Origin of the sequence: Pseudomonas sp. SDI (assembly GCF_003105155.1) — a bacterium.
GTDB lineage: Bacteria > Pseudomonadota > Gammaproteobacteria > Pseudomonadales > Pseudomonadaceae > Aquipseudomonas.
Genome location: NZ_QETK01000002.1, coordinates 114,287 through 211,613, shown reverse-complemented (window position 1 = coordinate 211,613; position 97,327 = coordinate 114,287). Strand labels below are relative to the sequence as shown.

The 97,327-nt window shown below is 63.5% G+C and carries 78 protein-coding genes and 4 pseudogenes (1 of these 82 only partly in view); 54 read left to right on the top strand and 28 right to left on the bottom strand.

Annotation, left to right across the window (positions count from 1 at the left end):
* Positions 1-65: 65 nt before the first annotated feature.
* Complete coding sequence (locus DCO48_RS02400; RefSeq protein WP_116549012.1) at positions 66-611, bottom strand: RNA polymerase factor sigma-70; 546 nt, start codon at positions 609-611, stop codon at positions 66-68.
* A 328-nt stretch (positions 612-939) separates the two neighbouring features.
* Here DCO48_RS02400 and DCO48_RS02395 point away from each other — a divergent pair, with 328 nt between their 5' ends.
* Positions 940-13,902, top strand: a complete 12,963-nt coding sequence (locus DCO48_RS02395; protein WP_116549011.1) for a non-ribosomal peptide synthetase — start codon at positions 940-942, stop codon at positions 13,900-13,902.
* A gap of 79 nt (positions 13,903-13,981) precedes the next feature.
* Here DCO48_RS02395 and dsbG read toward each other — a convergent pair whose 3' ends face one another.
* From dsbG to dsbD, 3 genes are read right to left on the bottom strand one after another with little or no spacing between them, the layout of a single operon-like run.
* On the bottom strand, positions 13,982-14,737 hold the full coding sequence (dsbG, locus tag DCO48_RS02390; protein ID WP_116549010.1) for a thiol:disulfide interchange protein DsbG: 756 nt from the start codon (positions 14,735-14,737) through the stop codon (positions 13,982-13,984).
* Positions 14,734-15,579, bottom strand: coding sequence for a TlpA disulfide reductase family protein (locus DCO48_RS02385; RefSeq protein WP_116549009.1), 846 nt, complete (start codon positions 15,577-15,579; stop codon positions 14,734-14,736). The genes dsbG and DCO48_RS02385 overlap by 4 nt, the downstream gene beginning before the upstream one ends.
* A complete protein-coding gene (gene dsbD / locus DCO48_RS02380) occupies positions 15,579-17,303 on the bottom strand; it encodes a protein-disulfide reductase DsbD (RefSeq protein ID WP_116549008.1) in 1,725 nt (574 codons plus the stop codon). The genes DCO48_RS02385 and dsbD overlap by 1 nt, the downstream gene beginning before the upstream one ends.
* Positions 17,304-17,478: 175 nt before the next feature.
* Between dsbD and DCO48_RS02375 the strand changes: the two genes are divergently transcribed.
* The 4 genes from DCO48_RS02375 (at position 17,479) to DCO48_RS02360 (ending at position 22,907) form a co-directional block, all read left to right on the top strand.
* Entirely contained in the window at positions 17,479-18,159 is a 681-nt protein-coding gene (locus DCO48_RS02375) for a response regulator (protein WP_116549007.1), read from the top strand.
* Positions 18,159-19,481: an ATP-binding protein gene (locus tag DCO48_RS02370; RefSeq protein ID WP_116549024.1), complete on the top strand. Its 1,323-nt coding sequence runs from the start codon at positions 18,159-18,161 to the stop codon at positions 19,479-19,481. Before DCO48_RS02375 ends, DCO48_RS02370 begins: the two co-directional genes overlap by 1 nt.
* 233 nt (positions 19,482-19,714) lie before the next feature.
* Positions 19,715-21,127 (top strand): aspartate aminotransferase family protein, encoded by a 1,413-nt coding sequence (locus tag DCO48_RS02365; protein WP_116549006.1) that lies wholly within the window; start codon positions 19,715-19,717, stop codon positions 21,125-21,127.
* A gap of 157 nt (positions 21,128-21,284) precedes the next feature.
* On the top strand, positions 21,285-22,907 hold the full coding sequence (locus DCO48_RS02360) for a PvdJ/PvdD/PvdP-like protein (protein ID WP_116549005.1): 1,623 nt from the start codon (positions 21,285-21,287) through the stop codon (positions 22,905-22,907).
* A gap of 76 nt (positions 22,908-22,983) precedes the next feature.
* Here DCO48_RS02360 and DCO48_RS02355 read toward each other — a convergent pair whose 3' ends face one another.
* From DCO48_RS02355 to DCO48_RS02345, 3 genes are read right to left on the bottom strand one after another with little or no spacing between them, the layout of a single operon-like run.
* Positions 22,984-24,378 carry an efflux transporter outer membrane subunit gene (locus DCO48_RS02355; RefSeq protein ID WP_116549004.1) on the bottom strand — a complete coding sequence of 465 codons (1,395 nt, stop codon included), beginning with the start codon at positions 24,376-24,378 and terminating at the stop codon, positions 22,984-22,986.
* Between the two features lie 3 nt (positions 24,379-24,381).
* On the bottom strand, positions 24,382-26,349 hold the full coding sequence (locus DCO48_RS02350; RefSeq protein WP_116549003.1) for a MacB family efflux pump subunit: 1,968 nt from the start codon (positions 26,347-26,349) through the stop codon (positions 24,382-24,384).
* Positions 26,350-27,531 carry an efflux RND transporter periplasmic adaptor subunit gene (locus DCO48_RS02345; RefSeq protein WP_116549002.1) on the bottom strand — a complete coding sequence of 394 codons (1,182 nt, stop codon included), beginning with the start codon at positions 27,529-27,531 and terminating at the stop codon, positions 26,350-26,352. It lies immediately after the preceding gene.
* A gap of 282 nt (positions 27,532-27,813) precedes the next feature.
* Here DCO48_RS02345 and DCO48_RS02340 point away from each other — a divergent pair, with 282 nt between their 5' ends.
* The 5 genes and pseudogenes from DCO48_RS02340 (at position 27,814) to DCO48_RS02320 (ending at position 30,990) form a co-directional block, all read left to right on the top strand.
* On the top strand, positions 27,814-28,287 hold the full coding sequence (locus DCO48_RS02340; RefSeq protein ID WP_116549023.1) for a sigma-70 family RNA polymerase sigma factor: 474 nt from the start codon (positions 27,814-27,816) through the stop codon (positions 28,285-28,287).
* A 189-nt stretch (positions 28,288-28,476) separates the two neighbouring features.
* On the top strand, positions 28,477-28,962 hold the full coding sequence (locus tag DCO48_RS02335) for a response regulator (RefSeq protein ID WP_116549001.1): 486 nt from the start codon (positions 28,477-28,479) through the stop codon (positions 28,960-28,962).
* A gap of 85 nt (positions 28,963-29,047) precedes the next feature.
* Positions 29,048-30,364 carry an MFS transporter gene (locus DCO48_RS02330; protein WP_116549000.1) on the top strand — a complete coding sequence of 439 codons (1,317 nt, stop codon included), beginning with the start codon at positions 29,048-29,050 and terminating at the stop codon, positions 30,362-30,364.
* A gap of 102 nt (positions 30,365-30,466) precedes the next feature.
* Positions 30,467-30,586: pseudogene (locus tag DCO48_RS22870) on the top strand (type II toxin-antitoxin system MqsR family toxin); the annotation flags it as partial.
* Between the two features lie 2 nt (positions 30,587-30,588).
* Complete coding sequence (locus tag DCO48_RS02320) at positions 30,589-30,990, top strand: type II TA system antitoxin MqsA family protein (protein ID WP_116548999.1); 402 nt, start codon at positions 30,589-30,591, stop codon at positions 30,988-30,990.
* A 63-nt stretch (positions 30,991-31,053) separates the two neighbouring features.
* Here DCO48_RS02320 and DCO48_RS02315 read toward each other — a convergent pair whose 3' ends face one another.
* A complete protein-coding gene (locus tag DCO48_RS02315) occupies positions 31,054-32,718 on the bottom strand; it encodes an electron transfer flavoprotein-ubiquinone oxidoreductase (protein ID WP_116548998.1) in 1,665 nt (554 codons plus the stop codon).
* A gap of 543 nt (positions 32,719-33,261) precedes the next feature.
* Between DCO48_RS02315 and DCO48_RS02310 the strand changes: the two genes are divergently transcribed.
* The 9 genes from DCO48_RS02310 (at position 33,262) to DCO48_RS02270 (ending at position 40,275) form a co-directional block, all read left to right on the top strand.
* Positions 33,262-34,011, top strand: a complete 750-nt coding sequence (locus tag DCO48_RS02310; protein WP_116548997.1) for an electron transfer flavoprotein subunit beta/FixA family protein — start codon at positions 33,262-33,264, stop codon at positions 34,009-34,011.
* A complete protein-coding gene (locus DCO48_RS02305) occupies positions 34,012-34,941 on the top strand; it encodes an electron transfer flavoprotein subunit alpha/FixB family protein (protein ID WP_116548996.1) in 930 nt (309 codons plus the stop codon).
* 81 nt (positions 34,942-35,022) lie between these two features.
* On the top strand, positions 35,023-35,847 hold the full coding sequence (locus tag DCO48_RS02300) for an ABC transporter substrate-binding protein (protein ID WP_116548995.1): 825 nt from the start codon (positions 35,023-35,025) through the stop codon (positions 35,845-35,847).
* 9 nt (positions 35,848-35,856) lie between these two features.
* Positions 35,857-36,210 carry a DUF4398 domain-containing protein gene (locus tag DCO48_RS02295; RefSeq protein ID WP_116548994.1) on the top strand — a complete coding sequence of 118 codons (354 nt, stop codon included), beginning with the start codon at positions 35,857-35,859 and terminating at the stop codon, positions 36,208-36,210.
* A gap of 29 nt (positions 36,211-36,239) precedes the next feature.
* Positions 36,240-37,016, top strand: a complete 777-nt coding sequence (locus DCO48_RS02290; protein WP_116549021.1) for an OmpA family protein — start codon at positions 36,240-36,242, stop codon at positions 37,014-37,016.
* A 216-nt stretch (positions 37,017-37,232) separates the two neighbouring features.
* Entirely contained in the window at positions 37,233-38,678 is a 1,446-nt protein-coding gene (locus DCO48_RS02285) for a PLP-dependent aminotransferase family protein (protein ID WP_116548993.1), read from the top strand.
* 69 nt (positions 38,679-38,747) lie between these two features.
* Entirely contained in the window at positions 38,748-39,251 is a 504-nt protein-coding gene (locus tag DCO48_RS02280) for a translation initiation factor 2 (protein WP_177410588.1), read from the top strand.
* Between the two features lie 128 nt (positions 39,252-39,379).
* The gene (locus DCO48_RS02275; protein WP_116549019.1) at positions 39,380-39,634 is read left to right on the top strand and encodes a YkgJ family cysteine cluster protein; all 255 of its coding nucleotides are present in this window, start codon (positions 39,380-39,382) and stop codon (positions 39,632-39,634) included.
* A gap of 35 nt (positions 39,635-39,669) precedes the next feature.
* Entirely contained in the window at positions 39,670-40,275 is a 606-nt protein-coding gene (locus DCO48_RS02270) for an START domain-containing protein (protein ID WP_116548992.1), read from the top strand.
* Positions 40,276-40,466: 191 nt separating this feature from the next.
* On the opposite strand, the gene gltA is transcribed toward DCO48_RS02270, so the two are convergent.
* On the bottom strand, positions 40,467-41,756 hold the full coding sequence (gltA, locus tag DCO48_RS02265; protein ID WP_116548991.1) for a citrate synthase: 1,290 nt from the start codon (positions 41,754-41,756) through the stop codon (positions 40,467-40,469).
* A 351-nt stretch (positions 41,757-42,107) separates the two neighbouring features.
* Here gltA and sdhC point away from each other — a divergent pair, with 351 nt between their 5' ends.
* From sdhC to DCO48_RS02210, 11 genes are all read left to right on the top strand, one after another.
* Positions 42,108-42,494: a succinate dehydrogenase, cytochrome b556 subunit gene (gene sdhC, locus DCO48_RS02260; RefSeq protein WP_177410587.1), complete on the top strand. Its 387-nt coding sequence runs from the start codon at positions 42,108-42,110 to the stop codon at positions 42,492-42,494.
* Positions 42,488-42,856 (top strand): succinate dehydrogenase, hydrophobic membrane anchor protein, encoded by a 369-nt coding sequence (sdhD, locus tag DCO48_RS02255; RefSeq protein ID WP_009396297.1) that lies wholly within the window; start codon positions 42,488-42,490, stop codon positions 42,854-42,856. The genes sdhC and sdhD overlap by 7 nt, the downstream gene beginning before the upstream one ends.
* 3 nt (positions 42,857-42,859) lie before the next feature.
* Positions 42,860-44,632, top strand: a complete 1,773-nt coding sequence (gene sdhA / locus DCO48_RS02250; protein WP_116548990.1) for a succinate dehydrogenase flavoprotein subunit — start codon at positions 42,860-42,862, stop codon at positions 44,630-44,632.
* Between the two features lie 11 nt (positions 44,633-44,643).
* On the top strand, positions 44,644-45,348 hold the full coding sequence (locus DCO48_RS02245; RefSeq protein ID WP_116548989.1) for a succinate dehydrogenase iron-sulfur subunit: 705 nt from the start codon (positions 44,644-44,646) through the stop codon (positions 45,346-45,348).
* 246 nt (positions 45,349-45,594) lie between these two features.
* The gene (locus DCO48_RS02240) at positions 45,595-48,426 is read left to right on the top strand and encodes a 2-oxoglutarate dehydrogenase E1 component (protein WP_116548988.1); all 2,832 of its coding nucleotides are present in this window, start codon (positions 45,595-45,597) and stop codon (positions 48,424-48,426) included.
* 42 nt (positions 48,427-48,468) lie between these two features.
* The gene (odhB, locus tag DCO48_RS02235; RefSeq protein ID WP_116548987.1) at positions 48,469-49,686 is read left to right on the top strand and encodes a 2-oxoglutarate dehydrogenase complex dihydrolipoyllysine-residue succinyltransferase; all 1,218 of its coding nucleotides are present in this window, start codon (positions 48,469-48,471) and stop codon (positions 49,684-49,686) included.
* A gap of 92 nt (positions 49,687-49,778) precedes the next feature.
* Positions 49,779-51,215: a dihydrolipoyl dehydrogenase gene (lpdA, locus tag DCO48_RS02230; RefSeq protein WP_116548986.1), complete on the top strand. Its 1,437-nt coding sequence runs from the start codon at positions 49,779-49,781 to the stop codon at positions 51,213-51,215.
* A 178-nt stretch (positions 51,216-51,393) separates the two neighbouring features.
* Complete coding sequence (gene sucC / locus DCO48_RS02225) at positions 51,394-52,560, top strand: ADP-forming succinate--CoA ligase subunit beta (RefSeq protein WP_038613110.1); 1,167 nt, start codon at positions 51,394-51,396, stop codon at positions 52,558-52,560.
* Positions 52,560-53,444, top strand: a complete 885-nt coding sequence (gene sucD, locus DCO48_RS02220; RefSeq protein WP_028945351.1) for a succinate--CoA ligase subunit alpha — start codon at positions 52,560-52,562, stop codon at positions 53,442-53,444. Before sucC ends, sucD begins: the two co-directional genes overlap by 1 nt.
* Before the next feature lie 385 nt (positions 53,445-53,829).
* Complete coding sequence (gene brnQ / locus DCO48_RS02215; RefSeq protein WP_116548985.1) at positions 53,830-55,146, top strand: branched-chain amino acid transport system II carrier protein; 1,317 nt, start codon at positions 53,830-53,832, stop codon at positions 55,144-55,146.
* 191 nt (positions 55,147-55,337) lie between these two features.
* Positions 55,338-56,078, top strand: a complete 741-nt coding sequence (locus tag DCO48_RS02210) for a DUF599 domain-containing protein (protein WP_116548984.1) — start codon at positions 55,338-55,340, stop codon at positions 56,076-56,078.
* A 104-nt stretch (positions 56,079-56,182) separates the two neighbouring features.
* On the opposite strand, the gene DCO48_RS02205 is transcribed toward DCO48_RS02210, so the two are convergent.
* On the bottom strand, positions 56,183-56,470 hold the full coding sequence (locus DCO48_RS02205) for a hypothetical protein (protein ID WP_116548983.1): 288 nt from the start codon (positions 56,468-56,470) through the stop codon (positions 56,183-56,185).
* Between the two features lie 157 nt (positions 56,471-56,627).
* Here DCO48_RS02205 and DCO48_RS02200 point away from each other — a divergent pair, with 157 nt between their 5' ends.
* The 4 genes from DCO48_RS02200 (at position 56,628) to DCO48_RS02185 (ending at position 60,345) form a co-directional block, all read left to right on the top strand.
* On the top strand, positions 56,628-57,104 hold the full coding sequence (locus DCO48_RS02200) for a PaaI family thioesterase (RefSeq protein WP_116548982.1): 477 nt from the start codon (positions 56,628-56,630) through the stop codon (positions 57,102-57,104).
* Entirely contained in the window at positions 57,101-57,556 is a 456-nt protein-coding gene (locus DCO48_RS02195; protein WP_116548981.1) for a PaaI family thioesterase, read from the top strand. Before DCO48_RS02200 ends, DCO48_RS02195 begins: the two co-directional genes overlap by 4 nt.
* Positions 57,557-57,657: 101 nt before the next feature.
* Entirely contained in the window at positions 57,658-59,562 is a 1,905-nt protein-coding gene (gene htpG / locus DCO48_RS02190) for a molecular chaperone HtpG (protein WP_116548980.1), read from the top strand.
* A gap of 57 nt (positions 59,563-59,619) precedes the next feature.
* Positions 59,620-60,345 carry a dienelactone hydrolase family protein gene (locus DCO48_RS02185; protein WP_116548979.1) on the top strand — a complete coding sequence of 242 codons (726 nt, stop codon included), beginning with the start codon at positions 59,620-59,622 and terminating at the stop codon, positions 60,343-60,345.
* Positions 60,346-60,388: 43 nt separating this feature from the next.
* Here DCO48_RS02185 and DCO48_RS02180 read toward each other — a convergent pair whose 3' ends face one another.
* Complete coding sequence (locus DCO48_RS02180) at positions 60,389-61,252, bottom strand: pirin family protein (protein WP_116548978.1); 864 nt, start codon at positions 61,250-61,252, stop codon at positions 60,389-60,391.
* Positions 61,253-61,396: 144 nt separating this feature from the next.
* Between DCO48_RS02180 and DCO48_RS02175 the strand changes: the two are divergent.
* The 3 genes and pseudogenes from DCO48_RS02175 to DCO48_RS02165 all read left to right on the top strand — a co-directional run.
* A pseudogene (locus DCO48_RS02175) lies at positions 61,397-61,782 on the top strand (hypothetical protein); the annotation flags it as partial.
* Between the two features lie 69 nt (positions 61,783-61,851).
* Positions 61,852-62,316, top strand: a complete 465-nt coding sequence (locus tag DCO48_RS02170) for a DUF3859 domain-containing protein (protein ID WP_116548977.1) — start codon at positions 61,852-61,854, stop codon at positions 62,314-62,316.
* 139 nt (positions 62,317-62,455) lie between these two features.
* Entirely contained in the window at positions 62,456-64,081 is a 1,626-nt protein-coding gene (locus tag DCO48_RS02165; RefSeq protein WP_116548976.1) for a methyl-accepting chemotaxis protein, read from the top strand.
* A 90-nt stretch (positions 64,082-64,171) separates the two neighbouring features.
* Here the strand turns inward: DCO48_RS02165 and fabB are convergent, their stop codons facing one another.
* The 5 genes from fabB to DCO48_RS02140 form a co-directional block, all read right to left on the bottom strand.
* Positions 64,172-65,392: a beta-ketoacyl-ACP synthase I gene (fabB, locus tag DCO48_RS02160; RefSeq protein WP_116548975.1), complete on the bottom strand. Its 1,221-nt coding sequence runs from the start codon at positions 65,390-65,392 to the stop codon at positions 64,172-64,174.
* A gap of 11 nt (positions 65,393-65,403) precedes the next feature.
* Positions 65,404-65,919: a 3-hydroxyacyl-[acyl-carrier-protein] dehydratase FabA gene (gene fabA, locus DCO48_RS02155; protein ID WP_116548974.1), complete on the bottom strand. Its 516-nt coding sequence runs from the start codon at positions 65,917-65,919 to the stop codon at positions 65,404-65,406.
* 209 nt (positions 65,920-66,128) lie between these two features.
* Positions 66,129-68,054, bottom strand: coding sequence for an ATP-binding protein (locus DCO48_RS02150; RefSeq protein ID WP_116548973.1), 1,926 nt, complete (start codon positions 68,052-68,054; stop codon positions 66,129-66,131).
* On the bottom strand, positions 68,051-68,944 hold the full coding sequence (locus tag DCO48_RS02145) for an ABC transporter substrate-binding protein (protein ID WP_116548972.1): 894 nt from the start codon (positions 68,942-68,944) through the stop codon (positions 68,051-68,053). The genes DCO48_RS02150 and DCO48_RS02145 overlap by 4 nt, the downstream gene beginning before the upstream one ends.
* A complete protein-coding gene (locus DCO48_RS02140) occupies positions 68,944-71,064 on the bottom strand; it encodes a TonB-dependent siderophore receptor (RefSeq protein ID WP_116548971.1) in 2,121 nt (706 codons plus the stop codon). The genes DCO48_RS02145 and DCO48_RS02140 overlap by 1 nt, the downstream gene beginning before the upstream one ends.
* A 172-nt stretch (positions 71,065-71,236) precedes the next feature.
* On the opposite strand from DCO48_RS02140, the gene DCO48_RS02135 reads away from it, so the two are divergent.
* From DCO48_RS02135 to DCO48_RS02100, 8 genes are all read left to right on the top strand, one after another.
* Entirely contained in the window at positions 71,237-72,262 is a 1,026-nt protein-coding gene (locus tag DCO48_RS02135) for an NAD(P)H-dependent glycerol-3-phosphate dehydrogenase (protein WP_116548970.1), read from the top strand.
* Between the two features lie 15 nt (positions 72,263-72,277).
* A complete protein-coding gene (locus DCO48_RS02130; RefSeq protein WP_116548969.1) occupies positions 72,278-72,625 on the top strand; it encodes a DUF4389 domain-containing protein in 348 nt (115 codons plus the stop codon).
* Complete coding sequence (sixA, locus tag DCO48_RS02125; protein ID WP_116548968.1) at positions 72,622-73,077, top strand: phosphohistidine phosphatase SixA; 456 nt, start codon at positions 72,622-72,624, stop codon at positions 73,075-73,077. The genes DCO48_RS02130 and sixA overlap by 4 nt, the downstream gene beginning before the upstream one ends.
* Before the next feature lie 117 nt (positions 73,078-73,194).
* Positions 73,195-73,542 carry a hypothetical protein gene (locus DCO48_RS02120; RefSeq protein WP_133247579.1) on the top strand — a complete coding sequence of 116 codons (348 nt, stop codon included), beginning with the start codon at positions 73,195-73,197 and terminating at the stop codon, positions 73,540-73,542.
* A gap of 92 nt (positions 73,543-73,634) precedes the next feature.
* Entirely contained in the window at positions 73,635-74,429 is a 795-nt protein-coding gene (locus tag DCO48_RS02115; RefSeq protein ID WP_116548966.1) for an alpha/beta fold hydrolase, read from the top strand.
* Entirely contained in the window at positions 74,426-75,283 is an 858-nt protein-coding gene (locus DCO48_RS02110; protein WP_116548965.1) for an alpha/beta fold hydrolase, read from the top strand. The genes DCO48_RS02115 and DCO48_RS02110 overlap by 4 nt, the downstream gene beginning before the upstream one ends.
* Before the next feature lie 115 nt (positions 75,284-75,398).
* The gene (locus DCO48_RS02105; protein ID WP_116548964.1) at positions 75,399-76,196 is read left to right on the top strand and encodes a DUF4892 domain-containing protein; all 798 of its coding nucleotides are present in this window, start codon (positions 75,399-75,401) and stop codon (positions 76,194-76,196) included.
* Between the two features lie 11 nt (positions 76,197-76,207).
* Positions 76,208-77,257 (top strand): AI-2E family transporter, encoded by a 1,050-nt coding sequence (locus DCO48_RS02100; protein WP_116548963.1) that lies wholly within the window; start codon positions 76,208-76,210, stop codon positions 77,255-77,257.
* A gap of 63 nt (positions 77,258-77,320) precedes the next feature.
* Here DCO48_RS02100 and DCO48_RS02095 read toward each other — a convergent pair whose 3' ends face one another.
* The 4 genes from DCO48_RS02095 to DCO48_RS02075 form a co-directional block, all read right to left on the bottom strand.
* Positions 77,321-78,010, bottom strand: a complete 690-nt coding sequence (locus DCO48_RS02095; protein WP_116548962.1) for a GntR family transcriptional regulator — start codon at positions 78,008-78,010, stop codon at positions 77,321-77,323.
* Between the two features lie 18 nt (positions 78,011-78,028).
* Positions 78,029-78,733 carry a FadR/GntR family transcriptional regulator gene (locus DCO48_RS02090; RefSeq protein ID WP_116548961.1) on the bottom strand — a complete coding sequence of 235 codons (705 nt, stop codon included), beginning with the start codon at positions 78,731-78,733 and terminating at the stop codon, positions 78,029-78,031.
* 36 nt (positions 78,734-78,769) lie between these two features.
* Positions 78,770-80,080 (bottom strand): C4-dicarboxylate transporter DctA, encoded by a 1,311-nt coding sequence (locus DCO48_RS02085; protein ID WP_116548960.1) that lies wholly within the window; start codon positions 80,078-80,080, stop codon positions 78,770-78,772.
* A gap of 213 nt (positions 80,081-80,293) precedes the next feature.
* Positions 80,294-80,608 carry a helix-turn-helix domain-containing protein gene (locus tag DCO48_RS02075; protein WP_116548959.1) on the bottom strand — a complete coding sequence of 105 codons (315 nt, stop codon included), beginning with the start codon at positions 80,606-80,608 and terminating at the stop codon, positions 80,294-80,296.
* 126 nt (positions 80,609-80,734) lie between these two features.
* Between DCO48_RS02075 and DCO48_RS23125 the strand changes: the two are divergent.
* The 3 genes and pseudogenes from DCO48_RS23125 to DCO48_RS02065 form a co-directional block, all read left to right on the top strand.
* Positions 80,735-81,076, top strand: a pseudogene (locus DCO48_RS23125) (PAS domain-containing protein); the annotation flags it as partial.
* Between the two features lie 342 nt (positions 81,077-81,418).
* Positions 81,419-82,360, top strand: a pseudogene (locus DCO48_RS23120) (methyl-accepting chemotaxis protein); the annotation flags it as partial.
* A gap of 21 nt (positions 82,361-82,381) precedes the next feature.
* A complete protein-coding gene (locus DCO48_RS02065) occupies positions 82,382-84,073 on the top strand; it encodes a bifunctional diguanylate cyclase/phosphodiesterase (protein ID WP_116548957.1) in 1,692 nt (563 codons plus the stop codon).
* Between the two features lie 77 nt (positions 84,074-84,150).
* On the opposite strand, the gene DCO48_RS02060 is transcribed toward DCO48_RS02065, so the two are convergent.
* The 8 genes from DCO48_RS02060 to DCO48_RS02025 form a co-directional block, all read right to left on the bottom strand.
* Complete coding sequence (locus tag DCO48_RS02060) at positions 84,151-84,645, bottom strand: Lrp/AsnC family transcriptional regulator (protein WP_116548956.1); 495 nt, start codon at positions 84,643-84,645, stop codon at positions 84,151-84,153.
* Between the two features lie 12 nt (positions 84,646-84,657).
* Positions 84,658-85,494, bottom strand: a complete 837-nt coding sequence (locus tag DCO48_RS02055) for an ABC transporter ATP-binding protein (protein WP_256583944.1) — start codon at positions 85,492-85,494, stop codon at positions 84,658-84,660.
* Between the two features lie 3 nt (positions 85,495-85,497).
* Positions 85,498-86,211: an ABC transporter permease gene (locus DCO48_RS02050; RefSeq protein WP_116548955.1), complete on the bottom strand. Its 714-nt coding sequence runs from the start codon at positions 86,209-86,211 to the stop codon at positions 85,498-85,500.
* On the bottom strand, positions 86,208-86,933 hold the full coding sequence (locus tag DCO48_RS02045; protein WP_116548954.1) for an ABC transporter permease: 726 nt from the start codon (positions 86,931-86,933) through the stop codon (positions 86,208-86,210). Before DCO48_RS02045 ends, DCO48_RS02050 begins: the two co-directional genes overlap by 4 nt.
* Before the next feature lie 79 nt (positions 86,934-87,012).
* Positions 87,013-87,792: an ABC transporter substrate-binding protein gene (locus DCO48_RS02040; protein WP_116548953.1), complete on the bottom strand. Its 780-nt coding sequence runs from the start codon at positions 87,790-87,792 to the stop codon at positions 87,013-87,015.
* 261 nt (positions 87,793-88,053) lie between these two features.
* Positions 88,054-89,100 (bottom strand): ornithine cyclodeaminase, encoded by a 1,047-nt coding sequence (locus tag DCO48_RS02035; RefSeq protein WP_116548952.1) that lies wholly within the window; start codon positions 89,098-89,100, stop codon positions 88,054-88,056.
* A 24-nt stretch (positions 89,101-89,124) separates the two neighbouring features.
* Positions 89,125-90,042 carry a citrulline utilization hydrolase CtlX gene (ctlX, locus tag DCO48_RS02030; protein WP_116549016.1) on the bottom strand — a complete coding sequence of 306 codons (918 nt, stop codon included), beginning with the start codon at positions 90,040-90,042 and terminating at the stop codon, positions 89,125-89,127.
* 134 nt (positions 90,043-90,176) lie between these two features.
* The gene (locus DCO48_RS02025; protein ID WP_116548951.1) at positions 90,177-91,928 is read right to left on the bottom strand and encodes a sigma-54-dependent Fis family transcriptional regulator; all 1,752 of its coding nucleotides are present in this window, start codon (positions 91,926-91,928) and stop codon (positions 90,177-90,179) included.
* A gap of 273 nt (positions 91,929-92,201) precedes the next feature.
* Here DCO48_RS02025 and DCO48_RS02020 point away from each other — a divergent pair, with 273 nt between their 5' ends.
* The 6 genes in view from DCO48_RS02020 to DCO48_RS01995 are tightly spaced (at most 45 nt apart) and all read left to right on the top strand, a layout consistent with a single transcriptional unit that may run on beyond the window.
* Positions 92,202-93,296: an ABC transporter ATP-binding protein gene (locus DCO48_RS02020; RefSeq protein ID WP_116548950.1), complete on the top strand. Its 1,095-nt coding sequence runs from the start codon at positions 92,202-92,204 to the stop codon at positions 93,294-93,296.
* Positions 93,296-94,393, top strand: coding sequence for an ABC transporter ATP-binding protein (locus tag DCO48_RS02015; protein ID WP_116548949.1), 1,098 nt, complete (start codon positions 93,296-93,298; stop codon positions 94,391-94,393). Before DCO48_RS02020 ends, DCO48_RS02015 begins: the two co-directional genes overlap by 1 nt.
* On the top strand, positions 94,390-95,253 hold the full coding sequence (locus DCO48_RS02010) for a carbohydrate ABC transporter permease (protein WP_116548948.1): 864 nt from the start codon (positions 94,390-94,392) through the stop codon (positions 95,251-95,253). The genes DCO48_RS02015 and DCO48_RS02010 overlap by 4 nt, the downstream gene beginning before the upstream one ends.
* A 10-nt stretch (positions 95,254-95,263) precedes the next feature.
* The gene (locus DCO48_RS02005) at positions 95,264-96,064 is read left to right on the top strand and encodes a carbohydrate ABC transporter permease (protein WP_116548947.1); all 801 of its coding nucleotides are present in this window, start codon (positions 95,264-95,266) and stop codon (positions 96,062-96,064) included.
* A gap of 10 nt (positions 96,065-96,074) precedes the next feature.
* Entirely contained in the window at positions 96,075-96,347 is a 273-nt protein-coding gene (locus tag DCO48_RS02000; protein WP_116548946.1) for a DUF2160 domain-containing protein, read from the top strand.
* A gap of 45 nt (positions 96,348-96,392) precedes the next feature.
* On the top strand, positions 96,393-97,327 hold the 5' portion of the coding sequence (locus DCO48_RS01995) for an ABC transporter substrate-binding protein (RefSeq protein WP_116548945.1). Its footprint extends 808 nt past the window's final position; only the first 935 of its 1,743 coding nucleotides appear in the window; it begins with the start codon at positions 96,393-96,395; its stop codon lies beyond the right edge, outside the window.

Sequence of the window (97,327 nt, the reverse complement as noted above, 5' to 3'; positions counted from 1 at the left end):
CCCGCTCCCACAGGACCTAGGTCATCCCTGTGGGAGCGGGCTTGTCCCGCGATGCTTTTGACCTTTCAGCCGACGCGTGCCTCGCTGCGGGCATTCGACACCTTGCGGCAGTGCACCAGCGCATCGCGAATCATGAAGTTGACCAGGGTTGGTGACACGCCGAGTTCCTTGGCGATGTCCTTTTGCGGCACACCGTGCAAACGGTACATCTCGAACGCGTAACGGGTGCGTAGCGGCAACTCGCTCAGCGCGTCGGCAATATGCTCCAGCGTGGCGAAGTTGATGTGCGTGTTCTCGGGGGAGGCGCCGTGAACCACCACATGCAGCCCTTCCTCCTCGGTGCCGGAATACTTCAGCTCCATCGCCTGCTTGCGATAGTGGTCGATGGCCAGGTTGCGCACGATCTGGAACAGGTAGCTCAGTTGCGCCTTGAACGACGAAGTGATCTGCGGGGCCGAACCGAGCCGGAAGAATGCGTCCTGCACCACGTCCTCGGCGCGCGACCGACACCCGGTGATACGGGCGGCAATTTTCACGAGGATGCTGCGATTGTCGACGAACGCTTGGAGTAACGGTGAATCGCACTTACTTGTGGATAGTTGTTCCGCCATGGAAATCACCTTGTCTCGAAGAGGGAAGCGAAGCACTCCGCTTGAGGGGGGAGGCTTCCTGCGACGGACGACAAGCTATTCTTAATGATAATTATTGTCAAATGAGAAAAGAAGCGAACTCACGCGTTTTTCGGTTCTAAGCAACGCGCTGTGATCGGCTTCAAAAAACACCGGCCCAGGCGCTGTCGCAGCCGCTAATTATTTGCCCCGGTCATCCGTTCCCCTGTGTACATCCTCGATCCCGGTGCGCCGAGAGACGGTGCCTGCTGCCCGTCGTCCGCCGCCCCACGAGCCCCGATTTCACGTATAGACACTGGCAGGAACTCCCATGAAGGACGCCTTCGAACTCCCGGTTACGCTGGTCCAGGCACTGACTCAACGTGCGGCGCAGACCCCCGAGCGGGTAGCCCTGCGCTTTCTCGCCGAAGCGCCTGGCGACGAAGCCGTCCTCAGCTATCACGATCTCGATCGGCGTGCGCGCAGCATTGCCGCAGCCCTGCAGGCCAGCACCCAGGTCGGCGACCGGGCGATCCTGCTGTTCCCCAGTGGTCCGGATTACGTGGCGGCGTTCTTCGGTTGCCTGTACGCCGGGGTGATTGCCGTGCCGGCGTACCCGCCAGAGTCTTCGCGTACCCATCATCAGGAGCGCTTGCTGTCGATCATCGACGACGCCGAACCGCGTCTGCTGCTGACCCACAGCGCGCTGTGCGCAAGCCTGCGCAGCCTCGATGCGCTGGCCGCAGACAATGCCCCGCAATTGCTGGCGGTGGACAGCCTGGCGTCGACGCTGGCCGCCAGCTGGGTTGAGCCGCCGCTGCAGGCCGACGACATTGCCTTCCTGCAATACACCTCCGGCTCCACCGCACTGCCCAAAGGCGTGCAGGTCAGCCACGGCAACCTGGTGGCCAACGAAGTGCTGATTCGCCATGGTTTTGGCATCGACCTGAACCCCGACGACGTCATCGTCAGCTGGCTGCCGCTGTACCACGACATGGGCCTGATCGGCGGCCTGCTGCAACCGATCTTCAGCGGTGTGCCGTGCGTGCTGATGGCCCCGAGTTACTTCCTGGCCCGGCCGCAGCGCTGGCTGCAGGCGATCAGCGACCATGGCGGCACCATCAGCGGTGGCCCGGACTTCGCCTACCGGTTGTGCAGCGAGCGCGTCAGCGCCGCGGCACTGGCCAAGCTCGACCTGAGCAAGTGGCGTGTGGCCTTCTCCGGCTCCGAGCCGATCCGCCAGGACAGCCTCGACCTGTTTGCCGCGCGCTTCGCCGCCTGCGGCTTTGAATCCGGCAGCTTCTTCGCCAGCTACGGCCTGGCCGAAGCCACCCTGTTCGTCAGCGGTGGCGTGCGCGGCCAGGGTATTCCGCCGTTGTCGCTGGACGCCGCCGCGCTGGCACAGAACCGCGCCGAGCCGGGCGAGGGCAGCGTGCAGATGAGCTGCGGGCGCAGCCAGCCGCTGCATGCGGTGCAGGTGGTCGATGCGCAATCTCTTGAAGTGCTGCCGGACAACCGTATCGGTGAAATCTGGGCGGCCGGCCCGAGCATCGCCCACGGCTACTGGCGCAACCCCGAAGCCAGCGCGCGGACCTTCGTCGAGCAGGGCGGTCGCACCTGGTTGCGCACCGGCGACCTGGGCTTCCTGCGCGCGGGCGAGCTGTTCGTCACTGGTCGCCTGAAAGACATGCTGATCGTGCGTGGGCACAACCTTTACCCGCAGGACCTGGAACAGACCCTCGAACGTGAAGTCGACGTGTTGCGCAAAGGTCGGGTCGCGGTGTTCGCCGTCGACAACCAGGGCGAGGAAGGCATCGGCGTTGCCGTGGAAATCAGCCGCAACGTACAGAAGATCATCCCGCCAACGTCGTTGATCAAGACCCTGCGCCAGGTGATCGCCGATGCCTGCCAGCAGGCGCCGGCGGTGGTCTTGCTGCTCAACCCGGGCGCCTTGCCGAAGACCTCCAGCGGCAAGCTGCAACGCTCGGCCTGCCGCCTGCGAATGGACGATGGCAGCCTGGATTGCTATGCGCGGTTCCCGGATGCCCAGCAGGGCAGCGACACGGCTCGGGCCGCTCCGGAAAACGACCTGCAAGCGCTGATCGCCGGCCTTTGGTGCGAGCAGCTGAACGTTGCTGCCATCGCTGCCGACGATCACTTCTTCCTGCTTGGCGGCAACTCCATCGCTGCCACGCAGGTGGTTGCTCGCCTGCGTGACGTGCTCGGACTGGAGCTGGGCGTACGCGCGCTGTTCGATGCGCCGACCCTGGCCGGTTTTGCCGCAGAGGTCGCCCGCGTGCAGGCCGACGGCGGGGTGGTGCAGGGGGCGATCAGTGCCTTGTCGCGCACGCAGGCGTTGCCGCAATCGCTGGCGCAGAATCGCCTCTGGCTGACCTGGCAACTGGAGCCGCACAGCGCTGCCTACAACATCCCCGGCGCCCTGCGCCTGCGCGGCGAGCTGGATGCGGCGGCGCTGCGTAGCAGCTTCCAGACGTTGCTGGCGCGGCATGAATCGTTGCGCACATTGTTCGCCGAGGTCGATGGCCAGGCCGTGCAGCGCATTCAGCCCACCCTCGACTGGGACGTGCAGCATCTCGACCTCAATGGCGCTAGCGCCGCGCAAGTGCAGCAACGTCGCGAACTCGAAGCGCGGCAGCCGTTCGACCTAGAGAAGGGGCCGCTGCTGCGTGTGACCCTGGTGCAGCTGGGCAGCGAAGAGCACCAGCTCTGGGTGACGCTGCACCACATCATCGCCGACGGCTGGTCGATGAATATCCTCATCGACGAATTTTCCCGCCTGTACGCTGCGGCCGCTCAGGGGCAGCGTGCGGAACTGGCGGCCTTGCCCCTGCACTACGCCGACTACGGCAGTTGGCAGCGCCAGTGGCTGGCGCAGGGCGAGGCGCAGCGTCAGCTCGACTACTGGCAGCAGCAACTCGGCGGCGACCTGCCGGTGCTCGACCTGGCCAGCGATTTCCCGCGTTCGGCACGCACCCGCAAGAGCGCCACGCGCCTGAGCTTCACGCTCGACGCGGGGTTGGGTAACGCCCTGCGGCAAACCGCGCACGCCCATGACGCGACCCTGTTCATGTTGCTGCTGGCGGGCTTCCAGGCCCTGCTGCACCGCTACAGCGGCCAGGGCGAGATCCGTGTCGGCGTGCCGAATGCCAACCGTCCGCGCCTGGAAACCCAGGGCCTGGTCGGCTTCTTCATTAACACCCAGGTGCTGCGTGCACAGCTGCATAGCCGCCAGCCGTTCGCCGAGCTGCTGCGCCAGGTACGGCAGACCACCCTTGACGCCCAGGCCCACCAGGACCTGCCGTTCGAGCAGTTGCTCGAAGCGTTTCCGGCGGCTCGCGAGCAAGGTCTGTTCCAGGTCATGTTCAACCACCAGCAGCGTGACCTGAGCGCCTTGCGTCGGTTGCCGGGGCTGCTCGCCGACGAGCTGCCGTGGCACAGTCGCGAAGCCAAGTTCGACCTGCAATTGCACAGCGAAGAAGACCACCAGGGGCGGATTTCCCTGTCGTTCGACTACGCCGACGAATTGTTCCAGGCAGCCACCATCGAGCGCCTCGCCGGGCAACTGGTCGAACTGCTGCAACAGGTCAGTGCCACGCCACAGCTGGCGCTGGGCGACGTGCAACTGCTCGACGCGCAATCGCGCAGCCTGCTGCACAACTGGAGCGTGGCGCCGAATGCCGCCGCCAGCCAGTGGGTAGTGGAGCAACTCAACCGCCAGGCCAGCCTGCACCCGCAGCGCAGTGCACTGATCTGGGAGGGCGGCAGCCTCGATTACGCCCACCTGCATGCCCAGGCCAACCGTCTGGCGCATTACCTGCGCGACAAGGGCGTTGGCCCGGACGTATGCGTGGCGATTGCTGCCGAGCGTTCGCCGCAGTTGCTGATCGGTTTGCTGGCGATTCTCAAGGCTGGCGGTGCCTACGTGCCGCTGGATGTCGACTACCCGGCCGAGCGCCTGGCCTACATGCTCGCCGACTGCGGCGCGAGCCTGCTGCTCAGCCACACCGATGTGCTGGAGCGGCTGCCGCAGGTCGATGGCGTCAGTACCATCGCCATGGACCAACTCAAGCTCGACAGCTGGCCGTGCCAGGCGCCGGGCCTGCACCTGCAGGGCGACAACCTTGCCTATGTGATCTACACCTCCGGTTCCACCGGCCAGCCCAAGGGCGTCGGCAATACCCACGCGGCGCTGGCCGAGCGCCTGCAATGGATGCAGGACAGCTATGCGCTGGACGCGCAGGACGTGCTGCTGCAAAAGGCCCCGATCAGCTTCGACGTGTCGGTGTGGGAATGCTTCTGGCCGTTGAGCCAGGGCTGCCCGCTGGTGCTCGCCGGGCCCGGCGAACACCGAGACCCGCAGCGCATCGCCGAACTGGTGCAAACCCATGGCGTGACCACGCTGCACTTCGTTCCGGCGCTGTTGCAGGTGTTCGTTCAGGAGCCGCAGGCCGCCCGGTGCAGCAGCCTGCGCCGGGTGTTCTGCGGTGGCGAAGCGTTGCCGGCGGCGCTGCGTGAGCGGTTGTTGCAGGTATTGCCGCAGGTCGCCTTGCACAACCGCTATGGCCCGACCGAGACCGCGATCAACGTCACTCACTGGCACTGCCGCAGCGAAGACGGCCTGCGTTCGCCGATTGGCCGGCCGCTGGCCAATGTGCGCTGCCTGGTGCTTGACGGCGAACTCGAACAAACCCCGATAGGTGTACCCGGCGAACTGTGCCTGGGCGGGGCGGGGCTGGCGCGTGGCTACCTCGGGCGACCGGGGCTGACCGCTGAGCGCTTCATCCCCACAGCCAACGGCGAGCGGCTCTACCGCAGTGGTGACCGCGCGCGCTGGCTGGGCGATCTGCAGGCGCTGGAATACCTCGGCCGCCTCGATCATCAGGTCAAGCTGCGCGGCTTCCGCGTCGAGCCCGAAGAAGTGCAGGCCAGCCTGCTGGCCCAGGCCGGTGTCGAGCAGGCGCTGGTGCTGGTGCGCGACAGCGTCGCCGGCCCGCAACTGGTCGGCTACTACACGGGCGCGGTGGAACAGAACGAGGCGCTGCTGAGCCGCCTTGGCGCGCAACTGCCGGCGTACATGGTGCCGGCACAGCTGGTGCACCTGGCCCAGATGCCGCTCGGCCCGAGCGGCAAGGTCGACCGCAAGGCACTGCCCGAGCCGGTCTGGCAAACCCGCGTGCACGTCGAACCGAGCACGCCGTTGCAACAGCAGATCGCCGCGATCTGGCGCGACGTGCTCGGCCTGCCACGGGTCGGTCTGCAGGACGATTTCTTCGCCCTTGGCGGCCACTCGCTGCTGGCCACCCAGATCATTTCCCGCACCCGCCAGGCCTGCGACGTCGAGCTGCCGCTGCGGGTGCTGTTCGACGCCAGCGAGCTGGGCGCGTTCGCCGCGCAGATCGAACGTATCCAGCTGGCCGGCCAGCACAACCGGCAAGGCCCGATCGCGCGCGTCGACCGCAGCCAGCCGGTGCCGCTGTCTTACTCGCAGCAACGCATGTGGTTCCTCTGGCAGATGGAGCCGGACAGCCCGGCGTACAACGTCGGCGGCATGGTACGGCTGCGCGGGATGCTCGATGTCAGCCGTTTCGAGCAGGCCCTGCAAGCGCTGATCGTGCGTCACGAAACCCTGCGCACCACCTTCCCCAGCCGCGCTGGCGTGCCGTACCAGCAAGTCGCCAGCGACAGCACTCTGGCGATGAACTGGCTGGACTTCTCCGGCGACGCAGCCGAGTTGCGTCAGCAACGCCTGCAGGCCCTGGCCGACCAACAGGCGCACCAGCCGTTCGACCTGGAGTGCGGCCCACTGTTGCGCGCCTGCCTGGTCAAGGCCGGCGAGCGCGAACACTACTTCGTGCTGACCCTGCACCACATCGTCACCGAAGGCTGGGCGATGGACATCTTTGCCCGGGAACTCGGCGAGCTGTACGAAGCCTTCCTCGACGAGCGCGAATCGCCGCTGGAACCGCTGCCGGTGCACTACCTGGATTACTCGGTGTGGCAGCGCCAGTGGCTGGAAGCCGGCGAGCGCCAGCGTCAGCTCGACTACTGGACCGCCAAGCTCGGCGACCAGCACCCGCTGCTGGAGCTGCCGAGCGACCGCCCACGCCCGGCGGTGCAGAGCCACCGTGGCGAGCTGTACCGCTTCGACCTGAGCGACGAACTGGCCACGCGGGTGCAGGCGTTCAACGCTGCCCATGGCCTGACCTTGTTCATGACCATGACCGCCACCCTGGCGGTCTTGCTCTACCGCTACAGCGGCCAGCACGACCTGCGCATCGGCGCGCCGGTGGCCAACCGCATTCGCCCGGAAAGCGAAGGGCTGATCGGCGCCTTCCTCAACACCCAGGTGCTGCGCTGCCAGCTTGACGGGCAGATGCGCGTCAGCGAACTGATCGAACAGGTCCGGCAGACCGTGATCGACGGTCAGTCGCATCAGGACCTGCCGTTCGACCATCTGGTCGAAGCCCTGCAACCGCCGCGCAGCGCCGCCTACAACCCGCTGTTCCAGGTAATGTGCAACGTGCAGCGCTGGGCGTTCCAGCAACGCCGCGAGCTGGCCGGGATGCAGGTGGATTACCTGGTCAACGACGCCCGCGCGACCAAGTTCGACCTCAACCTGGAAGTCACCGACCTCGACCGCCGCCTGAGCTGCTGCCTGACCTACAGCTGCGACCTGTTCGACGAGCCGCGCATTGCCCGCATGGCCGCGCACTGGCAGCGCCTGCTGGCGGCGCTGGTCGCCGACCCGCAGCAACGCCTGTGCGAGCTGCCGTTGCTGGCAGCGGACGAGCAGCGTGCGCTGTTCGACAACCTGCGCGGCCAGCAGGACGCGCCGGGGCTGGAGCGTTGCATCCATGAACTGTTCGCCGAACAGGCCCGGCGCAGCCCCGCGGCCCGCGCGCTGACCTTTGCCGGCGCGCACCTGAGCTACGCCGAACTGGATGCTCAGGCCAACCGCCTGGCGCAGGTGCTGTGCGAGCGCGGCGTCGGCCCGCAAGTGCGTGTCGGCCTGGCGCTGGAGCGCTCGCCGATGCTGGTGGTCGGCTTGCTGGCGATTCTCAAGGCCGGCGGCGCCTACGTGCCGCTGGACCCGGAATACCCGCTGGAACGCCTGCAATACATGATCGAGGACAGCGGCATCGGCCTGTTGCTTGGCCAGCGCGCGCTGTTCGAGGCGCTGGCCGAGTTGCCGGACGGGGTGGCCCGCTGGTGCCTGGAAGACGACCAGGCGGCACTCGCCGGCTATAGCGCCGAGGCCCCGCTCTCACGCAGCCTGCCGGCGCATCAGGCGTACCTGATCTACACCTCCGGTTCCACCGGCAAGCCGAAAGGTGTGGTGGTCAGCCATGCTGAAATCGCCATGCACTGCCAGGCAGTGATCGAAGCCTTCGGCATGCGCAGCGACGACTGTGAGCTGCATTTCTATTCGATCAACTTCGACGCCGCCAGCGAGCGCCTGCTGGTGCCATTGCTGTGCGGCGCGCGGGTAGTCCTGCGGGCCCAGGGCCAGTGGGGCGCGGAAGAAATCTGCGCGCTGATTCGCCAGCAGAACGTCAGCGTGCTCGGCTTCACCCCAAGCTACGGCAGCCAGCTGGCGCAGTGGCTGGCCAGCCGCGAGGAAACCCTGCCGGTGCGCCTGTGCATCACCGGTGGCGAAGCGCTGACCGGCGAGCACCTGCAACGCATCCGCGGCGCCTTTACCCCGGCGCAGTTCTTCAACGCCTACGGCCCCACCGAGACCGTGGTCATGCCGCTGGCCTGCCTGGCCCCCGAGACGCTGGAAGCGGGCGCAGCCAGCGTGCCGATCGGCCAGGTAATCGGCGCGCGGCTGGCCTATGTGCTCGACGCCGACCTGGCGCTGCTGCCGCAAGGCGCGGTCGGCGAACTGTTCGTCGGTGGCGCCGGGCTGGCCCAGGGTTATCACGAACGGCCGGGGCTCAGCGCCGAACGCTTCGTCGCCGACCCGTTCAGCGAGACCGGCGGGCGCCTGTACCGCACCGGCGATCTGGTCCGTCAGCGCCAGGACGGGCTGATCGAGTACGTCGGGCGGATCGACCATCAGGTAAAGGTCCGCGGCTTCCGTATCGAACTGGGCGAAATCGAAAGTCGCCTGCTGGAGCACCCGGCCGTTCGCGAAGCGGTGGTGCTGGCGCTGGACATGGCTGGCGGCAAGCAACTGGCGGCGTACCTGGTCTGCGCTCAGGCGGCGGCCACGCCGGAAGAACAGGCCGCGCTACGCGACAGCCTCAAGGCGCAGCTGCGCATCAACCTGCCGGACTACATGGTCCCGGTGCACCTGGTGCTGCTGGCGCAGATGCCGTTGATGGGCAACGGCAAACTCGATCGCCGCGCCTTGCCGCTGCCGGACCTGGAACACGGCCGCCAGCACTATGAGGCGCCGCGCAGCGAACTGGAGCAGCAACTGGCCGGGATCTGGCGCGACGTGCTCAACGTCGAGCGGGTCGGCCTGCAGGACAACTTCTTCGAACTGGGCGGCGACTCGATCCTGTCGATCCAGGTGGTGAGCCGGGCGCGGCAGGTCGGCTTGCACTTCACTGCCCGTGACCTGTTCCAGCAGCAGACCGTGCAAACCCTGGCCACGGTGGTCAGCCGCAGTGAGCGGAGCACGGTGGAGCAGGGCCCGTTGAGCGGTGCGGCGGCGCTGACGCCGATCCAGCACTGGTTCTTCGACAGCGACATCCCGCACCGCCAGCACTGGAACCAGGCGGTGCTCCTGCAACCGCTGGAACAACTTGTCGGCACGACGCTGGAGCAGGCCTTGCAGGCGCTGGTGCAGCACCACGACAGCCTGCGCCTGCGCTTTACCGAGGCCGGCAGCCAGTGGCATGCCGAGTACGCCCAGGCCGACCAGCGCGAGCTGCTCTGGCAGGTCACGGTCGGCGATCTCGACGATTGCCAGGCGCTGTACTGCGATGTGCAGCGCAGCCTCGACCTGGGCAACGGCCCGTTGCTGCGTGCCTTGCTGGTCGACGATGCCCAGGGCCAGCAGCGCCTGTTGCTGACGGTGCATCACCTGGTGATCGACGGTGTGTCGTGGCGCGTGCTGCTGGAAGACTTGCAGGCGCTGTACCGCGGCCAGGCGCTGGCGGCCAAGACCAGTGCGATGGGCGACTGGGCGGCGCGCTTGCTGGCCTATGCCGGCAGCGATTCGCTGCGCGACGAACAAGCGTGGTGGCAGGCCCAGTTGAGTGCCACCAGTCGCGAGCTGCCGTGCGACCACCCGCGAGGGGCCAATCTGCACCGCCAGGCGCAGACCCTCAGCGTGCAGTTGAGCCAGGAGCAGACCCGGCAGCTGCTGCAGGACGCCCCGGCGGCCTACCGCACCCAGGTCAACGACCTGCTGCTGACCGCGCTGGCCCGCGTGCTGTGCCGCTGGAGCGGTGACAGCTCGGTGTTGGTGCAGTTGGAAGGCCATGGCCGCGAAACCTTGTTCGATGAAATCGACCTGACCCGCAGCCTCGGCTGGTTCACCAGTGCCTATCCGCTGCGTTTGAGCCCGGTGAATGTCGAGGAAGCCGCCGGCCAGGCTGCGTCGATCAAGACCATCAAGGAACAATTGCGCGCGGTGCCGCACAAGGGCCTTGGTTACGGCGTGCTGCGCTACCTGGCCGGTACACCGACCCGCGAGGCCATGGCCGCGCTGCCGCAAGCGCGGATCACCTTCAACTACCTCGGGCAGTTCGACCAGCAGTTCAGCAGCGATGCACTGTTCCAGCCGCTGGATGCCCCGGCCGGGGTCGCGCATGATCTGGATGCGCCGCTGCCGAACTGGCTGAGCGTCGACGGCCAGGTGTATGGCGGGCACCTGCAACTGCGCTGGACCTTCAGTACCGAACGCTATGCCGTGCAGACCATCGACGAGCTGTCGCGGGCCTATATCGGCGAGCTGGCCAGCCTGATCGAGCACTGCCGGCAGCCCGGCAACGGCAGCTTCACGCCAGCGGACTTCCCATTGGCGCAGCTGAGCCAGGAGCAGGTTGACGCCTTGCCGGTGCCGGCCGCGCAGATCGAGGATGTCTACCCGCTGACACCGATGCAGGAAGGTCTGCTGCTGCACACCCTGCTGGAGCCGGGCACCGGCATCTATTACATGCAGGACCGCTACCGGATCAACAGCGAGATCGACCCGCAGCGCTTCGCCCAGGCCTGGCAGGCAGTGGTTGCCCGGCATGAGGCGCTGCGTGCGTCGTTCTGCTGGAACGCCGGCGAAGCCATGTTGCAGATCATCCACAAACCGGGCAGCACCCCGGTCGACGTCCTCGACTGGAGCGCTGACCCGCAGGATCAGCACGAAGCGCGGCTACAGGCGCTGCACAAGGCTGAGCGCGAAGCCGGCTTCGATTTGTTGCAGCAGGCACCGTTTCACCTGCGCCTGATCCGCGTGGGGCAGGCGCAGTACTGGTTCATGATGAGCAACCACCACATCCTGATCGATGCCTGGTGCCGCTCGCTGCTGATGAACGATTTCTTCGAGATCTACATGGCCTTGGGCGAAGGCCGCGAGGCACAGTTGGCGCCGCCGCCGCGCTACCGCGACTACATTGGCTGGCTGCAGCAGCAGAACCTCGACGAGGCGCGCCAGTGGTGGCGCAGCAACCTCGAAGGCTTCGAGCGCACCACGGCGATCCCGAGCGACCGGCCGTTGCTGCGCGAGCATGCCGGCGATCACGGCGGCATGCGGGTGGGCGACTGCTACACCCGCCTCGACCGCCAGGACGGTGCGCGCCTGCGGGAACTGGCTCAGGCCCATCAGTTGACCGTCAACACCTTCGCCCAGGCGGCCTGGGCACTGCTGCTCAGCCGCTACAGCGGCGAGCGCGATGTGGTCTTTGGCGTCACCGTCGCCGGGCGGCCGGTGAGCCTGCCGCAGATGCAGCGCACGGTTGGCCTGTTCATTAACAGCATTGCTCTGCGCGTCACCCTGCCGGCGCCGGGCGCGCGTTGCTCGGTGCGCCAGTGGCTGCACGCTCTGCTGGAGCGCAACATGGATGTGCGCGAGTACGAATACCTGCCGCTGGTGAGCATCCAGGCATGCAGCGAGCTGCCCAAGGGCCAACCGTTGTTCGACAGCCTGTTCGTGTTCGAGAACGCGCCGGTGGAAGTGGCAGTGCTCGATGCCGCGCACAGCCTGAAGGCCACCTCGGACTCCGGGCGCACCCACACCAACTTCCCGCTGACGGCGGTGTGCTACCCGGGCGACGATCTGGGCCTGCACCTGTCGTTCGACCAGCGCTATTTCGACACGCCGACCGTCGAGCGGCTGCTGGCCGAGTTCAAGCGCCTGCTGCTGGCGCTGGCGGACAACTTCCATGGCGAGGTCGCCGACCTGCCGCTACTGGGCGAGCAGGAGCGCCGCTTCCTGCTCGACGAATGCAACCGCAGCGAGCGCAGCTACTGTCTGCAGCAAAGCTATGCCGAACTGTTCGAGGCACGTGTTGCCGCGCACCCGGCACGCACTGTGGCGCGCTGCCTGGAACAACAGTGGAGCTATGCCGAACTGAACCGCCACGCCAACCGTCTGGGCCATGCGCTGCTGGCCGCCGGGGTGGCCGTCGATCAGCCGGTGGCCGTGCTGGCCGAGCGCGACCTGCCGCTGCTTGGCATGATCGTCGGTTGCTTCAAGGCCGGCGCCGGCTACCTGCCACTGGATCCGGGCCTGCCGGCCTCGCGTCTGCAACGCATCGTCGAGCTGAGCCGCACGCCGTTGCTGGTGTGCAGCCAGGCGTGTGCGGCGCAGGCGGCGAGCCTGCTCGATGCCGTCGAGGCGGCGCGCCGACCGGCCCTGCTGATCTGGGAAACGGTGCAGGCAGGCGGCTTTGCCGAGGGCAATCCGGGGATCTACAGCGCCCCGGACAACCTGGCCTACGTGATCTACACCTCCGGTTCCACCGGCTTGCCGAAGGGGGTAATGGTCGAGCAACGCGGCATGCTCAACAACCAGTTGAGCAAGGTCCCGTACCTGGCGCTGGACGAGCACGACGTGATCGCCCAGACCGCTTCGCAGAGTTTCGACATTTCCGTCTGGCAGTTCCTGGCCGCGCCGTTGTTCGGCGCGCAGGTGGCAATTGTGCCGAACGCCATCGCCCACGATCCGCAAGGTTTGCTGGAGCATGTGCAGGCCAGCGGGATCACTGTGCTGGAAAGTGTCCCGTCGTTGATTCAAGGCATGCTGGCCAACGAGCGGCAGCACCTGAGCGGGCTGCGCTGGATGCTGCCGACCGGCGAGGCGATGCCGCCGGAGCTGGCCTGGCAGTGGCTGGAGCGCTACCCGCAGGTCGGTCTGGTGAACGCTTACGGCCCGGCCGAGTGTTCCGACGACGTGGCGTTCTTCCGTGTCGATGCGGCGTCGACCCGTGGCAGTTACCTGCCCATCGGCACGCCGACCGACAACAACCGCCTGTACCTGTTCGGCGACGACCAGGGACTTGTACCGCTGGGCGCGGTGGGCGAGCTGTGCGTGGCCGGTACTGGGGTGGGGCGCGGCTATGTCGGCGATCCGCTGCGTACTGCGCAGGTGTTTATCCCGCATCCGTTCGGCGCACCGGGCGAACGCTTGTACCGCACGGGCGATCTGGCGCGGCGGCGGCCGGATGGTGTGCTGGAGTACGTCGGGCGCATCGACCATCAGGTGAAGATCCGCGGTTACCGCATCGAACTGGGCGAGATCGAGGCGCGGCTGCACGAGCAGGTCGAGGTCAGGGATGCGGCGGTGGGCGTGCAGGAAGGCGTCAACGGCAAGCATCTGGTCGGCTACCTGGTGGCCGCCGATGGGCGTGCGGACACGGCGGCGCTGCTGGAACGGGTCAAGCAACGGTTGCGTGCGGAGTTGCCGGAATACATGGTGCCGTTGCACTGGGCCTGGCTGGCGGAACTGCCGCATAACGCCAACGGCAAGCTGGATCGCAAGGCCTTGCCGGCGATCGTGATCGGTCAGCAGCACCGTCAGGCGTACCTGGCGCCGCGTAGCGAGCTTGAGGCAACCCTGGCGGCGATCTGGGCCGATGTGCTCAAGGCGCAGCGGGTGGGGGTGCGCGACAACTTCTTCGAGCTGGGCGGTCATTCGTTGCTGGCCACGCAGATCGCGTCGCGGGTGCAGAAGGCGTTGCAGTTGAATATGCCGCTGCGGGCGATGTTCGAGTGCAGCACGGTGGAGGCGTTGGCGCAGTATGTGGAGGGGCTCAAGGCCAATGAATTGAGCGAGGACAAGGTTGATCGGCTCAGTGACTTGATGGCGGAGCTGGAGGCGCTCTGACGGGTCTCATCGCGGGACGAGCCCGCTCCCACAAAGATCACCTCGGATCCAGTGGGAGCGGTCTTGTCCCGCGATGCTTTTAGCGCTTACCGAAAATCTCCCCAAGCATCTCCGGCCGCGGCGCCCCTTGCAGGGTCTGCAACTGCTTCTGCTCATCCAGGTAGAAAAGTGCCGGCGTCGCCGACAAGCCCAGTTCCTCCATCAACGCCTGGTTCCCTTCCAGCTTGGCCTGTACCTCGGGTGGGATCTTCTCCAGCGGCTTCAGGGTACTCGCCTTGCCGGCTTTCTCATGCTGCGCCAGGGCCTGTTGCGGGTTCTTGCTGGCCAGCAATGCCGCCGACTTCGCCGGGCTGTCCTCGCGGATGATCCCGACCATGATGTGCCGCAACTGCACCTTGCCCGACTCCACCCACGGCCGCGCTTGCTGCCAGACCATGTTGCAATACGGGCAGTTCGGGTCGCTGAACATGTACACCACGCGCGGCGCATCGGCCTTGCCGTCGGCGATCCAGGCGGTGTTCTCGATCTTCGACCAGAGCGCCTTGCCCATCGGCGCATACACCAGTTTTTCCAGCGGCGCGGCACTCAGGTCGGTGCCCTGTTCGTCGAACAGACTGCCGACCAGCACGTGCTTGCCGTCCGGGGTCAGGTACAGGGCCATGCCACGGTTCTGGTACTGCGCCGCATACCCGCGCAAGCCGTTCGGCGCGTCGAAACTGCCAAGGATCTTCGCCCCCTTGGCCTCGATCTGTTGCACGGCCTTGGGCAACTCTTCAGCCATTGCCCAGGGGCTGGCGAACAGCCCCAGCGCCACGCTCAGGGACACTACTTTCATTGCGGATTCCTTTCAGGTTCGGCAGCGCCGGGTGCAGCGCTGCGGTCAATGGCGCCGAGGGCATGGCGCAGGCTGGCACGGGACAATTCGCCCAGGTGACTGCCAACCAGCCGGCCTTCGGCGTCGTAGAACAGGGTCGTCGGTAATGCCATCGAACCGACCTGCTGGGCCAGTTGCCCACCGGCATCGAACAGCACATGCGACAGATTCAGCCCGGTGGTGGCGAGGAAGGTGGTGACGATCTGCGGTGTCTCGCCCTGGTTGACGAAGACGAAGTGCATGTCCGGGTATTCATGCTGCGCCTGCTGCAACACCGGCATTTCGCGCCGGCACGGCGGGCACCAGGTGGCCCACAGGTTGATCACCAGCGGCTTGCCGCGGTAGCGCTCCAGTGCCACCGCCTGGCCCTGGGCGTCGAGCAGGCTCAGCTTCGGCAAACGGGTGTTCTGCTCATAGAGATTGCTCGCCCAACTGGCCAGCAACCAGAACAGCGCGCCGCTGAACAGCCCCCAGCCCAGCGGTCGGCGCAGCGCCGGGCGCCGCCAGCCGAACCACAGCGCGCCGAGCACCACCGCCAGCAGGCCGGCCCAACCGAGGAAGCCGCCGTCGCGGATGTCGACGATCTGCAGCGGGTCTTCGCGGTACATCGGCCAGTAGCTCAGGACAAAGCCCAGCCGCGCCGCCAGCAGGCCGAGCAGGAACAGGCTGAACAGGCTCGATTCGGGGTTGTCGCCGCCACGCTTGGCCACCCGCCAGCCGACCAGCGTCGCCAGGCCCAGGGCACACAGCAGCAACAGGTGGTCGAGGGCCATGGTCAGGGGGCCGAGGTTTACGGTCAGCATCAGCCTTGGCTCCTGGTGGCGGCCCACTGTTGCAGGAAGGTGGCGGCATCGACTTCGCCGGTAATCCGTTTGGCCCGGCGCTCAGTGCCCTCCGGGCCGATCCAGAGCATGCTGGGCGGGCCGGGCACCTGATAGCGTTGCAGCAGGTCCTTGCTGGCCGGGGTGTCGGCGGTCACGTCCAGGCGGATCAGGCGCACGCCTTGCAGCGCGGCGAGCACATCGGTACGGGCGAACACTTGTTTTTCCATGACCTTGCACGACACACACCAGTCGGCATAGTAGTCGAGAAATACCCATTGGCCCTGGGCCTTGGCCTCATCGAGCTGAGCGTGTAGCGCCGCCGGGGTGTTGACGGTGGTGAATGCATCGGCACTTGCCTGGCTCGCCGCGTTGCCCTGGCGCGAGCCGGCGAACGGCTGCAACGGCTGCCAGGGATCGTCGCCACCGGCGGCCGCACCGACAATGTTCAAGGCACCCCACAGGCCGATCAGCACCAGGGCCGGTTGCAGCGCGCGGAGCGCCTTGAGCGCCGGCCAGGCGCTCCAGGCCAAGGCCAGCAGCCAGGCGCCGGCCAGGCCCAGCCACAGGCTTGGGGCCAGCACGGCGCGCAGGGTGTACAGGGCCATGGCGAGGAAGACGAAGCCGAACAGGCCCTTGACCAGGTTCATCCAGGCGCCGGGGCGCGGCAGGAAGCGGTTGCCTAGCGTCACCAGCAACAGCAGCGGCAGGCCCATGCCCAGGCCGAGGGCGAACAGCACCAGCGCGCCGTGCACGGCGTTGCCACTTTGCGCGATGTAGAGCAGGGCGCTGGCCAGCGGGGCGGTCATGCACGGGCCCATCAGCAGCCCGGACAAGGCGCCGAGCAGCGCCGCACCATACAGGCTGCCGCCACGGGTATTGCGCCCGGCCCGTTCCAGGCCATCGCGCAGGAAACCCGGCAGTTGCAGTTCGAAGGCGCCGAACATCGGCAGCGCCAGCAGCACGAACAGGCCGGCGAGGGTGCCAAGCAGCCAGGGTTGTTGCAACCAGGCCTGCAGGCTGGCGCCGAGCAGGGCGGCCACCACCCCGAGGGCGGCATACACCAGCGCCATGCTCAGTACATAGCTGGCGGCCAGCGCCCAGCCACGGCGGGCGCTGGCGCCATTGCCCATGACCAGCCCGGCGAGAATCGGCAGCATCGGCAGCGAGCACGGGGTGAAGGCTAGCAATAGGCCGAGGCCAAAGAACGCCAGCAGGCCCCAGGCCAGGCCGTGCTCGCCGAGGGTGCCGGCCAGCGCCTGGTCGCTGGCCTGTGCCGGGGCGGCGCGCGCCGCGCCACCCAGGTCGACCAACGAGGTTTGCGGTGGGTAACACAGGCCGGCATCGGCGCAGCCTTGCCAGCCGAGCCGCAACTGACCGCTGGCCGAAGCGGGCAGGCGCAGTTCCAGCTCGCCGCGATAGACCTGGGTATCGCCGAAATACGGGTCGCTGTGGTTCAGTCCCGGCGGCAGCGCCGGCACCGCACTCGGCTCGATGCCGTCGAACTTCAGGCGTTTCTGGTACAGGTAATAGCCGTCGGTAATGTTCCAGTGCAGGCGCATGTCGCCGTTGGCCAGACGCTCGGTGCTGAACACGAAGGCCTTGTCCACCGCGAGGAATTCGCCCTGGGCAAACGGATGGGAAAACGGCTGGGCCTGGCTCAGTGAGCTGAACAGCGCCAGCAGGGCTAGCAGGAAAACACGCATGGGAAGGCCTTGGCAGTGCAATTAATGGCACAGCCTGCCCGGTGTCGATTAAGTCAGGGTTAACGTACGGCGATGGTCGGCCGGCAGGCGACGCTGGCCGGGATGCGCGGCATAATCCTGAGTTAATCTGCCGCTGCTGTACTGGCGGCCTTCGAACCGAGACCGAGCCCGATTCATGCACGTACTGCTTTGTGAGGATGATGAGCTGATCGCCAGCGGCATCGTTGCCGGCCTGAGCGCCCAGGGCCTGACCGTCGACCGCGTGGCCAGCGCCAGCGCCGCGCGGGCGATGCTGCAGGCGGCGCATTTCGATGTGATGGTGCTCGACCTCGGCCTGCCCGACGAAGACGGCCTGAAACTGCTGCAGCGCTTGCGCCAGCAGGGGCAGAGCCTGCCGGTGCTGATCCTGACGGCCCGCGATGCGGTCACCGACCGGGTCGATGGCCTGCAAGCCGGCGCCGACGACTATTTGCTCAAGCCGTTCGACCTGCGTGAGCTTGCCGCGCGCCTGCATACCCTGCTGCGGCGGGCCGCCGGGCGCTGCGTCAATGTGATCGAGCACGGCCCGTTGAGCTTCGACCCGAGCAACTGCGCAGTCAGCCTGGGGGGCCAGCCCGTGGACCTGTCGCGGCGCGAGCAGGCCCTGCTCCAGGCGCTGCTGCAGAATCGTGGCCGGGTGCTCTCCAGCGAGCAGCTCAAGGACAGCGTCTATGGTTTTGGCGACGAAGTCGAAAGCAACGCACTGAACGTGCACATCCACCACCTGCGGCGCAAACTCGGCAACGGCATCGTCGAAACCGTACGCGGCCTCGGTTACCGCCTGGGCCCGGCGCAATTGCCGGAGCAAGCCTCGTGATCAGCCTGCGCCTGCGCCTGACCCTGATCCTCGGCACCGCCTTCGTGGTGATCTGGGCCCTGGCGGCCGCCTGGATGCTGCGCGACCTGCGTCAGCAAATGATGTTCTCCCTCGACCAGCGCCTGGTGGCCTCGGCGCGGATGGTCGCCGGGCTGATCGATCAGTTGCCGCAACCGCTGACCAGCAAGGGCGAGGGCACCCGGCTCAGTGCCGACCAGCTCAGCGTGCCGGATGGCATGGCCTGCCAGGTCAGCTCGTTGCGCGGCGAGATCCTCGCGCGCAGCCACAACCACGCCGAGCAGACCCTCGACGACCAGCGCAGCGGCTTTCACGACCAGCTGATCGATGGTGCGTTGTGGCGCAGCTTCACCTACGCCAGGGGCGATGTGCGCATCACCACGGCCGACCGCCATCAGGAGCGCGAAGCGCTGAACCGCTCGATCCTGCTGGCCGCCTCGGCGCCGGTGCTGGTGGCCTTGCTCGGCAGCTTGGGGCTGCTCTGGCTTGGCGTCGGCAAGGGCCTGGCGCCGCTCAACCGGATGCGCGATGCCTTGCGCCGGCGCAGCCCGGATTCGCTCGAACCGTTGCAGGTGCGCGCCTTGCCGAGCGAGCTGCAACCGTTGCTGGAAACCCAGAACCAGCTGTTTCAGCGCATCGGCCAGACCATCGAGCGCGAGCGGCGCATGACCGGCGACGCGGCCCACGAACTGCGCAGCCCGCTGACCGCGATCAAGACCCACCTGCAGGTGGCGCGGATGACCGATGGCAGCGTGCGCGAGCAGGCCCTGGAACATGCCGAGCAGGGCGCCGACCGCCTGCACCGGACCCTGGAGCAGTTGCTGTTGCTGGCGCGGGTCGAGGGCAGCCTGTCGTTCGACGACGGTGTGGCCTGCAGCGCCGAGCAGGTCGCTCGCCAGGCCATTCAGGACGCCGGCCTGGGCGACAACCGGCGGATCACCTTGCGTGCGCCGAGCCAGGCGGCGCAGGTGATCCTCGACATGCCCAACGCGCTGGCCGTGGCGGCCCTGCGCAACCTGCTGGACAACGCCTTGCGCCACAGCGCCGCCGAGATGCCGGTGGAACTGCTGTTGCAGCTGGAAGCCGAGCGCGTGGTGTATTGCGTGCGCGACTACGGGCCAGGGATTGCCGAGCACGACCTGCAACACCTCACCCAGCGCTTCTGGCGCGACGCGCAAAGCAGCGGCTGCGGCTTGGGCCTGGCCATCGTCCAGGCGATTGTCCAGCGCTGTGGCTGTGCCTTGCACTTCGATAGCCAGGCGGATGGGTTGCGGGTCAGCCTGCACATGCCGATCCGCGGGTAAATCCTGTTACAGCGCCGCGGGCTTCTTCCGGCGGCTGGGTTACCGGGCCAGCGGCACGCCGCTGCGGTTTTGCGGGCTGCGCCTGCAAGCGATGCAGAAAACCTTCTGATGGCCGGCGCAGAACGCTAAATCCGCAGCCTGCTGGTGCGTTTTCCAAGCGAGAACATTTCCCGACACAGTTCTGGCAACAGGCGCGTGGAGGGCACATCCGCTTGCTTGCGAGGTTACTTCAGATGTCAGTCGCTACCCGCCTTGCCGAGCCGCTGCCGGCGGCCGTTGCCGCCGAGCCCGGCGAAACGCTGTACCAGTTCGCCGAATCGCCGCTGCTGGCCCGACAGAAACAGCAGGAATCCAACGCTCGCAGCTACCCGCGGCGTATCCCGCTGGCGCTCAAGCGTGCCCGTGGCATCTACGTCGAAGACGTCGAAGGTCGCCAGTTCATCGACTGCCTGGCCGGCGCCGGCACCCTGGCGCTGGGCCACAACCACCCGGTGGTGGTCGAGGCGATCCAGCAGGTGCTGGCCGACGAGCTGCCGCTGCACACCCTGGACCTGACCACCCCGGTCAAGGACCAGTTCGTCCAGGACCTGTTCGGCCTGCTGCCGGCCGAGTTCAGCGCGCAGGCGAAGATCCAGTTCTGCGGCCCGACCGGCACCGACGCGGTCGAAGCGGCGCTGAAGCTGGTGCGTACCGCCACCGGGCGCAGCACCGTGCTGTCGTTCCAGGGCGGCTACCACGGCATGAGTCAGGGCGCGCTGAGCCTGATGGGCAGCCTGGGGCCGAAAAAGCCGCTGGCTGGCCTGCTCAGCAATGGCGTGCAGTTTTTGCCGTACCCGTACGACTACCGTTGCCCGTTCGGCCTGGGCGGTGAGCAGGGCGTGCAGGTCAACCTGCATTACCTGGAAAACCTGCTCAGTGACCCGGAGGCCGGGGTGCAGTTGCCGGCGGCGGTGATCGTCGAAGTGGTGCAGGGCGAGGGCGGTGTGATTCCGGCCGATCTCGACTGGCTGCGCGGCCTGCGGCGGATCACCGAGAAGGCCGGGGTGGCGCTGATCGTCGACGAGATCCAGAGCGGCTTTGGCCGCACCGGCAAGATGTTCGCTTTTGAGCACGCCGGTATCGTCCCCGACGTGGTGGTGCTGTCCAAGGCGATTGGCGGCAGCCTGCCGCTGGCGGTGCTGGTGTACCGCGAAGCGCTCGACGTATGGCAACCCGGCGCGCATGCCGGGACCTTCCGCGGCAACCAGATGGCCATGGCCGCCGGTTCCGCAGTGATGCGCTACCTGAAGCACCACGACCTGGCTGGGCACGCCGAGGCCATGGGCCTGCGCCTGCGCGAACAGCTGTCGCTGCTGCAGCGCGATTTCCCGCAGCTGGGCGATATCCGCGGGCGCGGCCTGATGCTCGGGGTCGAACTGGTCGACCCGCAAGGCCCACTCGACGCGCAGGGTCACCCACCGACCTTCGGCAAGCTGGCTTCGCTGCTGCAGAACGAGTGCCTCAAGCGCGGGCTGATCCTCGAACTGGGGGGGCGTAACGGCAGTGTGGTGCGCTTCCTGCCGCCGCTGATCATCACCGCCGAGCAGATCGACGAGGTGATGCGGCGCTTCGGCCGCGCGCTCGGCGCGGCTCTGCAACGCCTGTAAGGCGTTCTTTACAGGCGGGCATCCAGGCCATGCCCGCCTGCTTCTGCCTGCCGCTGGAAACCTGCCGCGCCCTGCGGCATTCCGCCCCTAAATTTCCCCCGCCAGCCAACGTCCTAGCTTGGACAAAGGCTGTTTCATGGCTGACACGGGTAGGGCAATGACGATATCGCGACGTGGGTTCATAGCAGGTCTGGCGTTGACCGGTGCGGCAGTACCGGCGGTGTATTACGGTCACCGGCAGCTGACCCACGACCCCGAGGACGACATCGTCACGCCCGGCGAGGCCAGCGTCGAACTGGCCGACATTGCCGCTCAGCAACTGGCCAATCAACTACGCGGGATCTGGGATGTACGCTTCGAGGGCGCCGATGGCGGGGTGCTCGGTTTGCCGCGCGACGGCGTGACGCTGTACCTCGACATTGCCGCCAAGGGCCGCGGCCTGCGCGGCGTGCTCGATACCCGGCAGGCGCTGGAGGCCGAGGGGCCGGCGGCCTATCGGGTGCTTGGCGATCTGGTCGGCGCCTCCAGCGCAGAGGTGCGCTGGCGCCTGCTGAGCAACCCGGCCGGGCCAGGCTATGCATGCACGGCGACCCTCGACGAAGTCTGGGGCACCTTCGGCAATGCCGGCAGTGGCACCCTGAGCGGACGCGTGCAACGGCTCGACCGTTCGCTGGTACTGCCACTGGCCGACAGTCGTTTCGTTGCAGTGAAACGCAGCTTCCCCGAAGCCCGCGAGCGGATTGCCTATACCCCGGAACTCCGAGCCTGGCTGATTGGCGCCGAGCACCGGCTGTTCCATCAGCTGTGGCACGCCACACGGGACAAATGGCACCGCCTGTCCAAGGAGAAGCACGGCGCCCTGCGCGGGCTGGGCTGGCAGCCCGGACCGCGGGATCGGGAGCGCGACGCCCGTGGGCCACGCAAGCATCGCAACGGCTCGGGGGTGGATTTCCTGTTCATGCACCGGCACATGCTCGGCACGGCGCGTTCGTTCCAGGACTTGCCGTCGTGGCAGCACTTCCCGTTGCCGCAGCCGAACGTGGAGTTCGACCGGCATGGCTTTGCCCGCTATTTCGATAACCATGACGGCTACAGCGTGCCGCCGACCTGGCTGGCGCCGAGCGACGCCGACTACACCCAGTGGGTGGCGGCGATCAAGGCGCCGGAAACCTTCTGCGGCAACTTCCAGGTGTGGGAGTCGCAGTATCAGGACCCGTTGTACCTGTCGAAGCTGACCCTCGGTGCGTTCGGTTCGGAGCTGGAGATGAACCTGCACGATTGGTTGCACATGTGCTGGGCGTCGGTGCCGCGCGACCCGTCGAACGGCGTGCCGGTGCCGATGGCGCGGGATCCGGCGGACTTTGCCGCACGCTGGTACGGGGCGGAGAACGACTTTCTCGGCGATCCCTTCTCGTCGCATGTGAGCCCGGTGTTCTGGGGGTTCCATGGCTGGATCGACGATCGCATCGAGGATTGGTACCGCGCGCATGAGCGGCACAATCCGGGGCAGGTGCGCCGGCTTGAGGTGAATGGCGTGCAATGGTTTGCCCCGGGGCGCTGGGTCGAGGTCGAAGACCCGTGGCTGGGGCCGACGACCCATGGCTGCAGCACGCTGCCGGGGATGTTTCCGGGCAAGTCGGTGGAGATGGATGTGGAGACCATGAAGCTGGCGTTGCGCATTGTGTTCGGCGAGGACCACAGCATGGCTCCGTTGTTCAAGCGGGTGCCGCAGCGGCCGTGGTATGCGCGGCATCTGTCGATGCGCGGGATTACGTCCTAGGTCGCTACAAGCATCGCCGGACGAGCCCGCTCCTACACGCAACCCGTGGGCTCGTCCCGCGATGAGGCCAGCCGTTTCAACGCACTGTCCAGCCCCCACCTAACGCCTTGTACAGCGCCACGCTGCCCTGCAGCCGGGCCAGGCGCAATTGCACCTGCTGGTCCTGCGCCTGATACAGAGTGCGCTGCGTCTCCAGTACGGTGAGCAGCGTTTCCGCCCCCGCCTGGTAGCGGCTTTCGGCGATTTCGAAGGCGATCCGCGCCTGGCGCAGTCCCTCGTCCTGCCAGGCGCGCTGCCGCTCGACCCCGTCGATGCCGTTGAGCGCCTGCTCGACATCGGCAAACCCAGACACGATCACCCGGTGATAGGCCTGCAGCAATTCCTCCTGCATCGCCTGCGCCCGATCGCGCTCGGCGGCCAGCCGGCCATTGTTGAAGACCGGCGCCACCAGCCCTGCGGTCAGGCTGTAGTAGGGGCTGCGCACGATATCGGCAAAGTGCTGCGCCCCCGAGCCGAGGTTCGCCCCCAGCGTCAGGCTCGGCAGCATGGCTGCCCGTGCGACCCGCACGTTGGCCTGCGCGGCGGCCAGCCTGGCCTCGGCATTGGCGATATCCGGCCGGCGCGTCAGCAGGTCGCTGGGCACCCCGGCACCGATGGCCGGGCTGGCGAGCTGGTGGAAATCCGTGCCGCCCAGTTGCAGTTGCTGCACCGGATCGCCCAGCAGCGTCGCCAGGGTGATGCGGCTGTCCTGTAATTGTTGCTCCAGCAACGGCAGCTGGCGCTGTTGATTGGCCACCAGGCTGCGCTGCTGGGCTAGTTCCAGGGTCGTGGCAGAACCGGCGTCGTGGCGGGTCTCGACCACTTCCAGTACGTTACGCGCGTTGGCCAGGTTGAGCCGGGCGATACGCACCTGTTCGCTCAGTGCCAGGCTTTGCAGGTAGCTGTTGGCAACCCCGCTGAGCACAGTCAGCTCGACGGTGTCGCGCTCGTAACGGCTGGCCTCCAGCGCGGCCAGGGCACTGTCGCGCGCTGCCGCCTTGCCGCCCCAGAAGTCGATCTCATAGGTCGCGCTCAGGGTGCTGTCGAACGCGGTGTAGGTACGCTGCTTGTCGCTGGCGTCGATGCCGCCGAAACCGTCGCCGCGCATCAGTCGCTGACGGCTAGCGTTAAGCCCGAATTTCACTTCCGGCAACAACGGCGCGCCGGCAATGACAGCACTGGCCTGGGCCTGACGGACCCGCGCGATGGCGGCCGCCAGGTCGAAACTGTTGGCGCGCGCGCGCGCGATCAGGCGGTCCAGCTCAGGGCTGGCAAACGCCCGCCACCAGCCGCCATCGAGGCGCGCAAGGTCGCGGTGCGCACCTTGCCAACTGGCCGGTGCCGGCAGTGCCGGGGTGGTCGGCGGCGTGCTGCTGCAGGCGCCAAGGAACAGGCAGAGGGTGACAAGGTTGAGACGGCTGGGCAGGGTCATCGATTATTCGCTGGTAAGGGCTTTGACCGGGTCGAGGCGGGCGGCTTTGCGCGCCGGCATGAACCCGAAAACCACGCCGGTGATAACGGCGCAGGCGAAGGCGCCAAGCACGGCACCCAGGGAGAACGCCACGGCGATCTCGGCAAGCAGCAGCACGCCGCCGATCAGCAGCGCCAGAGCAATCCCGGTGAGCCCGCCGACCATCGACAGCAGCACCGCTTCGGTGAGGAACTGCCGCAGGATGTCGCGCTGGCGGGCGCCGGTGGCCATGCGGATGCCGATCTCGCGGGTACGTTCGCGCACGGTCATCAGCATGATGTTCATCACGCCGATGCCGCCAACCAGCAAGGAGATCGCGGCAATCGAGCCGAGCATCAGCGACAGGGTGTTCTGCGTGCGGGCCTCGGCCTGGATCAGCGCGGCGTCGTTGGTCAGTTCGTAGTCCTGCTTGCCGTGGTGCAGCTTGCGCATCAGGTGGTCGATGGCCTGCTCGGTTTCCTTGACCCGCCGCGAATCGACGGCGGCGATGGTCACGTATTCCGGGTCGCGGCTGCCGAACAGGCGGATCGCGGCGGCGGAGTAGGGCACCACGATGCGCTCGTCGCTGTCTTCGCTACCAGAGCTGGCGCCCTTGCCGGCGAGTACGCCGAGCACCTGGAACGGCACGTTCTCGATCAGGATGTACTGGCCCAAGGGGTTGGCCTGCGGGCCGAACAGCTTGCTGCGGACCTTTTGCCCGATCACCGCCACCGCAGCGGCGCTGTGCGCGTCGGCGTCGCTGAAGAAACTGCCCTCGACCACCGGCCAGTTGAAGATCTCCGGGAAGTAGGTGTTGTTGCCGCCAACGTAGAACTGGCCGTTGTTGTTGCCCTGGCGGACCATCATCTTGTTGCCGATCACCGGCATGATCTTCTGCACCTGGGGCAGGCCCGACAGTGCGGCGACATCGTCGAGGCTGATGACCCCGGCGGGGTCGCGCAGGGTCGCCGACTTGCCGCTCAGGTAGAGGATGTTCGAGCCGAAGGCGGCCATCTGCGCCATCACCTGGCGCTTGCTGCCTTCGCCGACGGCCAGCATCACCACCACCGAGGCCACGCCGATGACGATGCCGAGGAGGGTCAGGGCGGTGCGGAAGCGGTTGATCCACATCACCCGCCAGGCCGCTTGCAGGGCTTCGAGCAGTTCGCCTTTCCAGGCGCCGCTCTGGGTGGCGCCACGGTCCAGGCGCTGGCGCAGGTCCTCGGCTTGCAGGCCAGGCGCGGCCGTGGCGACGGGCGCCTGTTCGGTGGCCGAGTCGCTGAGCAGCAGGCCGTCGCGGATCTCGATCATGCGCTGGGCCCGTGCGGCCACTTCACGGTCGTGGGTAATCAGGATGATCACGTGGCCCTGGCTGGCCAGTTCGTCGAGCAGGGTCATCACCTCGGCGCCGCTCTGGCTGTCGAGGGCGCCGGTCGGCTCGTCGGCGAGGATGATATGCCCGCCGTTCATCAGCGCGCGGGCAATCGACACCCGCTGCTGCTGGCCGCCGGACAGCTGATGTGGACGGTTGACGGTGCGGCTGGCCAGGCCCAGGCGGTCGAGCAGGGCGGCGGCGCGGGCATGCCGCTCGGCCGCCGGGGTGCCGGCATAGATAGCCGGCATCTCGACGTTCTCCTGGGCCGAGCCCGAGGCGATCAGGTGGTAGCCCTGGAAGACGAACCCGAACGCCTCGCGGCGCAGCCAGGCCAGCTCGTCGCTGTCGAGGCTGGCGACGTCCTTGCCGGCGAACAGGTATTCACCGGAGGTCGGCCGGTCGAGGCAGCCGAGGATGTTCATCAGGGTCGACTTGCCGGAGCCCGAGGCGCCGACGATGGCCACGAACTCACCCGGGTGGATGGCCAGGCTGATGCCACGCACCACCTCGACCTTGGGCGTATCGAGGCCGCCATAGGATTTGCGGATGTCGCGCAGTTCGATCAGCGGCGTGGACATTCAACCCCCGCTGGCGACAGGTGCGCCGATCAACAGCTGCTCGCCTTCGGCCAGGCCGTCGAGGATCTGGATCCGCAGGCGGTCGCTGAGGCCGGTGCGCACCTGGCGCTGCTCGATCTGGCCATTGGCGGCGATCACCTGAGCGATGCGTTGGTCGGCACCGCCGCGGCTCTCTTCGAGAGCGGCCAGGGGGGCGGTCAGCACGTCGCTGGCCTGGCCGGCAACGAAGAACACTTGGGCGGTCATCTCCGCCATCAGCGCGTTGTCGGCGTTTTCCACGTCGAGCAGCACGGTGTACAGCACCACTTTGCCGCTGGCCGCACCGCTGCTGCTGGTGCCGCTGTTGCCGGTGCCGCTCTGGCTGGCCTGGTCGAGGGGCTTGGGCGGGATCGGCAGGATCTGCCGCACCGTGCTGCTCCAGCGCCGCTTGCCGCCGCTGAGGGTGGTGAAGTAGGCGCTCATGCCGGGTTTGACGTGGCCGATGTCGGCTTCCGACACCTGCGCCCAGACGGTCATCGGCGAGAGCTTGGCGATGCGCAGAATCAGCGGTGTCTGCTGCTGGGCATTGAGGGTCTGGCCTTCGCGGGCGTCCACCGCGACCACGGTGCCAGTCATCGGTGCGTAGATGCGCGTGTAGCCCAGTTCAGCTTCGTCGCTGCGCAGGCTGGCCTGGGCCTGAAGGATCTGCGCCCGGTACATGGCAATGCGCGCTTTGGTTACCTTCAGTTGCGCCTGGGCGCTCTGCACATCTTCCTCGCGGGTAGCGCCGCCACTGGCCAGGTGCTGCTGACGCTTGAGCTGTTGCTCGGCCAGCTGGTATTGCGCCTGCTGTTCGGCGAGCTGGGCCTTGAGGTTCTCGATGGAATAGCGGCCGGCATCGAGCTTGGCCTGCTGGGTGGACGGGTCGATTTCCACCAGCAATTGGCCTTCCTCGACGCGGTCGCCGGCTTCGACATGCAGTTTGCGGATCTGCCCGGACGCCTGGGCACCGACATCCACGTAACGGCGCGGCTGCAGGGTGCCCAGGGCGGTGACGCTGCTTTCGATGGTGCCGCGGGTGACGGCCACGGTGTTCAGCGGATCAGCCCTGCCAGGCAGGGTTTTCCAGGCAACCAGGGCACCCAGGCTGATCAGGCCGAGGCCACAGAGCAGCAGGCGGCGTTTGACAGTTTGACGGCTCATGCGGGGTTCCGGCCAGAAGGGTTCGGCCCGTGACAGGGTCCTGGCGAGCAGGCTCGACCGGCACGGGAAACTCCCAGGTAAACGAGAAAACCACGCGGGAATTTACCCGCGCAGGTGACAGCACTGCCGGCGCCGGGTGAGCAGCCTATGGCGTGACCGGTGATGCAATGGGCAAATCTTGCTGAGAATTATTCCAATTTATGGTATCTCATATGGCCACTATCCATGTCATCCGTTTCAGGCCAGGGGATTTACCTGCAGATGTCGCAGCCAGGCGCCGTACTGGAAAACTACTATCGCGAATTGGTGAGTTTCCTCTATACCCGCCTGGGTAATCGCCAGGTGGCCGAGGATGTCGCTCATGACGCTTACGTGCGCGTACTGGAGCGCTGCGGGGAAACCGAGATCGAGCATCCGCGGGCGTTTCTCTACCGCACGGCGCTGAACCTGGTGATCGATGGCCATCGGCGTGGCCAGTTGCGTCAAGTGGAGCCGCTGGAGGTGCTGGACACCGACGAGCGCTTCTTCTCGCCGGCACCGCAGCAGAGCATGGACCTCAACCAGCGCCTGGAACTGATGCAGCGGGCCCTGGCCGAGTTGAGCCCGAGCTGCCGCGACAGCTTCCTGCTGCGCAAACTCGACGGCCTCTCGCACCCGGAAATTGCCGAACGCTTGAATATTTCGCGCAGCCTGGTGGAGAAGCACATTGTCAACGCGATGAAACACTGCCGTCAGCGTATGCGCCAGTGGGAATAAGCGCCGCGCAGGGTTAGCCCGAAACAACCAATAACAATTGCACGGGCGTGACTTGATTTCCTCCTGGTTCACGACAACTATCAGTAAAGACCCTTCATTCGGCGAAGTGCCCGCCACAGCCTGCATTAAAGACTGGCGCAGTATTGGTCAAGGAACGTTACCCACGCTCAACTACCTTGGTCATTGACGATGCCGAACAAGTCGCTGCGTATCCTGATTGCCGATGAACACCCCATGCAACTGATGCAGATGGAGAAAATGCTCAATGGCATGGGCTATTACCGGGTGGCCCCGGTGCAGTCCTTCGAAGACTTGCAGCACCTGGTACACAACGCCTTGCTGCCCTTCGACCTGCTGATCGGCAATATCGACCTGGCCAGCCATGCCGGGGTCGATCTGGAGCGCTTTTGTCGGGTCAACAGTCAGGTTCGGCATGCCTTGTTGTATGAGTCGCAACACCTCAAAGTCCCCAGTGTGCCCGCCGCACAACGCCAGGCCGTGAGTATCAGCTTGCCGAGAGTGCCGGACGACGAGGCACTGCATGCCTTCATGGCGATCATCGATGCGCCGCGCCTGGTGGGCCAGATGCCGAGCCCGGCCGGCCCATCCAGCGTGCCCGGGCATCCGCGGCACTGGTTGAACCAGGGGCACACGGTGTTCTCCCGGCAATCCTGAGCGGCACGGCCCTTTTTGGTATCCTCTTGCGCTTGTTCAGGCGCGCCCGGATGCGCGCAGTCTGTTTACCGACGCGGATGCCTTTATGACTGCCACCGACCCTGCGCGCCCCTTGCGCCTCTCGCGCAGCGACCACAAGACCCTCGGCCTGGCGGCCCTGGGCGGCGCGCTGGAGATCTACGATTTCATCATCTTCGTGTTCTTCGCGCTGACCCTGAGCCAGCTGTTCTTCCCGCCGGAAATGCCTGAGTGGCTGCGCCTGCTGCAAAGTTTCGGGATCTTCGTTACCGGCTACCTGGCGCGGCCGCTGGGTGGCATCCTGATGGCGCACTTTGCCGATCACCTGGGGCGCAAGAAGGTCTTCAGCCTGAGCATCCTGATGATGGCGCTGCCGTGCCTGCTGATCGGGGTGATGCCGACCTACGCCGACATCGGCTACGCCGCGCCGCTGATCCTGCTGGCCCTGCGCATTCTGCAAGGCGCTGCGGTGGGCGGCGAAGTACCCAGTGCCTGGACCTTCGTCGCCGAGCATGCGCCGCTGAATCGCCGCGGCTATGCCCTGGGCTTCCTGCAGGCCGGGCTGACCTTCGGCTACCTGCTCGGGGCGTTGACTGCCACGGCGTTGGCGCAGGTCTTCAGCGCGCAGGAAATTCTCGATTACGCGTGGCGCTATCCGTTTCTGCTTGGCGGCGTGTTCGGTGTCATTGGGGTATGGCTGCGTCGCTGGTTGAGCGAGACGCCGGTGTTCCTTGCCCTGCGCGAGCGCCGCGAACAGCCGGTGGCATTCCCGCTGCGCGCGGTCTTGCGCGAGCATCGACGGGCGCTGTTGCCGGCAGCTGTGCTGACCTGCGTGCTGACCTCGGCGGTGGTGGTGCTGGTGGTGATCACGCCGACGGTGATGCAGCAGCGCTTTGGCATGAGCGCCGGGCACACCTTCGCCTTGAGTAGCCTGGGTATCGTCTTCCTGAATATTGGCTGCGTGCTGGCCGGCTTGCTGGTGGACCGCATTGGCGCCTGGCGCGCCTTGATGGTTTACAGCCTGTTGCTGCCGCTGGGTATCGCCGGGCTGTATGGCAACCTGATCGGCGACTGGGGCTGGACCGGGCCGGCCTATGCGCTGGCCGGGCTGGCCTGCGGGGTGGTGGGGGTGGTGCCGTCGGTGATGGTCGGGCTGTTCCCGGCACAGATCCGCGTGTCGGGCATCTCCTTTACCTACAACGTTGCCTATGCACTGTGGGCGAGCACCACACCGTTGCTGCTGATCGCGCTGATGCCGTGGAGCCCGTGGGTGTGCGTGGGCTTCTGCTTGCTGATGGGCGCTGTTGGCGCCTGCAGTGCAGTGTATTTCGGTATGCGAGAACAGCTGCACGGCGCAGACGATCTGGCGCTGATCGAAGGCTGACGCCAGCGCTTCAAATGCTTTGTGACAAAGGCGCAGGTTACTTGCTGGTGGGGCTGCGGCAGACTTTGGGGGTATTACCCTATTAACCAAGTTGCCAAATTTAGCCACGCCGATCATCGAGTCTGGCAAGACGTCTACCGAGTGAGCTCCGGTGCGGGCGCGGTCTACCTGAAACCGACCGTGGTCGACGACGTACTGCTCGTCTCGTTCAAGGAGTTGTAGGCATGAAATGTCCTGTGTGTGGAGGCGCCGAGCTGGACGCCGGCACCTTCGACTTGCCGTACGTGTACAAGGGCGAAACATTGGTCATCCCGGCCGTTACTGGCGAGCTCTGCCGCGGCTGCGACGAGCGTGTGCTCGATACTGCCGAGTCGGCGCGGGTGAGTGCGGCGATGCTGGTGTTCAGTCATCAGGTCAACGGCAGCTTGGTCGATCCGGCATTCATCAGCCGCGTGCGCAAGAAGCTGGCGCTGGACCCGCGCGAAGCGGCGGAGATTTTCGGTGGCGGGGTGAATGCCTTCTCGCGTTACGAAACCGGCAAAACCAAGCCGCCGTTGGCCCTGGTCAAACTGCTCAAGCTGTTGGATCGGCATCCCGAGCTACTCCACGAAGTCCGTACTGCCTGAATCGGCAGGCATGAAAAAGCCCCCTCCACCGTGCGGTGAGAGGGGGCTTTTTACTGGCGCGGCTTACATGTTCGGGTAAGTCGGGCCGCCGGCACCTTCCGGGGTTACCCAGGTGATGTTCTGCGAAGGATCCTTGATGTCACAGGTCTTGCAGTGCACGCAGTTCTGGGCGTTGATCTGGAAGCGCTTGGCGCCGTCTTCCTGTGTCACCACCTCGTATACGCCGGCCGGGCAGTAGCGCTGCGCCGGTTCGTCGTACAGCGGCAGGTTGGTGCCGATCGGAATGCCGGCATCGGCCAGTTTCAGGTGGCACGGCTGCTCTTCTTCATGGTTGGTGCTGGAGAGGAACACCGAGCTCAGTTTGTCGAAGCTCAGCTTGCCGTCCGGTTTCGGGTAGTCGATCTTTTTCGACTCGGCGGCCAACTTCAGGCAGGCGTAGTCCGGCTTCTTGTCGTGCAGGGTGAACGGCAGTTTGCCACCGAACCAGTTCTGATCGACATAGTTGAACGCAGCACCGAGCATCGGGCCGAACTTGTGCATGGCCGGGCCGAAGTTACGGCTGGCGAACAGCTCTTCATACAGCCAGCTGGCTTTGAACGCATCGACGTAGCTGTTGAGCTGATCGCCACCTTCGCCGCCGGCGAGCAGGGCGTCGGCTACAGCCTCCGCTGCGAGCATGCCGGACTTCATGGCGGTGTGGCTGCCTTTGATCTTGGCCACGTTCATGGTACCCAGGTCGCAACCGATCAGCGCGCCACCGGCGAAGACCATTTTCGGCAGCGAGTTCAGGCCGCCCTTGGCCAGTGCGCGAGCGCCGTAGCTGATGCGCTTGCCGCCATCGAGGTACTGGCTGATGACCGGGTGGTGCTTGAGGCGCTGGAACTCGTCGAACGGCGACAGGAACGGGTTGCTGTACGACAGGTCGACGATCAGACCAACCACGACCTGGTTGTTTTCCAGGTGGTAGAGGAACGAACCACCGGTGTTTTCCTTGGCCATGACGTCCAGCGGCCAGCCAGCGGTGTGCACCACCAGGCCTTGCTGATGTTTGGCCGGGTCGATTTCCCAGATTTCCTTCAGGCCGATGCCGTAGTGCTGCACGTCGGATGCGTTGTCCAGGTCGAAGCGCTTGATCAGCTGCTTGCCGATGTGACCACGGCAGCCTTCGGCGAACAGGGTGTACTTGCCGCGCAGCTCCATGCCCGGGGTGTACAGACCGTCTTTCGGGTTGCCTTCACGGTCGACGCCGAGGTCGCCGGTGATGATCCCGCGGACGACGCCGTTTTCGTCGAACAGGGCTTCCTGGGCGGCGAAACCTGGGTAGATTTCCACGCCGAGGTTCTCGGCCTGCTGGGCCAGCCAGCGGCACAGGTTGCCGAGGGAGATGATGTAGTTGCCCTGGTTGTGCATGGTCTTGGGCACGAACAGGTCAGGCACCTTGATCGAGCGCTGGCCATCCTTGAGCACGTAGATATCGTCGCGTTTGACTGCGGTGTTCAGTGGCGCGCCGAGCTCTTTCCAGTCGGGGAACAGTTCGTTGAGCGCGCGAGGCTCGAAGACCGCGCCGGAGAGAATGTGTGCGCCGACCTCGGAGCCTTTCTCAACCACGCAGACGCTGATTTCGTTACCGGCTTCGGCGGCCTTCTGCTTCAAGCGGCAGGCGGCGGACAGGCCCGCCGGACCTGCGCCGACGATGACCACGTCGAATTCCATGTATTCGCGTTCCACAGGTTCTCTCCTACTCAAGGCTCATCGGTTTTTCTTTATTGGCGGGTGTCAGGCGGTCATTTTCGAGCTGCCCGGGCCTGTAGCTCGGACGATGACGGACTACACCGCTTTCTCTTGGCCGCGCATTATATCTACACCACTTGCGAGGTCCAATACAAACGTTTGTTTGAATTTGCCGCAGGCCAGTAAAATCAAAGATGCGCGGCTTGAAGCTGACCGGTTTGGCGTATTGACCGGATTGGGCGTTACGGTCAAGATACGAGCGGTTTTACGCTCGCCGTAGGCTGATCGTAGGATGCAGGTGCACCCCTAAAAACCTGGCAGAAAGCATGGCAGTTACGCCAGAACCCGCTTTGTAGTGGAGTTTACACACCACGACAAAAAATGACTCACGGGTTTTGCGATGAAGGGTCGGATAGAGACTGCTGAGTCAGGATAAATTCCGCTGCCTGCAATCGTTTTTAGAGGTGCCCTTGTACCCACGCGCAATCGCCGGGTTTGCCCCAGGCGACATTCTTTTCACCGGAGAGTAACGAGGAATCCATGAAGGTTCTTGTAGCTGTCAAACGAGTGGTCGACTATAACGTCAAGGTTCGCGTCAAGGCGGACAACTCCGGCGTCGACCTTGCTAACGTCAAGATGTCCATGAACCCCTTCTGCGAAATCGCCGTAGAAGAAGCCGTACGCCTGAAAGAAAAAGGCGTAGCGACCGAGATCGTCGTCGTTACCATCGGCCCGGCCACTGCCCAGGAGCAACTGCGTACTGCGCTGGCGCTGGGTGCTGACCGTGCGGTACTGGTCGAGTCTGCCGACGAACTGAATTCCCTGGCGGTTGCCAAGCTGCTCAAGGCGGTTGTCGACAAGGAGCAGCCACAGCTGGTGATCCTCGGCAAACAAGCCATCGACAGCGATAACAACCAGACTGGTCAGATGCTGGCCGCGCTGACCGGCTTCGCCCAGGGCACCTTCGCCTCCAAGGTTGAAGTGGCAGGCGACAAGGTCAACGTTACCCGTGAAATCGATGGCGGCCTGCAGACCGTGGCGCTGAACCTGCCAGCCATCGTCACCACCGACCTGCGTCTGAACGAGCCGCGCTACGCTTCGCTGCCGAACATCATGAAGGCCAAGAAGAAGCCGCTGGAAACCGTTACCCCGGACGCCCTGGGCGTTTCCACCGGCTCTACCAACAAGACCCTGAAAGTCGAAGCACCGGCTGCTCGCAGCGCCGGTATCAAGGTTAAGTCGGTGGCTGAACTGGTCGAGAAACTGAAGAACGAGGCGAAGGTAATCTAAATGACTATCCTGGTTATCGCTGAACACGAAAACGGTGCCGTTGCACCGGCTACCCTGAACACCGTTGCGGCCGCTGCCAAGATCGGTGGCGACATCCACGTACTGGTCGCAGGCCAGGGCGTGGGTGGTGTTGCTGAAGCCGCCGCGAAGATCGCTGGCGTTGCCAAGGTGCTGGTTGCCGACAACGCGGCCTACGCTCACCAACTGCCAGAAAACGTTGCACCGCTGGTCGCCGAACTGGGCAAGGGCTATAGCCACGTGCTGGCACCTGCTACCTCCAACGGCAAGAACATCCTGCCGCGCGTTGCTGCGCTGCTCGACGTCGACCAGATCTCCGAGATCATCTCGGTTGAATCGGCTGACACCTTCAAGCGTCCGATCTACGCCGGTAACGCCATTGCCACCGTGCAATCGAGCGCTGCCGTCAAAGTCATCACCGTGCGTTCCACCGGCTTCGACGCCGTTGCCGCCGAAGGTGGTTCGGCTGCAGTTGAAGCAGTGGCTGCCGCACACGACGCGGGCAAATCGGCTTTTGTTGGCGAAGAGCTGGCCAAGTCCGACCGCCCAGAGCTGACCGCTGCCAAGATCGTCGTTTCTGGCGGCCGCGGCATGCAGAACGGCGACAACTTCAAACACCTGTACGCCCTGGCCGACAAGCTGGGTGCTGCTGTCGGTGCTTCGCGCGCCGCAGTCGACGCAGGTTTTGTGCCGAACGACATGCAGGTCGGTCAGACCGGCAAGATCGTTGCACCTCAGCTGTACATCGCTGTCGGTATCTCCGGCGCGATCCAGCACCTGGCCGGCATGAAAGATTCCAAAGTGATCGTTGCGATCAACAAGGACGAAGAAGCGCCGATCTTCCAGGTGGCCGACTACGGTCTGGTTGCAGACCTGTTCGAAGCCGTACCTGAGCTGGAGAAGCTGGTTTAATCCAGCGGCTTCACTTATAAAGAGCCCGGTCTGTTGACCGGGCTTTTTTATTTCGGCCGAAAAAGGCTAGGGAGGCGTTGCATGGGTTGGCTGGGGCGGATTACCGCGATAGGGCTGTTGAGCCTTGCAAGTTTGCCGCCGCAGGCGCTGGCGCTGGGCAAGTGCGAGCGGCTGGTGGCCACTGGCAGTCCCGACGCCCCGCCATATGCCTGGCGCGATCCGCAGGACCCCAAGCACCTGATCGGTGCCAGTGTCGATCTGCTGCAACAGGTGGCTGGCGAGCTCGGCCTGAAGGTCGAGGTGTTGTATGCCGGCAAGCGTGCCGAAGCCCAGGAAGAGGTGCGCAGTGGGCGCATGGACGTGCTGGTGGATGCGCCGCTGGCCGTCACCGATCTCACCGCGCTGGACTACATCCACCCGGCACTGTTGCAGAACGAATACGTGGTCTGGACCCGCCGCGACTCGGCGCTGGTCTATGAGGCGCTGACCGACCTGCACCAGCATCAGGGTGCAGTGTCCGAAAAGGCCCGGTTGACGCCCGAATTTGCTGCCTTTGCCAAGGGTCAGCTGAAGCTCGGTACCGCGCAGAACCTGACCCAGGCCTTCCAGAAACTGCTGCTGGGCCAGGTCGACTATGTGCTGGCCGGGCGCTACGCCGGTATGGCCATGGCGCAGAGCCTGGGCATGGCCAATGACATCATTGCCCGCGGGGTAGCGCTCGATCGTCCTGGTCTGTACCTGGCGCTGTCGCACAATTCCGCCTGCAATGACGCGTGGTTGCGCGGACAGCTGGCAAAAAAACTGACAGAATTGCCTCCCTCTGGCGTGTCCCAGGCAGTACTGCAACGCAATGTTGAGCGTTGGAAAGCGCAATTGCAGCAACCGCTCGACGCCCTCAAACCGTAGGAAGATTGTGTGAGAACTCAACCGCTATTCGTTGCCTTGGCGCTATTGGCCCTGGCCGGTTGCGCTACCGACCCGGCGCCGCATGAACAGATGCGCCTGTCCGAACAAGCGCTGGAGCAGGCCAAGGCCGTAGGCGCGACCGAAGAGCTCGCCGAGCTCAAGCTGGCCGAAGAGAAACTGGCACGGGCTCAGGCCAACATGCTCAGCGAGTCGTATCGCGATGCGCGCATGCGTGCCGAACAGGCCGAGCTGGATGCGCGCCTGGCCGAGGCCCGCGTGCTGACCCAGAAGAGCCAGGAGCAACTCGACCTGCTGCAATCGCGGGTCAATCGTCTTCGCAAGCAGTTGGGGGAACAGCGGTGAGTTCGAACAAACCATTGGCCGCGCTACTGATGCTCGGCGCTCTCGGCTTGCAGGGCTGTGCCAGCGAGCGTAGCGAAAGCGCACTCGATCAGGCCAGTGCGACCTTCCAGTCGGTAAAGGATGATTCCAACGTATTGCGCAGTGCGCCACGGGACGTGATCCGTGCCGGCGAATCGCTGGGACGTGCCGAGCGTCTGGCTACTTATATGGGAACGGGTGCCGATGTGCGGCATTATGCCTACCTCAGCCAGCGCTATAGCGAGATCGCCCGCGAGCACACCAACCTGGTGCTCAATCAGGAGCGTCAGGCCAAACTTGAGCTGGAGCGCCAGCGCCTGCAACTGGCCCTGCGCGAAGCCAAGCTGACCAGCGTTCAACAGCAGGGCAAGTGGCTCGAAGAGCAGATCGTCAGCCTGGCGACCATGCAGAGCGACCGCGGCCTGGTGATGACCCTGGGCGACGTGCTGTTCGACACCGGTCAGGCCGAGCTGAAGAACTCGGCCAGCCGCACCGTGCTCAAGCTGGTGCAGTTCCTCCAGCTCAACCCCAAGCGGGTCGTGCGCATCGAGGGTTACACCGACAGCACGGGTGCTGCCGAGGAAAACCTGAAACTGTCGAAAGACCGCGCGCAATCGGTCGCCGACATGCTGGTCGACCTGGGTGTCGACGAGAAGCGCATTCAGGTGGAAGGCTACGGTGACCAATACCCGGTCGAGGCCAACGCCTCGGAGCGGGGCAGGGCGCAGAACCGGCGCGTCGAGATCGTCTTCTCCGACGCGAAAGGTCGGCTCGGCGCCGCGCGTTAACGGCGGTTGCAGTCAGCAGAACCCGGTAGACCGACGTCGCCGGGTTTTTTTATGTCTGAACGCCTGCTTATGCCCAAACGTTCAAAAAAGCGCCTATCACGCAACTGTAATGTCGACTATTCTGCGATCTGTCCCAGTACACTTGGGAACTGTTCCGGTATTCTCCAACGGTCTGTACAAGAATAACTAGATTGCCTGCGTGTCGAGAGTTAGATCATGACCAACCTGTTGCTCTATCAGCGCATCGCCCAGCAACTGGCCGAGGACATCCGTCGTGGTGTCTACCAGCCCGGCGAACGTGTTCCGTCGGTGCGCAAGATGAGCGCCCAGCTCAATGTCAGTCATGCCACGGTATTGCAGGCGTACGCCAATCTCGAAGATCAGGGGCTGATCCGCGCTCGGCCGCAGTCCGGCTACTATGTGCACCAAACCCCGGCGCTGACCGCGCCGACACCGGATATCGCCCGGGTCGAGCGGCCGGGGCTGGTCACGCGCAGCAGCATCATTCAGCAGGTGTTGATCGAAGCGCGCCGCGATGGAGTGTTCCCGTTCGGTGCGGCGACCCCGCATGTCGACTACCTGCCGGTGCGGGCGCTGCATCAGCAGTTGTCCAAGGTCACCCGCTTCCAGAGCCCACGGGCCTTCAGCTATATGTTCAGCCCGGGTTTTGAGCCGCTGCGCCGGCAGATTGCCATTCGTATGCGCGACGCCGGGGTGGTGGTCGATCCGTCCGAGGTGGTCGTGACCCATGGCTGTGTCGACGCCTTGCAGATGTCGCTGCGGGTACTCACCCGGCCGGGCGACCTGATCGCAGCAGAGTCGCCGACGTACTATGGTTTGTTGCAACTGGCCGACCTGCTCGGCTTGAAAGTCATCGAGATTCCCAGCGATCCGACCACCGGCATCAGTGTCGAGGCCCTGCAACTGGCAGCCAACCAGTGGTCGATCAAGGCCCTGGTGTTGACGGCGCGGTTGAGCAATCCACTGGGCGGCACCATTCCCGAAGATCGGCAGAAGCAGTTGCTGCGTCTGGCTTCGGACTTTGATATCCAGATCGTCGAAGACGATGTGTACGGCGAGCTCATGTTCGAGCAGGGCCGTACCAAGTCGTTGAAGGCGTACGACCGGCTTGATCGGGTGATCTACTGCTCGAGTTTCTCCAAGACCCTGTCACCTGGTGTGCGCATCGGCTGGATCATTGCCGGCAAGTACCAGGCCGACATCCAGCGTCTGCAGACCTTCACCACGCACTCGGCCTGCAGCGTGACCCAGATGGGGGTGGCGGCCTACCTGGAAAACGGCGGCTACGACCGCCATCTCAGGTACATCCGCCAGGAGTACCGGCGAACCCTCAACGCCTATCAGCTGGCGGTGCAACAGCACTTCCCAGAGGGTACCCAGATGACCCGGCCTACCGGCGGGTTCATTCTCTGGATCAGCCTGCCGGGGCGGGTCAATACCCAGGAGCTGCATGTACGCGCCTTGCAGCAGGGCATCAGTATTGCGCCGGGGCTTATCTTCAGTAATACCGAGCAGTTCAACCATTGCATCCGGCTGAACTGCGCCATCCCATGGAATCGCGAAGCTGAGCGCGCGGTGCTGACGCTGGGAATGCTGGCCAATCAGTTGTGTCAGGAGACGGCGGCGGGTGTATTCCTTTAACGAGCAGGCTTGCCAGTTGTGCGGCGAACGGGGAGCATACGCATTTTCCCCCGGTGTCCGTTTCTGCCTATGAAAGTGTTGCGTTGTACTGGCGTGCTGTTGCTGTGCCTGGCGGCTGGGTCCGTGTTGGCGCCGTTGGCGCCGGCGGCCGAGTCGCCGACGTCTGCGAGCAAGACCCAGCCTGCGCCGGCTGCTGTGAAAAAGCCGGTTCGCGCGGCAGCCAAGCCTGCTGCCAAACCGGCGCCGCGGAACAAGGCTGCTGCTAGCAGCAAGGGGCCGAGCAAGTCACAAAAGCGCAAAACGGCGGACGTGATTGCCGCGCCTATGCCCAAGGTCAAGCTCGACCTGAGCTTGCCGCCCGACATGGTCAAGGAGCTGCAGCCGTCCAGCCAGATCGAAGCGCAGGTGCGCAAGCCATTGCTGCCGGCCCTGTTCGGTGAGAAGCCGGCGACACAAAGCCCGTTCCAGCTCAACGGCCGCCTGCTCAGCAATGAAATGCAGCTGCAGCTGCGCAACGAGGCGCGCCAGCAGGATATCGAAGGCGCGGCCATCGAGTTCGAGTTCAAACAGTAGCCCTGTTCTGCGACCGGGCAGTCATTTGTACCGGTGGGAACTTTCCTCCTGCCGGCAATTTCAAACGACTGTTTTAGCGGTTACTATCCTTGTTCATGCATCACTTGTTATCTGAGGTTTCCGACGTCATGAACTGCCGTGAAGGCTGTGGCGCCTGCTGCATTGCTCCCTCCATCAGCTCACCAATACCGGGTATGCCCAATGGCAAGCCGGCCGGGGAGCGCTGCCTGCACCTTTCCGTGGTCAATCTTTGCGGTTTGTTTGGCAGGCCCGAGCGGCCGGCCGTTTGCGGTGGCTTCAAGGCGGATGTGGAGGTGTGCGGTACGGATCGCGACGAGGCGATCAGGATCATCGGTTGGCTGGAGCAAGTGACTGCGGCTTGATTGGATAGATCTTCGACAACAAGGAAAAAAACACGATGGGATCGTTTAAGCATGTTGCACTGATGGTGGGTTTTTCGGTGGCACTGGTCTCGGTGGCACAGGCTGAAGAATGGGTCGAGAAGAAGAACCAGGACGGTATCAAGGTGTCGTTGGCCGAGCAGTCGGGCTCCGATTACAAGGCCTATCGCGGGGTGACGTTCATCAAGGCGCCGTTGGCCAAGGTGCGTGCCTTGCAGGAAGACGTGGTCGGTGCCTGTGCCTGGATTCACGAGTGCAAAGCGCAAAAACTGCTGAAGACCGAAGGCAACCAAAGCTGGACTTACACCCAGTTCAATACGCCGTGGCCGGTGAAACCGCGAGATTCGATCATTCATGTCACCACCTCGCAAGGCGCTGACGGCAGCCTTACCCGCGAGCTGAAGGGGGAGCCAACGTACCTCCCTGAAGAAAATGGCTTTGTGCGGGTTGCCAGTGTCAACGGCTTCTGGAAGCTGGTGCCCAAGGATGGCGGCACCGAGGTGACGTATCAGGTGCACACCGAGCCAGGCGGCAGCGTGCCGTCCATGATTGCAAACAAATTTGTGGTCGATGCACCGTTCAACACACTGAAAGCGCTGCGTGAGAAGGCTGAGAAGCCATAACAGTTGGCTTTTGCTCCAGTAGATTCTCTGCTGTACCCCTGTAGGGCGTGGTCTTGCTGGTGATAGGGTGATGGCGCCATTGCCGGCGAGGCCGGCGCCCACAGGGTTGGCGTAAAAGCTGGTTTGACACGCCAACAAAAAAGGCTGCCCGAAGGCAGCCTTTTTTCGTTTTCAGCGGAGCGGGGCAGTGCTTACTTGCGGTCTTCCAGTTTGACGATGTCGCGCGACTCGTAACCGGTGTACAGCTGGCGTGGACGGCCAATCTTGTACGGGCTGGAGAGCATTTCTTTCCAGTGCGAGATCCAGCCGACAGTCCGCGCCAGGGCGAAGATCACGGTGAACATGCTGGTTGGAATGCCGATCGCCTTGAGGATGATCCCCGAGTAGAAGTCGACGTTCGGGTACAGCGAGCGCTCGATGAAGTACGGATCGGTCAGGGCGATCTCTTCCAGGCGCATGGCCAGTTCCAGCTGCGGGTCGTTGGTGATGCCCAGCTCGCGCAGGACTTCGTCGCAGGTCTGCTTCATCACGGTGGCGCGCGGGTCGCGGTTTTTGTAAACGCGGTGACCGAAGCCCATCAGCTTGAACGGGTCGTTCTTGTCCTTGGCCTTGGCGATGAACGTGTCGATGTTCGAAACATCGCCGATTTCATCGAGCATGGTCAGCACGGCTTCGTTGGCGCCGCCGTGAGCCGGGCCCCAGAGTGCAGCGATGCCGGCAGCGATACAGGCGAACGGGTTGGCACCCGAAGAGCCTGCCAGGCGCACGGTGGACGTCGAGGCGTTCTGTTCGTGGTCGGCGTGGAGGATGAAGATCCGGTCCATGGCCTTGGCCAATACCGGGCTGATCGGTTTGATCTCGCACGGGGTGTTGAACATCATGTGCAGGAAGTTCTCCGCGTACGACAGGTCGTTGCGCGGATACATCATCGGCTGGCCCATGGAGTACTTGTACACCATCGCTGCCAGGGTCGGCATCTTGGCGACCAGGCGCACCGCGGAGATTTCGCGGTGTTGCGGGTTATTGATGTCCAGCGAGTCATGGTAGAACGCCGACAGGGCGCCCACCACGCCGCACATCACGGCCATCGGGTGAGCGTCGCGGCGGAAGCCGTTGAAGAACGACTTCAACTGCTCGTGCACCATGGTGTGGTTCTTCACGGTGCTGACGAACTGGGCCTTCTGCTCGGCATTCGGCAGTTCGCCGTTGAGCAGCAGGTAGCAGGTCTCGAGGTAGTCGGATTGCTCGGCGAGTTGCTCGATAGGGTAGCCGCGATGCAGCAGGATGCCCTTGTCGCCGTCAATGTAGGTGATCTTCGACTCGCACGATGCGGTCGCCATGAAACCGGGGTCGAAAGTGAAGTGACCCGTGGCCCCCAACCCTCTAACGTCGATAACATCGGGACCAACGGTGCCGGTTAAAATGGGCAGCTCGACGGGGGCTGCGCCCTCGATGACCAACTGCGCTTTTTTGTCAGCCATGTGGCCTCCTATTAATGCTTGAAATCATCAGACAGACCCCCCACGCAGGGCCCGCACCACTATAGTGAGATAAATTCGAATGTCAATTTGCCTAAAGCACGGTTGTAAAGGGCTTGAAGGCTGGTTTTTCCTCGAAATTGTCGCCCGTTTACGCCTTTTATCCGGTAAAGGCAATGCGCTATTTGGGCTAGGCCTTCACGTTGTCATTAGTAGCCTAACTGTCTATACTCGGCACCCGACCGCCAGGGGCTTTAAGGCCCGTTTTGCTGGGGGTCGCCGCTCCCTGGGTGGTGGGTACCTGACCAGTACACTTACCAACAACTTTGCCCTGCTTGCTAGGGGCTCTTCAGTGTGAAAAAAGCCGTGAAAAGCCAACGACCTGTAAACCTAGACCTAAGGACCATCAAACTCCCGATCACCGCTTACACGTCCATTCTCCACCGCATCTCCGGCGTTATTCTGTTTCTGGGCCTGGCCATCATGCTTTATGCATTGGGCAAATCCCTGGGTTCGGAAGAAGGCTTTGGAGAGGTGAAGGCGTGTCTGACCAGTCCGCTGGCCAAGCTTGTGATTTGGGGCCTGCTGTCCGCCTTGCTGTATCACCTGGTGGCCGGTGTGCGCCATCTGATCATGGACATGGGCATCGGTGAGACGCTGGAAGGCGGCAAACTGGGCTCGAAAATTGTCATCGTCATCTCCGTGGTGGTGATCGTTCTGGCAGGAGTTTGGATATGGTAACCAATGTCACGAACCTCTCGCGTTCGGGCCTCTATGACTGGATGGCGCAGCGCGTTTCTGCGGTCGTTCTCGCGGCTTACTTCATTTTCCTGATCGGCTACCTGGTGGCGCACCCTGGCATCGAGTATGCCCAGTGGCACGCCCTGTTCTCCAATAACGCGATGCGTATCTTCAGTCTGCTGGCACTCGTTGCCCTGGGCGCTCACGCCTGGGTCGGCATGTGGACCATCGCCACCGACTACCTGACGCCAATGGCGTTCGGCAAGTCGGCGACTGCAATTCGCTTCCTGTTCCAGGCGGTATGTGGTGTCGCGATGTTCGCGTACTTCGTCTGGGGTGTGCAGATTCTCTGGGGTATCTGATTCATGGCTATCATTCCAACGATTTCTTTCGACGCCATCATTGTTGGCGGCGGCGGTGCCGGCATGCGCGCTGCGCTGCAACTGGCCCAGGGCGGTCACAAGACTGCGGTGATCACCAAAGTCTTCCCGACTCGCTCGCACACTGTATCGGCCCAGGGTGGCATCACCTGCGCCATCGCTTCGGCCGACCCGAACGATGACTGGCGCTGGCACATGTACGATACCGTCAAGGGTTCCGACTACATCGGTGACCAGGACGCTATCGAATACATGTGTCAGGAAGGCCCGGCGGCGGTCTTCGAGCTGGACCACATGGGTCTGCCGTTCTCGCGTACCGAGACTGGCCGTATCTATCAGCGTCCGTTCGGTGGTCAGTCCAAGGACTTCGGTAAAGGCGGTCAGGCTGCCCGTACCTGCGCAGCGTCCGACCGTACCGGTCACGCGCTGCTGCACACCCTGTACCAGGGCAACCTGAAAGCAGGCACCACCTTCCTGAACGAGTACTACGCTGTTGACCTGGTGAAGAACCAGGACGGCGCGTTTGTCGGCGTGATCGCAATCTGCATCGAAACCGGCGAAACCCAGTACATCCGTTCCAAGGCTACCGTTCTGGCCACTGGCGGTGCAGGTCGTATCTACGCCTCCACCACCAACGCCCTGATCAACACCGGTGACGGCGTCGGTATGGCCCTGCGTGCAGGCGTACCGGTACAGGACATCGAAATGTGGCAGTTCCATCCGACCGGTATTGCCGGCGCTGGTGTACTGGTCACCGAAGGTTGCCGCGGTGAAGGCGGCTACCTGATCAACAAGCACGGCGAGCGTTTCATGGAACGTTACGCGCCTAACGCCAAAGACCTTGCCGGTCGTGACGTTGTGGCCCGTTCCATGGTTAAAGAGATCATCGCCGGCAACGGCTGTGGCCCGAATGGCGACCACGTGATGCTCAAGCTCGACCACCTCGGCGAGGAAGTGCTGCACAGCCGCCTGCCAGGTATCTGTGAGCTGTCCAAGACCTTCGCCCACGTCGACCCAGTGGTCGCGCCGGTGCCGGTCGTTCCAACCTGCCACTACATGATGGGCGGCGTTGCCACCAACATTCATGGCCAGGCCATCACCCAGGACGCCGAAGGCGTCGACCACGTCATCCCGGGTCTGTTCGCGGTAGGTGAAGTGGCGTGCGTATCGGTTCACGGTGCCAACCGTCTGGGCGGCAACTCGCTGCTCGACCTGGTGGTGTTCGGCCGTGCTGCCGGCCTGCACCTGGAAAAAGCGCTGACCGACGGTATCGAATACCGCGACGCCAGCGACACCGATATCGAAGTTGCCCTGAACCGCCTGAACAAGCTCAACGAGCGTACCGAAGGCGAAGACGTGGCCACTCTGCGTCGCGAGCTGCAAAGCTGCATGCAGAACTACTTCGGTGTATTCCGTACCGGCGAATACATGCAGAAAGGTATCGCGCAACTGGCTGAACTGCGCGAGCGGATTGCCAACGTCAAGATCAACGACAAGTCCCAGGCCTTCAACACCGCGCGTATCGAAGCGCTGGAGCTGCAGAACCTGCTGGAAGTTGCTGAAGCGACCGCAATCGCTGCCGAAGTTCGTAAAGAGTCCCGCGGTGCTCACGCCCGTGAAGACTTCGAAGACCGCGACGACGAAAACTGGCTGTGCCACACCCTGTACTTCCCAGGTGAGAAGCGGGTTGCCAAGCGCGCAGTCAACTTCGCGCCGAAGACCGTACCAGCGTTCGAACCAAAAGTCCGGACTTACTAAGGGTGGCCGCTATGTTGCAAGTCGAAGTTTATCGTTACAACCCGGATACCGACTCGGCGCCTAAAACCCAGGTGTTCCAGGTCGATACCGGTGGCAAAGACCTGATGGTCCTGGATGTTCTGGCACTGATCAAGGAGCAGGACGAAGGTTTCTCCTATCGTCGCTCCTGCCGTGAAGGCGTTTGCGGTTCCGACGGCATGAATATCAACGGCAAGAACGGTCTGGCGTGCATCACGCCGCTGTCCTCCGTCGTAAAAGGTAACAAACTGGTTGTGCGTCCGCTGCCGGGCCTGCCAGTTATCCGTGACCTGGTTGTCGATATGAGCATCTTCTACAAGCAGTACGAGAAGGTGAAACCATTCCTGCAGAACGACACGCCGGCTCCGGCCATCGAGCGTCTGCAGTCGCCGGAAGAGCGTGAGAAGCTGGACGGTCTGTACGAGTGCATCCTGTGCGCTTGCTGCTCGACGTCCTGCCCTTCGTTCTGGTGGAACCCGGACAAGTTCCTGGGCCCAGCTGCACTGCTGCAAGCGTACCGCTTCCTGGCAGACAGCCGCGACACCAAAACTCAGGAGCGCCTGGCGTCCCTGGATGACCCGTTCAGCGTATTCCGCTGCCGCGGGATCATGAACTGCGTAAACGTTTGCCCGAAAGGTCTGAACCCGACCAAGGCAATCGGTCACGTACGTAACATGCTGCTGCAAAGCGGCACCTGATTCAAACGTGTTGTAACTGCAGTACACCAAGGTGCGGGCCCTTGCCCGCACCGAGGTGAAACCCGAGCGAGGGCCAAAAGCCCGAGCTTTTACCTATGAAGATATGAGACCAGCAGGGGCATCCGGGCTGGTACCCGGTACATCAGCGGGAAACTAGGTGGCTTTGGTTCAGTCGCTGCATACGGACTCAACCCAGGCTTGCTGTGGTTCTTGCCGATCGAGGCCCCGAACCGAGGGTGACCAAGCATGCAAGAAAGCGTGATGCAGCGCATGTGGAACAGCGCCCACCTTTCAGGTGGTAACGCTGCCTATGTGGAAGAGCTCTACGAGCTCTACCTGCACGACCCTAACGCTGTGCCAGAAGAGTGGCGCACTTACTTCCAGAAGTTGCCCGCCGAAGGCAGCACTGCTACCGATGTATCGCACTCTACAATCCGCGACCATTTCGTACTGCTGGCGAAGAACCAGCGCCGCGCCCAACCGGTTTCCGCCGGGAGCGTGAGCAGTGAACACGAGAAGAAGCAGGTTGAAGTGCTGCGACTGATCCAGGCCTACCGTATGCGCGGCCACCAAGCCGCGAAGCTCGACCCCTTGGGGTTGTGGCAGCGCCCTGCGCCAGTAGACCTGTCGATCAATCATTACGGCTTGACCAATGCCGATCTTGATACGACCTTCCGTGCCGGCGACCTGTTCATCGGCAAAGAGGAAGCGAGCCTACGCGAAATCTTCGACGCTTTGCAGCAGACATATTGCCGCACCATTGGCGCCGAGTTCACCCACATCGTCGACTCCGAGCAGCGCAGCTGGTTCCAGCAGCGTCTGGAGAGCGTTCGTGGGCGCCCAGCTTTCTCTGCGGATATCCAGAGCCACCTGCTTGAGCGCGTAACCGCTGCAGAAGGCCTGGAAAAGTACCTGGGGACCAAATACCCGGGCACCAAGCGTTTCGGCCTGGAAGGCGGCGAGAGCCTGATTCCGATGCTGGACGAGCTGATTCAGCGTTCCGGTTCCTACGGTACCAAGGAAGTTGTCATCGGCATGGCCCACCGTGGCCGTCTGAACGTTCTGGTCAACACCTTCGGCAAGAACCCGCGCGACCTGTTCGACGAGTTCGAAGGCAAGAAGAAGGTCGAGCTGGGCTCCGGTGACGTTAAATATCACCAGGGCTTCTCGTCCAACGTGATGACTGCCGGTGGCGAAGTTCACCTGGCCATGGCGTTCAACCCTTCGCACCTGGAAATTGTCTCGCCAGTGGTAGAAGGTTCGGTGCGTGCCCGTCAGGATCGTCGCAACGATAGCGTTGGCGACAAGGTGCTGCCGATCTCCATCCACGGTGACGCTGCCTTCGCAGGTCAGGGTGTGGTCATGGAAACCTTCCAGATGTCGCAGACCCGCGGTTTCAAAACCGGCGGTACTGTGCACATCGTGATCAACAACCAGGTTGGTTTCACCATCAGCAACCCGCTGGACTCGCGTTCCACCGAGTACTGCACCGATGTCGCCAAGATGATCCAGGCGCCGATCCTGCACGTTAACGGTGACGATCCGGAAGCCGTGTTGTTCGTGACCCAGCTGGCCGTCGACTACCGCATGCAGTTCAAGCGTGACGTGGTTATCGACCTGGTCTGCTACCGTCGTCGCGGCCACAACGAGGCTGATGAGCCGAACGGCACCCAGCCGCTGATGTACCAGCAGATCAGCAAGCAGCGCACCACCCGCGAGCTGTACGCCGAAGCCCTGACCCAGGCGGGTCGTCTTGACGCCGAACGCGTCCAGGCCAAGGTCGACGAGTACCGCAACGCGCTGGACAACGGCCTGCATGTTGTCAAGAGCCTGGTCAAAGAGCCGAACAAAGAGCTGTTCGTCGACTGGCGTCCATACCTGGGTCACGCCTGGACCGCGCGTCACGACACTCGTTTCGATCTGAAGACCCTGCAGGAACTGTCGGCCAAGCTGCTGGAACTGCCGGAAGGCTTCGTCGTGCAGCGTCAGGTCTCGAAGATCTACGAAGACCGCCAGAAGATGCAGGCCGGTGGCTTGCCGATCAACTGGGGCTATGCCGAAACCATGGCCTACGCGACCCTGGCGTTCGAAGGTCACCCGATCCGCATGACCGGCCAGGACATCGGTCGTGGCACCTTCTCGCACCGCCATGCGGTACTGCACAACCAGAAGGACGCCAGCACTTACATTCCGTTGCAGAACCTCTTCAAGGGCCAGCCACGTTTCGACCTGTACGATTCGTTCCTGTCCGAAGAAGCGGTACTGGCGTTCGAATACGGTTACTCGACCACCCAGCCAAATGCGCTGGTGATCTGGGAAGCCCAGTTCGGCGACTTCGCCAACGGTGCACAAGTGGTTGTCGACCAGTTCATCACCAGCGGTGAGCACAAGTGGGGCCGTCTGTGCGGTCTGACCATGCTGCTGCCACACGGTTATGAAGGGCAGGGGCCTGAGCACTCTTCGGCACGTCTGGAGCGTTACCTGCAGCTGTGCGCCGAGCACAACGTCCAGGTTTGCGTACCGACCACGCCGGCTCAGATCTACCACCTGCTGCGTCGTCAGGTCATCCGTCCGCTGCGTAAGCCGCTGATCGTACTGACGCCTAAGTCGCTGCTGCGCCACAAGCTGGCCATCTCGACCCTGGAAGATCTGGCCGAAGGCTCGTTCCAGACGGTGATCCCGGAAATCGACAGCCTCGATCCGGCCAAGGTCACTCGCCTGGTACTGTGCAGCGGCAAGGTCTACTACGATCTGCTGGAAAAACGCCGTGCCGAAGGTCGTGAAGACATCGCTATCGTGCGTATCGAGCAACTGTATCCGTTCCCTGAGGACGATCTGGTCGAAATCCTCGCGCCATACACCCAGCTCAAAGATGTGGTGTGGTGCCAGGAAGAGCCGATGAACCAGGGCGCCTGGTACAGCAGTCAGCACCACATGCGTCGCATCCTGAGCCGTCACAACAAGGACCTGGTCCTCGAGTACGCCGGTCGTGACGCGTCGGCTGCACCAGCCTGTGGTTACGCTTCGATGCACGCCGAGCAGCAGGAAAAACTGCTGCAAGATGCTTTCACTGTTTAATGCCATCGCGCACCAGAAACCGAATTTAAGGAACCACTGATAATGGCTATCGAGATCAAAGCCCCTACTTTCCCGGAATCGGTTGCCGATGGCACCGTTGCCACCTGGCACAAGAAACCGGGCGAAGCCGTCAAGCGTGACGACCTGATCGTCGACATCGAAACCGATAAGGTTGTCCTCGAAGTACTGGCCACCGCCGACGGCGTGCTGGGCGCAATCGTCAAGAACGAAGGCGACACCGTTCTGTCCGACGAAGTCCTCGGTTCGATCGAAGCGGGCGGCGCTGCTGCTGCCGCTCCGGCTGCCGCTGCTGCACCAGCTGCTGCTCCGGCCGCTGCTGCCGACGCTGGCGAAGATGACCCGATCGCTGCTCCGGCTGCGCGCAAGCTGGCTGAAGAGAACGGTATCGACCTGGCCAGCGTTGCCGGCACCGGCAAGGGCGGTCGTGTGACCAAGGAAGACGTCGTGGCTGCCGTTGCTGCCAAGAAGTCTGCCCCGGCTGCCGCCGCGGCTGCCAAGCCTGCCGCTGCTGCTCCGGTTGTTGCCGCCGCTGGCGACCGCACCGAGAAGCGCGTACCGATGACCCGCCTGCGGGCCAAGGTTGCCGAGCGTCTGGTCGAAGCACAGTCGAACATGGCGATGCTGACCACCTTCAACGAAGTCGACATGACCGAAGTCATGGCCCTGCGTTCGAAGTACAAGGACCTGTTCGAGAAGACCCACAACGGCGTGCGCCTTGGCTTCATGTCGTTCTTCGTCAAGGCCGCTACCGAAGCGCTGAAGCGTTTCCCGGCAGTCAACGCGTCGATCGATGGTTCCGACATCGTCTACCACGGCTACTCGGACGTCGGCGTTGCCGTCTCCAGCGACCGTGGCCTGGTTGTGCCAGTGCTGCGTAACGCCGAGCTGATGAGCCTGGCTGAAATCGAGAACGGCATCGCCACCTTCGGCAAGAAGGCCCGTGATGGCAAGCTGTCCATCGAAGAGATGACTGGCGGTACCTTCACCATCACCAACGGTGGTACTTTCGGTTCGATGATGTCGACCCCGATCGTCAACCCACCACAGGCCGCGATCCTGGGTATGCACAACATCATCCAGCGTCCGATGGCGATCAATGGTCAGGTCGTCATCCGCCCGATGATGTACCTGGCGCTGTCCTATGATCACCGCCTGATCGACGGTAAAGAGGCTGTGACCTTCCTGGTGACCATCAAGAACCTGCTGGAAGACCCGGCTCGTCTGCTGCTGGACATCTAAAAACAGTTACAAGCTGCAAGCGGCAAGCTTCAAGTTGAAGCGGGCCGTCTTGCAGCTTGTAGCTTGTGGCTTGAAGCTAAAAGGAATCTTTTATGACCCAGAAATTCGACGTGGTAGTGATTGGCGCAGGTCCTGGCGGCTACGTAGCTGCTATCAAGGCTGCGCAACTTGGTCTGAAGACTGCCTGTATCGAGAAATACACTGACGGCGAGGGCAAACTGGCCCTCGGCGGTACCTGCCTGAACGTTGGCTGCATTCCTTCCAAGGCGCTGCTGGACAGCTCCTGGAAATACAAGGAAGCCAAAGAAAGCTTCAACGTCCACGGCATCTCCACTGGCGAAATCAAAATGGACGTCGCCGCGATGGTTGGCCGCAAGGCTGGCATCGTCAAGAACCTGACCGGCGGTGTTGCCACCCTGTTCAAGGCCAACGGCGTTACTTCGATCCAGGGCCACGGCAAGCTGCTGGCGGGCAAGAAAGTCGAAGTCACCAAGGCTGACGGCACCACCGAAGTCATCGAAGCCGAGAACGTGATCCTGGCTTCCGGCTCGCGTCCGATCGACATTCCACCCGCTCCGGTCGACCAGAATGTCATCGTCGACTCCACCGGCGCCCTGGAGTTCCAGGCCGTACCTAAGCGCCTGGGCGTGATCGGTGCCGGCGTGATCGGTCTGGAACTGGGTTCGGTCTGGGCTCGCCTGGGCGCCGAAGTCACCGTTCTGGAAGCACTGGACACCTTCCTGATGGCAGCCGACACCGCTGTCTCCAAGGAAGCGCTGAAAACCCTGACCAAGCAAGGTCTGGACATTAAGCTGGGCGCTCGCGTCACCGGTTCCAAGGTCAACGGCAACGAAGTTGAAGTGACCTACACCGACGCCAATGGCGAACAGAAAATCACCTTCGACAAGCTGATCGTTGCGGTCGGTCGTCGTCCGGTGACCACCGATCTGCTGGCTGCCGACAGCGGCGTGACCATCGACGAGCGTGGCTTCATCTTCGTCGACGATCATTGCGCTACCAGCGTTCCGGGCGTCTACGCCATCGGTGACGTGGTTCGCGGCATGATGCTGGCGCACAAGGCCTCGGAAGAGGGCATCATGGTTGTCGAGCGCATCAAGGGCCACAAAGCCCAGATGAACTACGACCTGATCCCATCGGTTATCTACACCCACCCGGAAATCGCATGGGTCGGTAAAACCGAACAGACCTTGAAGGCCGAAGGCGTTGAGGTTAACGTGGGCACCTTCCCGTTCGCGGCCAGCGGCCGTGCGATGGCGGCCAACGACACCGGTGGTTTCGTCAAGGTTATCGCCGATGCCAAGACCGACCGCGTCCTGGGTGTTCACGTGATTGGCCCAAGCGCCGCCGAACTGGTGCAGCAGGGTGCAATCGCAATGGAATTCGGCTCCAGCGCCGAAGATCTGGGCATGATGGTCTTCTCCCATCCAACCCTGTCCGAAGCGCTGCATGAAGCCGCACTGGCTGTGAATGGCGGTGCCATTCACGTTGCCAACCGTAAAAAGCGTTAAACAATAAGAAACCACGGCGGACGGCCCGTCGTGAGTCTTGCGTGCATGACTCACCGCGGAAACTCCGCCGGACTCAAGCCTGACGGGGATAACCCCGCGGGTAAGCGGTCACAGGTGGCGCGGCTCTCGTACAGAGCGCAGCGCCGAAGCGCAGTACCTAACGAAGACGGTAAAAAGCATGAATCTTCACGAGTATCAGGGTAAGCAGCTGTTCGCTGAATACGGCCTGCCAGTTTCCAAGGGTTTCGCAGTCGACACCCCTGAAGCTGCCGCAGAAGCCTGCGAAAAAATCGGCGGCACCGAATGGGTTGTAAAAGCCCAGGTCCACGCCGGTGGTCGCGGTAAAGCGGGCGGCGTCAAGCTGGTTCGCAGCAAAGAAGACGCCAAGGCGTTCGCTGCACAATGGCTTGGCAAGCGTCTGGTTACCTATCAGACCGACGCCAATGGTCAGCCAGTGACCAAGATCCTGGTCGAATCCTGCACTGACATCGCCAAAGAGCTGTACCTGGGCGCTGTAGTCGACCGTTCGAGCCGTCGCATCGTGTTCATGGCCTCCACCGAAGGTGGCGTGGACATCGAGAAAGTCGCTCACGACACTCCTGAGAAGATCATCAAGGCTACTATCGATCCACTGGTTGGCGCGCAGCCATTCCAGGGTCGTGAACTGGCGTTCCAGCTGGGTCTGGAAGGCAAGCAAGTTGCACAGTTCGCCAAGATTTTCGTCGGCCTGGCCAAGCTGTTCAAAGAACACGACCTGGCCCTGCTGGAAGTAAACCCGCTGGTCATCAAGGCCGACGGCGACCTGCACTGCCTCGATGCGAAAATCAACATCGACGCAAACGCCATGTACCGTCAGCCTAAGCTGAAAACCTTCCACGACCCGTCGCAGGACGACCCTCGTGAAGCCCACGCTGCCAGCTTCGAGCTGAACTACGTGGCCCTGGAAGGCAACATCGGCTGCATGGTCAACGGTGCCGGTCTGGCCATGGGTACCATGGACATCGTCAACCTGCACGGCGGCAAGCCAGCCAACTTCCTCGACGTAGGTGGTGGTGCTACCAAAGAACGCGTTACCGAAGCCTTCAAGATCATCCTGTCCGACAGCAATGTCGCGGCGGTACTGGTCAACATCTTCGGCGGCATCGTTCGTTGCGACATGATTGCCGAAGGCATCATCGGTGCAGTGAAAGAAGTTGGCGTTAAGGTGCCGGTTGTTGTTCGTCTGGAAGGCAACAACGCTGAACTGGGCGCTAAAGTACTGGCAGAAAGCGGTTTGAACATCATTGCGGCAACCAGCCTGACCGACGCTGCTCAACAAGTTGTCAAAGCTGCGGAGGGCAAGTAATGAGCGTCCTGATCAATAAAGACACCAAAGTCATCTGCCAGGGCTTCACCGGCTCGCAAGGTACTTTCCACTCCGAACAAGCCATTGCCTACGGCACCAAAATGGTTGGCGGCGTGACCCCGGGCAAAGGCGGCACCACTCACCTGGGCCTGCCTGTGTTCAACACCGTCAAGGAAGCCGTTGCGGCGACCGGTGCTGACGCTTCGGTTATCTACGTTCCGGCGCCGTTCTGCAAGGACTCGATCCTGGAAGCGGCATTCGGCGGCATCAAGCTGATCGTCTGCATCACCGAAGGCATTCCTACCCTGGACATGCTGGATGCCAAGGTCAAGTGCGACGAGCTGGGTGTGACCCTGATCGGCCCTAACTGCCCAGGCGTGATCACGCCGGGCGAGTGCAAGATCGGCATCATGCCAGGTCACATCCACTTGCCAGGCAAGGTTGGTATCGTTTCGCGTTCCGGCACCCTGACCTACGAAGCGGTCAAGCAGACCACTGACGCCGGTTTCGGTCAGTCCACCTGCGTCGGTATCGGTGGTGACCCGATCCCAGGCTCGAACTTTATCGACATCCTGAAGCTGTTCCAGGAAGACCCGAAGACCGAAGCGATCGTCATGATCGGTGAGATCGGCGGTTCGGCTGAAGAAGAAGCGGCTGCCTACATCAAGGCACACGTGACCAAGCCAGTGGTTTCCTACATCGCCGGTGTGACTGCCCCAGCGGGCAAGCGCATGGGCCATGCTGGCGCCATCATCTCTGGCGGCAAAGGCACTGCAGACGAGAAATTCGCTGCTCTGCAAGACGCAGGCGTTAAAACCGTGCGTTCGCTGGCAGACATCGGCAAGGCCCTGGCCGAGCTGACTGGCTGGGAAGTGAAGAAGTAAGCTGCGGCTGACCTTCGCTTTTTAGCCACAAAGGCCACCTTCGGGTGGCCTTTGTGCGTTCTGCCTTGCGCATTTTCATGCCGGCCTTTGTGAAGCCGGGCCTATACGGCAGTCAGTCTCTGTGTGGGGGGCAGGGCAGGGCGGTGTATCGAATCAGCAAATGTCGGTCACTCAGGCGACATAGATATTCGCTCATCGGACAAGCACCCCTGCAACAGTGCGTTTCCCTGCCAATTTCGTTACCCTATGCACTCATTTTGTGCCTGCCCCCCAAAAGGGAGCGACACGCTTAACGGGTCTGCTTAATCCAGGTAGACAGCATTTCCCTCATCCAAGGGGAAATCCCTCTCTAAATCCCGAATTCAGAAGTGTGGTATTTCCTTAAATGAAAGTGTTGAAAGGCCAGGACATCCTGGCGCTTGGTTTTATGACGTTCGCGTTGTTCGTCGGTGCTGGCAATATCATCTTCCCGCCTATCGTTGGTCTGCAGTCCGGTCCGCATGTCTGGATGGCGGCCCTTGGCTTCCTGATCACCGCAGTGGGTCTGCCGGTCGTTACCGTTGTCGCTCTGGCCAAGGTCGGTGGCGGCATGGATGCGCTGAGCAGCCCGATCGGCAAGGTTGCCGGTGGCCTGCTGGCTGCCGCAGCGTACCTCTCGGTCGGCCCGCTGTTCGCCACGCCGCGTACCGCGACCGTGTCGTTCGAGGTGGGGGTGGCACCGCTAACCGGTGAAAGCCCGTTGGCGTTGTTCATCTATAGCCTGGTGTACTTCGCCGTGGTATTGGCCGTGTCCATGTACCCAGGCAAGCTGCTCGACACCGTCGGCCGCTTCCTCGCCCCGCTGAAGATCATCGCCCTGGCCGCACTCGCGATCGCTGCCTTCTGGCTGCCCGCCGGGACCATCGGTGAAGCACAGCCGGCCTACGTTGCCGCGCCGTTCTCGCAAGGCTTCATCAACGGCTACCTGACCATGGACACTCTCGGTGCCCTGGTGTTCGGTATCGTCATCGTCAACGCCATCCGCTCGCGCGGTGTCGACTCGCCGCAGTTGATCACCCGTTACGCCATCATTGCCGGCCTGATCGCCGGTGTCGGCCTGGCGCTGGTGTACATCAGCCTGTTCCGCCTGGGGGCCGGCAGCCATGACATCGCCATGGGCGCAACCAACGGCGCTGCGGTGCTGCACGCTTACGTCCAGCACACCTTCGGTTCGTTGGGTAGTGGCTTCCTGGCGGTGTTGATTGCCCTGGCGTGCCTGGTGACGGCGGTTGGCCTGACTTGCGCTTGCGCCGAGTACTTCAGTCAGATCCTGCCGCTGTCGTACCGTGTGCTGGTGGTGCTGTTGGCGGTGTTCTCGCTGGTGGTGTCGAACCTCGGCCTGACCAAGTTGATCCAGTTCTCGATTCCGGTGCTCACCGCAATCTACCCGCCGTGCATCGTGCTGGTGGCCCTGAGCTTCTGCAAAGAGCTGTGGAACTCGCAGGCGCGTATCCTGGCGCCAGTGATGGCGGTGTCGCTGCTGTTCGGCGTGATCGATGCGCTCAAGGGCGCCGGTCTGGACGCCTGGATGCCGGCGTGGATGGCACATCTGCCGCTGAGCGAGCAGGGTCTCGCCTGGCTGGTGCCGTCGGTCGTGGTGTTGGCCGTTGCTGCCTTCTTCGACCGCGTGGTACTCGGCAAGAGCCGCGAAGCCACTGCCTGAGGTGCTGCCCGGGCCGGCTTGGGCCACAAGCCGCAATAGCCGGTCCTGGTAACACCTGTAAAGCCCCGTATTCGTTAACGAAGCGGGGCTTTTTCGTTTCTGCAGGCCGGACGTGTCTTTTTCAAACCGCCAGCGTCGAAAGCCGGTCAATGCACTTTACTGTGCAGGCCCACCTCCGATCGGGACCGTCCATGAGCTTTATTCAAAACAATCTGATCAATCTGCTTGCCGCCTGCTGGTTCGTCGTCTGCTGGGGCGGTTACACCCGTTATGCCACCTGGAAGGGCCGCGATACCGCCTGCCTGGCCAGCGTGCTGCACCTGTACCGGGAAGACTGGATGCGCCGCATGCTGTTGCGCGACAACCGCATTGCCGACGCCAGCGTAATCGGCAACCTGGAGCGTAACGCCTCGTTCTTCGCCTCCAGCACCCTGATTATCCTCGCCGGTATCCTCACCGTGCTCGGTTCGTCGGATCGCGCGCTGTCGCTGCTTGCCGACCTGCCGCTGGTTCAGCAGGCGTCGCAAGGCATGTCGGAGATCAAGCTGCTGTGCCTGGCCACCGTGTTCGTCTACGCCTTCTTCACGTTCAGCTGGTGCATGCGCCAGTACAACTTTGCCGCCGTGCTGGTCGGCTCGGCGCCGATGATCGGTGAGCGCCAGGTCAGCGAACAGGAACGCAAAGGCTTTGCCTTGCGGGCGGCGCGCGTTATTTCACTGGCGGCCAACCAGTTCAACTTCGGCCTGCGCTCGTATTATTTCGGTATGGCCATGCTCAGCTGGTTCATCAGCCCCTGGCTGTTCATGTTGATGAGTACCGGTGTGGTGCTGGTGCTGTACCGCCGCGAGTTTCATTCCGACGTGCTCGACGTGATGGTCTATACCCCGACAGAGGCGTCATCGCCGGAGCCGAGCAAGGAACCGCTCGGATGAGCATTCCTTTCGGCTACGTGTTCATCAGTGCGACCTTTCGGCAACTGCCGGCCTAAATAAAAAAACCCGACAATGTCGGGTTTTTTTTATTCCAGCTGGACTGCTTACTTGGCAGGTTCGGCCGGTGCAGCAGGTGCAGCTTCTGGAGCGGTAGCAGGAGCAGCAGGGGCAGCTTCCTCAGCGCGCTTTTGTTCCGCTTCGGCGCTGTCTTTGGCGGCTTCGGCGTTTTCTTTAGCGGCGTCGTTCATTTTATCCTGAGCTTCGTCCATCTTCTGCTGGGCTTGCTCCGCGTGTTGTTGCGCGTCTTGAGCCTTGTCTTCGCTGGCTTTGTCACAAGCGGCGAGGCCCAGAGCTGCGGCGAGCATGGCGGCATAAGCAAACGTTTTACGCATGGGTGTTTCTCCTTGTGGAATAACCTACTTGAAGCATAAGAGTTCAAGCGTCCTGAATTAGTTCCGCGCACCATACACATATATAAGTAACGGATCCATATAGACTTTTTTCTAAGTCTGTGCAGTGCCCAACTAAAATTGCCAAGGTCTCGCACTCATGAACGAAGTACCGCTGAAGGCACAAGCCGAACGCTTTTTATCTGCCCTGCCGCATTGTCGGATATTAAACATGCGTGTTGAGCACGCCGAGCGCTCTGGCATGACCCTGGTATTGCCTTATTCGCCGCAAATCGTCGGCAACCCGCAAAATGGTGCGATCCATGGCGGTGCCATCACCACATTGATGGACACCACCTGCGGCATGGCCATCCTCTGCGGGCTTGAGGCTTTCGAGGTATGTCCGACGCTGGATCTGCGTATCGACTACTTGCACAGCAGTGTCGCCAACCTCGACGTCTACGGCCATGCCGAGTGCTTTCGGGTCACCCGCGACGTGATCTTCATCCGTGGCTCGGCTTACCAGGACGATCCGGCTCGGCCCATCGCCCAGGCAGTCGGCACCTACATGCGCCTGGGCAAGGACATCAAGGGCGGCTTTAACTTTTCCCAGCGGCTGAAGGGGGCTGCACAATGATTCCGTCCAGCGTGCATGCACAACTGCGCCAGGCCCATGCCGAAGGCAATTATCAGCCGCTGCTGCAACTGATCCCCTATGCCGGGCTGATCGGCATCGAATGCAGTCGCGACGGCGACGACCTGCTGTTCCGCCTGCCGGCCAACCCGGACAACATCGGCAACCCCTTGCTGCCGGCGATCCACGGTGGGGTGATCGCCGGTTTCATGGAGCTGTCGGCGGCGCTGTACCTGCTGATATTCAGCGAGAGCGCGGCGATCCCGAAAATCATCGATTTTTCCATCGACTACCTGCGTGCCGGGCTCTACCGCGACACCTACGCCCGCTGTCAGCTGTACCGCCAGGGCCGCCGCGTGACCAACGTCGCCATCACCGCCTGGCAGGCCGACGCCGACGAGCCGATCGCTACCGCGCGGGCGCACTTCAAGATCAAAGAGTTGTCGGCCCCTTGAAATGACCTGAGCTGCCCCCATCTGCTGTTCATCCGTCGTTATCGCCCCGGCCGATTGCCGGGCGAAGCGGCTCACTGCCAACAGATCGGAGTTAGAAGACCATGAGTGTGGAAACTCAAAAGGAAACCCTGGGCTTCCAGACCGAGGTGAAGCAGCTGCTGCACCTCATGATCCATTCGCTGTACTCGAACAAGGAAATCTTCCTGCGCGAGCTGATTTCCAACGCCTCGGACGCCGTCGACAAGTTGCGTTTCGAAGCGTTGGCCAAGCCCGAGCTGCTTGAAGGTGGCGCGGAGCTGAAAATTCGCGTGAGCTTCGACAAGGCGGCCAACACCGTTACCCTCGAAGACAACGGCATCGGCATGAGCCGTGAAGACGTCATCACCCACCTGGGTACCATCGCCAAGTCCGGCACTGCCGACTTCATGAAGAACCTCAGCGGCGACCAGAAGAAAGATTCGCACCTGATCGGTCAGTTCGGCGTTGGCTTCTACTCCGCATTCATCGTTGCCGACCAGGTCGACGTGTTCAGCCGTCGCGCCGGTACTCCGGCTGCCGAGGGCGTGCACTGGTCGTCGAAAGGCGAGGGCGAGTTCGAAGTAGCCACCATCGACAAGCCGGAGCGCGGCACGCGTATCGTCCTGCACCTGAAAAAGGGTGAGGAAGAGTTCGCCGATGGCTGGCGTCTGCGCAATATCGTCAAGAAGTACTCCGACCACATTGCCTTGCCGATCGAACTGCCGAAGCAGGCCGAGGCCGTCGAAGGCGAAGAGCAACCGGCCGAAGCATGGGAAACCGTCAACCGCGCCAGCGCCCTGTGGACCCGTCCGCGCACCGAGATCAAGGACGAGGAATACCAGGAGTTCTACAAGCACATCGGTCACGACTTCGAGAACCCGCTGGCCTGGAGCCACAACAAGGTCGAAGGCAAGCTTGAATACAACTCGCTGCTGTATGTACCGGCTCGCGCGCCGTTCGACCTGTATCAGCGCGAAGCGCCACGTGGCCTTAAGCTCTACGTACAGCGCGTGTTCGTCATGGATCAGGCGGAATCCTTCCTGCCGCTGTACCTGCGTTTCATCAAGGGTGTGGTTGACTCCAACGACCTGTCGCTGAACGTTTCGCGGGAAATCCTGCAGAAAGACCCGATTATCGACTCGATGAAAACCGCGCTGACCAAGCGCGTGCTGGACATGCTCGAGAAGCTGGCCAAGAACGAGCCTGAGCAGTACAAGGGCTTCTGGAAGAACTTTGGCCAGGTGCTGAAGGAAGGCCCGGCTGAAGACTTCGCCAACAAGGAGAAGATTGCCGGCCTGCTGCGCTTTGCCTCTACCCACGACGACAGCGGCGAGCAGAGCGTGTCCCTGGCCGACTACCTGGCGCGTGCCAAGGAAGGTCAGGACAAGATCTACTTCCTCACCGGCGAGTCGTACGCGCAGGTCAAGAACAGCCCGCACCTGGAAGTCTTCCGCAAGAAAGGCATCGAAGTGCTGCTGCTCACCGACCGTATCGACGAGTGGCTGATGAGCTATCTGAGCGAGTTCGATGGCAAGTCTTTCGTCGACGTTGCCCGTGGCGACCTGGACCTGGGCAAGCTGGACTCCGAAGAGGACAAGAAAGCCCAGGAAGAAGTGGCCAAGGACAAGGAAGGCCTGATCGAACGGCTGAAAGCCGCCCTGGGCGATACCGTCAGCGAAGTGCGTGTGTCGCACCGCCTGACCGATTCGCCGGCGATCCTGGCCATCGGTGAGCAGGACCTCGGTCTGCAGATGCGCCAGATCCTCGAAGCCAGCGGGCAGAAGGTCCCGGACTCCAAGCCGATCTTCGAATTCAACCCGACTCACCCGCTGATCGAGAAGCTGGATCATGAGCAGAGCGAAGACCGTTTCGCCGACTTCTCGCATATCCTCTTCGATCAGGCGGCCCTGGCGGCTGGTGACAGCCTCAAGGACCCGGCAGCGTACGTTCGTCGACTGAACAAGCTGCTGGTCGAATTATCGGCTTAAGTAGTTGCAGGAAAGCCCGCTTCGGCGGGCTTTTTTCATTGTGCAAAGGAGGGATGCATGAGCAAGGTTACCGTTGAGTCGCTGGTCTACCATGTTGCCGGCAAAGCCTATGAGAGCCGCCTGTTCTACACCCAGGGTGCCAGAGAGCAGCCTGGCCTGCTGATGGCGCCGAACTGGATGGGGATTGGCGAGGGTGCCGAACGCATTGCCCGCGACGTCGCCGAGCAGGGCTATGTGGTGTTGGTTGCCGACCTGTATGGGCAGACGCTGCGCCCGTCGAACATGGACGAAGCGGCAGCGGCGATGGCGCCGCTCAAGGACGACCGGTTCGAGCTGCGCAAGCGGCAGAAGGCCGCGTTGGACCAACTGGTCGGGCAATCGAAGGCGGTGCTGGCACCGGGCAAGCTGGCGGCGTTCGGTTTCTGCTTCGGTGGCTGCTGTGCGCTGGAGCTGGGCCGGGCGGATGAGCGCCTGCTGGCGGCGGTGTCGTTCCATGGCACGCTGGATACGCCGTTGCTGGCGCAGGAAGGCAAGACCAAGGCATCGATGCTGGTGTTGCACGGCGCGGCCGATCCGTTCGTGCCGCAGGAGCAACTGCCGGCATTTGCGGCAGAGATGGATGCCGCCAAGGTGGATTGGCAACTGATTAGCTACGGTGCCGCGGTGCATTCGTTCACCGATACCGGGGCAAACCTTCCGGGCAAGATGAAGTACGACGCAAAAACCGCCAAGCGGGCGTTCCGGGCGATGTACAACCTGCTGGATGAGGTGTTCAAGGCCTGATTCATGTGCTGTGGGGGCTGTGCCGGCGAGAGGCCCACAAGGCTCAACGCGGCAATTCGATCCGCGCCACTTCCCCCGGCACCGTCGGCCAGTCGCCGGCCGCCCAGCGCGCACGAGCGTCCTCGATCAGCCGCGGGTCACTGGCAACGAAGTTCCAGTTCATTCGCCGTGGCCCGTCCAGCGGCGCCCCACCGATCAGTACCAGGTGGCTGGCTTCGTCGGCATACAGTGTCAGCGCCTCACCCTCCGGCAACACCACCAGGCTGCACGGTTCGACCGGCTCGTCGTCCACGCTGACCTCTCCCGCCAGCACATACAGCGCTCGCTGTGCGTGTTCGCCTGGCACCAGCAGGGTGGTCGCCGACTGCATGTGCACCTCGGCATACAGTGTCGGTGACAGCACCGGCACCGGCGACTCCAGGCAGAAGCCAGTGCCGGCAATCATGCGAATCCGCACGCCCAGGCTGTCGCTCACCGGCAAGCTTGCCGCCGAATGATGGCTGTAACTGCTTGGCCCCTGTTCGGCAGCCTTCGGCGACGCCAGCCACACCTGCAAGCCATGTAGCCGCGAACCCGCCTGTACGCCCTCGGGCGGGGTCCGCTCGACATGGGCGACACCGCTGCCGGCGGTCATCCAGCTCACCTCGCCGGCCTTGACCCGCTGATCGGAGCCGAGGCTGTCCTTGTGCAGGATCTCGCCTTCGAACAGGTAGGTGAGGGTAGATAGGCCGATATGCGGATGCTGGCGGATATCCATGCCGCGGCCCGCCGGGTAGTCGGTTTCGAGCATGTGATCGAAGAACACGAACGGCCCGACACTGCGGCAACGTGCCGACGGCAAAGGTCGCAGGATGGGCTGGCCCTCGACCGACTCGGCACGCGGTGTGATGACCAGGGTTGATTTCATGGCAGGCTCCAGGCCGGATTCGCAATGCTGCAAGCATAACCTGAACCCGGCGCCGCGCCGACCGGTCGACCCTGTCTGAATGGCACAGGAGGCGACGATGTTTGCCAAGGCGTTGGGTTGTCCGCTGGTGACGGGGGGATTGGCAGTGCCGCCGACCTGTATGTAGCCGCCGCACTGGGAAATCTGCCGGTCGAGCAGCGCAAGCGCTTTCAACCATTCCTCACCGGCTTCAATCCGCTGGACAAGAATGCCGTGACGCATATCGAGCGCATGCTCGGACTTCACCCGGGCTTGTGGCAGGGCATCGGTGAGGTGCTTCCCCGCCACAATGACCTGACTGCGCTGACCAGCGGTGACGCGCCGCGGGCCAACAATCGCGCTTCATGCTGGGCTCCGCCGTGGTCGGCAAGTTCGCCAGCCTGGGCGAACAATTGCACGGTTTCCAGCCGTTTCTCGATGCCTTGCCGGCCGCTGTGGCGGAGAAGGTCGCCAAGGACAACTTCCTAGCGGTGCTGCCCAAGGCCCGCTGAATCGAAACTGTCATCAGCCTGTCACGCAAGCCACATAGCCTGCCGCCATCCATCGTGAGGGAGAGCGGTATGTTGATTCGTCGTGCGGGCGCGCTGGCTGCGCTGATGTTGCTGTGGGGTACGGCTGCGGCCGAGGTACGGGTGCAGGGGCCGGTCGAGTTTGGCCTGTTTGAAAATCGCCATCAGGAGTTCCAGCCCGGTGAGCGGATCCTGGCCCAGGCCGGGCAGAACATCCAGCATACCGATCAGGTCCCGGCGAAGCTGGGTAGCAAGTTCGGCATGCGTTACAAGCTGGAGGGCAAGGTGGCCGAAGACACGCCGCTGACCCTGCTGTACTTCACTCCGGGGGTGGTTACCCCGGACGGCAAGCGTCATGACAAGTTCGAAGTGGTGCAGAAGCTGGTACCGGGTGCTGCGCTGGACGTCATGGCCTACGAATTCACCGAAAGCCATGACGTGGTGCCCGGACAATGGCATTTCATGGTGTTCCAGGGGGATCGCCTGCTGGCCGAGCAGCGATTTACCGTGCGTTGATGGCATCTCGACATCAGCGTCGCAATCATAAGCCGGTTTGATATCAGCTTTTGGTCTTACGCAAATTTTGCGAGGGCCGATACCTTCTAAAGCAGGTCTGCTGCATGACCGATGCAGCGCTTTTGGAAGGAACCGGAAGATGAGTCTGAGAAGCTTGAACATAGCGCCACGCGCAGGCTTGGGGTTTGGCCTGGTGGCGCTACTGGTGGTGGCTTTGGGCAGTTTTGCGCTGATGCAGATGACCAGCATGCGCCAGCAGGCTCAGGAGGTCGACAGCAACTGGTTGCCCAGCATCATCTCGGTAGGGCAGATGAGCCAGGACATGTTGCGTATTCGCGCGTTGACCCTGCGCTTGCTGGTCAACCGCGACCCGGCGGCGTTGCAGCAGAACAAGGCGCGCATCGACGAGATCAAGGCCGGCCTGGGCAACGCGCAGCAGGCCTACCAGGCGCTGATCGTGCTGCCCGAGGAGCAAACGCTGTTCGACCGCTACCTGGCCCAGGAAAAGCATTACCTGGCGTTGCAGGCCCAGGTGGTGGAGCTGTCGGCCCGGCATGACGTCGAGTCGGCCATCGCTCTGGTCAATGGCGAAATGAATCAGTTGGCCGATCAGCTCACGGCCAGCCTGAACGAATTGATCGCCCTGAATAATCGCCATGCCAATAGCGCTACCGATCAGTCCGAGGCGGTGTATGGCCGTGCGCGGGTATGGGTGGTCGGTTTGCTGGTGGCGGCGCTGGTCTTGACTGCGGTCCTGGCCCTGACCTTGACCCGCAGCATCGTGCGGCCGCTGGCGCAGTCGCTGTCGGTGGCCGAAGTGGTGGCCACCGGCGATCTGACACCGCAGATCAGCATTCACGGCAAGGATGAGCCGGCGCGCCTGTTGGCCGCGCTGAAACAGATGCAGCAGAGCCTGCGCGATACCATCGGGCGCATCTCCGACTCCTCTAACCAGTTGGCGTCGGCGTCCGAGGAACTCAGTGCGGTGACTGAGGATGCCACTCGCGGCCTGCATCAGCAGACCCAGGAAATCGAGCAGGCAGCGACCGCCGTGAACCAGATGACCGCGGCGGTGGAGGAGGTTGCCAGCAATGCAGTGGCGACGTCCGAGGCATCGCGTGAGTCTGACCGGATTGCCCGTCAGGGGCGTGAGCAGGTGCGCATGACCGTCACCTCGATCGAGGCGCTGGCGGCAGGGGTGACGGCCAACGCCGAAGAGGTGGGGCAACTGGCGCAGCAGGTGCACGGGATTACCAAGGTGCTGGATGTGATCGGCGCGATTGCCGAGCAGACCAACCTGTTGGCATTGAATGCGGCCATCGAGGCGGCGCGGGCCGGGGATGCCGGGCGAGGGTTTGCCGTGGTGGCGGACGAGGTGCGGGCGTTGGCCCATCGCACGCAGCAGTCGACGCGGGAAATCGAGCAGATGATCGACGGTATCCAACAGGGCACCGACCGTGCGGTGGACGGCATGCAGCAAACCAACCAGCGCGCTCGCGGCACGTTGGAGGGGGCGCATGCGGCCGGGGCGGCGCTGGAAGAGATTGCCAGTGCGATCAGTCTGATCAATGAACGCAACCTGGTGATCGCCAGTGCTTCGGAGCAGCAGGCGCAGGTGGCGCGGGAGGTAGACCGTAATCTGACCAATATTCGCGACCTGGCCTTGCAGAGTTCGGCCGGGGCGAACCAGACCAGCGCGGCGAGCCAGGCGTTGTCGCAGTTGGCGATTGAGTTGAATACATTGGTGGGGCGGTTTTCGGTGTAGTGGGGCCGCACAGCGGCCCCCAAAATTACGTGGCACACACAAAAACGCCCCGAACCAGTCGGGGCGTTTTTGCGGTAAGGGTTTGACCCCTTACTTGCCTTGCCAGCGCTTGAGCACCAGGGTGGCGTTGGTGCCGCCGAAACCGAAGCTGTTGCTCATCACGGTATCGATCTTGGCGTTTTCGCGGGTTTCACGCAGAACCGGCAGGTCTGCCACTTCCGGATCCAGCTCGTCGATGTTGGCGGAACCGGCAATGAAGTTGCCTTCCATCATCAGCATGCAGTAGATCGCTTCGTGAACGCCGGCAGCGCCCAGCGAGTGGCCCGACAGGCTCTTGGTCGAGCTGATGGCCGGGGCCTTGTCGCCGAACACTTCACGCACACCTTTCATCTCGGCTACGTCGCCAACCGGCGTCGAGGTACCGTGGGTGTTCAGGTAGTCGATCGGGGTGTCGACGGTGGACAGCGCCTGCTGCATGCAGCGGATCGCGCCTTCGCCACTCGGGGCAACCATGTCGTAACCGTCGGAAGTCGCGCCGTAGCCAACGATTTCCGCGTAGATTTTCGCGCCACGGGCCAGTGCGTGTTCCAGCTCCTCGACCACCACCATGCCGCCACCGCCAGCGATGACGAAACCGTCACGGTCGGCATCGTAGGCGCGCGAGGCTTTTTCCGGGGTGTCATTGCGTTTGCTGGACAAGGCGCCCATGGCGTCGAACAGGAACGACTGGCTCCAGTGTTCTTCTTCACCGCCGCCAGCGAAGACCACGTCCTGCTTGCCCATCTGGATCTGCTCCATCGCGGTCCCGATGCAGTGTGCGCTGGTGGCGCATGCCGAGGCGATGGAGTAGTTCAGGCCCTTGATCTTGAACGGGGTGGCCAGGCACGCGGAAACGGTGCTGCTCATGGTCCGGGTAACACGGTACGGACCAACGCGCTTGACGCCTTTTTCGCGCAGGATATCCAGCGCTTCCATCTGGTTCAGGGTCGAGGCGCCGCCGGAGCCGGCGATCAGGCCGGTACGCGGGTTGGATACCTGCTCCTCGGTCAGGCCGGAATCCTTGATGGCGTCGGCCATGGCCAGGTAGGCATAGGCAGCCGCGTGACCGACGAAGCGATAGACCTTGCGGTCGATCAGCTCTTCGAGGTTCAGGTCGATGGAGCCGGAAACCTGGCTGCGCAGCCCCATTTCCTTGTATTCCGGGTTGAAACGAATGCCCGGACGGCTTTTGCGCAGGTTTTCGGTGACGGTCTCTTTGTCATTGCCCAGGCACGAAACGATGCCCAGACCAGTGATTACGACGCGGCGCATGCGAATAACCCTTAGAAATTGTCAGTGGAGGTGAATACGCCGACCCGGAGGCCTTCGGCGGTGTAGATCTCGCGACCGTCGACACTGACCGAACCATCGGCGATGGCCATGTTCAGCTTGCCCTTCAGGACGCGCTTGATATGGATGTTGTACGTGACGTTCTTGGCGCTAGGCAGTACCTGGCCAAAGAACTTGACCTCGCCCGAACCCAGGGCGCGACCGCGACCCGGCAGGCCTTGCCAGCCGAGGAAGAAGCCGACCAACTGCCACATGGCGTCGAGGCCCAGGCAACCCGGCATCACGGGATCGCCTTCGAAGTGGCAGGCGAAGAACCACAGGTCTGGATTGATATCCAGCTCGGCGACCAATTCACCTTTGCCGTACTTGCCGCCCTCGGCACTGATATGGGTGATGCGATCCACCATCAGCATGTTCGGGGCGGGCAGTTGCGCGTTACCTGGGCCGAACAGCTCACCGCGACTGCAGCGCAGCAGGTCTTCCCGAGTAAAGGCGTTTTGTTTGGTCATGCGAGCTCCTCAATAGTCCCCGTGCGGCAGGGGGCAAATCTTCCCGACCGTCCCCAAAAGCGTTTGGCTTGGGGCGGCAGCCTACACATAGACTATTGCGTTGTAGTGAAAGTCACAGCACAGGAGACGAGAATGTACACTTGTGCACTGAAATTTTTCCGACAAGCCCGCCAAGGGCCCGGTTCAGTCCCTAAGACTGCCGTAATTTATCAATTATCGCCAGTCGCAGATGACTCGCCGGGCAGCCAGCGTTGCAGAATTTGCTGTAGATCAGTGCGTTTGAACGGCTTCGCCAGGTAGTCGTTCATGCCGGCGTCCAGGCAGCGTTCGCGGTCGCCCTGCAAGGCATTGGCGGTCAGCGCGATGATCGGCAGGCCGGCGGCCAGGGGAATCTGGCGGATCCGCCGGGTGGCCTCATAGCCGTCGATCAGCGGCAGCCGGCAGTCCATCAGCGCGGCAACGAAGCGCTGCCGCGAAGCTTCGCGCACCGCCTGCAGGCCGTCGCCCGCCACGCACACCTCAAAGCCCAGGCTGCGCAACATGGCCTGGATCACGGTCTGGTTCACCGGGTTGTCTTCCACCAGCAGGATGCAGCGGCCCTGACCGGCGGTGAGTGTGGCAGGGTGATGCGCCGGCAGCGCCGTGACCGGCTGCGCACACAGGCCCAGCGGCATTTCCAGGGTGAAGGTCGAGCCTTGGCCCTCGCGGCTTTCTGCGCGCAGGGTGCCGCCCATCCGCTCGGCCAGGTTGCGCGCAATCGACAGACCCAGCCCGGTACCACCGTAGCGGCGCGAAATCGAGCTGTCGGCCTGCTGGAAGGCGACGAACATGGTTTCCAGGCGCGCACTGTCGATACCGATGCCGGTATCGCGTACCGCACAACTGAACCAGATCAGCTGACGGTCGAGCACCTGCCAGCGCGGCTCTATATACACGCTGCCGTGCTCGGTGAATTTCAGCGCGTTGCCGATCAGGTTCACCAGTACCTGGCGGATCCGCGTCGGGTCGCCGATCACCTGCAACTGTCCCATGCCCGGCGGCATGGCCAGTTCCAGGGCCAACTGGCGTTGTTGGGCAATGTGCTGGAAGGCCTGGGCGCAACTGCCGATCAGTTCGGCGAGGTTGAATTCGATGTGCTCCAGTTCCAGCGTGGTGCGCTCGATCCGGGAGAAATCGAGGATGTCGTTGATCACCTTGAGCAAGTGCCCGGTCGACTCGCTGGCGACCGCCGTGTATTCGGCCTGCTCCTCGCTCAATTCGGTGGTTTGCAGCAATTGCAGCATGCCCAGCACGCCGTTCATGGGCGTACGCAGTTCATGGCTCATCATCGCCAGGAAGTCCGATTTGGCCTTGTTCGCCTGCTCGGCTTCCTCACGCGCCTGAATCAGCTGCGCCATGGCCTGTTGCTGTTCGCTGCTGGCCTGGGCCAGGGCGCTGGCGAGGTTGTTGATGTGGCGGGCCAGGTGGCCCAGTTCGCTGTCGTCGACCACCGGCAGCGGCGCATTGAAGTCGCCTTTCTGGATGGCCTTTACCGCCGTGCCCATGTCGGCGATCGGGGTCGCCAGGCTGCGTGCCAGGCGGCGGGCGAGGAGGAAGGTGAAGATCAGCGCGAACAGCGCGAGGATCGCGGCCTTGATGACGATTTCCTGCTGGCGCTGGCTGAAGGCGTCGTCGGACATGCCAACGATCACCCGCCCCAGGTAGTCGTCGCCGGTGGCAATGCCCGGCGGGCTGCCGTTCTGCAGGAAATCGTTGTCGAGGCGAATGCGCTGCAGGCGGATCGGCGCCTGAAACACTTCCACCTGTTGCGCGCGGTTGTCGTGCTCATCGGGCTGCTCGACGTAGGCCAGAATGTGATTGGCGTTGTCCTGTACTTCGAGGAAGCGCACGTGCGGAATGCTCAGTGTTGCGCGCATCAGGCTTTCCAGCACCTCGTCGTTGCCGGAAATCACCCCGTACTCCGAGGCCGGCGCCAATTGATTAGCGATCAGTTGGCCCGTGTGATTGAGCTCCTGGCGCAGGTCCTGAATCCGCACGAAGGTGAAGAAACTGATCAGCAGCAGCGTCAGCAGCAGGGCCGGGCCGAGGCTGATGATCTGGGTGCGGGTATGAATGTCCCAGCTCAGACGTCTCATGGGGGCGGTTCTCCTGCGGCCACGGCCTGTGCGGCGGCTGCCGGGTCGATGGCTTCAATGCCCAGGGCGCGGGCCACCTGCTGGTTGCCGACCACGCTGAAGCGCTTGGGGTAAAACGTCCGCGGCCATTTGCCCGGCGGCTGGTCGAGCAACCGGTTGAGTTCGACCAGCCAGTCGTCTTGATCGCTCATGGTGCTGGCCAGGCCGCCGGCCTTGACGAAGCCGGCGCTGGGGCCGATCAGGGCCATCTGCCTGGCATAGCTGCTGAGCAGAATATTCTTCGCGGTTTTCGGGTTGTACAACTGTGGGTCGTCCAGCCCGAGTAGTACGTCGCTGTTTTTCAGCACTGTCTGCAACGGGCGGTTGTCGCGGCTGTCGGGCCAGGCCTGGGCGACGATTTCCAGGCCTAGTGGGGTAGCGGCCCGGCGCAGCTCGTCGAGCAGAAAGCTGCTGCGCTCGCTGTACAGCACACCGATACGCCGCGCCGTCGGCAGCAGGTAATGGGCCAGGTGCAGTTGCCGGGTTGGGGGCGGGTCGCTCCACAACAAGCTGAGGTAGGTCGGGCGCAGGGTGCCCAGGCGTTGCGCCGCCTGCACCCGGCTGATGCGCAGTACCAGCGCCGGTGGTCCGCTGCTGTCGTCCAGGCGCCAGTCCAGGGCGGCAAGGTCGAGCAGTACCAGGCGCGTGTCGGCCTTGAGGTTGGCCGGGCGCGGCAGGTCGCGGGTATTCACGAAGCGCACCTGATCGTGCGGGCGCTGGGCGCTCAGGGCGTTGACGAAGCTGTGCACGCCGGCATTGTCCTCGCTGCCGGTGAGCAGGATTTCACCCGCCAGCAGCGGAGTCAGCGGCCATAGCAACAGCAGCCAGCACCAGCGCCGCAGCCAGCGCATCAGAATTCCAGCTCCGCGCTGAAGTACAGCACGTGGCGGCTGTCATACAGGTTGTCGAGGTTGCTGGTGGGCTCGTCGTCCAGGCGTTGCTGGAGCATGCCGGCCAGTTCGAGGCTGGCGCGGTGCAGGCTGATACGCTTGGCCAGCCGCAGGTCGGCGCGCTCGAAGCGGTAGCCGTTGAGGGCGTCGGCGCCGTAATAGAACAGTGCGCTCGACCAGCCCTGGCCCCAGTCGCGTAGCCAGCCGGCCGAGCCGCTGTTGCGCGCGCTCAGGCGACGGTCGTCGGCGTTGCTGGCCCAGGCGTCGACATAGGCGTAGGTCAGGCGCAAGCGGTCGGCCGCGCTCAGGCGCCAGTCGGCCTGGGCCTCGCTGCCGGTGAAGCGGGCCTTGTTGCTGTTGCTGGCAATGTATTGGTTGTTGCGCAGCGGCTCGCTGACCATGGCGCTGATTTCGTCATGAAACAGCTTGAGGTCGACGGTCAGGTCGGCCTCGGCAAAATAGCCGTTGTAACCCAGCTCGCGCGAGCGCATCCGCTCCTGGTCGAGGTTGCCGGGGCCGCGGGTCTTGACGAAGTATTCGGCGCTGTCCTGGCCGAATGCCGTCGGGCTCAGGTTGTTGACCCGGTAGCTCCAGTTGACGTTGTTCTCGAACATGTCCGGCGAGCGCACCGCCTCGGAGTACACCGCGCGCAGACCGTGGCGCGGGGTGATCAGGTAGTTCACGGCCAGGCGTGGGGTCAGTGAGCTGCCGGACAACTGCGAGTCTTCGAACATCGCTCCGCCCTGGATGATCCAGTGCTCGTCGGCCCGCCATTCGAGCTGGCCGAACAGCCGCCAGGTGCTGTCGTCGAGGCTGCCGTTGAAGTAGGTCTGCGAGTCGGCGCGGTCGTAGCGGTAATTGATGCCGCTGAGCAGGCGCAGGTTGTCGCTCAGGCTCAGGGTGTCCTGAATCTCCAGGTCGTAGCGGGTCTCGCGGGTGCTCTGGTCAATGTCGCCGCACACTTCCTGGTCTTTGCCTTCGTTCCACTGCTTCAGTACCTCGTTTGCCAGATTCGTTTCCTGTGCGGTGCCTACGGTGCCCTGAGGTAAACCCATGCGAATGTTGCGCGCCAGCTGTTCGGCATACCACGGGTTCAACTGCCACAGTTGGGTCAGTTCGGGGCTGAAGGAGATTGCCGCGTCGCAGGCGCGCCACACCTGCTGGCGGTCCCAGTGCTGCGCCGAGCCTTGCACATACAGGCTGTGCTGCGGATTGAAGTCGATGTTCCAGCGCACCGAACCGGCGTAGTCCTTGGCCGCCACGTCGGAGTTGTAGCCTTCGGCGGTAACCCCGTAGAACACCGGCTTGTAGGTGTACGGGCGCTGGTCGGTGCCTTCCTTGGCGCTGAACTGCCAGTCCAGGCTCTGCTCCGGCGCCAGGTTGTGGCTGGCACTCAGGCTGATCCGGCTCAGCCGGCGGCTGTCGCGATAATCCTGACCCTTGCGGTTCTCGTCGAAACCGTCGTCTTGCATGCCCGACAGCGACAGGCGCAGGTCGCCACCGTCCCAGCCGAAGCCCTCGCTGGCGTACCAGTCGTTGATCCCACGCTGGCCGCGGGTCACCTTGAGTCGGGTGCCGTGGCTGTCGGCCGGGTTGCGGGTGAGGATGTTGACCACTGCCATCAGCGCATTGGCGCCATAGCTGACCGTGTTCGGCCCGCGGAACACTTCGATGCGCTCGATGTCTTCCATTGCCAGGGGGATGTCGCTCCAGTCCACCGTGGCCAGGCCGGCGCGGTACACCGAGCGACCGTCGATCAGCACCTGCATGCGCCGGGCGTCGTTGGCATTGCTGCCGTGGTAATTGACGCTGGGCTGGTTGCCGGCGCCGTAGCCGACCATCATGCCCGGCACCAGGCGCAGCAGTTCCGGGATGTCGCGGGCGCCGCTGGCGCGGATCAGTTCGCTGTCGAGCACGGTCATGCTGCCGGGGACGGCGGCGGGGGCCTGTTTCAGCCGGGTTGCGGTGAGTACTTCGGGCAGGGCCTGGCTGTCGACGAACAGATCGTCGGCCACGGCCTGGCCGCCGAACAGAGCAGTCAACAGCAGTAATGAGCGGGCAGGAGGAGGGCCAAAGAACACGGCACGGCCTTGTTGGCGGATACAAGTTGGGCATGTTAACCGAGTAGCTGGCATTTTCCAGTGATCCAGGTCCGATTGCCGGCATTGCTTCATGAATCTGGCGCTGGTGGTGCACGTTGCGCTCCGTATAATGCACAAGTCGCCACTTTTTATTGGTTTTAACGGATTGGATATGACTGAACAGCAGCCTGTTGCAGTTCTGGGAGGCGGGAGTTTTGGTACCGCCGTGGCGAACCTGCTGGCCGAAAACGGCGTCGGCGTGCGGCAATGGATGCGCGACCCCGAGCAAGCCGAGGCCATGCGCAACAACCGCGAGAACCCGCGTTATCTCAAGGGTGTGAAGATCCACCCGGCGGTCGAGCCGGTCAATGACCTGTTGGCAACCCTGCACGCCTGCGAGCTGATCTTTGTCGCGTTGCCGTCCAGCGCCCTGCGCAGTGTACTGGCGCCGCATGCCGAGTTGCTGCGCGGCAAGTTGCTGGTGAGCCTGACCAAGGGTATCGAGGCCCAAAGCTTCAAGCTGATGAGTCAGATCCTCGAAGAGATTGCCCCAGACGCGCGCATCGGCGTGCTGTCCGGGCCAAACCTGGCTCGCGAAGTGGCCGAGCATGCGCTCACCGCCACCGTGGTTGCCAGTGAAGACGAACAACTCTGCCAGCGCGTGCAGGAGGTGCTGCACGGGCGTACCTTCCGGGTGTATGCCAGCAGCGACCGCTTCGGTGTCGAACTGGGCGGCGCGCTGAAGAACGTTTACGCGATCATCGCCGGCATGGCCGTGGCGCTGGGCATGGGCGAGAACACCAAGAGCATGCTGATCACCCGCGCGCTGGCGGAGATGACCCGGTTCGCCGTCAGCCAGGGCGCCAACCCGATGACCTTCCTCGGCCTGGCCGGGGTGGGCGACCTGATCGTCACCTGTTCCTCGCCGAAAAGCCGCAACTACCAGGTCGGTCACGCCCTTGGTCAGGGCTTGAGCCTGGAAGAGGCGGTCAACCGCCTGGGCGAGGTGGCCGAAGGGGTCAATACGCTCAAGGTGCTCAAGGTCAAGGCCCAGGAACTGGGCGTGTACATGCCGTTGGTGGCAGGCTTGCATGCGATCCTGTTCGAGGGCCGTACGCTCAATCAGGTGATCGAGTTGCTGATGCGTGCCGAGCCTAAAACCGACGTCGACTTCATTTCCACCAGTGGTTTCAACTGAGTACAGGAGTAGCTGATGAACGAATCCCCGAATCAGGCCCAACGCGAGTCCATCGTGCTGCGGGTACTGTGGATGCTGGTTTTCCTGCTGGTCTGGCAATTGGCCGAACTGCTGCTGGCGGGCCTGGTGATCGTGCAGTTGATCTACCGGCTGATCTACGGCGCGCCGAGCGCCAGCCTGATGAACTTTGGTGACAGCCTGAGCCAGTTCCTGGCGCAGATCGGACGCTTCGGTAGCTTCCACAGCGATCAGAAGCCTTGGCCATTCGCCGACTGGCCGAGCCCGCGTGCCCCGGAAGGCGAAGCCGCCCACAGCGTGCCGCCGGCAGCACACCCGGTACGTGACGAAGAGCCCAAGCTGTGAAGCTGTGGGTGCTGCGCCACGGCGAAGCCGAGCCACGTGCCAACAGCGACGCCGAGCGCCGACTGACCGCGCAGGGTCGTGAGCAGGTGCTGCGCAGTGCCGCCCAGTTGCTGGGCCAGCCGTTGCAGGCAATCATCGCCAGCCCGTACGTGCGCGCCCAGCAAACCGCAGCGCTGGTCCACGATGCGCTGGGCTTTGCCCAGCCGCTACGCACGGTGCCCTGGCTGACCCCGGACAGCGATCCGCAGCAGGTGATCGCTGAGCTCGACCGGCTGGGCCTGGAACAGCTGTTGCTGGTTAGCCACCAGCCGCTGGTGGGGGCGCTGGTCAGTCTGCTGGAGCACGGTCACTACCGGCATCCGGCGCCGATGAGCACGGCCAGCCTGGCCGAACTCGACGGCGACTGGCCGCTGGCCGGGCTGATGACCCTGCGCAGCCTCAGTCACCCCTGATCGGCAAAGCGGCCGGCACTGCCGCCGACCTGATATTTCTACCAGTTGTAGACCCCGGTCGTGCTTGCTAGCGTGCCCCTAGACCGCGCCACCGGGCGCAACCTAGGGGGTGGGGCGATGAGCTGTTGGCACCTGGAGTTGTTGTGTTCTGCAGACTTGCAACCGATCCTGCAGAAAATCGAGCAAGGCGACACCCTGCATTTTGCCGAGCTGCACCTGCTTTATGATGCCGCCGAGGTCAAGCTGCAGCGGCTGCTGGAGGAGTACGAAGAGCTGCACCAGCTCAAGCAGTTGCAGGAGGATTGTGCCGACCTCGCACGGCAGTTGCAGGTTGCCTGCCTGGCCCTGCGGCGGGCGAATCTGGATGCGCATGGTCGCCAGCGCGCGCGTGAAGTGCTGGAGTACCAGATGGCCTATCAGAAGGCCTGTCTCCAGCGTTCGATGATCAGTTTCGTCCGGCAATGACCTGATCGCCGTCCCCGATGGCTTTTCCAGACATTGCCCGCCTTTCGCGCTGCGCGGAGAATGATGCCATTCACCCTCCCGGACAGGCGCTCATGACGCAGCAGATCTTCTTCGCCCATGCCAACGGTTTTCCGTCGGCCACGTACGGCAAGCTGTTCGCCGCGCTGGCCCCGGACTACCGGGTCAGCCACCTGTCGCAGCATGCCCACGACCCGCGCTTTCCGGTCAACGACAACTGGCAGAGCCTGGTCGATGAGTTGCTCCATCATCTTGAACAACAGCCTGAGCCGGTCTGGGGTGTCGGGCATTCGCTGGGCGGGTTGTTGCACCTGCATGCGGCCCTGCGCTGCCCACAGTTCTATCGTGGGGTGGTGATGCTTGATTCGCCAGTGCTCACTCGGACCGACCAGTTGATGATCCGCGCCGCCAAGCGCCTCGGTTTCATTGACCGCATCACCCCGGCCGGACGCACCCTCGGGCGCCGCGAAGTGTTTGACGACCGCGCCAGCGCGCGGGCCTATTTCACCGGCAAGTCGCTGTTTCGCAATTTTGACCCGGACTGTTTCGAAGCCTATCTGGAGCATGGCCTGCAAGCCGATGGCGACGGCTTGCGGCTGAGTTTCGACCCGGTCACCGAAATCAGTATCTACCGCAGCCTGCCGCACCTGAGCCCGGGCCCTGCCCGACAGCTGGAGTTGCCGCTGGCGATGGTGCGCGGCAGCCACAGCGGCGTCGTACGGCGCCACCATGCGTTTGCCGTGCGGCGCTTGCCCCGCGGCGAATTTCACAGCCTGCCAGGTGGGCACATGTTCCCGCTGGAACGTCCGCACGACACCGCGAGCCTGATCAAGGGCCTGTTCGACCGCTGGCGCGAGGAGCCCGTATGAGTGGCATGGAAGAAGTCCGACTGAACCTTGGCCATATCGAGCTGGCCGCGCACCTGTGGGGCCCAGTCGATGGCCAGCCGGTCATCGCCTTGCATGGCTGGCTCGACAACGCCAACAGCTTTGCCCGGCTGGCGCCGCAGCTCAAGGGCTTGCGCATTGTCGCCCTGGACCTCGCCGGCCACGGTTATTCCGAGCATCGGCCGGCGGGCGCCGGCTACGCCTTGTGGGATTACGCCCACGATGTGTTGCGTGTGGCCGAGCAACTGGGCTGGGAACGCTTTGCCCTGCTCGGGCATTCGCTGGGGGCGATCATTTCGGTGGTGCTCGCCGGTGCGCTGCCCGAGCGGGTGACGCAGTTGGCGCTGATCGATGGCGTGATCCCGCCGGGTGCCGAGCCCAGGGACGCCGCCGAGCGCATGGGCATGGCCCTGCAAGCGCAGCTGGATCTGGACGGCAAGCGTAAATCGGTGTTCCCGACCTTGGAACTGGCGGTGCAGGCGCGCATGAAAGGCATGGTCGCGGTCAGTCGCGACGCCGCCGAGCTGCTCGCCCAGCGCGGCCTGATGCCGGTGCCTGGTGGCTTCAGCTGGCGTAGCGACAGCCGTCTGACGCTGCCGTCGCCACTGCGCCTGAGCGAAGAACAGGCGCTGACCTTCGTACGCCGCATCACTTGCCCGGCGCAGTTGATTGTTGCCGCCGATGGCATGCTCGCCCGGCACACGGCGTTGCTCGACCAGCTACCCTTAGGTTTTCGCCGGGAACAACTGCCCGGCGGCCATCACCTGCATCTGAACGATGAGCTCGGTGCAACCCTTGTTGCAGACTGTTTCAATCGCTTTTTTGCCATTCCTTGACTTGCGGCGGGCAACTGTCGAGGCTTGGCGGGTTGAACAGGGAGACAACCATGACCAAGCACGACAGCGCTTTATACGTTAACGCCTTCGCCCATCCCGTCGGCGTGGCGTGCCGATGAACCTTTCCTACCGGATTCGCGTGGCTGTAAGCGGGCTGGCCCTACTGGGTAGCAGCGCCCTGATCGCCAAGGAGCTGCCTGTGCCGGCGGATGCCAAGGTGGTCGACGAACGCCCGGCCGCCGAGCAGGAGCGGGTGTACCCACTTGGTGCCTTGCGCAAGATCAGCGGTCAGTTGCGCGTCGAGAGCAAGATCGAGAGCCGCGGCCAGGTTAGCTCGCTAACCTACGAGCTGCCGCGCGAGCGCTCTGCCAACGAAGCTTTCACCAGCGCCCGCGAAGCCTTGCAGGCCGACGGCGGTTATCCGTTGTTCTGGTGCGAGAAGCGGGACTGCGGCGAAAGCAGCCTGTGGGCCAACGAGGTCTTCAAAAACGCCCGGCTGTACGGTTCCGACGAAGACCAGGCGTTCATTCTGCTGCGCCGCTCGGGGGCCGAGAGCGATACCCTGGTAGCGCTGTACAGCATTACCCGCGGCAACCGACGCGCCTACCTGCATGTCGAGGCGTTCGTTGCCCATGCACCGCTCGGCGAGCTGTTGCCGACGCCGGCCACCGTCCTGCGTGAGCTGCGCAGCAATGGCAAGCTCGATTATACGGACCTTGCCGCCGAGCCGGCCGCCGCCTGGGTCAGCCTGCTGGCGCGCAGCCTGAACCTGGACAGCACCTTGCGGGTGAGCCTGAGCGGGGCGCAGGCCGAGGCCTGGCGAGAGCAACTGAGCAAAGCCGGGGTGCGTAGCGCCCGGCTCGAAGTCGGCACACAGGCAACCAATGGCCTGCATGTCGAATTGATTCGCTGATCGGGGGGCGCATGCTCAACAACGACCGTCTGCTGGTACAGATCCTGCTGCTCGGCCTGCTCGGGGCGGGGTTGTGGGTGATGGCGCCGTTTATTTCGGCGCTGCTCTGGGGGGCGATCCTGGCCTACGCCAGTTGGCCGTTGATGCGCTTGCTGACGCGCCTCTTCGGTGGCCGGGAAACCCTGGCAGCAGGGTTTCTGACCAGCTTGTGGATTCTGCTGGTGGCGCTGCCGCTGGTGTGGATGGGGTTCAACCTGGCCGACCATGTCCGCGATGTGACGGTGTTCGTTCGCGATGTGCAGGTCGATGGCCTTCCCGAAGCGCCGGAGTGGCTTGGCGCAGTGCCGCTGGTGGGCGAGCGGCTGGTGCGCTTCTGGGACACCCTCGATCAGCAGGGCGCGGCGCTGCTGACCACCGCCAAACCCTATCTGGGCCAGGTCGGTAACTGGCTGCTGGCGCGCAGTGCACAGATCGGCAGCGGGATCCTTGAGGTAACCCTGAGCCTGGTGTTCGTGTTCTTCTTCTATCGCGATGGGCCGCGCTTGGCGGCATTCGTGTTGCGCCTGCTCGATCGGCTGATCGGCGAGCGTGCCGAGTACTACCTGGGGTTGGTGGCGGGTACCGTGCAGCGGGTGGTCAACGGAGTGATCGGGACTGCGGCAGCGCAGGCGCTGTTGGCGTTGATCGGGTTCCTGATCGCCGGGGTGCCGGGGGCGCTGGTGCTGGGCTTGGTGACCTTCCTGCTCAGCCTGATTCCCATGGGGCCGCCGCTGGTATGGATTCCGGCTACGGCGTGGTTGGTGTGGAAGGGTGATTACGGGATGGCCGTGTTTCTTGGGGTTTGGGGGACGTTCATCATCAGTGGCGTGGACAACGTGCTCAAGCCGTATCTCATCAGTCGGGGTGGCAACCTGCCGTTGGTGATTGTGCTGCTTGGGGTGTTTGGCGGGCTGTTGGCGTTTGGTTTCATCGGCTTGTTTATCGGGCCTACGTTGTTGGCGATTGCTTACAGCCTGTTGTTGGACTGGAGCCGGACGGAAACCGTATCGCCTGACAAGTAGGTGCGCTTTGTGGCCCATCGCGGGACGTGTGGCAGCAGGCGCGTCCCGCGATGCGGTTTTGATTCAATCGAGTGTCAACTTCGCCTCAATTCTGTCCAGATGCTCGTGCATCAGGTGCAACGCCGCCTCCCCATCACCGTCCTCAATCGCATCCACGAGCGCCGCATGCTCCTGCCATGCACAATGGCTGCACGGCTTGGTCTCGTACTGGGCAATGATCAGTGAGGTCATCGGCACCAGCCCATTGAGAAACCGCGCCAGCGGCGCATTGTTGGCCATCTCCGCCAGCTTCAGGTGAAACTCGCCACCCAGGCGAATCGCCGTACAGCGTTCCCCTCGCTCATGATGCCGCCGCTCGCGGGCAATCAACTCGCGCAACTGACGAATATGCAACGGCCGTGAGCGTTTCGCCGCCAGCCCGATCAGGGTGGTCTCGGCCAAGCGCCGAGCGCTCAATACCTGACGCGCCTGTTCCGGGTCCGGCGCCGCCAGCTTGGCGGTATGCGCCGGGCGCTGCACGATCACCTGCTGATCGCACAAGCGCCCGAGCACCCGTCGAATCACCGTGCGGCTGACCCCAAAGGCATGCCCGAGTGCTTGCTCGGTCAGCGCTGTGCCCGGGGCCAGCCGCTGTTCCAGAATCGCATCGAACAGCCGTGGGTAGATCTCCTCGGCCGACAGGCGCCGTTCTCCCGCCGCCAGCAGCGCGGGCAGGGTAGGCGCATTGGGGGTGGCAGTCGCGCAGGCAGTCATGATCGCTCTCCTGTTCAGTCAACGACCGGGGTGTTCGTCCGGTATGGTCAGTTCGATGCCCATGCGCAGGCCTTCCTGCAGGATGTGCCGGCGCATCTGCGCGCTGGCCTGGGCGCTGTCCTTGTTGCGGATGGCCCGTACCACCGCTTCATTCTCTTCCAAGCGCGCCGCCAGGTGCTCTGGCGAGTTGCGCAGCATTTCGGCGCTCTGCTTCAGGGCATTGCTGGTTTGCTGCACCACGCTCTGGAAGATCGGGTTGGCGGTCAGGGTGAACAACTCCTCATGAAACGCCAGGTAGGCGTTCACCCCGGCATGCCCATCGTTGGCCTCCAGTGCTTCGCGCATGTCCATCAGGGTCAGGCGCAGCTGGCCGATCTCCTTGCTGCTGATCGACTGCGCAACCAAGCCGACAATGAACGGCTCCAGCGTGTAACGCAGTTGCAGTACGTCTTCCAGGCTGGCCCCGGCCACCCCGCTGGCGGCCGACAAGGGCTCCAGCGTGCCAGGTTCGAGCACCAGCACGCCCTTGCCTGGCATCGAGCGCACCAGGCCCAGGGTTTCCAGTACGGTGATCGCCTCGCGCAGGCTCGGCCGGCTGATCCCCAGTTGCTCGGCCAGCTCGCGCTGCCCCGGGAGCATTTCGCCGGAACGCCACTGACCGCGGGTCAGCGCCTGGCGCAGCTTGTCGACGACGGCATTCACTACGGTCGATGAGGTAATCACTGTGCGCTCCCTGAGAAGACGTGCATGGGTAGTTTCCTAGAATTCCTGTTGATGGGCGGTCGGGGACTTGCGGGTCTGGAAGCCGAAGCCCTGTTTACCCGCCAGTACGTTGTTGGCGCGATCCAGGTCGATATCACCCTCCCAGCGGGCAATGGCGACGGTGGCGACGCAGTTGCCGATCAGGTTGGTCAGCGCCCGGCCGATGCCCATGAACCAGTCCACCGCCAGCACCAACACCAGGCCCACCACCGGAATCGCCGGGATCGCCGTTAGCGTCGCCGCCAGAATCACCAGCGCCGAGCCGGGGATACCGTGGGCGCCCTTGGAGGTAATCAGCGAGACCAGCAGGATGGTCAGCAGGTCCGACATCGACAGCGGTGTGCCGGTGGCGTTGGCGATAAAGACGATGGCCAGCGTCAGGTAGATCGAGAAACCGTCGAGGTTAAAGGAATAGCCGGTGGGAATCACCAGGCCGACGGTGGAGCTGCCGATGCCCAGGTGTTCCAGTTTGCGCATGATCTGCGGCAGTACGGCATCGGAGGAGGCGGTGCCGAGGACTATGGTCAGTTCTTCGCGCAGGTACTTGATGAACGGCAGGATCTTCAGCCCCGATACGCGCATCACCAGGCCGAGAATCAGTAGCACGAAACCGGCACAGGTCAGGTAGAACAGCGCCACCAGACCGCCCAGGTGCTGCAGCGAGTCCAGGCCATATTTGCTGGTGGTGAAGGCGATGGCGCCGAATACGCCGAGCGGCGCCAGGCGCACGATCATGCCCATGATGCGGAAGATCACGTGGCTCAGTTCGTTGATCAGCCGGGTGATGCCCGATGCGGCCTCGCCGACCAGGTTCAGCGCGCTGCCGAACAGCACCGAGAACAGCAGCACTTGAAGAATGTTGTTATCGGCGAAGGCGCCGACCACCGAGGTGGGAATCAGGTCCATGAGAAACGCGGCGGTGCCATGGATATGCTGACTGCGTTCGGCCAGGTTACTGGCGTCGGCGCTGGACAACTGGTCCAGGTGAATGTTGGCGCCGCTGCCGATCCCGGAGGTGAAGGCGAACACCAGGCCCAGAACCAGGGCAAGGGTGGTCAGTACCTCGAAATAGATCACCGATTTGAGGCCGATACGGCCGACCTTCTTCAAGTCGCCGGCACCGGAGATGCCGCTGACCACCACGCAGAACACGATCAGCCCGATGAGCATCTTGATCAGCTTGATGAAGCCGTCGCCCAGGGGTTTGAGTTGCAGGGAAACTTCAGGAAAGCTCAGGCCGCAGGCGATGCCAAGCATCAGGCCGAGCACCACTTGGAGGAAGATCGAACGCGAGCACCATTTGAGCATGGGAGGGATCTCTGGTCGGTGTCCTGGCGTCGTACCCGGGGAGGGCAGAGCGGCGGACTTAATTATTGTGGTCTTACCGGTATGTCCAGTGCGAGCGCAGTGTAGGCGTGATTTTTTCCCGTTGGCAAGGGGTTTGCGGATGGAATGGCGAAAATCGGCTTTACCGGTCTGACCAGTTAAGGCGCAGCGGCGATCACCTGAGCACGTGCGCCTTCAGGGCTTGGAAAGGGCTTGATTGACTGCGGTGATCAGCTTGCCGAGGTCCTTGGAAGGGGTTTTGTGGATGACGCCAAACAGATACGCACGCTGCTCCTCTTCTTCGTCCAGGTCGGCGAAGAAGGCTTTTAGTTTGACGTCCAGCGCCTGTGCGAAGAGGAACAGTGCCTCGACGCTCGGGGTGTAGGTGCCGGTCTCGAAACGGCTGATGGTCTTGGGGTCGAAACCGGTTTTTTCGCCTAGTTCAGCTTGAGTGAGCCCGGCAACCTTACGGTAGCGTCTGATGGCTGAACCCAAACCCGAAATTTCCATCGATTAATTCCCATTTAGAATCAAGAACTTAACGACAAAAATATGTAATAGGCAACGACGGAATTCATCACCAAGCCTTGCGAAATGTGATGTAATTCGTAGAATCCTGAAGTTGGACAGTCAGACATGTCGCGGCTTTCAGTGAGGAAAGCCAGGCTTTTCGCCAGCGATCAATGGAGTTTTTACGTGCGTCTCAACTTGCCGGTGACTGCGGTCGAACAGACTTTCGCAGCGCACCAACGCCTGATTTCCGCTACGGATACGGCCAGCAACATCACCTACTGCAATGCCGAATTCGCCGCCATGAGCGGCTTCAGCCAAGCCGAACTGATTGGCAGCACGCACAACCTGGTGCGCCACCCAGACATGCCGGCGGCCGTGTTCGAACAGATGTGGCGCTACCTCAAGGCCGGTCAGAGCTGGATGGGTATTGTCAAGAATCGCTGCAAGAACGGCAATTTCTATTGGGTCAGCGCTTACGTCACGCCGATTCTGGAAAACGGCCGGCTCACCGGCTATGAGTCGGTGCGAGTCAAGCCGAGCCGCGAGCAGATTGAGCGCGCCGAAGCCTTGTACACGCGTATCCGTGAAGGTCGCGCACCGGTGCCGCTGCTGCGGCGTGCCGGCGAATTGGCGCGCGCGCTGGCGTTGCCGGTGCTCGCCGGGGTCACGGCTGTCGGCTTGAATCACTGGCAGCCGGGTTTGCCGGGGCAGGCGGCCACGCTCGGTCTGTTCGTGCTGGTCGGCCTGTGGGCGCATAACCGCCTGGGACAGACCCTGCAGCGTATCGTCCGCGATTCCGGCGAGACCTTCGCCGACCCGATCAGCGCGCTGGCCTATACCGACGCGCTCGGCCCGACCGGTCAACTGGAAATGATCCTGATCAGCGAAGAGGCGCGGCTGAAAACCGCGCTCACTCGTCTCAGCGACCTGGCCACGCAGATGACGGTGGCCGCCAGCGATTCCAGCCGGCTGTCGCAGTGCACCGAAACGGCGCTGCTCGAACAGCGTGCCGAGACCGACCAGACCGCCGCGGCCATGACTGAAATGGCCGCGTCGATCAGTGAAGTGGCTGCGCACGTCGAGCACACTGCCGGCGAAGCGCATACGGCCAATCGCCTGGCCGAGCAGGGCAGCGAGGTGGCCGGCAAATCGCGCGAGGCGATCCAACTGCTGGCGCGTACGGTCAGCCAGATCAACCAGGCTGTGGCCAACCTGGCCGGGCAAACCCAGGACATCATGCTCGCTGCCAGCGTGATCCAGTCGATTGCCGACCAGACCAATCTGTTGGCCCTCAACGCCGCCATCGAAGCCGCTCGCGCCGGCGAACAGGGCCGTGGCTTTGCCGTGGTCGCCGACGAGGTGCGTGCGCTGGCTGGCAAGACCCGGCAATCCACCGAACAGATCCAGGGCATCATCGCCAGCCTGCGGCAGGGCGCCGACGACGCGGTGAACATCGCCAACCTCGGCATCGAGGAGGCGCAGCAGGGCGTGGCGCAGGTACTCGAAGCGCAGCAAGCGCTGCAAGGCATTCGCGCCGCGGTGGAACGCATTACCGATATGACCCAGCAGATGTCTGCCGCCGCGCACGAGCAATCGCACGTGGCCGAAGATGTTGCGCGGCAGATCAATACGGTGGCTGGCACGGTGCAGAAAACCGCGACTAATGCCAATGCCGCAGCTACCCGCGGCGGTGAGCTGGAACACATTTCTTCGGGCCTGCGTGCCTTGGTCGAGCGGTTCAATCGATAGCCGCCAGGGTGCTGTGAGTTCATGGACGACAATTACCGCGCTGCCGTAGACGCGGCGGCGATCTTTTCCGAAACCGACCTGAGCGGCCGGATCACTTACGTCAATCAGCAGTTCTGCAGCATCTCCGGCTATAGCCGCGAGGAGCTGCTGGGGGCCAATCACCGGATCCTCAATTCGGGCTGCCACCCGCCGGCGTTCTTTCAGGGCATGTGGCGCGCGCTGGCGGCCGGCCAGGTGTGGAAGGGCGAAATCTGCAACCGGGCCCGCGACGGTTCGCTGTACTGGGTGGCCAGTACCATGGTGCCGCTGTTCGATCCGCTCAGTGGCAAGGTCTGTCGGTACGCCTCGATACGCTTCGACGTCAGCGAGAAGCGTCAGTTGCTGCACACCCTGCAATGGCGGGTCGGCCACGATGTGCTGACCGGGCTGCCGAACCGCGCGTACCTTTCCGACCTGCTCAATCAGGCACTGGAGACCTCGCGCCTGGCGCCCACCGAGTTGGCGGTCTGCATGCTCGACCTGGACGGTTTCAAGGCGGTCAATGATGGCTACGGGCATGCCAGCGGTGACTTGTTGCTGGTCGAGGTGGCGGCACGGCTCAAGGGCATTCTGCGTGGCGGCGATGCGGTGGCGCGGCTGTCTGGCGACGAATTCGTGCTGATCCTGCGTCAGGTCCAGGGCCTGCGCCAATTGCATGGTGTGTTGCAGCGGGTGCTCAGCGCCGTGGCCGCGCCGTATGCCATCGGCGACCAGCAGATCAGCGTCAGCGCGAGCATTGGCGTCACCCTGTTTCCCAGCGACAACGACGATGCCGACACCCTGCTGCGCCATGCCGATCAGGCGATGTATGTGGCTAAGCAGAGCGGGCGTAATCGCTATCACCTGTTCGATGTGTCGCTGGATCAGGAAGTGAAAGCCACCCACCAGACTGTGGCGCGCCTGCGCCGGGCGTTGACGGGCGGCGAGCTGCGCTTGTTCTATCAACCCAAGGTGAACATGCGCAGTGGCGAGGTGACCGGTTTCGAGGCGTTATTGCGCTGGCAGCACCCACAGCGGGGGCTGGTGGCGCCGGGCGAGTTCCTGGCGCAGGTGGAGCAGACCGACCTGATCGTCGAGATCGGCGAATGGGTGATCGACCGGGCGCTGGCGCAGATGCAGCAGTGGCAGGCGCAGGGCTATCGCTGGCCGGTCAGTGTGAACATTGCCGCGCGGCATATTCAGCGCGCGGACTTTGTCGAGCGGCTGCAGGCGCTGCTTGGCCAGCATGCAGCGGTGGCGCCGCGCATGCTTGACCTGGAGATTGTCGAGTCGGTGGCCATCGAGAACATCCAGCGGGTCAGCGAGTGCCTGGAGGCCTGTCAGCGGTTGGGCGTGCAGTTTTCGCTGGATGATTTCGGCACGGGGTATTCCTCGCTGAGTTACCTCAAGCGCTTGCCGACGCGGACGATCAAGATCGACAAGTCGTTTGTCCGCGATATCCTGCGCGACCACGACGATCAGGCCTTGACCCGCGCGGTGATTGGCCTGGCGCGGGCGTTTGGGCGACAGGTGATTGCCGAGGGGGTGGAAACGGTCGCCCATGGGGAATTGCTGATGGGGCTGGGCTGCGATGTCGCGCAAGGCTACGGTATCGCCCGGCCGATGCCGGCGGCGGAGGTGGTGGGCTGGGTGCGCGGTTATGTGCAGCCGCACGAGTGGGTAGTGCTGAAGTAGGGCCGCATCGCGGGGCGAGCCCGCCCCCACAGGTACTGAGTTCCACTGTGGGAGCGGGCTCGTCCCGCGATGCGTTTCTACATTTGCGGCGCAGTATTCTTCACCACCGCCAGTTCCGGGTGCGCCACCAGTTTGTCGATATGCAGCTCATCGTTGTTCATCCAGGTTTCGGTCAGCACCCGGTAGTGTTCCATGTCCCGGCAACGCATGCGCAGGCTGTAGTCGAAGTGGCCACTGATCAGTTGGCATTCGAACACCTGCGGACACGCCCGCACACAGGCTTCGAATGCCTTCTGTGCCGCCCGCCCGCTCTGGTTCGACAACGCCACCAGCACCAGCAGCGACAACCCCGGCGAGACCATCTGCACATCGATGATCGCCCCATAGCCGCGGATCACGCCGCGCCGCTCCAGCTTGCGCACCCGTTCCAGGCACGGCCTGGGCGTCAGGTGCACCAGCGAGGAAAGCTTCTCGTAGGTAATCCGTCCGTTATGCCGCAACACATCGACAATCGCTTCGTCGATGCGATCCAGGGGCGGGTGGGTATGCGAGGGCGTGGCCTTGGTATCCATGATGGCGTTGATTCACTTCAAACGGTTGGAAAGGAATTGCTGCAAGCGTTCGCTCTGCGGTTGGTCGAGGATTTGAGCACTTCCCTGTTCCTCGACCCGGCCCTGGTGCAAAAACAGCACCTGGCTGGACACCTGACGGGCGAAGCCCATCTCGTGCGTGACCATGAGCATGGTACGGCCTTCCTCCGCCAGCGTCTGTATCACCTTGAGCACTTCGCCCACCAGTTCCGGGTCCAGCGCCGAGGTCGGCTCGTCGAACAGGATGATCTCCGGCTCCATCGCCAGCGCCCGGGCAATCGCCACCCGCTGCTGCTGCCCACCCGAGAGGAACGCCGGGTACTGATCGGCCGCCCGTGAGGGTAGGCCGACCTTGTCCAGATAGGCCCGCGCCCGCGCTTCGGCGTCCTGGGCGCTGACCCCGAGCACCCGGCGTGGCGCCAGGGTGATGTTTTCCAGCACGGTCATGTGGCTCCACAGGTTGAAGTGCTGGAACACCATGGCCAGTCGCGTGCGCAAGTTCTGCAATTGTGCTGGGTGCGGCGCGCGGATGCCGGCGCGGCCCGGGCGCATTTCGATGGTCTGGTCATCGAGGGTGATGCTGCCGGCATCCGGCTGTTCGAGGAAGTTGATGCAGCGCAGCATAGTGCTTTTACCGGAGCCGCTGGCGCCGATCAGGCTGATCACGTCGCCCTTGCGGGCCTGCAGCGACACGCCCTTGAGCACTTCGTGCTCGCCATAACGTTTGTGCAGTGCCTCCACCGTGAGCTTGATCGCGGCGCTGTTCGCCAGCGCGGCAGGACGGGGAGCGAGCGCCTCGGGGATCGACAAGGCGGGTGCGGAAAGGGTCATGGGTTAGCCTCGGGCAGGAACAAGGAAACGCATCCAGCGGCGTTCGGCCAGGCGAAACAGCCCGACCAGTGCGAAGGACAGCAGCATGTACAGCAGGGCAGCGACACCGAAGGCCTGGAAGGTCAGGAAGGTTGCGGCGTTGGCATCGCGGGCCACCTTGAGGATATCGGCGATGGTCGCGGTGAAGGCCAGCGAGGTGGCGTGCAGCATCAGGATCAGTTCGTTGCTGTAGGCCGGCAACGAACGGCGCAGGGCCGCCGGCAACACCACAAACAGGTTCAGCCGCCAGCCATGCAGGCCATATGCCTGCGCAGCCTCTATTTCGCCATGGGGAATGTTGCGGATTGCCCCGGCGAAGATTTCCACGGTGTAGGCGCAGGTGTTCAGCACGAACGCCAGCAGGGTGCAGTTCAGCGCGTTGCGGAAGAACTGGTCGAGCAGCGCATGATCGCGCACCACTTCCAACCCATAGAGACCGGTGTAGCAGATCAGCAGCTGGATATACAACGGCGTGCCGCGGAACAGGAAGGTGTAGAACTCCACGGGCCAGCGCAACCAGAACCGCCGCGAAACCCGCGCCAGCGCCAATGGCAGGGACAGCAGAAAGCCCAGCAGCATGGTGACAATGAACAGCCACAGCGTCATCGCCAGGCCGGACAGCCCACTGCCGTCGTTGTAGAGATAGGCCGGGCCGTATTCCTGAAGCAGTTCGATCATGAGCTGAGCCCCTTGATGCCGGTGTTGTAGCGCCGCTCCAGCTGTTTGAACAGACGGTTGGAGAGGGTGGTAATGAGCAGGTAGACCAGCCCGGCAAGGATCAGAAAGTACAGGGTATTGTGGGTGGTCTTGCCAGCGTTCTGCGCGGCTTTCACCAGGTCGGCCAGGCCGATGATCGAGACCAGCGCGGTGGACTTGAGCAGCACCAGCCAGTTGTTGCCCAGCCCCGGCAGGGCAAAGCGCATCAACTGCGGAAACAGCACCAGGCGAAACCGCTGTACCCGGCTCAGGCCGTAGGCGGTGGCCGCTTCCAACTGGCCGACCGGGACGCTGAGGATCGCGCCGCGGAAGTTCTCGGTGAAGTAAGCACCGTAGATGAAGCCCAGGATCATCACCCCGGCGGTGAACGGATCGATTTCGACGTAGCCCCAGCCGAGCCGTTCGGTGAGGTCGTTCAACCACAGTTGCAGGGTGTAGAAGATCAGCAGGATCAGAACCAGGTCCGGGACGCTGCGGATCAGTGTGGTGTAGAGAGTGGCGGGTACGCGCAGCAGGCGCAGCGGCGACAGCTTGGCGCTGGCTCCGAGCAGGCCCAGGGCCAGGCTCAGCAGCAGCGACAGCAGGGCCAGTTTCAGGGTCATCCAGGCCCCTTGCGCCAATAGCGGGCCGAAGCCCTGCAGGCTCAGGGCCTGCAAGCCGATCGAGTGAAGGAAGTCGTTCACGGGGAAGCTCTCGGTAGAACGAAGCAGCGCAGTGCACAGCAGCGGCCGGGCTCATCGAGCGCGGCCGCTGTGGCGTGGCTTACTCGTTGTAGATATCCAGGTCGCCGACGTACTTCTGCTGGATCCTGGCAAAGGTGCCATCGGCCAGCACCGCGGCAATACCCTTGTTCAGCAGGGCCTTGAGCTCGGTGTCGTTCTTGCGCAGGCCCATGGCGATGTCCAGTGGCAGGGTTGGGTCCTTGATCGCCGGGCCGCTCTTGAACTCGGCACCTTCAGGCTTGCTGAGGAAGTTCAGCTGGGCTTCGAGCTTGTCGGTGAGGGTGGCGTCGAGGCGGCCGTTCATGAGGTCGGCGTAGTTCTGGTCCTGGGCCTGGTAGGCTTTGACCTGGGCCCCCAGCGGCGCCAGTTTGGCGCGGGCATAGGCTTCCTGCAGCGAGCCTTGCAGCACGCCGACCTGCTTGCCCTTGAGCGATTCCGGGGTGTCGCCGAAGTCGGCGCTTTTGCGGGTGATGATCGAGGTTGGGCTGAGGAACAGCCGATCGCTGAACTCGATCTGTTTCTGCCGCGCTGGGGTCACGGCCATCGACGACATGATGGCGTCGAATTTGCGCGCGCGCAGCGCCGGGATCATGCCGTCGAACTCGTTGTGCACCCAGGTGCATTTGACCTGCAGCTTTTCACAGATGGCCGTGCCCAGTTCGATGTCGAAGCCTTGCAGGCTGCCATCGGCGGCGACGGATTCGAAGGGCGGGTATTCGGGGTAGACGCCGAAACGGATTTCTGTCCATTCCTGGGCTTGTACAGCACTCGCGCACAATGGCAGGAGCAGCACGCTGAGGAGTTTTCGCAGCGAAGTCATGTGAGGGATCCCTGTGTTTTGTAGTTGATGTAGGGCAGTGGACGCTTCGTAGGTCAGCTTTTTTTAATTTTTGTGACTGAGTGGTCGAGGCTCAGAATGCGGTAAGGCGCTGATTTTTTTGTGTCGTTTCGGCCGGCGCGGGCGACTGGATTGTGCTGTTAACGCTACGCGCGCAGCGGAATCGGCTGAGGCACCGCCGGTTTTGGCTTCGGCACAGCAGTTTTCGACCTGCCGTGTGCTGACACGGCAGGTTTTACGGCGTCAGGCGCGCTTTTTCTGCAGGCTGGTCAGCGGTGGCTGGAGCAGGGCGAACAGGTCTTTGGGATTCTGCAGTTGCGGCACCAGGGCGATGTCGTGGCCGATGTCCAGTGCCTTGGCCACGTCGAGCACGTAGCGCAGCGCCGAGTAGTCTTCGAGGGCGAAACCAACCGAATCGAACAGGGTCACCTGCTCGGCGTTTTCACGGCCTGGCGACTGGCCGTTGACCACCTGCCAGAATTCGGTGGTTGGCGAATCCGCCGGCATCTGCTGGATTTCGCCTTCGATGCGGCTTTGCGGTTCGTACTCGACGATCACCCGTGCGCGCTCGACGATCTCGCGGTGCAACTCGGTCTTGCCTGGGCAGTCACCGCCCACCGCATTCAGGTGCATGCCCGGTTCGATCATCTCCGGGCTGAGGATGGTGGCATAGGCCTTGTCGGCGGTCACCGTGGTGACGATGTCGGCGCCGCGCACCGCGTCGGCCACCGAATCGGCGAGGATCACCCGGATGGCCGGGTAGGCGGCCAGGTTCGCTGCGAGCTTGGCGGTGGCCTGGGGGTCGAGGTCGTACAGGCGGATTTCGTCGATGCCGAGCAGGGCGTGGAAGGCCAGCGCCTGGAATTCGCTCTGCGAGCCGTTGCCAATCAGCGCCATGCGGCGGCTGTCGGGGCGAGCCAGGTAGCGCGCGGCCAGCGCCGAGGTGGCGGCGGTGCGGATGGCGGTGGTCAGGGTCATTTCGCTGAGCAACACCGGGGCGCCGGTGTCGACGTCGCCGAGGGCACCGAAGGCCATCACCGTGAGCATGCCGCGCTGGGTATTTTTCGGGTGGCCGTTGACGTACTTGAACGCGTACAGGTTGGCATCCGACACTGGCATCAGCTCGATCACGCCGTCGGGCGAATGGTTAGCCAGGCGCGGGCATTTTTCGAAGTCGTGCCAGCGCAGATAGTCCTCGCGAATGTATTCGGCCATTTCGCCCAGGCAGGTGCTCAGGCCGTGGCGGTTGACCAGCTGGCTGAGATCGGTGACGTCGAGGTAACGGGTCATGTTGGCACTCCTTGTTGAATGGGCTTAGTGGCGCAGTGGCAGGTGGACTTCGGCGAGCATGCAGCGGGCGCTGCCACCGCCGATGCGCTCGATATGGTCGATGTTCACCACCACCGGGTGGCTGTGCTGCTCGACGTGACGGCGTTGTTCCGCACGCAGCGACTGCCAGGCGCTGCGCGACATCACCAGCAGCGGCTGGCCGTGCTGGTCGTGGATTTCCAGCATGTTGCCGGCGAAGCCTTCGAGCTGGTCGAAGTCCAGCGCGAGGATGTCCTTGCCGGTGTCGCGCAGACGCTGTTCCAGGCTGCGGCGTTCGTCGGCGTCGGGCAGCGCTTGCAGGCAGACCACCGACAGGCCGCGGCCGACGCTCATCATCACGTTGCTGTGGTAGATCGGTGCCTGGTGCCGGTCGACTGCATGGAACAGGCACAGGCGGTAGTCGAGTTGCTCGGCGAACTGGCGCAGGGCTTCGCTGTGGGTGCGTCCGGAATGGCAGGCATAGCTGATCCGGTGTTCGCGGTCGAGGACCATGCTGCCGGTGCCTTCCAGGTACATGCTTTGTTGTTCGAGTGGGCTCAGGTCGATGGTCTGGCGGATGTCGAAGCGCTCGCGCAGCACCTGCAGCACACCCTTGTCGCGCTCCAGGCGGCGGTTCTGGCCTTCCATCGGGTAGAGCACCAGGCTGCCGTCGGCATGGCTGCTCCACCAGTTGTTGGGGAAGATCGAGTCGGGGGTGTGCGGGGCGGGTGTGTCCTGGACCACCAGGACATCGACGCCGTGTTGGCGCAGCGTTTCGACATAACCGTCGAACTCTTCCAGCGCTTTGTGCTGTGCTTGTTCGGGGTCGAGCAGCGGTTGCTGGAAGCGGTTGTTGAGGGCGGTGTCCGGGTTGAAGGCGAACCGCGCCGGGCGGATCATCAAGACGGTATTTGTTGTTTGCATGGGGGCACGCATCCGGGGTTGGCGGTGTGCTTATTCTCCGTGCAGTGGTGTGGCAATCCCGGCTGAAGAGTGTCGGGCGCTCAGCGGGGAAAGCTGAAAAGCGGGGTTTGGCAGCAGGATCGGCTGCTGGGCGCCTACAGGGGGTTACGCAAGCGCTTATAGAGTGTGGTCCGGCTCACCCCCAGTTGGCGGGCCAGTTCCGACACATTCCCCGCCGTCGCCTTCAACTGGTCCTGCAGGTCTTCACTGGCCGACGCTACCGGCAGCGCCTCATCCAGCTCGGCAAAAAAGCTGTCCGGCAAATGCTCCAGCGCCACCCGCTGTGTGCCGGCCAGCGCCAGTGCCACCTGCAACACACTGGCCATCTGTCGCACATTCCCTGGCCATGGGTGCCGCAGCAGCAGCTCCAGCACCTTGGCGCTCAACTCCAGCGGTTGCCCGGGCTCGCGATAGCGCTGGCACAACTGCTCGATCAGCGCCCGCCGGTCGCTACGCTCGCGCAGCGGCGGCAAGCTCAGGCTCAGCCCGGCAATCCGGTAATACAGATCCTGGCGAAACAGGCCGGCGCGCACCTGCGCTTGCAGGTCGTGATTGGTCGCCGAGACCAGGCGGATGTCCACCGCAACCGGCTCGCCGCTGCCCAGCGGCTGAATCGTGCGTTCCTGCAGAAAGCGCAGCAGCCGTGCCTGGGTCGGCAGTGGCATGTCGCCGATTTCGTCGAGAAACAGCACGCCCTGATCGGCCTTGCGGAGCAATCCCGGGTTGCCCTTGTGATGCGCCCCGGTGAACGCGCCTTTCTCGTAGCCAAACAGCTCCGACTCGACCAGTTCGGCCGGAATCGCCGCACAGTTCACCGCCACCAGCGCCCGCCCGGCGCGGCTGCTGGCCTGGTGCAGCGTGCTGACGAACACCTCCTTGCCCACCCCGGTTTCGCCTTGGATCAGCAGCGGGATGTTTTTCTCCAGCATCACTCCGGCCTGCTGCAAGGCCTTGGCCAGCCGTGGGTCGAGATCCGCCGGGCCGGCGCTGGGCGGACGCTGGAGCGGCGGCTTGAGCTCGCAATGGAAGCGGTTGCGCTCGGCCACATGCACGGCAAACGTTGCCCCGGGTGGGTGTGCCAGCAACTGCGCCAAGGGCAGTTGCACCAGTTGCTCGATCTGCCCGTGAAGCGGGCTCACGCCGAGCAGGCTGTCGGCGCGGCGATTGGCCGCGAGCACCCGGCCGCGCGTATCGAACAGCAGCAAGCCGGCCCACTGGCTGTCGAGGTTGTTCGGCCCGGTGTTGAAGCTCAGTTGCCAGCAGTGCCCGGCATAGCCCTCCAGAATCAGCCGGTTCTCCAGGCTCTGGCTCATCATCCGTACCAGCCCCAGCGTCTGCGAGGCGGGCAGGTAACTGTCGCTCGACACATCGAGCACGCCGATCAGTTGGCGGCCGGCGTCGTACAGTGGCGCGGCGGCGCCGGCCATAAAGCGGTTGCGCTTGAGGAAGTGCTCGTCATGGCCGACATGCACCGCCTGCTGGCAGGCCAGCGCGGTGCCGATGGCATTGGTGCCCACGCCCTGTTCCAGCCAGCGCGCCCCAGGCTCGAAACCACGGCTCTGGCGTGGGTCGATGAAGCGCTGGCTGCCCCAGCTGTCGAGCAGATGGCCGTCGGCATCGCTGAGCATGATCAGGTAGCTGGAGTTGCCCAGCAGGTGCGCGAACGACGGCAGCACCTCGTCGCGGGTGGTGCGCAGCAAGGCTTGCTGGCGCTCCAGCAACTGCTCGAGCTGACGGCTGTCGCATTCGCCGAAATCGGGTGTGGACTGGTGCCCCAGGCCATAGCTGCGGCAGCGTGCCCAGGAGGCCTGGATCAATTGGGCATGGGGGGTGACGGCTGTGGCCATGGGCCCGTCCTGTAGGAAGCTGTGTTGTTGTTTTTATGCGGCCTGTCATGGGCTGCCAGCGTTTCTCCAGTGTTGTTCAGTCCTGTTCGTTGTCAATGCACGGCTGTTCAGTTGTTCAGGCGAACCTGTTCATTTGTGTTCAGTGCTGAACCTGGGCGATTCCTGCGTGTCAGGAAAGCGTTGGCAACTCAAGCACTTGGCAAAAGGTGCCAGGGCTGGCACGGATCTGGCTCTGCTCGAACGCCTGTCGCATAACAACAAGAAGGTTGCGCCATGTCGCTTGTGCTCGAACATGTCAGCCGTACCGTCGACAATCAGCTGTATATCGCCGAAGCCAGCCTCAGCTTCGAGCCCGGCTCGTTCAATGTGCTGCTGGGCCGCACGCTATCGGGCAAGACCAGCCTGATGCGGCTGATGGCCGGCCTCGACCGCCCGGATCACGGCCGCGTGTTGATGAACGGCGAAGACGTCACTGGGCGCCCGGTGCGCCAGCGCAACATTTCCATGGTCTATCAGCAGTTCATCAATTACCCGACCCTCAGCGTGTTCGAGAACATCGCCTCGCCGCTGCGCCAGGCGCGGGTTGCCGAGGAAGAGGTGCGGCGGCGGGTCAGCGAGACGGCGCAGATGCTGCGCATCGAGCGCTTTCTCACGCGCTACCCGCTGGAACTGTCCGGTGGCCAGCAGCAGCGCACGGCCATGGCCCGCGCGTTGGTCAAGGATGCCGAGCTGATCCTGTTCGACGAGCCGCTGGTCAACCTCGACTACAAGTTGCGCGAAGAGCTGCGCCAGGAGATGCGCGAGCTGTTTGCCAGTCGCCATTGCATCGCCGTCTATGCTACCACCGAACCCAACGAAGCGCTGGCGCTGGGTGGCACCACCACCATTCTTCACGAAGGCCGGGTGGTCCAGAGTGGGCCGACTGCACAGGTGTACCACCAGCCACGCACGGTGCTGGCCGCCGAGCTGTTCTCCGAGCCGCCGATCAACCTGATGCCCGGGCGGATCGCCGGCAACGAGGTGAGCTTTGCCGGCGCCGTGCACTTTGCGATGAATGCCGACCTGCGCCGTATCGGCGATGGCGACTACCGCTTTGGCGTGCGCCCTAGCCATATTAGCCTGGTGCCCTCCAACGACGACGACCTGGAGCTGGCGGTGCAGGTGCAACTGGCGGAAATCAGCGGCTCGGAAACCTTCCTGCATGTGCGCAACGAACACTTCAGCCTGGTCCTGCACCTGCCTGGCGTGCATGAGTTCGGCGTGGATGCACCGATCCGCATCTATATCCCCACCCATAAACTGTTCGTCTTCGATCCGGCCGGGCACTTGATCCAGGCGCCGGGCGTGCGTGAAGCGAGGGTTGCCTGATGGCCGAGATCCGCCTGCAACACCTGGCGCACAGTTACAGTCGTACGCCGGCCGGAGCCGACGATTACGCCCTGCGCGAGCTCGATCATGTCTGGGAGCAGGGGGGCGCCTACGCGCTGCTCGGGCCGTCGGGCTGCGGCAAGTCGACCCTGCTCAATATCATCTCCGGGTTGCTCAGCCCGTCGCAGGGTCAGGTGCTGTTCGATGGCAAGGTAGTCAACGAGCTGTCGCCGCAGGCACGCAACATTGCCCAGGTGTTCCAGTTTCCGGTGGTCTACGACACCATGACGGTGTTCGACAACCTGGCCTTTCCGCTGCGCAACCAGGGCCTGGACGAAGCGCGGATCAAGGCCAAGGTCGAGGAGATCGCCGAGGTCCTCGACCTCGGCCCGCTGCTGCGCAAGAAGGCCCGTAACCTCAGTGCCGACGAGAAACAGAAGGTCTCCATGGGCCGTGGGCTGGTGCGCGACGACGTCTCGGCGATTCTCTTCGACGAGCCACTGACGGTGATCGACCCGCACCTGAAATGGAAGCTGCGGCGCAAGCTCAAGCAGATCCATGAGCAGTTCAACCTGACCATGATCTACGTCACCCACGATCAGCTGGAGGCCTCGACCTTCGCCGACAAGATCGCGGTGATGTATGGCGGGCAGATCGTCCAGTTCGGCACCCCGCGCGAGCTGTTCGAGCGGCCGCGGCACACCTTCGTCGGCTACTTCATCGGCAGCCCCGGGATGAACCTGATCCCGGTGCAGGCGCAGCCCGGCGGGGTCGGTTTTGCCAATACCCACTTGCCGCTGTCGGCAGCGTTGCAGGCACAGGTCGAGCACCTGGGTAAGGCGCGCTTGCAGGTGGGGGTCCGCCCGGAGTTCGTGCAGGTCTGGGAGGCACCGTTCGACGAGGGGTTCAGTGCGCAGGTGGTGGATGTCGAAGACCTCGGCACCTACAAGATCCTCACCCTGGTGCTAGATGGCGTCACCCTCAAGGTGCGCCTCGGCGAAGACCAGGCGGTACCGCAGGGGCAGGCCTGGATCAGCTTCCCCGCGCAGTGGCTGATGCTCTACGCCGACGACGTGCTAGTGGAGGTGGAGGTATGAACAAGGTCAAGAACAACAAGGCCTGGTGGCTGGTGTTGCCGGTGTTCCTGCTGGTGGCGTTCAGTGCCGTGGTGCCGATGATGACCGTGGTCAACTATTCGGTGCAGGACATCTTCGACCAGTCCAGCCGCTACTTCGTCGGCGCCGACTGGTACCGCCAGGTGCTGCAGGACCCGCGCTTGCACGATTCGCTGCTGCGCCAGTTCATCTATTCCGGTTGCGTGCTGCTGATCGAGATCCCGCTGGGTATCGCGATTGCCTTGACCATGCCGACCAAGGGCCGCTGGTCGTCGCTGTGCCTGATTGTCATGGCGATTCCGCTGCTGATTCCGTGGAACGTGGTCGGCACCATCTGGCAGATTTTCGGCCGTGCCGATATCGGCCTGCTCGGCGCCTCGCTGAACCAGCTGGGGATCAACTACAACTATGCCAGCAACACCATGGACGCCTGGGTCACGGTGCTGGTGATGGACGTCTGGCACTGGACCTCGCTGGTGGCCTTGCTCTGCTATTCAGGCTTGCGCGCGATTCCCGACGTCTACTACCAGGCGGCGCGTATCGACCGTGCTTCGGCCTGGGCGGTGTTCCGGCATATCCAGTTGCCGAAGATGAAGAGCGTGCTGCTGATTGCAGTGATGCTGCGCTTCATGGACAGCTTCATGATCTACACCGAGCCGTTCGTGCTCACTGGTGGCGGGCCGGGTAATGCCACCACCTTCCTCAGCCAGACCCTCACGCAAATGGCCGTCGGCCAGTTCGATCTGGGCCCGGCGGCGGCGTTCTCGCTGGTGTATTTCCTGATCATCCTGCTGGTGTCGTGGCTGTTCTACACCGCCATGACCCACGCCGACAAGGACTAGGAGGCCGCCCATGCCCTTGCGCAAAACCCTGCCGCTGCTGCTCTACATCCTGTTCCTGCTGGTGCCGATCTACTGGCTGCTGAACATGTCGTTCAAGAGCAATACCGAGATCCTCGGCGGCCTGACGCTCTGGCCACAGGCGTTCACCCTCGACAACTACCGGGTGATCTTCACCGACCCCAGCTGGTACAGCGGCTACATCAACTCGCTGTACTACGTGTGCCTGAACACGGTGATCTCACTGAGCGTGGCGTTGCCGGCGGCCTATGCCTTTTCGCGCTACCGCTTCCTGGGCGACAAGCACCTGTTCTTCTGGCTGCTGACCAATCGCATGGCACCGCCGGCGGTGTTCCTGCTGCCGTTCTTCCAGCTGTATTCGTCGCTTGGCTTGTTCGACACGCACATCGCCGTGGCCCTGGCCCACTGCCTGTTCAACGTGCCGCTGGCAGTGTGGATTCTGGAAGGTTTCATGTCCGGCGTGCCGAAGGAGATCGACGAAACTGCCTACATCGACGGCTACAGTTTTCCACGCTTCTTTGTGAAGATTTTTGTGCCGCTGATTGGTTCGGGGATCGGCGTCACGGCGTTCTTCTGTTTCATGTTCTCCTGGGTCGAGCTGTTGCTGGCGCGCACCCTGACCTCGGTGAACGCCAAGCCGATCGCCGCCGTGATGACCCGTACCGTCTCGGCCTCGGGCATCGACTGGGGGGTGCTGGCGGCGGCCGGGGTGCTGACGATCATTCCGGGCATGCTGGTGATCTGGTTTGTCCGCAACCATGTGGCCAAGGGCTTTGCCCTGGGTCGGGTCTGAGGAGCGCGTTATGGACTGGATGGCCTGGACCCTGCCCACCGCGCTGTTCTTCGCGGCCATCGGCGTACTGCTGATGGGCATGACCGTTCTGGAGTTGCGCCGCCCCTGTGTGGCGCGGCGCGGGTTTCTGCCGATGGCCACCACCCGTGGCGACCGGCTGTTTATCGGCCTGTTGGTCAGTGCCTACCTGCACCTGATGGTGATCGGGCTGACCGACTGGAACCTGTGGGTGGCCTCGCTGCTATCGCTGGCCTGGCTGTTGGTGGTGTTGCGCTGGGGTTAGCCGGCGGTGTGCGGCGCTCTGCAATCGTTCAATCGGGAGATGACTATGTTCGACAACAACAAGAACCGGCGACATGGCTTGACCCTGGCCGCCGTGCTGGTGCTCGGCACGCTCAGTGCCAATGCCTGGGCGGATGCCTACGAAGACGCGGCGAAGCAGTGGGTGGGCAGCGAGTTCAAGCCCTCGACACTGACGGCCGAGCAACAGATGGAAGAGATGAAGTGGTTCATCAAGGCTTCCGAACCGTTCCGCGGGATGAAGATCAACGTGGTCTCGGAAACCATTGCCACCCATGAGTACGAGTCCAAGGTGCTGGCCAAGGCGTTCAGCGAGATCACCGGGATCAAGCTGACCCACGACCTGCTGCAGGAAGGCGACGTGGTAGAAAAGCTGCAAACGCAGATGCAATCGGACAAGAACATCTATGACGGCTGGGTCAACGACTCCGACCTGATCGGCACGCATTTTCGCTATGGCAAGACCGAGTCGATCACCGACCTGATGGCCAACGAGGGCAAGAACTTCACCTCGCCGACCCTGGACCTGAAGGACTTCATCGGCATTTCCTTCACCACCGCGCCGGACGGCAAGATCTACCAGTTACCCGACCAGCAGTTCGCCAACCTGTACTGGTTCCGTGCCGACTGGTTCGAGCGGCCCGAGCTCAAGGCCAGGTTCAAGGAGAAGTACGGCTACGAGCTGGGGGTGCCGGTGAACTGGTCCGCCTATGAAGATATTGCCAAGTTCTTCAGCGAGGACGTCAAGGAGATCGACGGCAAGCGCGTCTACGGGCACATGGACTACGGCAAGAAAGACCCGTCGCTGGGCTGGCGCTTTACCGATGCCTGGTTCTCCATGGCTGGCGGCGGCGACAAGGGGCTGCCCAATGGCTTGCCGGTGGACGAGTGGGGGATTCGTGTCGAGGATTGTCACCCGGTCGGTTCCAGCGTGACCCGTGGCGGCGACACCAACGGCCCGGC

What these genes read in the sequence shown, in the direction of transcription:
- DCO48_RS02400 (WP_116549012.1), bottom strand. Translation starts at nt 611, where the DNA reads ATGGCGGAACAACTATCCACAAGTAAGTGCGATTCACCGTTACTCCAA.
- DCO48_RS02395 (WP_116549011.1), top strand. Translation starts at nt 940, where the DNA reads ATGAAGGACGCCTTCGAACTCCCGGTTACGCTGGTCCAGGCACTGACT.
- dsbG (WP_116549010.1), bottom strand. Translation starts at nt 14,737, where the DNA reads ATGAAAGTAGTGTCCCTGAGCGTGGCGCTGGGGCTGTTCGCCAGCCCC.
- DCO48_RS02385 (WP_116549009.1), bottom strand. Translation starts at nt 15,579, where the DNA reads ATGCTGACCGTAAACCTCGGCCCCCTGACCATGGCCCTCGACCACCTG.
- dsbD (WP_116549008.1), bottom strand. Translation starts at nt 17,303, where the DNA reads ATGCGTGTTTTCCTGCTAGCCCTGCTGGCGCTGTTCAGCTCACTGAGC.
- DCO48_RS02375 (WP_116549007.1), top strand. Translation starts at nt 17,479, where the DNA reads ATGCACGTACTGCTTTGTGAGGATGATGAGCTGATCGCCAGCGGCATC.
- DCO48_RS02365 (WP_116549006.1), top strand. Translation starts at nt 19,715, where the DNA reads ATGTCAGTCGCTACCCGCCTTGCCGAGCCGCTGCCGGCGGCCGTTGCC.
- DCO48_RS02360 (WP_116549005.1), top strand. Translation starts at nt 21,285, where the DNA reads ATGACGATATCGCGACGTGGGTTCATAGCAGGTCTGGCGTTGACCGGT.
- DCO48_RS02355 (WP_116549004.1), bottom strand. Translation starts at nt 24,378, where the DNA reads ATGACCCTGCCCAGCCGTCTCAACCTTGTCACCCTCTGCCTGTTCCTT.
- DCO48_RS02350 (WP_116549003.1), bottom strand. Translation starts at nt 26,349, where the DNA reads ATGTCCACGCCGCTGATCGAACTGCGCGACATCCGCAAATCCTATGGC.
- DCO48_RS02345 (WP_116549002.1), bottom strand. Translation starts at nt 27,531, where the DNA reads ATGAGCCGTCAAACTGTCAAACGCCGCCTGCTGCTCTGTGGCCTCGGC.
- DCO48_RS02335 (WP_116549001.1), top strand. Translation starts at nt 28,477, where the DNA reads ATGCCGAACAAGTCGCTGCGTATCCTGATTGCCGATGAACACCCCATG.
- DCO48_RS02330 (WP_116549000.1), top strand. Translation starts at nt 29,048, where the DNA reads ATGACTGCCACCGACCCTGCGCGCCCCTTGCGCCTCTCGCGCAGCGAC.
- DCO48_RS02320 (WP_116548999.1), top strand. Translation starts at nt 30,589, where the DNA reads ATGAAATGTCCTGTGTGTGGAGGCGCCGAGCTGGACGCCGGCACCTTC.
- DCO48_RS02310 (WP_116548997.1), top strand. Translation starts at nt 33,262, where the DNA reads ATGAAGGTTCTTGTAGCTGTCAAACGAGTGGTCGACTATAACGTCAAG.
- DCO48_RS02305 (WP_116548996.1), top strand. Translation starts at nt 34,012, where the DNA reads ATGACTATCCTGGTTATCGCTGAACACGAAAACGGTGCCGTTGCACCG.
- DCO48_RS02300 (WP_116548995.1), top strand. Translation starts at nt 35,023, where the DNA reads ATGGGTTGGCTGGGGCGGATTACCGCGATAGGGCTGTTGAGCCTTGCA.
- DCO48_RS02290 (WP_116549021.1), top strand. Translation starts at nt 36,240, where the DNA reads ATGCTCGGCGCTCTCGGCTTGCAGGGCTGTGCCAGCGAGCGTAGCGAA.
- DCO48_RS02285 (WP_116548993.1), top strand. Translation starts at nt 37,233, where the DNA reads ATGACCAACCTGTTGCTCTATCAGCGCATCGCCCAGCAACTGGCCGAG.
- DCO48_RS02280 (WP_177410588.1), top strand. Translation starts at nt 38,748, where the DNA reads ATGAAAGTGTTGCGTTGTACTGGCGTGCTGTTGCTGTGCCTGGCGGCT.
- DCO48_RS02275 (WP_116549019.1), top strand. Translation starts at nt 39,380, where the DNA reads ATGAACTGCCGTGAAGGCTGTGGCGCCTGCTGCATTGCTCCCTCCATC.
- DCO48_RS02270 (WP_116548992.1), top strand. Translation starts at nt 39,670, where the DNA reads ATGGGATCGTTTAAGCATGTTGCACTGATGGTGGGTTTTTCGGTGGCA.
- gltA (WP_116548991.1), bottom strand. Translation starts at nt 41,756, where the DNA reads ATGGCTGACAAAAAAGCGCAGTTGGTCATCGAGGGCGCAGCCCCCGTC.
- sdhD (WP_009396297.1), top strand. Translation starts at nt 42,488, where the DNA reads ATGGTAACCAATGTCACGAACCTCTCGCGTTCGGGCCTCTATGACTGG.
- sdhA (WP_116548990.1), top strand. Translation starts at nt 42,860, where the DNA reads ATGGCTATCATTCCAACGATTTCTTTCGACGCCATCATTGTTGGCGGC.
- DCO48_RS02245 (WP_116548989.1), top strand. Translation starts at nt 44,644, where the DNA reads ATGTTGCAAGTCGAAGTTTATCGTTACAACCCGGATACCGACTCGGCG.
- DCO48_RS02240 (WP_116548988.1), top strand. Translation starts at nt 45,595, where the DNA reads ATGCAAGAAAGCGTGATGCAGCGCATGTGGAACAGCGCCCACCTTTCA.
- odhB (WP_116548987.1), top strand. Translation starts at nt 48,469, where the DNA reads ATGGCTATCGAGATCAAAGCCCCTACTTTCCCGGAATCGGTTGCCGAT.
- lpdA (WP_116548986.1), top strand. Translation starts at nt 49,779, where the DNA reads ATGACCCAGAAATTCGACGTGGTAGTGATTGGCGCAGGTCCTGGCGGC.
- sucC (WP_038613110.1), top strand. Translation starts at nt 51,394, where the DNA reads ATGAATCTTCACGAGTATCAGGGTAAGCAGCTGTTCGCTGAATACGGC.
- sucD (WP_028945351.1), top strand. Translation starts at nt 52,560, where the DNA reads ATGAGCGTCCTGATCAATAAAGACACCAAAGTCATCTGCCAGGGCTTC.
- brnQ (WP_116548985.1), top strand. Translation starts at nt 53,830, where the DNA reads ATGAAAGTGTTGAAAGGCCAGGACATCCTGGCGCTTGGTTTTATGACG.
- DCO48_RS02210 (WP_116548984.1), top strand. Translation starts at nt 55,338, where the DNA reads ATGAGCTTTATTCAAAACAATCTGATCAATCTGCTTGCCGCCTGCTGG.
- DCO48_RS02205 (WP_116548983.1), bottom strand. Translation starts at nt 56,470, where the DNA reads ATGCGTAAAACGTTTGCTTATGCCGCCATGCTCGCCGCAGCTCTGGGC.
- DCO48_RS02200 (WP_116548982.1), top strand. Translation starts at nt 56,628, where the DNA reads ATGAACGAAGTACCGCTGAAGGCACAAGCCGAACGCTTTTTATCTGCC.
- DCO48_RS02195 (WP_116548981.1), top strand. Translation starts at nt 57,101, where the DNA reads ATGATTCCGTCCAGCGTGCATGCACAACTGCGCCAGGCCCATGCCGAA.
- htpG (WP_116548980.1), top strand. Translation starts at nt 57,658, where the DNA reads ATGAGTGTGGAAACTCAAAAGGAAACCCTGGGCTTCCAGACCGAGGTG.
- DCO48_RS02185 (WP_116548979.1), top strand. Translation starts at nt 59,620, where the DNA reads ATGAGCAAGGTTACCGTTGAGTCGCTGGTCTACCATGTTGCCGGCAAA.
- DCO48_RS02180 (WP_116548978.1), bottom strand. Translation starts at nt 61,252, where the DNA reads ATGAAATCAACCCTGGTCATCACACCGCGTGCCGAGTCGGTCGAGGGC.
- DCO48_RS02170 (WP_116548977.1), top strand. Translation starts at nt 61,852, where the DNA reads ATGTTGATTCGTCGTGCGGGCGCGCTGGCTGCGCTGATGTTGCTGTGG.
- DCO48_RS02165 (WP_116548976.1), top strand. Translation starts at nt 62,456, where the DNA reads ATGAGTCTGAGAAGCTTGAACATAGCGCCACGCGCAGGCTTGGGGTTT.
- fabB (WP_116548975.1), bottom strand. Translation starts at nt 65,392, where the DNA reads ATGCGCCGCGTCGTAATCACTGGTCTGGGCATCGTTTCGTGCCTGGGC.
- fabA (WP_116548974.1), bottom strand. Translation starts at nt 65,919, where the DNA reads ATGACCAAACAAAACGCCTTTACTCGGGAAGACCTGCTGCGCTGCAGT.
- DCO48_RS02150 (WP_116548973.1), bottom strand. Translation starts at nt 68,054, where the DNA reads ATGAGACGTCTGAGCTGGGACATTCATACCCGCACCCAGATCATCAGC.
- DCO48_RS02145 (WP_116548972.1), bottom strand. Translation starts at nt 68,944, where the DNA reads ATGCGCTGGCTGCGGCGCTGGTGCTGGCTGCTGTTGCTATGGCCGCTG.
- DCO48_RS02135 (WP_116548970.1), top strand. Translation starts at nt 71,237, where the DNA reads ATGACTGAACAGCAGCCTGTTGCAGTTCTGGGAGGCGGGAGTTTTGGT.
- DCO48_RS02130 (WP_116548969.1), top strand. Translation starts at nt 72,278, where the DNA reads ATGAACGAATCCCCGAATCAGGCCCAACGCGAGTCCATCGTGCTGCGG.
- DCO48_RS02120 (WP_133247579.1), top strand. Translation starts at nt 73,195, where the DNA reads ATGAGCTGTTGGCACCTGGAGTTGTTGTGTTCTGCAGACTTGCAACCG.
- DCO48_RS02115 (WP_116548966.1), top strand. Translation starts at nt 73,635, where the DNA reads ATGACGCAGCAGATCTTCTTCGCCCATGCCAACGGTTTTCCGTCGGCC.
- DCO48_RS02110 (WP_116548965.1), top strand. Translation starts at nt 74,426, where the DNA reads ATGAGTGGCATGGAAGAAGTCCGACTGAACCTTGGCCATATCGAGCTG.
- DCO48_RS02105 (WP_116548964.1), top strand. Translation starts at nt 75,399, where the DNA reads ATGAACCTTTCCTACCGGATTCGCGTGGCTGTAAGCGGGCTGGCCCTA.
- DCO48_RS02100 (WP_116548963.1), top strand. Translation starts at nt 76,208, where the DNA reads ATGCTCAACAACGACCGTCTGCTGGTACAGATCCTGCTGCTCGGCCTG.
- DCO48_RS02095 (WP_116548962.1), bottom strand. Translation starts at nt 78,010, where the DNA reads ATGACTGCCTGCGCGACTGCCACCCCCAATGCGCCTACCCTGCCCGCG.
- DCO48_RS02085 (WP_116548960.1), bottom strand. Translation starts at nt 80,080, where the DNA reads ATGCTCAAATGGTGCTCGCGTTCGATCTTCCTCCAAGTGGTGCTCGGC.
- DCO48_RS02075 (WP_116548959.1), bottom strand. Translation starts at nt 80,608, where the DNA reads ATGGAAATTTCGGGTTTGGGTTCAGCCATCAGACGCTACCGTAAGGTT.
- DCO48_RS02065 (WP_116548957.1), top strand. Translation starts at nt 82,382, where the DNA reads ATGGACGACAATTACCGCGCTGCCGTAGACGCGGCGGCGATCTTTTCC.
- DCO48_RS02060 (WP_116548956.1), bottom strand. Translation starts at nt 84,645, where the DNA reads ATGGATACCAAGGCCACGCCCTCGCATACCCACCCGCCCCTGGATCGC.
- DCO48_RS02055 (WP_256583944.1), bottom strand. Translation starts at nt 85,494, where the DNA reads ATGACCCTTTCCGCACCCGCCTTGTCGATCCCCGAGGCGCTCGCTCCC.
- DCO48_RS02050 (WP_116548955.1), bottom strand. Translation starts at nt 86,211, where the DNA reads ATGATCGAACTGCTTCAGGAATACGGCCCGGCCTATCTCTACAACGAC.
- DCO48_RS02040 (WP_116548953.1), bottom strand. Translation starts at nt 87,792, where the DNA reads ATGACTTCGCTGCGAAAACTCCTCAGCGTGCTGCTCCTGCCATTGTGC.
- DCO48_RS02035 (WP_116548952.1), bottom strand. Translation starts at nt 89,100, where the DNA reads ATGACCCGTTACCTCGACGTCACCGATCTCAGCCAGCTGGTCAACCGC.
- ctlX (WP_116549016.1), bottom strand. Translation starts at nt 90,042, where the DNA reads ATGCAAACAACAAATACCGTCTTGATGATCCGCCCGGCGCGGTTCGCC.
- DCO48_RS02025 (WP_116548951.1), bottom strand. Translation starts at nt 91,928, where the DNA reads ATGGCCACAGCCGTCACCCCCCATGCCCAATTGATCCAGGCCTCCTGG.
- DCO48_RS02020 (WP_116548950.1), top strand. Translation starts at nt 92,202, where the DNA reads ATGTCGCTTGTGCTCGAACATGTCAGCCGTACCGTCGACAATCAGCTG.
- DCO48_RS02015 (WP_116548949.1), top strand. Translation starts at nt 93,296, where the DNA reads ATGGCCGAGATCCGCCTGCAACACCTGGCGCACAGTTACAGTCGTACG.
- DCO48_RS02010 (WP_116548948.1), top strand. Translation starts at nt 94,390, where the DNA reads ATGAACAAGGTCAAGAACAACAAGGCCTGGTGGCTGGTGTTGCCGGTG.
- DCO48_RS02005 (WP_116548947.1), top strand. Translation starts at nt 95,264, where the DNA reads ATGCCCTTGCGCAAAACCCTGCCGCTGCTGCTCTACATCCTGTTCCTG.
- DCO48_RS02000 (WP_116548946.1), top strand. Translation starts at nt 96,075, where the DNA reads ATGGACTGGATGGCCTGGACCCTGCCCACCGCGCTGTTCTTCGCGGCC.